General features: G+C 47.8%; 86 protein-coding genes (2 of these 86 only partly in view). 24 read left to right on the plus strand and 62 right to left on the minus strand.

The genetic code is table 11. The features are described from left to right. The 5 genes from rpiA to V7S65_RS12585 form a co-directional block, all read right to left on the minus strand. Positions 1-412, minus strand: partial view of a ribose-5-phosphate isomerase RpiA gene (gene rpiA, locus V7S65_RS12565; RefSeq protein WP_336386886.1) — the 5' portion only. The gene continues 290 nt to the left of window position 1, outside the view; 412 of the gene's 702 nt are visible here — the first part of the coding sequence; it begins with the start codon at positions 410-412; its stop codon lies off the left edge, out of view. A gap of 78 nt (positions 413-490) precedes the next feature. Continuing rightward, on the minus strand, positions 491-2,935 hold the full coding sequence (locus V7S65_RS12570) for a glycoside hydrolase family 95 protein (RefSeq protein ID WP_336386885.1): 2,445 nt from the start codon (positions 2,933-2,935) through the stop codon (positions 491-493). Between the two features lie 98 nt (positions 2,936-3,033). Next, the gene (locus tag V7S65_RS12575) at positions 3,034-4,215 is read right to left on the minus strand and encodes an AGE family epimerase/isomerase (RefSeq protein WP_336386884.1); all 1,182 of its coding nucleotides are present in this window, start codon (positions 4,213-4,215) and stop codon (positions 3,034-3,036) included. Further along, entirely contained in the window at positions 4,215-5,594 is a 1,380-nt protein-coding gene (locus V7S65_RS12580) for an MFS transporter (RefSeq protein WP_111577573.1), read from the minus strand. The genes V7S65_RS12575 and V7S65_RS12580 overlap by 1 nt, the downstream gene beginning before the upstream one ends. Before the next feature lie 118 nt (positions 5,595-5,712). After that, a complete protein-coding gene (locus V7S65_RS12585) occupies positions 5,713-6,639 on the minus strand; it encodes a YihY/virulence factor BrkB family protein (RefSeq protein WP_111577574.1) in 927 nt (308 codons plus the stop codon). 388 nt (positions 6,640-7,027) lie between these two features. Here V7S65_RS12585 and V7S65_RS12590 point away from each other — a divergent pair, with 388 nt between their 5' ends. Next, a complete protein-coding gene (locus V7S65_RS12590; protein ID WP_111577575.1) occupies positions 7,028-7,189 on the plus strand; it encodes a dihydrofolate reductase family protein in 162 nt (53 codons plus the stop codon). 8 nt (positions 7,190-7,197) lie between these two features. Here V7S65_RS12590 and V7S65_RS12595 read toward each other — a convergent pair whose 3' ends face one another. Then, a complete protein-coding gene (locus V7S65_RS12595) occupies positions 7,198-7,584 on the minus strand; it encodes a tautomerase family protein (RefSeq protein ID WP_111577576.1) in 387 nt (128 codons plus the stop codon). 3 nt (positions 7,585-7,587) lie between these two features. After that, on the minus strand, positions 7,588-7,974 hold the full coding sequence (locus V7S65_RS12600) for a cupin domain-containing protein (protein WP_336386883.1): 387 nt from the start codon (positions 7,972-7,974) through the stop codon (positions 7,588-7,590). A gap of 74 nt (positions 7,975-8,048) precedes the next feature. Here V7S65_RS12600 and V7S65_RS12605 point away from each other — a divergent pair, with 74 nt between their 5' ends. Next, positions 8,049-8,942 (plus strand): LysR substrate-binding domain-containing protein, encoded by an 894-nt coding sequence (locus V7S65_RS12605; protein ID WP_336386882.1) that lies wholly within the window; start codon positions 8,049-8,051, stop codon positions 8,940-8,942. 51 nt (positions 8,943-8,993) lie between these two features. On the opposite strand, the gene V7S65_RS12610 is transcribed toward V7S65_RS12605, so the two are convergent. The 6 genes from V7S65_RS12610 to V7S65_RS12635 all read right to left on the minus strand — a co-directional run bounded on the left by V7S65_RS12610 (position 8,994) and on the right by V7S65_RS12635 (position 19,868). Further along, a complete protein-coding gene (locus tag V7S65_RS12610; RefSeq protein ID WP_111577579.1) occupies positions 8,994-9,695 on the minus strand; it encodes a DUF3823 domain-containing protein in 702 nt (233 codons plus the stop codon). Between the two features lie 11 nt (positions 9,696-9,706). Further along, entirely contained in the window at positions 9,707-11,659 is a 1,953-nt protein-coding gene (locus tag V7S65_RS12615) for a RagB/SusD family nutrient uptake outer membrane protein (protein ID WP_111577580.1), read from the minus strand. Between the two features lie 19 nt (positions 11,660-11,678). Next, entirely contained in the window at positions 11,679-14,840 is a 3,162-nt protein-coding gene (locus V7S65_RS12620) for a SusC/RagA family TonB-linked outer membrane protein (RefSeq protein WP_111577581.1), read from the minus strand. 78 nt (positions 14,841-14,918) lie between these two features. Continuing rightward, the gene (locus V7S65_RS12625) at positions 14,919-16,973 is read right to left on the minus strand and encodes a beta-L-arabinofuranosidase domain-containing protein (RefSeq protein WP_336386881.1); all 2,055 of its coding nucleotides are present in this window, start codon (positions 16,971-16,973) and stop codon (positions 14,919-14,921) included. Positions 16,974-16,975: 2 nt separating this feature from the next. After that, positions 16,976-18,823: a glycoside hydrolase family 2 protein gene (locus V7S65_RS12630; RefSeq protein ID WP_336386880.1), complete on the minus strand. Its 1,848-nt coding sequence runs from the start codon at positions 18,821-18,823 to the stop codon at positions 16,976-16,978. Between the two features lie 19 nt (positions 18,824-18,842). Beyond that, complete coding sequence (locus V7S65_RS12635; RefSeq protein ID WP_111577583.1) at positions 18,843-19,868, minus strand: glycoside hydrolase family 43 protein; 1,026 nt, start codon at positions 19,866-19,868, stop codon at positions 18,843-18,845. Positions 19,869-20,067: 199 nt separating this feature from the next. Between V7S65_RS12635 and V7S65_RS12640 the strand changes: the two genes are divergently transcribed. From V7S65_RS12640 to V7S65_RS12655, 4 genes are all read left to right on the plus strand, one after another. Then, the gene (locus V7S65_RS12640) at positions 20,068-23,235 is read left to right on the plus strand and encodes a ligand-binding sensor domain-containing protein (protein WP_336386879.1); all 3,168 of its coding nucleotides are present in this window, start codon (positions 20,068-20,070) and stop codon (positions 23,233-23,235) included. Beyond that, positions 23,217-23,996 carry a response regulator gene (locus V7S65_RS12645; protein WP_079470226.1) on the plus strand — a complete coding sequence of 260 codons (780 nt, stop codon included), beginning with the start codon at positions 23,217-23,219 and terminating at the stop codon, positions 23,994-23,996. Before V7S65_RS12640 ends, V7S65_RS12645 begins: the two co-directional genes overlap by 19 nt. Positions 23,997-24,010: 14 nt before the next feature. Next, entirely contained in the window at positions 24,011-24,187 is a 177-nt protein-coding gene (locus V7S65_RS12650; RefSeq protein WP_336386878.1) for a hypothetical protein, read from the plus strand. 110 nt (positions 24,188-24,297) lie between these two features. Further along, entirely contained in the window at positions 24,298-26,538 is a 2,241-nt protein-coding gene (locus V7S65_RS12655; protein ID WP_336386877.1) for a cation:proton antiporter, read from the plus strand. A gap of 25 nt (positions 26,539-26,563) precedes the next feature. Here the strand turns inward: V7S65_RS12655 and acnA are convergent, their stop codons facing one another. Beyond that, positions 26,564-29,290: an aconitate hydratase AcnA gene (gene acnA, locus V7S65_RS12660; RefSeq protein ID WP_336386876.1), complete on the minus strand. Its 2,727-nt coding sequence runs from the start codon at positions 29,288-29,290 to the stop codon at positions 26,564-26,566. Positions 29,291-29,446: 156 nt separating this feature from the next. On the opposite strand from acnA, the gene V7S65_RS12665 reads away from it, so the two are divergent. Next, positions 29,447-30,283, plus strand: coding sequence for a class I SAM-dependent methyltransferase (locus V7S65_RS12665; RefSeq protein WP_336386875.1), 837 nt, complete (start codon positions 29,447-29,449; stop codon positions 30,281-30,283). A 3-nt stretch (positions 30,284-30,286) separates the two neighbouring features. Here V7S65_RS12665 and V7S65_RS12670 read toward each other — a convergent pair whose 3' ends face one another. Both V7S65_RS12670 and V7S65_RS12675 read right to left on the minus strand, forming a co-directional pair. Beyond that, the gene (locus tag V7S65_RS12670) at positions 30,287-31,297 is read right to left on the minus strand and encodes an MBL fold metallo-hydrolase (RefSeq protein ID WP_336386874.1); all 1,011 of its coding nucleotides are present in this window, start codon (positions 31,295-31,297) and stop codon (positions 30,287-30,289) included. A 118-nt stretch (positions 31,298-31,415) separates the two neighbouring features. Beyond that, positions 31,416-33,179 (minus strand): chloride channel protein, encoded by a 1,764-nt coding sequence (locus V7S65_RS12675; RefSeq protein WP_336386873.1) that lies wholly within the window; start codon positions 33,177-33,179, stop codon positions 31,416-31,418. 146 nt (positions 33,180-33,325) lie between these two features. On the opposite strand from V7S65_RS12675, the gene V7S65_RS12680 reads away from it, so the two are divergent. After that, positions 33,326-34,000, plus strand: coding sequence for a Crp/Fnr family transcriptional regulator (locus V7S65_RS12680; RefSeq protein WP_079470230.1), 675 nt, complete (start codon positions 33,326-33,328; stop codon positions 33,998-34,000). 66 nt (positions 34,001-34,066) lie between these two features. Here V7S65_RS12680 and V7S65_RS12685 read toward each other — a convergent pair whose 3' ends face one another. Next, positions 34,067-34,759 (minus strand): Crp/Fnr family transcriptional regulator, encoded by a 693-nt coding sequence (locus tag V7S65_RS12685; protein WP_079470231.1) that lies wholly within the window; start codon positions 34,757-34,759, stop codon positions 34,067-34,069. Continuing rightward, positions 34,746-35,531 (minus strand): uroporphyrinogen-III C-methyltransferase, encoded by a 786-nt coding sequence (cobA, locus tag V7S65_RS12690; RefSeq protein ID WP_336386872.1) that lies wholly within the window; start codon positions 35,529-35,531, stop codon positions 34,746-34,748. The genes V7S65_RS12685 and cobA overlap by 14 nt, the downstream gene beginning before the upstream one ends. A 185-nt stretch (positions 35,532-35,716) precedes the next feature. Between cobA and nirB the strand changes: the two genes are divergently transcribed. The 6 genes from nirB (at position 35,717) to V7S65_RS12720 (ending at position 46,312) form a co-directional block, all read left to right on the plus strand. Beyond that, a complete protein-coding gene (gene nirB, locus V7S65_RS12695) occupies positions 35,717-38,215 on the plus strand; it encodes a nitrite reductase large subunit NirB (RefSeq protein WP_111577590.1) in 2,499 nt (832 codons plus the stop codon). 25 nt (positions 38,216-38,240) lie between these two features. Further along, on the plus strand, positions 38,241-38,618 hold the full coding sequence (nirD, locus tag V7S65_RS12700) for a nitrite reductase small subunit NirD (RefSeq protein ID WP_079470234.1): 378 nt from the start codon (positions 38,241-38,243) through the stop codon (positions 38,616-38,618). A gap of 85 nt (positions 38,619-38,703) precedes the next feature. Next, entirely contained in the window at positions 38,704-40,026 is a 1,323-nt protein-coding gene (locus tag V7S65_RS12705; protein WP_079470980.1) for an alginate export family protein, read from the plus strand. Positions 40,027-40,044: 18 nt separating this feature from the next. Further along, positions 40,045-41,334: an MFS transporter gene (locus V7S65_RS12710; protein WP_336386871.1), complete on the plus strand. Its 1,290-nt coding sequence runs from the start codon at positions 40,045-40,047 to the stop codon at positions 41,332-41,334. Between the two features lie 20 nt (positions 41,335-41,354). After that, positions 41,355-44,852 (plus strand): molybdopterin-dependent oxidoreductase, encoded by a 3,498-nt coding sequence (locus V7S65_RS12715; RefSeq protein ID WP_336386870.1) that lies wholly within the window; start codon positions 41,355-41,357, stop codon positions 44,850-44,852. A gap of 2 nt (positions 44,853-44,854) precedes the next feature. Then, positions 44,855-46,312, plus strand: coding sequence for a rubredoxin (locus V7S65_RS12720; RefSeq protein ID WP_336386869.1), 1,458 nt, complete (start codon positions 44,855-44,857; stop codon positions 46,310-46,312). Here V7S65_RS12720 and V7S65_RS12725 read toward each other — a convergent pair. The 3 genes from V7S65_RS12725 to V7S65_RS12735 form a co-directional block, all read right to left on the minus strand. Beyond that, positions 46,287-48,362: a hypothetical protein gene (locus V7S65_RS12725; protein ID WP_336386868.1), complete on the minus strand. Its 2,076-nt coding sequence runs from the start codon at positions 48,360-48,362 to the stop codon at positions 46,287-46,289. The two genes, V7S65_RS12720 and V7S65_RS12725, sit on opposite strands and share 26 nt — an antisense overlap. Positions 48,363-48,458: 96 nt before the next feature. Beyond that, on the minus strand, positions 48,459-49,556 hold the full coding sequence (locus V7S65_RS12730; protein ID WP_336386867.1) for a glycoside hydrolase family 26 protein: 1,098 nt from the start codon (positions 49,554-49,556) through the stop codon (positions 48,459-48,461). A gap of 15 nt (positions 49,557-49,571) precedes the next feature. Next, complete coding sequence (locus V7S65_RS12735; protein WP_336386866.1) at positions 49,572-50,756, minus strand: glycoside hydrolase family 130 protein; 1,185 nt, start codon at positions 50,754-50,756, stop codon at positions 49,572-49,574. A gap of 345 nt (positions 50,757-51,101) precedes the next feature. Between V7S65_RS12735 and V7S65_RS12740 the strand changes: the two genes are divergently transcribed. After that, on the plus strand, positions 51,102-51,806 hold the full coding sequence (locus V7S65_RS12740; RefSeq protein ID WP_336386865.1) for a porin family protein: 705 nt from the start codon (positions 51,102-51,104) through the stop codon (positions 51,804-51,806). Positions 51,807-51,878: 72 nt separating this feature from the next. Here V7S65_RS12740 and V7S65_RS12745 read toward each other — a convergent pair whose 3' ends face one another. Further along, positions 51,879-52,619 (minus strand): hypothetical protein, encoded by a 741-nt coding sequence (locus V7S65_RS12745; RefSeq protein ID WP_336386864.1) that lies wholly within the window; start codon positions 52,617-52,619, stop codon positions 51,879-51,881. Continuing rightward, positions 52,600-52,917 (minus strand): hypothetical protein, encoded by a 318-nt coding sequence (locus V7S65_RS12750; protein ID WP_079470243.1) that lies wholly within the window; start codon positions 52,915-52,917, stop codon positions 52,600-52,602. The genes V7S65_RS12745 and V7S65_RS12750 overlap by 20 nt, the downstream gene beginning before the upstream one ends. Positions 52,918-53,174: 257 nt before the next feature. Here V7S65_RS12750 and V7S65_RS12755 point away from each other — a divergent pair, with 257 nt between their 5' ends. Then, complete coding sequence (locus V7S65_RS12755) at positions 53,175-54,329, plus strand: MFS transporter (RefSeq protein WP_079470244.1); 1,155 nt, start codon at positions 53,175-53,177, stop codon at positions 54,327-54,329. Positions 54,330-54,364: 35 nt separating this feature from the next. Here the strand turns inward: V7S65_RS12755 and V7S65_RS12760 are convergent, their stop codons facing one another. Then, positions 54,365-55,174 carry a tyrosine-protein phosphatase gene (locus tag V7S65_RS12760; RefSeq protein WP_079470245.1) on the minus strand — a complete coding sequence of 270 codons (810 nt, stop codon included), beginning with the start codon at positions 55,172-55,174 and terminating at the stop codon, positions 54,365-54,367. 30 nt (positions 55,175-55,204) lie between these two features. Beyond that, complete coding sequence (locus V7S65_RS12765; RefSeq protein WP_336386863.1) at positions 55,205-58,081, minus strand: TonB-dependent receptor; 2,877 nt, start codon at positions 58,079-58,081, stop codon at positions 55,205-55,207. Between the two features lie 229 nt (positions 58,082-58,310). Between V7S65_RS12765 and V7S65_RS12770 the strand changes: the two genes are divergently transcribed. Then, positions 58,311-59,432, plus strand: coding sequence for a helix-turn-helix domain-containing protein (locus V7S65_RS12770; protein ID WP_336386862.1), 1,122 nt, complete (start codon positions 58,311-58,313; stop codon positions 59,430-59,432). Here the strand turns inward: V7S65_RS12770 and V7S65_RS12775 are convergent. Continuing rightward, entirely contained in the window at positions 59,397-60,335 is a 939-nt protein-coding gene (locus V7S65_RS12775; protein WP_079470248.1) for a LysR family transcriptional regulator, read from the minus strand. The genes V7S65_RS12770 and V7S65_RS12775 overlap by 36 nt on opposite strands. Before the next feature lie 94 nt (positions 60,336-60,429). Here V7S65_RS12775 and V7S65_RS12780 point away from each other — a divergent pair, with 94 nt between their 5' ends. Continuing rightward, on the plus strand, positions 60,430-61,551 hold the full coding sequence (locus tag V7S65_RS12780; protein WP_336386861.1) for an alkene reductase: 1,122 nt from the start codon (positions 60,430-60,432) through the stop codon (positions 61,549-61,551). After that, complete coding sequence (locus tag V7S65_RS12785) at positions 61,538-62,635, plus strand: alkene reductase (protein WP_336386860.1); 1,098 nt, start codon at positions 61,538-61,540, stop codon at positions 62,633-62,635. The genes V7S65_RS12780 and V7S65_RS12785 overlap by 14 nt, the downstream gene beginning before the upstream one ends. Positions 62,636-63,852: 1,217 nt before the next feature. On the opposite strand, the gene V7S65_RS12790 is transcribed toward V7S65_RS12785, so the two are convergent. From V7S65_RS12790 to V7S65_RS12860, 15 genes are all read right to left on the minus strand, one after another. Continuing rightward, complete coding sequence (locus V7S65_RS12790) at positions 63,853-63,996, minus strand: hypothetical protein (protein ID WP_159454313.1); 144 nt, start codon at positions 63,994-63,996, stop codon at positions 63,853-63,855. 73 nt (positions 63,997-64,069) lie between these two features. Beyond that, positions 64,070-65,590, minus strand: a complete 1,521-nt coding sequence (locus V7S65_RS12795; RefSeq protein ID WP_336386859.1) for a DUF1565 domain-containing protein — start codon at positions 65,588-65,590, stop codon at positions 64,070-64,072. Positions 65,591-65,659: 69 nt separating this feature from the next. Then, complete coding sequence (locus V7S65_RS12800; RefSeq protein ID WP_336386858.1) at positions 65,660-66,961, minus strand: IPT/TIG domain-containing protein; 1,302 nt, start codon at positions 66,959-66,961, stop codon at positions 65,660-65,662. A 31-nt stretch (positions 66,962-66,992) separates the two neighbouring features. Continuing rightward, complete coding sequence (locus V7S65_RS12805) at positions 66,993-68,828, minus strand: RagB/SusD family nutrient uptake outer membrane protein (RefSeq protein ID WP_336386857.1); 1,836 nt, start codon at positions 68,826-68,828, stop codon at positions 66,993-66,995. 23 nt (positions 68,829-68,851) lie between these two features. Then, complete coding sequence (locus tag V7S65_RS12810) at positions 68,852-72,283, minus strand: TonB-dependent receptor (RefSeq protein ID WP_336386856.1); 3,432 nt, start codon at positions 72,281-72,283, stop codon at positions 68,852-68,854. Between the two features lie 131 nt (positions 72,284-72,414). Continuing rightward, positions 72,415-73,542: a FecR family protein gene (locus tag V7S65_RS12815; RefSeq protein ID WP_336386855.1), complete on the minus strand. Its 1,128-nt coding sequence runs from the start codon at positions 73,540-73,542 to the stop codon at positions 72,415-72,417. 17 nt (positions 73,543-73,559) lie between these two features. Next, complete coding sequence (locus V7S65_RS12820) at positions 73,560-74,102, minus strand: RNA polymerase sigma factor (protein WP_079470256.1); 543 nt, start codon at positions 74,100-74,102, stop codon at positions 73,560-73,562. Between the two features lie 290 nt (positions 74,103-74,392). After that, positions 74,393-75,502, minus strand: a complete 1,110-nt coding sequence (locus V7S65_RS12825) for an acyltransferase family protein (protein ID WP_336386854.1) — start codon at positions 75,500-75,502, stop codon at positions 74,393-74,395. Between the two features lie 29 nt (positions 75,503-75,531). After that, positions 75,532-76,401 carry a PKD domain-containing protein gene (locus V7S65_RS12830; RefSeq protein ID WP_336386853.1) on the minus strand — a complete coding sequence of 290 codons (870 nt, stop codon included), beginning with the start codon at positions 76,399-76,401 and terminating at the stop codon, positions 75,532-75,534. A gap of 12 nt (positions 76,402-76,413) precedes the next feature. Then, complete coding sequence (locus V7S65_RS12835; RefSeq protein ID WP_111577607.1) at positions 76,414-77,931, minus strand: RagB/SusD family nutrient uptake outer membrane protein; 1,518 nt, start codon at positions 77,929-77,931, stop codon at positions 76,414-76,416. A 10-nt stretch (positions 77,932-77,941) separates the two neighbouring features. Further along, positions 77,942-81,175 (minus strand): TonB-dependent receptor, encoded by a 3,234-nt coding sequence (locus V7S65_RS12840; protein ID WP_336386852.1) that lies wholly within the window; start codon positions 81,173-81,175, stop codon positions 77,942-77,944. A gap of 205 nt (positions 81,176-81,380) precedes the next feature. After that, positions 81,381-82,505, minus strand: a complete 1,125-nt coding sequence (locus V7S65_RS12845; protein WP_336386851.1) for a FecR family protein — start codon at positions 82,503-82,505, stop codon at positions 81,381-81,383. A 54-nt stretch (positions 82,506-82,559) separates the two neighbouring features. Next, the gene (locus V7S65_RS12850; RefSeq protein WP_168771307.1) at positions 82,560-83,120 is read right to left on the minus strand and encodes an RNA polymerase sigma factor; all 561 of its coding nucleotides are present in this window, start codon (positions 83,118-83,120) and stop codon (positions 82,560-82,562) included. A gap of 121 nt (positions 83,121-83,241) precedes the next feature. Next, positions 83,242-83,856: a peptide chain release factor H gene (prfH, locus tag V7S65_RS12855; protein ID WP_079470263.1), complete on the minus strand. Its 615-nt coding sequence runs from the start codon at positions 83,854-83,856 to the stop codon at positions 83,242-83,244. Positions 83,857-83,860: 4 nt separating this feature from the next. After that, on the minus strand, positions 83,861-85,261 hold the full coding sequence (locus V7S65_RS12860) for an RtcB family protein (protein ID WP_336386850.1): 1,401 nt from the start codon (positions 85,259-85,261) through the stop codon (positions 83,861-83,863). 535 nt (positions 85,262-85,796) lie between these two features. On the opposite strand from V7S65_RS12860, the gene V7S65_RS12865 reads away from it, so the two are divergent. The 5 genes from V7S65_RS12865 to V7S65_RS12885 all read left to right on the plus strand — a co-directional run bounded on the left by V7S65_RS12865 (position 85,797) and on the right by V7S65_RS12885 (position 92,280). Then, complete coding sequence (locus tag V7S65_RS12865) at positions 85,797-86,423, plus strand: TetR/AcrR family transcriptional regulator (RefSeq protein ID WP_079470266.1); 627 nt, start codon at positions 85,797-85,799, stop codon at positions 86,421-86,423. A gap of 5 nt (positions 86,424-86,428) precedes the next feature. Then, positions 86,429-87,760 carry an ABC1 kinase family protein gene (locus V7S65_RS12870; RefSeq protein ID WP_079470267.1) on the plus strand — a complete coding sequence of 444 codons (1,332 nt, stop codon included), beginning with the start codon at positions 86,429-86,431 and terminating at the stop codon, positions 87,758-87,760. A 117-nt stretch (positions 87,761-87,877) separates the two neighbouring features. Further along, positions 87,878-88,918, plus strand: coding sequence for a sensor histidine kinase (locus V7S65_RS12875; RefSeq protein WP_079470268.1), 1,041 nt, complete (start codon positions 87,878-87,880; stop codon positions 88,916-88,918). Further along, entirely contained in the window at positions 88,918-89,628 is a 711-nt protein-coding gene (locus V7S65_RS12880) for a LytR/AlgR family response regulator transcription factor (protein ID WP_227024483.1), read from the plus strand. The genes V7S65_RS12875 and V7S65_RS12880 overlap by 1 nt, the downstream gene beginning before the upstream one ends. Positions 89,629-89,766: 138 nt before the next feature. Continuing rightward, the gene (locus V7S65_RS12885) at positions 89,767-92,280 is read left to right on the plus strand and encodes an outer membrane beta-barrel protein (RefSeq protein ID WP_336386849.1); all 2,514 of its coding nucleotides are present in this window, start codon (positions 89,767-89,769) and stop codon (positions 92,278-92,280) included. Positions 92,281-92,346: 66 nt separating this feature from the next. Here the strand turns inward: V7S65_RS12885 and V7S65_RS12890 are convergent, their stop codons facing one another. The 21 genes from V7S65_RS12890 to fcl all read right to left on the minus strand — a co-directional run. After that, a complete protein-coding gene (locus V7S65_RS12890; protein WP_079470271.1) occupies positions 92,347-93,078 on the minus strand; it encodes a metallophosphoesterase family protein in 732 nt (243 codons plus the stop codon). Between the two features lie 8 nt (positions 93,079-93,086). Next, positions 93,087-93,632 carry a 2OG-Fe(II) oxygenase gene (locus V7S65_RS12895; protein ID WP_336386848.1) on the minus strand — a complete coding sequence of 182 codons (546 nt, stop codon included), beginning with the start codon at positions 93,630-93,632 and terminating at the stop codon, positions 93,087-93,089. A gap of 4 nt (positions 93,633-93,636) precedes the next feature. Next, positions 93,637-94,326 carry an NUDIX hydrolase gene (locus V7S65_RS12900; protein WP_079470272.1) on the minus strand — a complete coding sequence of 230 codons (690 nt, stop codon included), beginning with the start codon at positions 94,324-94,326 and terminating at the stop codon, positions 93,637-93,639. A gap of 245 nt (positions 94,327-94,571) precedes the next feature. Further along, positions 94,572-95,237, minus strand: a complete 666-nt coding sequence (locus tag V7S65_RS12905; protein WP_079470273.1) for an epimerase — start codon at positions 95,235-95,237, stop codon at positions 94,572-94,574. 64 nt (positions 95,238-95,301) lie between these two features. After that, the gene (gene katE, locus V7S65_RS12910; RefSeq protein WP_336386847.1) at positions 95,302-97,443 is read right to left on the minus strand and encodes a catalase HPII; all 2,142 of its coding nucleotides are present in this window, start codon (positions 97,441-97,443) and stop codon (positions 95,302-95,304) included. Positions 97,444-97,501: 58 nt separating this feature from the next. Continuing rightward, the gene (locus V7S65_RS12915; protein ID WP_079470274.1) at positions 97,502-98,887 is read right to left on the minus strand and encodes an undecaprenyl-phosphate glucose phosphotransferase; all 1,386 of its coding nucleotides are present in this window, start codon (positions 98,885-98,887) and stop codon (positions 97,502-97,504) included. A 34-nt stretch (positions 98,888-98,921) separates the two neighbouring features. After that, a complete protein-coding gene (locus V7S65_RS12920) occupies positions 98,922-100,157 on the minus strand; it encodes a WcaI family glycosyltransferase (RefSeq protein WP_079470275.1) in 1,236 nt (411 codons plus the stop codon). 18 nt (positions 100,158-100,175) lie between these two features. Then, the gene (locus tag V7S65_RS12925; protein WP_336386846.1) at positions 100,176-101,609 is read right to left on the minus strand and encodes a capsule assembly Wzi family protein; all 1,434 of its coding nucleotides are present in this window, start codon (positions 101,607-101,609) and stop codon (positions 100,176-100,178) included. Next, entirely contained in the window at positions 101,606-102,187 is a 582-nt protein-coding gene (locus tag V7S65_RS12930) for a WcaF family extracellular polysaccharide biosynthesis acetyltransferase (protein WP_079470277.1), read from the minus strand. Before V7S65_RS12930 ends, V7S65_RS12925 begins: the two co-directional genes overlap by 4 nt. 6 nt (positions 102,188-102,193) lie before the next feature. Next, the gene (locus V7S65_RS12935) at positions 102,194-103,099 is read right to left on the minus strand and encodes a glycosyltransferase family 2 protein (RefSeq protein WP_079470278.1); all 906 of its coding nucleotides are present in this window, start codon (positions 103,097-103,099) and stop codon (positions 102,194-102,196) included. After that, entirely contained in the window at positions 103,100-104,230 is a 1,131-nt protein-coding gene (locus V7S65_RS12940; RefSeq protein ID WP_111577618.1) for an XrtY-associated glycosyltransferase XYAG1, read from the minus strand. Positions 104,231-104,239: 9 nt separating this feature from the next. After that, on the minus strand, positions 104,240-105,316 hold the full coding sequence (locus V7S65_RS12945) for a glycosyltransferase (RefSeq protein WP_079470280.1): 1,077 nt from the start codon (positions 105,314-105,316) through the stop codon (positions 104,240-104,242). Further along, positions 105,313-106,671 (minus strand): hypothetical protein, encoded by a 1,359-nt coding sequence (locus V7S65_RS12950; RefSeq protein WP_079470281.1) that lies wholly within the window; start codon positions 106,669-106,671, stop codon positions 105,313-105,315. The genes V7S65_RS12945 and V7S65_RS12950 overlap by 4 nt, the downstream gene beginning before the upstream one ends. 3 nt (positions 106,672-106,674) lie before the next feature. After that, the gene (locus V7S65_RS12955; RefSeq protein ID WP_079470282.1) at positions 106,675-107,601 is read right to left on the minus strand and encodes a polysaccharide pyruvyl transferase family protein; all 927 of its coding nucleotides are present in this window, start codon (positions 107,599-107,601) and stop codon (positions 106,675-106,677) included. Positions 107,602-107,612: 11 nt separating this feature from the next. Then, entirely contained in the window at positions 107,613-108,758 is a 1,146-nt protein-coding gene (locus tag V7S65_RS12960) for a glycosyltransferase family 4 protein (RefSeq protein ID WP_079470283.1), read from the minus strand. Between the two features lie 19 nt (positions 108,759-108,777). Then, the gene (locus tag V7S65_RS12965) at positions 108,778-110,043 is read right to left on the minus strand and encodes a hypothetical protein (RefSeq protein ID WP_111577619.1); all 1,266 of its coding nucleotides are present in this window, start codon (positions 110,041-110,043) and stop codon (positions 108,778-108,780) included. After that, positions 110,036-111,190 (minus strand): glycosyltransferase family 4 protein, encoded by a 1,155-nt coding sequence (locus tag V7S65_RS12970; RefSeq protein ID WP_111577620.1) that lies wholly within the window; start codon positions 111,188-111,190, stop codon positions 110,036-110,038. Before V7S65_RS12970 ends, V7S65_RS12965 begins: the two co-directional genes overlap by 8 nt. Positions 111,191-111,193: 3 nt before the next feature. Then, entirely contained in the window at positions 111,194-112,747 is a 1,554-nt protein-coding gene (locus V7S65_RS12975) for a lipopolysaccharide biosynthesis protein (RefSeq protein ID WP_111577621.1), read from the minus strand. A 10-nt stretch (positions 112,748-112,757) separates the two neighbouring features. Beyond that, positions 112,758-113,855, minus strand: a complete 1,098-nt coding sequence (gene gmd / locus V7S65_RS12980; RefSeq protein WP_079470287.1) for a GDP-mannose 4,6-dehydratase — start codon at positions 113,853-113,855, stop codon at positions 112,758-112,760. Positions 113,856-113,887: 32 nt separating this feature from the next. Next, positions 113,888-115,234, minus strand: a complete 1,347-nt coding sequence (locus V7S65_RS12985) for a UDP-glucose dehydrogenase family protein (RefSeq protein ID WP_336386845.1) — start codon at positions 115,232-115,234, stop codon at positions 113,888-113,890. An 11-nt stretch (positions 115,235-115,245) separates the two neighbouring features. Continuing rightward, a protein-coding gene (gene fcl / locus V7S65_RS12990) for a GDP-L-fucose synthase (RefSeq protein ID WP_079470289.1) crosses the window boundary here: on the minus strand, positions 115,246-115,343 show its end. 847 nt of this gene lie beyond the right edge of the window; the window shows 98 of its 945 coding nt (coding positions 848-945); its start codon lies beyond the right edge, outside the window; the stop codon is at positions 115,246-115,248.

The raw sequence follows: 115,343 nt of genomic DNA on the forward strand, positions 1-115,343 counted from the left end.
GAATCACCTCTATCACCACGGGAAAAGTAGTGTACAACTGCGTTACGTACTTGGAGCCATCGCCGATAAGGATAAACTTATCTGCCATCGCGGCCAGCAATTTCTCGCGCGTATGAATACCACCGCCACTTTTCAAAGCATTCAGCTGATGATCAAACTGATCGCATCCATCAAAATAAATATCCAGTTGGGATAGCTCACCGGGTTGCTTCGTGTTAAATCCGTGGTCCTGCAGCAACTGCTGTGTGTTAAAGGAAGAGGTGACCGTGGTAATGCTCTTAAACAACGTTTCGGCTGCTTTCAGGTAATTCACCAGGTGCGCAATGGTGCTGCCTGCGCCCAGTCCTATGGTATGGCCGGGTTTTATATAATCCAATGCTGCCTTTGCAGCCACTTGTTTCAGATCTTCCATATGGGTTGTTATGAAAGGTAAAGATGCGATTTTTTTGTCTTACTCAGGTTGGTCTGAGTAAGACAAAACTCCGCAACTTTATACTGCTATGCGATACTTCATTCCTTTCTTTGTAGCAAAGCGCAATACGCCATCCTTATACTGATGCGGTATTACCGCTCCGTTACGATCTTTTACCACAGCGCTTTCCGGCAGCAACACGCGACACTCTGCACTGGTATTGGAGAGCAGGTTGAGTTCCTGCACCGCTTTATTCTTCCAGCTGAAATCCACTACAAAACCATTGATGGCACAAAGTCCTTTTACCTGGCCGGCAGCAAATTCCTCATTGTCCGGCAGGGCCGGCAGCAGGCGGATCACGTTGTCGCCGCCATGACTTTGCAGCAACATTTCCGCGATACCGGCAACAGCGCCTAAGTTACCATCAATCTGGAACGGCGGATGCGCGCAGAACAGGTTAGCATAGGTACCCGCACCTGATCTCATACTTATTTCGCTGGTAGCCGCAGCAGGCGCCAATAATTCGCGCAACATCGTATAGGCGTGGTTGCCGTTGCCTAAGCGGGCCCAGAAAGCAATTTTCCATGCGCGTGACCATCCGGTGCCGCCATCGCCTCTTCTGAGCAGCGTTTTTTCCGCAGCAGCGGCCAGCTCCGGCGTATCCCACGGCGTAATTTCATCGTAAGGGTATAAGCCATACAATGGTGATACGTGGCGGTGATGCGGATCGGATTCTTTATAATCCTGCAGCCATTCCTGCACCCCGCCTGTGCTCGGGCTTACCTGGTTAGGCGCCAGTTTGTTCAGTACCACCTGGAGTGTGTCTGCCCAGGCTTTATCTGTTTGCAGGATGCGGGCCGCTTCCTGGTTGGCTTTGAGCAGATCCCTTCCGATCTGCATGTCCATTGTTGGGCCCATACAGGTTTGTCCCTGCTGCCCGTTGGGCAGGATGTACGCATTTTCCGGTGAATTGGAAGGCGCCGTAACCAGCCACTGATGCGATGGTTCGGTGATCAGGATATCTTTATAAAATACAGCCGCGCCTTTCAGTACCGGGTATATTTCTTTCAGGAACTTTTTATCGTTGGTATACTGGTAATGTTTCCAGAGATGAGTGGCTACCCAGGCGCCGCCGGTTAAGGTAGAGCCCCAGTCGGCCCCCTCTCCTGGAGAAGTAAAGCCCCACGGATTGTTGATCACATGCGCTACCCAGCCATCTGCGTTATAGTAAGTACGGGCGGTGCGCTGACCATATTTCGCCATTTGCCTCGCCAGTGTAAACAGTGGCTGGTGGCAGTCCGACAGGTTGGTTACTTCCGCCGGCCAGTAGTTCATCTGTACGTTGATGTTGAGGTGATAGTCGGCGTTCCACGGCGTTTGGTACTCTTCCGCCCACAGCCCCTGTAAATTGGCCGGCATGCCGCCATTACGGGAGGAGCTGATCAGCAGGTACCGTCCGAAGTTAAAATACAGGGAGGCCAGGGAAGCGTCTTTCTTACCGTCGTGCAGGCGTTGCAGCCGGTCGATGGTAGCGAGTGACTTCACCTCCTCATTGCTGTTATCTGTAAACGATATGCGGCAACGGTTGAAGAACGACGTATAGTCTTTCACGTGTGCCTGCAGTAATGATTGCCACGACGACGCTGTGACTTTGCTGATGTCTGCCAGTGTTTTCGGCATCGGGGCCGGACCGGGCGTTTCCACCGCCGGCCAGTTCATATTGGTACGTGCGGCCACCAGTAATAAGCATTCGGTGGCGCCGGTAATGGTGATCTGGCCGTTGCTTTGTGTGCGGGTGCCGCCTTTGGGTATTACTTTCAGTACAGCTGCATACTGAACGCCGGGGTCGTTATTGCCGCCATTCAGTATACCGCTCATTTCCAGGTTGCCGTTTACCAGTTTCAGTGCAGCGCGTTCTTTCCGATATAACCCTGTGCTGAAAGAGAGACTACCGGGCTTGCTGGCGGTGAGTCGTACCACAGCCACCTGCCCGGGGGCCGATACCAGTACTTCTTCCTTAAAAATAACTCCGTTCTTCTCCCAGCTTACGGCACTGATGGCGCTATCCAGCCGCAGCTGACGCTGGTAGTTGCTTACCGCCGACGTGGTATCTTTCCACTGGATAAAAAGATCGCCCAGGGTTTGATAGCAACCAAACTTTACGTTGGCGCCGCCACTACTTCCCGGACCCTTGCACACAAAATATTGCTGCAGCATTTTCTGCGCTTCAATATTCTTTCCTTCCAGTAATAATGTTCTGATCTGTGGCAGGTAGTTGCCAGCTTCTTTGCTGTCGGCATCCTGTACGCCTCCGGCCCACATCGATATTTCGTTTAACACAATGCGTTCCCTGTTGGTGTTACCAAACACCATAGCGCCCATACGCCCGTTTCCCAACGGGGCAGACGCGGTAAAATGCCGGGCCGGTTCACTGAACCGTACCGTTACATCAGATTGCGCCGATAACGTGAGGGCGCCCAATAAAAATGCAGCTTGCAGCGTGGAATATATCTTGCAGTTCATGTGCATCAAGATATATAAAATAGTTATGCAACGGAAGCCCGCAAGAGGGAATTGCTAATTACAAATTAAGAAATGCGAATTCAGTATCGGTGACCGGCTCATTGCAGCCGCTTCACGCCTTCCATACACGCCCGGGCGTTATGATAAGGGCATTTCCAGAGTCCGGCTTTGTCTTCCGGGATGATGCTGTAATCTTTGTACACGCCCCAGAACCATTCGCCATTGGTTTTATCGATGATGTGCTGCGTGATAAAGTTCCAGGTGTTTTGTGCATGTTGCAGATAGCGGCCATGCGGCTGTAGCTGCCAGGCGTTGATAAAACCCACCAGCGCTTCGGCCTGCGGCCACCAGTGTTTTTCGGTATTCATATGCCGGCGGGAAGTTTCATATTCATACCAGAGACCTCCATCTTTATCTATGCCGCCATGCAGGGCGGCATTGGTGATCACCAGCGCCAGTTTCCGGTATTGTTCCGTGAGAACCGGATCACCGATAATTTCCGCGGCTTCCTGCAGGAGCCAGCTGGCTTCAATATCATGACCATAGGATACATTGTTCCCTTTTACCTGCCATTGTTCATCAAAAAATAAATGCAGATGCCCGCTTTTTTTATCGATGATCTTATCATAGAATACCTGCAACAGCCCTTGTATTTGTGTGCGTAGTTTTTCATCCGGCCAAACCGTGTACAGGTTGGCATAGGCTTCTACCACATGCAGGTGGGTGTTCATGGTTTTCTTTTCATTGGCATCTTTTGCACTGAGGCGCAGGTCCGCTATTTCCTGCCACTCCCGTGTGAATGCTTCAAAGTAGCCGCCATAAACCGGATCGTAGCTGTGTTCTTCCATACTGTTGTACAGGGAGATGGCCGTAGCCAGTACCTCCGGATGCGCCGCCGCCTTGTAGTATTCACTGTATGCGTAAAGTGCAAATGCAATAGCGTATACCTGTTTCTTTGTTTCTGCCGGCTGACCGGTATAATCCACCGTCCAGTATACACCTCCGTAGATATGATCAATAAAGTGCGTATTAAAATACTGATATGCACGATCCGCCATTGCAAGGCAGGCCGGGTTGCGGGTACTGTTGTAAGCAGCTGCAAACGTCCACAGGATGCGGGCATTTAACACAGCTCCTTTGGCTGCTTCCGGCACGGGGATATTATCATTTCCAAGCTTACCATAAAAGCCGCCGTATGTTTCATCCGGCGTGTATTTCATCCAGTAATCCAGGATGGCCGTGAGTTCTTTTTCCAATGATGCTTTTAATTCCTGTTGCATTATTTCCTTCTTTGTTCCAGTTCAGCAGAGATAGTAGCAATGCGCTCTTCAGAAAGCGGGTACATTGCAATAAATATAATAGACAATACCGACCCAATAGCCGGTAAAAAGCTAAGCATTAACAGGATGCCGTTTTGTGCGGCATCGGCCTGTACTTCGTTGGCTTTAAAACCAAAAGCGCCCAGCAGCCAGCCGGTAAGTGCACCGCCAATCGTCCAGCCAAATTTCTGCGACATAGAGGAGGAAGAGAAAATCAAACCAGTGGCACGGCGACCGTTTCTCCATTCTGAATAATCCGCAATATCTGCATACATCGACCATAATAACGGGAAAATAATACCTGCGCAAATACTGATGAGGAACTGGAAAATAAAGATCAGTGTGAGCTGTCCGCGGCCCAGCCAGTAAAACCCGGTACTGAGTACAGAAGCTATCACCATAGCGCCCAGGTAGGTATTCTTCTTGCCAATTTTATTACCTATGGGAGAAGCAAGGATTACGCCCGCTATATTGGCCGCCTGGCCCAGTACCAGATACAGCGTGGAATAAGTGATGCTGATACTGCCCAACTTAAATGCCTGTGCATTCTGTATATAATATTTGAAATAATACAGGGTAGCGCCATCGCGGATAGAATTGAAGATAAGTGCAGCAATACCCGCCCCCAGCAAGATCCACCAGGGTTTGTTTCTCCAGAGATCCTTTACATCTTCTTTCAGTGACGATTGTTCATCTTTGATAGGATGTACCCTTTCTTTCACCCAGGCAAAACACAGCAGGAATAAGATCACGCAGATTACTGCTATCACTACTACGCCCAGCTGCCAGCCAAGTTGCAGGTTTTCCCGGCCGCCGGCTTTACTAAAGAAATTTACCAGTGGTTCTATTAATGCCAGCGCAATAAGACTGCCCCCAAAAGCAAAGGCCATCCTGAAAGAGGCCAGCGTATTCCTCTCCTTTCCATCGGCAGAAATTACTCCCAGCAACGATGCGTAAGGCACATTAATCAGGGAATAGATCATCATCATGGCGGAATAGGTGATGTAAGCGTATACCAGCTTGCCCGTGGCGCTATAGTCCGGCGTGGTAAAAGTGAGTACACCGATAATACCAAAAGGCACCGCCATATATAAAATGTATGGCCTGAACTTTCCCCACCTGGAATGGGTTCTGTCGGATAAAGTACCTACTACCGGATCAAAGAAGGTATCCCATATACGGGTAACCAGGAACATAGTTCCTACTGCTGCGGCAGCAATGCCCATCACATCTGTATAAAAAAACAACAGGTACATACCAAACAACTTCCAGAACATGGAAGAAGCCATATCCCCAAAGCCATACCCTACTTCTTCTTTTAACGAAATTTTGTTGCCCATAGGTGGAATTCTGCTTAAAAAATATTTTATACTGCGATTAGCAAATCTATCTCTATAAAGGACAATTTTTATAATACTTATTTATCTATTCAGGGTGCTTTGTTATCAATTGGGGATATCAGTCTTCCGCAGGGGTGATTTCAAATCTGGCGGCGTAATGCAATGGCTCCACAGGCCTACCCGTAAGGGCGCCCCAGGCATAGGTAAAACAGGCCCCGAAATAAAAAATCAGGGAAGAATAAAACATAAACAACAACACCAGCACAGTAGACGCAGAAGCGCCATAAATGCTGTTAATACTACTATAAGTGAGCATGACCTTTAATACCATTTTCCCGATGTTAAACAGGATACTGGTCACCAGCGCACCGGTAATCCCTATCCTCCAGCGCGGACGCCCGTCCGGCAGGAAATGGAACACAAGGAAAAACCAGATGGTGACAATGATCACAGAAATAACATAGTTGAGCGTACTGTTATAATAACTGGCCAGCGCAGGCAGGTATAGGTCTATATACTTTCCAAGAAAGATACGCGCGGTTTCCGCCACCAGGTCGATGATAAACAGGACACCTGCAAAAACAATCACCAGCACGGCCTTCAGCCGCGACACCATAATTTCCCAAAAGCTACTTTTGTGAGCTGGTCTTATTTTCCACAGCTCATTCAGGGAGCCCTTAATAATTTTAAAGAGTGTAGTAGCTACAAACAGCAGGAAGATAAATCCGGCAATAGCAATGATCCAGTTCTGTGCAATACTCCGGAAGGCTTTCAGGGTTTCGAGGATGGCTTCGGTTGCTTCCTTTCCAAACATACCTTCCAGCTGTACCATGAGGCGCTGGCCGGGATGCTGTATGCGGAAAATAATACGCAGCAGCTGGATAATAATAATCAGGATAGCGGGCAACGCAAAAGTGGTGAAGAAGGCTGTAGCACCAGCCATCCGCAGCGGGTCGCTGGCCTGCAATGCCTTATATGCCTCTCTGAAGGAAAGCAGGAAAAGCTGCCAGCGTGGCAATTGTTTTTCTGTTGTAATGGTGTTCATACCTCTCCCAATTTACTGATTAATTTCCGTGTTTGTTTTAACAGCTCTATGGCCAATGGGGTTAATGGCGGGAAAGCTGACGGCTGATGTCAGGAAACTGAAGGATTGGTAATGGGCATATTTTATCAGGTGGTCTTGGGAAATATAAAAACGCGGTGTAGCGGGGACTTACTCATGTGGCGATTCCTGCTCCATTTTCTATTATTTACCAAATGTAGTACCTTAGAAAAGAGCAAAAAAATATCTCTACAGATATTTTTTTTCATTCTATTATTCTGATTCCGCGACTATCAAACACCCTCAACTTCGCATAGAAAATGAAAAAGCTGAAAGTATACATTGCCACCAGCCTGGATGGTTACATCGCCGACCGCAATGGAAAAATTGAATGGAGGCAGACCTCATCGATGAAATGATCATACATGTGATGCCGGTAGTATTGGGAGAAGGACGCCCATTATTTGGCGGCATACCAATGGAAAAAGTATTCCGTTTAACGGATACCGCATCTCATCCCAATGGTGTGCTGAAACTGCACTACACGATATAACTGATACGTTATTTCTTTACCATCTGCGCAATCCCGCGGCCGAAAGACCAGTCCTCCAGATCGTTTTCCACGAAGATGATAATTACATCATCTGCACTCACCGGTGTGGCAGCGGCAATACGGCTGGCTATTTTTTCATACAGCGCCTGTTTCATATCCGGTGTTCTGCCGGCCCTGGCCGTAATGCGGATGTAGAGCAGGTTATCTGTATGCGGCACGTCAAAATAACTTTCCGGATAAAGGATATCGCCGGGTTCCATTGCATGAATCACCTGGAAATAATCCGCCTGGGGAATACTAAAAATATCCACGAGGCTCTGGTGAACAGCGAGGGAAATGTCCTTTTTATTTTGTTGGGAAAGATGTTTTCCCAGGTAGATCTGTACGAAAGGCATGACTTATTTATTTATGATGATAGAAGGCTGATCTTTTCTCAACAGGTAAACAGCTATAAAGGTTGCAGGTTGATCGTTCTGCGCATTTTTGAATACACTGATTTCCCTGCCTGCTGCTTCCCGGAAGCTGTCGCCGGCGTGCAGCAACTGTGCAGGCTCTCCGGCTGGCTGGTACAGGATCTGCCCCGATACTACATATCCATATACTTCACACGGATGATGATGTACCGGCGCTCCCTGTGCCGGTGCAAAAGTGATCTCGTCCATTTTTACTGTTTCCACAGATATGCCAGGCAGCGCCTGCTGCAGTAATACTTTGCGGGCTGGCGGCGTTTGTGCAGCCAATGTTCCGGTAGTTAGCACGCTCATGATCAGCAATATTTTTTTCATGATTCAAATTTACTACGGTTTCATACATTTGTAATATTGAAACATTTAACATTATACTTTAATAAAACTAAATCATGATAACAGACCTGCTGGAGATGGACCTGCTCCGCACCTTTGTGCTGGCGGTGGATCTCGATAGTTTTGCGCGGGCAGCCGACCAGGTGTCAAGGTCACAATCGGCCGTAAGCCTTCAGATGCAGCGGCTGGAAGAAATCACCGGTCAGCAGCTATTCATCAGGCAGGGACGCGGCTGGCAACTCACCCCCGCCGGGGAAATATTACTGGGCTACGCCCGGCAGCTGCTGGATGTTAACCAGCAAGCCATCAATGCACTAACGGCCACGCATATAGCAGGAAAGGTAAAGCTGGGGCTGCCGGCAGACTTTGCAGAAAGTGGCTTGCCGGTAGTACTGGCGCGGTTTGCCGCTATACATCCTCAAATGGAAGTGGAAGTTACGATCGACCGGCAGGCAGTGCTTCAGCAACAGTTACAACGCGGTAAACTGGATGTGGTACTCTCCTTTGGAAAGGATGTACCGGAAGATGCCATCCTCATAGGACATGTACCTATACGATGGATCGGTAACAGTCAAAAGAATGTAGCGCAACTACAACCATTGCCATTGCTGCTGTTTGAAGCGCCATGCCTGTTTCGCAGTGTGGGCCTGGCCGCACTGGAAAAGGCAAGGCGTACATGGCGACCAGCGCTCACCAGTAGCAGCGTAGCCGGGATGTGGGCCGCCGCACAGGCCGGACTGGGTATCACCATCCGCACAGAAATGGGATTGCCTGCGGGCTGCGTGGCGCTTGCAACAGCCAGCGGGCTGCCGGCATTACCTGATGTGGCCGTGTTTATGCTTACCCGCAAAAAAACGCCGTCCCCTGCTGTAAAGCGACTTACGGATATTCTCTTCGACACCATCACTGCACAGGTGAATGATATCAGGAAACGAACGAAGAAAAAATAAAAAGCCCACCGGAAAACCGGCGGGCATGTGAATTTGTCTGTTCATCATTCTCTACAGTGTAATCTCCTGTACCGGGGAGAAAAGCAGATCTTCCACACCGGCTATTTTTAAGCCAACCCTCACAAATACGGAAGGTTGCGCCGGCACTACATCTGGTATGGTCAGCTGCAAACTGATATTAGCAGGATCAACGATATCGCCGCCGGCCATGTCGGCAGTTTCAATACTATTACGGCCATCCACAAACTGTGTTTTACACACATACAGGAATACCCGCTCAATATCCCTCGCATTGGCATCTTTAATGATCTTCTCGGCGCTAAAGGTTGCCGTGAGTTTTTTGGCCACCGCCGTAAATTTCGGAGACCGGATCATGTAATAAGGCATTACCTCGATATCCTGGTGCAGGTTGCCGGAGATAGTCAGCGGAATGGTATCTGTATTGGTTGTTTTATCAGGAATAGACCTGAAAGGCCCCTGGGCAGAAGGAATCACCAGTTTATAGGCAGCGTTGAACAACATCGCTGAAAACGAGCCGTCCTGGCTAACATTAACGTTGATGGGCGTACGGGTTCCCCATCCGGGTTCCCACAATTCAAAATATACATCGTTATAACTAACATTTATTGGTTCTCCCTGGTATACCAGTCGCCCGTTGAAAGTACTGGACGGCGCCTTATAGTTGTCTTTCTTGCAGGAAGCAGAAAAGACACCTAACGCAATGAATATCGCATACTGAATTTTAGTTCTCATAATAAATCACTTTATTGGTTAGGATTCTTTACTATTTTAGGATTATTATTCCGGATATCGTCTCCGATAAATCCGTAATAATTTCCTAAACGGAACAAATGCGCAGAGGTAACCGCTCCGGGCAATACCTGTTTAAATACATACTTACCGTTATTGGCACTTCCCGGATCATATACTTTGTAAGGCCACAGGGCAAATACGCGGGTGCTTACTGCTGTTGCACTTCCCGGCATAGTGGTAAGCGGCGTTTTAGCGCCATTCCATACCTTGTGTGCCAAACGCCAGCGCTTCATATCCCAGAACTCGTGCCCTTCAAAGGCCAACTCCACTTTTCTTTCATGTACAATCCGGTCGAAAGTGATTTGTGCGGCTGTCAGCGGAATTTTAAAGCCGGCCCTTTCACGCACCTCATTGATATAGCCGGCGGCCACTCCTGCCTGGCCCAGTTCAAACGCTGCTTCTGCAGCGTTCAGCAGTACTTCTGCGTAACGGTAACGGATCCACCACACTTCACTCTGCGTACCAATACGGCCGGAGCCAACAGTTGGGTCCATATATTTACGGATGATAAAGCCGGATTGCGCGCTGAACTCCAGGTTATTTACCGGGCCGTCGAACCCAACCACCTGCACATCCGGGCCATTCGGTTCCAGCTTTGCCTTTGCTCCGAAATTATCGCCGGTAACAATGCTGCCATCTTTTTTAATATAACCAGCCCAGATATCCACTTTCTTATCTTTAAATTCAGATCCCGGCAACATAACTGTGGCGGCTAAACGTGGATCCCGGTTGGCAAACAGGTCCATCGGATCGTTGTAATAGATATAGCCTCCACCACTGGCATTTATGGGGAGCGGGGCAAAGGTGTTATCCAATAACTCGAACGATTGCACGAGATTCAGCGATGGATTGAGGCGGCCACCCTGTTGTTCCTCGGCATTGGAACGGGGCTGGCTCCATAAGGTCCAGGGTTGTACTCTTCCGCTCTGTAGTTTGTAATCCTTTGCAAATATTACTTCCGGATTAGAGCCTTTGTCTATAAACAGGCTGACAAAATTCTGTGTAACATTATCTGAATTCTTTTTATACAAAGAATAACTTCCTGTTGCAATCAGCTCCTGCGCTGCCTGCAAGGCAGTGGTATAATAAGCATTTGCTTTTGAAACAGGAATGCCCACTTCTCCACCAGGCAAAGATACCTGCGGTGTTTCTGCCCCATGTTTCGCAATGGAACCGGCATATAGTGCTGCCCTTGTTTTGGTGGCCAGTGCCAGTCCTACCGTTACACGTGTTTTACTTACCGGGCTTGCAGGCACATATTTCTTTACAGAATCCATTTCACTGATCACAAAATCATAGATCTCCGATTCTTTTGCGCGTGGATGTTGCAGGTAAGCAGGATCATTTTTATAATCATATTCCATTGCCTGCAGGATCAGCGGCACACCGCCCACCCTTTTTACTTCTTCAAAATACACCACTGCTCTCAGGTATCGCGCTTCTGCTATAAACCGGTCTTTCACCTCTTGTTTAAGCTTTGTAGAAGTACCGCATTTTTCAATAAAGATATTCAGCTCCCTGATGTAGGCGTAGTCCCAATAGGTTACTTCCGCACCTCCGCGAACAATCATACCCGGAAACACGTATGGATAATCACCAGCGCTATGCCGCCAGTACTGGCCATTTTCAGAAGCAAAGGCTTCATCGAAACGGGCAAATTCTCCCCAGTTATCAATGGTTTGTACTACCATCGACGGAATGGTGGAATTGTTCACATCTGTTTGCCTGTCGGGATAACGATCATACAGATCTGCCAGCACTGACAGAATCAGCCCTTCATCATTCCATAACTGATCGTTCTGCAGGATGTTGGACGGTGGCACATCCAGGAAATCTTTGTCCCTGTTGCAGGCCGTACTTAAAGCGAGTGCACAAAGACCTATATATAACAAACTTTTTTTCATAACAAATCTTATTAATTACTTAGAAAGTAAAGTTCAACCCAATATTAACCAGCTTATTCTGCGGATACTGCAACCCGTTTTCATCAGCTATTTCCGGTTCTATTCCAAGATCTTTTACATTATCCAGCGAGAAGAGGTTGTAAGTATTTACATATACCCTCACCTTCTTAAACCTGATCCTGTCCAGTATTTGCTGGGGGATGGAATAACCAATTTCCATTGTTCTCAACCGCAGGTAATGCACATTATGCAACCAGAAAGTGGAAGGCTTGTTGTAATTACTATGACCACCTTTATTGAAACGCAGCGGAGGGTTTTTACCGGGAATCCATTTGCTGTTCAGGTCAAAAGGATCTTCGCGGTGCCAGCGGTCATCGTAGAATTGTTTCAACAGGTTACCGCCGTTCTGATAGGGCCATCTCATTTCCCAGTTCTGATTGTAGGAGTACATGGAGCCACCGGAGAAGTCGGCTGTAAAATCAATACCATTCCATCTTACACCGAAGTTCAAACCAAAGTTAACAGTAGGGTTACCGGTTGTCTGGTAGCCAATAGGGCGCTGATCGTAATCATTAATTACGTTATCACCGTTCATATCTTTGTAGATAATATCTCCCGGTAACAAAGTTTTATTGCCTTGCCCGTCAACGTTAACAGGGTATTTGTTGATTTCTTCCTGCGACTGGAACTGACCAATTGCTTCATATCCCCAGTAGATATTATTCCAGCGGTCTTCAATGGAATTCCTGTAATGATCCCATGAGTTGCCCCACACCGGTTTATAACTTTCGAGGAACCTGCTGCGGGAGTAAGACACATTACCACCTATCACGAAATTCACTTTGCCTGCCTGCCCGTTATAGGCGGCAGAGAACTCACCACCTCTCTGAGAATCGCTGTTCACGTTTTCATCCGGCAGGTTGTAACCTATTTCACTTGGCACCAGTACATCGTATTTACGACCGCGTAAACCGGAGCGTTTACGGTTGAAGAAATCGAGGGAGCCGGATATTTTCCCGTTCCACAACTGATAATCCAATCCTACGTCGGCGATCTTACTGGTAAACCAGGAGAGGCGGTCGTTGGGAACGCCCTTATCGCGCGAGCCCCTGATAACAGTGCCATCCAGGATTACGGTAGAAGTGCCATAGGTGTACCCCGGCAGATAATCGTAGGCGCCGATACCAATATCATCGTCACCCAGTTCGCCATAAGAAGCCCGGAGTTTTAATTCTGTAAGAATAGAATTTCCGCCCAACCAGTTCTTAACAAAAGGTTCTTCTGTTATTCTCCATCCTCCGGAGATAGATGGGAAAAAGCCCCATCTTTTATCTGGTGTAAATTTCCAGGAGCCATCATAACGGCCCGCTACTTCGAGAAAGTATTTATCGCTGAAGCTATAGTTCAGGCGGCCGATGTAGCCTACACGTGCTTCCGTCCAGTCATTATCATTATAAGTATCCATATCGGAAAACTGGATCAGTGGCAGCTCGTTACTTTTGGGTACGGCATGCACCCATACATCCAGTTCCCGGCGTTTGATACGTTCAGATACCAATGTAGCGCCGATGGTGTGTTTGCCGAAAGTGTTGTTATAATTGATCTGGCCCTGCAGTACATTTTCCAGTACTTTATGGTTGCCTCTTTCCCTCCAGGGATTGGAGCTTCCTCCGGTGCGCAGATAGGTATCGGTGGCTTCCTGGTAGGTGTAGGTATCGTACGTGTATTCGTGACCGTTCATCAGCTTATCGGCGAAATAGTAGGAATACATTCCTTTCAGTGTAAGCCCCTTTATCGGTGTTTCGTAAGTAGCATTGAAGTTGGTTTGCAGTACGCGCCAGTCTTCCGTCCAGTAGCCGGAGATGTCTTTGGTTTGCACCGCCCAGTTCTCTGTGTTATGGCCGATATCATTTGGATACAGCGGGTTGTCGTTGGCGTAAGGTCTTTCTGTGGGCCTGTTGCGGAACAGGGCGAAACGGGGCGCCCAATAATCGTCGCCACCTGGTACGCCGGGGTTATCGCGTTGTTCAATACGACCGTTGATCTGTACGCCTACTTTTACACGTTTGGCCACTTTGGCATCCACGTTACTCTGGATGTTGGTACGGTTAAAATCAAACTCTCTTCCCAACACTGATTTCTGATCCAGGCGCGTGAGGGAAAGATAGTAGTTGATGTTCTCCGAACCGCCTGTAGCATTTACGTTAATAGAGTTCTGCGGGGCGTTTTTCTTGATAATAAAATCGTACCAGTCGAAGCTCTTATATCCTTTTTCTGTTCCTGCTTTCCATTTCTCCAGTTCTTCCCTGGTGATGTCTGTATGCGGGTTTTCGTCATTCATTTCTGCATCTGCTTTACCCAGCATCCATTCATAGGCGTTTACGGTTTTTGGAAACCTCGACCAGTTCTGCCATCCCGTATAGGCGTCTACGTTAATGGTATTTCCGGCGCCCATTTTACCACGTTTGGTGGTTACCACCACTACCCCATTGGCGGCCCTTACACCATAAATGGCGGCGGAGGCGTCTTTGAGTACGGTGATGCTTTCAATGTCGTTGGGGGAAATGTTATTGAACTGGCCGGCATCTTTCTGTATACCGTCAATTACATACAGGGCATTTCCAAAGTTACGGATCTGGATATTGGCGCCGGCGCCGGGCCTGCCGTCAGGCATACGGAAAGATACCCCTGGTATTTTACCTGCCAGCGTAGCGCTCACAGTAGAGGCGTGAACCCTCTCCAGGTCTTTACTGGTAACGCCGGAGATAGCGCCTGTAATAGACTCCTTCTTCTGTGTACCGTACCCAACCACTACTACTTCTCCCAATCCTTTACTATCAGTTTCCAGTTGTACGTTCACTACTTTCTTGCCCGACAGCGGAACTTCCTGTTTTAAAAATCCTACATAGGAAAACACCAGTACGGCACCATTTTCCGGAACAGACAGGGAGTAATTTCCGGCGCCATCTGTAGCGGTTCCTTTATTGGTGCCTTTTACATTCACTGTTACTCCTACCAGTGGTATTCCTTTATCGTCTGTTACCTTACCGGTAATTACCATGTCTGCAGGTGCAGCATGGGCCATCAGGCCGAGGGAAAGCAACAATACCGTAAATAGCCGGCAATAGCCGCCCGGTATCACTTTCCGGATTGAATTGCGGAAACGTAATCGTTTTTTCATAACAAGTTTTTGTGTGGTCTTATTAAATTATCAGGCTTACATAACTGTCTTTTGGTTGATGTCTGCTTTTGCTGTTGTTTACTTCACTACCGGAAATGCTACTATTCTCACCTTCGTGCAGCCATAGGGCACCAGGCTTATATTGGTTTCTTTGTCGTTTACTTTTCCTTTATAAATACCGTTCCTGTCTGTTACGGGTTGCGGCGCTACGTCATCCACCAGTTTCCACTCGGGGAGTTGTTTAGCTGTGGTGGTGAGGGTTACCGGCGCATGTGCCAGGTTCCATACAAAAGTGTCTGTTACGGGTTTCAGGGCGCTTACCTGCAGATACTTTGCCGGCTCGCGAATAATTTTTTCAGGCAGACCATAGTTCCATTCACCCTTCGGGTAAACGCTGAAGTAGTCACCTTCCACCTCATCATGTCCTTTCTCCCATTGTTCTTCTAACTTTAACGCGTATACGATCGGTCCTCTTTCCACTGCGCGTGAGTTACGGCCCCAGTTGGAAGTGCGTATCTGCATGGGCAGTTGCAATACCAGCTGATCATCGTTCTTCCAGTTACGGTTTACCGTAATGATCTGACCACCTTTTGCAGTGCGCAATTTTTCTCCGTTGAGCAATAGGGTTGCTTCATCGCACCAGGCTGGGATACGCAATTGGAGAGGAAAAGCAACCACCTGCTGCATACGCATCCGGAAGCGGATCTGTTCTTCAAAAGGATAGCCGGTTTCTTCCCGGATGGTAACGGATGTATTGCTTTTTCCCACTTTGGCCGTTACTTCATTCGGGCTGTATGTAAGTGCAGCCAGACCGTTTCCTGCGGTGCCATACCACAGGTGGGAAGCGAACTTCGTCCAGCCCTGGTGCATATTGGCCAGGCAGCAGGTATAACCGCTGCGCATGCCCAGTACGTTATTCATTTCCCGGTCGAACGGCAGGGAAAAATTGAATACGCCTCTTTTGATATTCACCTGGTTGGCTACCTGGAAGTATTGTTTGTTGTTATAGTCATCTGTTGTTTGAGTGGGCAGCGCATTAAAGGTCATACGTTCCAATGCTTCCATATACAGCGGATCACCGGTGATACCGATAATTTCCTCCAGGGAAAACATGGCTTCCACAACAGCACACAACTCTGTTCCCTGCGTAGGTGCGTTACCGTGAAGATCTTCATCCGCAGAGAAGATACCCATTGGCAAACCATGCAGGTTCATCAGGTCGGCAAAGCCGGTGTGCAGGTCCTGCAGGTATTTTTTGTTGCCGGTGCGTTGATAGTTCATCACGGGGTCCTTCAGTCCCATGCCTACATTCACGCCGTGCCGGCGCATCCAGTGCTGGTCATTTTGCTGCGCAGCGGCATCTATTACCCAACTGCGGTTACCGAGCCAACTGCTCCAGGTGAATGCCTGTGATTGCAGCAAGGTAGACAGTTCCAGCAGTTGTTTGTCTTTATTGATGCTATACAGCCATTGTGCTACCATTACATTCTCTGCGCCGCGGGAGGTGGCCCATTCCGTCCATTTACCGAGCGGGCAGGTTTTCAGTACCTGCAGCTGGTAATGAAAGTACCGCGTCATAAAAGGTAAAACACGGGGATCATTTGTGGCCGTATAATATTGTTGCAGTACTTTCAGCATCACCATCTTTGGCCACCAGTCGTCGCCGTCTGCAGCATTGCTAACGCCAATGGTTATATTTTTTGTTCTTTCGGCTTTTGTAAGCGGACCAAAATAGCCGGAAGGACGCTGATGATCAAGGGTCCAGTTGATATAACGGAGTACTTTATTCTTCAGCTCCTGGTCGTTGAGCAGGTAGGCCAGTGGCACAGCGCCATCCAGCCAGTAGGGTGTTTCTTCCCAGCCGTCACCTTTTCCACCTAGCCAGCCGTTGTCGTTCTTCACTTTATCGTATACTTCATCGAGGTGACCACTGGTACCATTGCGCATGATCTGCAGCTGGTGCAGCAGCCAGCCCTGTGGCTTTACTGCGCCCAGCGGCAATGCCTGGTAAACGGGTGCCACAAAAGTATTGGTGTCGGCTCTGGCACCCGGCAGATGCGCTGCATCCGCCGGGATAAGACCAGCAAAAAAAGCAGAAAGCATCATTAAGCCAAACAACTTTCGCTTTTTCATCATTATGGTTTTATAGTTACCAAAGCCGGGTTATATAATTTCTGATGGATCAGTTTTAGTTTTTCCAATGGCATTTTCTGCACTTTCCGGTCGTAGGTCATCAGGCCATTTATTTCCACTTCCACATCAGTTGTTTGTGTGTATACGGCGGCTGATAATCCTTGTTTGATCAGTGTTTCCAACCTGTCCGTAAAACCGCTGTAACGTTTAAAAAGATCTTCTTCATTTTTAAAGCTCTGGTATCCCCAGTTGTCTTTTTGCTGCCACACGTGACCGTTCACCGGCAGGCCGAGGCCACCGAATTCACCCAGTACAATGGCGCGTTTATCGCCATATATAGCCGGATCGGGCATTGCCGGTTCAGGATAGTTGTGCAGGTCGATGATATGTCCTACCGGGTAGAAATTACCGCCACTCGCAGTGTTCACGAGGCGGGAGGGATCTTTCTTCATAGTCCATTCCGCGATTTCTACAGTTTTGAATTGTCCCCATGCTTCGTTGAATGGCGTCCATACTACAATAGAAGGATAGTTGTATAAGTGGTCTATGATGGCGTTCCATTCCTTCCGGTAGTAGCCTTCTGATTCGGCTGAACGATTCTGATCGGTGGCACGGTCGATAATACCAGGGCGTGGCTCCCAGCCGTTTCCGAGATCGCCGCTTGGCATGTCCTGCCATACCAGCATACCCAGCTGATCGCAGTAATAATACCAGCGTGCGGGTTCTACTTTAATATGTTTCCGGATCATGTTAAAGCCCATTGCTTTAGTTTGTACGATATCAAACTTCAGGGCTTCATCTGTGGGTGCGGTATATAATCCGTCAGGCCACCAGCCCTGATCCAGCGGGCCGTACTGGAATACGAATTTATTGTTCAGCAACATGCGTTCCACACCGTTGGCATCTTTGCCAATGGAAGATTTGCGCATGGCGAAATAGCTTTTTACCTCGTCGATTACTTTACCTTTTCGTGTAACCGTAAGGGTAAGGTTATAGAGGAAAGGGTTTTCGGGCGACCATAATTTTGGCGACGCTATTTTCAATACGGCATTTTCACCGTTAATCGTGCTTTCTGCTACTTTGGTGCCACCGTCATACGCAGTTACTTTTACCACGTCGCCAGCTTTTACGTTTTCCACATTAGCCGCTACGGTAAGTGTTTCCTGGTCGATGTCGGGTGTTTGTTTGGTAGAGGCGATATAGGTATCCGCTACCGCTTCCACCCAAACCGTTTGCCAGATACCCGTTACCGGTGTATACCAGATCCCTTCGGGACGCTTTACCTGCTTACCTCTTGGCTGATCGCCGTCGTCGGTAGGGTCCCATACTTTTACTACGATCTCCTGTTTACCTTTTTTCACTAACGAGGTGATATCGAAGGTAAATGGATCAAAGCCGCCTTCGTGGCTGCCGGCTTCTTTACCATTCACGTATACGGTAGTACGCCAGTCGGATGCACCGAAGTGCAGCAGTATTTTTTTACCCTGCATACCAGAAGGCAGTGTGAGTGTGGTGTTATACCACAGGGTGCTGTCTTTCCCCACATTGCGGCCTACTCCGGAGAGTGCTGATTCAACAGCAAAAGGTACCAGTATTTTGCCGTCCCACGTGGCAGGTTGATGCTCCTCTTTTGCCTTGATGGCATAATTCCACAATCCGTTCAGGTTCTTCCAGTTGCCGCGAACCAGCTGCGGACGCGGATATTCCGGCAATGTGGCAGCCGGCGATACCTGTTCGCTCCAGGTGGAAGCAATCTTTCCATTCACCATTTTCCAATCCTGTTGTTGTGCTATTGCTGTACTGCTGCCCAATCCAAGTGCCAGTGCAAAAAATAGGTACTTCTTTTTCATATATTTACTTAAAGTGATTTTATTCTCCAGAGGGATTAGTGATCCATGTATTTATTTTTACCGGTTCTCCAAAAAACGGTGTCCCGTCTGCATTCCAGGTGATTTTTTGTATGCGTGGATTACGAAGGTTGCCGCATCCCTGTCCGGCTTTTGAGTTGGCGTGATAAATGATCCAGTCTTCTTTTCCATCGGGCGATTTAAAGAAGCCGTTATGTCCCGGTGCATAAGCGCCATTCTCCGGTTTACTTTGCAGTACCGGCTCCGGCGATTTGGTCCAGCTTGCCGGCAACAGCGGATCAGCGCCGGTCTTTAGTTTCATGATACCGAGTATATAATTTTCTGTCCAGCAACCACACGCGGAAAAAACAAGGAATACTTCTCCCTTAGCATTCCGCAGGATTTCGGGACCTTCATTTATCCCGTTCTGTTCCCATGGATACTGGGGTGCAGCAATCTCTACTTTCGACGAGGCCAGTGTCCACGGATCTTTCATGCGGGCGATATACAGGCGCTGTACGGCATCTTTTCCATTATGCCCGCTCCAGATAAAATAGTTGTTGCCTTTATGTTGAAAGAGGGTACCATCAATGGCGAAATGCTCCGGATGGGCAGGATCAGTGATCTGTCCTTTGTCGGTCCAGCTGCCGGTGGTAGGGTCTTCCGCGGTATTTTCCAGTACGAAGGTGTGTTGCGGATGAATACTATCTGATGATCCGGCGGTATAATACACATACCATTTCCCATTCAGGCGATGCAGCTCCGGCGCCCAGATATCTCTTGCGTTGGGGCCTTTGGCCGGTGGCCTCCAGATAACTGTTTCGGTTGACTGGGCCAGTGCCGACATGTTTTTTGTTTTCCGCATCACCAGGTTATGACCGGTGGTATGCATATAGTAATACATGCCGTTGTGCCTCACCACCCAGGGATCGGGACCGGAGGCCAGTAAGGGATTTTTGAACATACCGGTAGTATCCGCAGAAGCAGCGCGGCATATCCCACTGATGAACAGTAAAATTACCAGTGAAAGTAGTTGGCTACTTTTCATAACATGGATTTAGAAGATGGCTTATTTAAGTGTATATTTCACGCTTAACACACTTCTCCAAAGAAAGACTATCCTTTGAATACTTGCTTGCCCATTTATCTCAATTTTTCTCGCTTTTGTATCATTTTAGCTTTTGGCCGGACGGTAGTAGGTTTTAGCGGAAAAACCATTAGTTTTAAGCTTTCCACTAAATGAACACATGCCAAAAATCCGCTATTACATCCTGTTCATGTTGCTGCTGCTAAGCGAGGCGCTATATAGCCAGTTGCCCGGTTTTGTACATTACCAGGTAGAGAACGGTTTATCGCACAACGCCGTTATCTGCACGCTGCAGGACAAACAGGGATTTATGTGGTTTGGAACGATATATGGTTTAAACCGGTTCGACGGCTACACCTTCCGGGTATTCCGGCGAACAGAGCAGCCCGGAAGTATCGGCGGCAACTATGTCCTTTGCCTGTTCCAGGACGATGACGGTTTGCTGTATGTAGGATCGGACAAAGGAGTATTTATATATAACCCGCGCAATGAGCAGTTCCGAGAGCTGAGTAAAAAGACAGAAGGAGAAGTACGGGCCATTACCAAGGACAGGCAAGGAAATATCTGGATTATTTCCGCAGGACACCTGTTCCGTTACCAGGCCGCTGCCGACCGCCTGACAGAAATTCCCGGCTTTCCGGACGCGTCCTCCATTTGCCTGGATGGTGAAGGACAACTCTGGCTGGCATCCTCCAGGGGATATATGGCTGTTTATCACTACGACAAAAATAATTTCACCACCTACTCTCTTTTTACACATTCCACCAAACCGAATTCCTACGCTATCCAGAAAATTGTACCGATGGGCAGGGATACTATCTGGGCGTGTACAGCGGGACAGGGCTTAAAGCTATTCAACACACGGACACGTACCTACGAAGATTTCCTTTCCAGGGATACAGCCGGTATCGAATTGTATGTGAGAGACTTTATCCGCCGGAATGATGATGAATACTGGATTGCGTCAGAATCCGGTATCTATATCTATAACATTAAAAGCGGTAAGGTCATCAACCTGAAAAAAAATTATGACGATCCTTACTCTGTTTCTGATAATGCCATTTATAATTTTTGTAAAGATAAAGAAGGCGGTATATGGGTTGGTACTTACTTTGGCGGCACCAATTATTTCCCGCAGCCTTATACTTACTTTGAAAAGCTATTTCCCAAAACAGGTTCTTCTTCTCTCAGCGGTAATGCTGTAAGGGAAATACATCCCGACAAATATGGTCATCTATGGATAGGTACTGAAGACGGCGGGTTGAATAAGTTTACGCCATCGGATGGCAGTTTTTCCGCCATCAGGCCATTGGATAAACATGCACCGGGTTTATCGCATACCAATCTTCATGGCTTACTGATCACCGGAGATTCCCTCTGGATAGGTACCTTCGAGCATGGGCTGGATATCATGAATATTCCCACGGGGAAATTTATCCGGCACTATGCGCCGGGAGACGGTCCACATCAGCTGCACAGCGGTTTTATTTATAGTTTACTGCGTACCAGCGACAATAATATACTGATCTGCACCACCTGGGGGTTATATGAGTATATCCGTTCCCGTGATGAATTTAATACTGTAAAAGAAGTACCCCATTATATTTTTTATACAGCCGTTTTTGAAGATAGTGAAGGCACCATATGGTTAGGCACCGTGAGAGACGGGCTGTATTTCTATAACCGCCGCACGGGCAGGAAAGGGCTTTACCTGCATGATGCCCGCGACAGCACCAGTGTGAGCAACAACCGGGTGAACAGAATTTTTGAAGACAGTCATCATCGTTTATGGCTGGCTACAGATGATGGTCTTTGTTTGTATAACCGGCAACGGAATAATTTCACCACCTACAGAACCCGTCATGGTTTCCAGAGCAACATGATGTTCTGCATCCTGGAGGACCAGAGCGACCGCCTGTGGGTTACTACCTCCAAAGGACTGGCGTGCTTTACACCGGCTACAGAGAATGCGGTAGTATATACCAAAGCCAGTGGATTATTAAATGATCAGTTTAATTATAATTCTGCTTATAAAGATAGTTGCGGTAATATGTATTTCGGCAGTGTAAAGGGATTGATCCGTTTCAACCCGGAATCGTTTGTGCGTAACAGTTACCTTCCACCGGTATATATTACCGGCTTCCAGGTGTATAATAAAGAAGCAGCCGTAGGCGATATCCTGGAGAAATCTATTTTCCTGACGGATACGATTGTATTATCGCACGATCAGTCGTCGTTTAGCATCAACTTTGCAGCGCTGAGTTATACGTCGCCTGAGATGACGGCCTATGCGTATAAAATGGAAGGGCTGGACCGGGACTGGACTTACCTGGAAACCAACCGGAAAGCCTTCTTTACCAAATTATCTCCCGGTACCTATAAGTTTATGGTGAAGTCGGCCAGCAGCGGCGGTAACTGGAGTATTACGCCGCGTGTGCTTACTATTACTATCCTGCCGCCCTTCTGGGCCAGCTATTGGGCGTATGCGGCCTATGTCATCCTGTTGTGCAGCCTGGCGTATTTTATTATCCGGTGGTATCATCAGCGTGCGCAGCAAAAGCAAAAACGGCAGCTGGAGCTGCTGGAGCACGAAAAAGAAAAGGAGTTGTACCAGGCGAAAATTGAATTCTTTACACATCTCGCGCATGAGATCCGTACGCCGCTGACACTGATCAAGGGACCAATGGAAAAGGTGATCCGTAAATCCGATGAAGTGCCGCTGATCCAGAAGAACCTGCGCATCATGGAACGCAATACCGACCGGCTGCTGGAGCTGACCAACCAGTTGCTCGATTTCCGCAAAACAGAGATCAATGGTTTCAGTCTCAATTTTGTGCGTACTGATATTTCTGAGTTGCTGAAAGAAAATCATCTGCGGTTTACACCGGCGGCAGAGCAGCAGGATATCCGGTTTAAAATAGAGTTATCCAGCCTGCATTTTTTTGCTTATGTAGATGGGGAAGCATTACATAAAATATTAGGCAATCTTATTAACAATGCTATCCGCTATGCGGCCACCAAAGCATCTATACACCTGTTGCCTGTTGATGAAAATGATACCACTTTTACCATACTGGTGAAGAACGACGGATATATTATTCCTGTGGAGATGAAAGAAAAAATATTTGAGCCATTCTTCCGGGCAAAGGCCACCGCCGACAAATCCGGTACCGGTATTGGGTTGTCGCTATCAAGGTCATTAACGCTGCTGCACAAAGGCAGCCTGGAGCTGTTATCCACAGATGGAACATTAAATGTTTTTTCACTTACTTTGCCTGTTCACCAGGAAATAGAATTTAACCTGAGCAAATGGAAAACAAACCACTGATACTGCTGGTAGATGATAATGAAGAAATACTTTCTTTCATTGCAGATGACCTGGAAGATAAATATAAAGTGATCACTGCACGTGACGGGCAGGCCGCTATGCTTTTATTGCAGGAGCAACCCGTGCAGCTGGTGATCAGTGATGTGATGATGCCTGTAATGGATGGCTTTGAGCTTTGCCGTATTATTAAGTCGGATTTTGTATCGAGTCATATTCCGGTGATCCTGCTTACAGCACGCAATACGATGCAATCGAAAATAGAGGGGCTTGAACTTGGCGCCGATGCTTATATTGAAAAACCATTTTCACCTGAATTCCTGCAAGCGCAAATTGCGAGCCTGCTCAGCAACCGTCATAAAATAAAATCCTACTATGCCAGCACCCCGCTGGTACATTTGCGCAGCATGGCCTATACCAGCGCCGACGAACAATTTCTGGAAAAGCTGAATGACCTGATCAATCAGCATCTAAATAATATCGACCTCGATGTGGAACAGCTGGCAGACTTCATGAATATGAGCCGGCCTACCTTCTACCGTAAAATAAAAGCGATATCAGATCTTACCCCGCATGAACTGATTAATATTGCGCGACTGAAAAAAGCAGCGTCTTTGCTGTCTACCGGATCATACAAAGTAAATGAAGTAGCGGAGCTTTGCGGCTTTGCGTCCCTGACTAATTTTGGAAAGAATTTCCAGAAGCAGTTCGGGATACTACCATCGAGATATGTGGCGCAGATACAGGCGGAGAAAGAGCGGTAGGAAATTTATTTTTCTTGAAATATCCACTTCCCTTCCGCTGCAAAATGGAAAAAACAACAAAGATCAAAAAAGGACAAACCCTGACCCATCCTCCTGTACAGCTGTTATTTTCTTCCCTGCTTTCCCCTGCGATAGCGTCTTTTCCTTTCCCTTCTCCCAAACTTAATCTTGCTTCCCCGCAGGAAAAATAATATATTAGCAATATTCAAAGATCCGGAAACTGGCATCTGACACATATGTGCGCTGATTTCTCAGCGTCATAAAAGTACATCACACGAATCATTAAATCGATTATTACTGTATGCATCTACCATCATTGATCATTGACCTGGCATTAATATTAGGAGCGGCGGGAGTTATTACATTACTGTTTAAACGGCTGAAACAGCCGATGGTGCTGGGGTATATCATCGCGGGGTTTATAGTGGGACCCAATTTCAAACTATTTCCCACTATCGGGGATGCGGAAGGCATAAAAACCTGGTCTGAGATCGGCGTTATTTTCCTCTTATTTTCACTGGGTCTGGAGTTTAGTTTCAAAAAGCTGATGCGGGTGGGAGGTACTGCCACCATTACCGCATTTGTAGAAATAGCGCTTATCACGGTAGCCGGTTATTTCACCGGTAAACTGATGGGCTGGGGTTTTATGGACAGCCTGTTCCTCGGGGGTTTACTGGCCAGTTCTTCCACTACTATTATTATCCGCGCCTTTGAAGAATTAGGCATCAAGAAAAAGTCCTTTACCAAAATCGTATTCGGCGTATTGGTGATAGAGGACATTGTGGTGATCCTCATGATGGTATTGTTATCTACGATGGCAGTGAGCCGTAAATTTGAAGGAACAGAGATGTTGTTTACCATTGCCAAGCTGATGTTCTTCCTGGCCGTATGGTTCCTGGCGGGTATCTTCCTGTTACCTACTGCACTCAAAAAAATAGAACGTTACCTGAATGGTGAAACCTTGCTGATACTGAGTATAGCGCTCTGTCTGGGCATGGTGATCCTGGCTACCAAAGTGGGTTTCTCCGCAGAACTGGGCGCCTTCATCATGGGTTCTATCATAGCGGAAACTACCTCTTCTGAAAAAGTGGAGCACCTGATACAACCGGTAAAAGATCTTTTTGGCGCTATCTTTTTCGTATCGGTAGGTATGCTCATTAACCCGGAAATGATTATAGAATACAGGTGGCCGGTGTTGTGGATAACCTTGTTAACCATTACCGGTAAATTTTTCAGCACCACTATGGGAGCGTTATTATCCGGTCAGCCGCTGAAACAGGCCGTTCAGGTGGGTATGAGCATGGCGCAGGTAGGTGAGTTTGCCTTTATTATTGCTACGCTGGGGCTTTCACTGGGTGTGACCAGCGAGTTCCTGTTCCCGGTAGCCGTGGGCGTTTCGGCCATTACTACTTTTACAACGCCTTACATGATCAAGTTTTCCATACCGTTTTACAACTGGCTGGAGAAAATTATCCCCGCGCGCTGGATGACCACCCTGAACCGGTATAGCGCCAGTTCACAAACCTTACAGGCGGAAAGCGACTGGCGTATTGTATTGCGCAGTTATGTAAAAGTGATTGTACTCAATGCGGTGATCATCCTCGCGGTAATCCTGCTGAACACCTACTATATTGGTCCATTTGTGATAAAATATGTGAAGAACCTGTTCCTGGCGGAGCTGGTGAGTGTGATCATTGGAATTGCCATGATGTCGCCATTTATCTGGGCGCTGATGGTACAGAAAATTTCGAGCAACTCTTACAAGGCGTTGTGGCTGGACTCCAAATACAATCACGGACCGCTGGTAGTGGTGGAAGTGGTACGTAACGTGGTGGCGGTGCTGCTGGTGGGTTTCCTGGTAAACCAGTACTTCCCTTTCTGGCAGGCGTTGATGGGCACCGCCATTATACTGGCCTGCGTGTTGCTGGTACTGCGTTCACAATTACAGAAATATTATAACCGTATTGAAAGCCGCTTTCTTACCAATCTGAATGCCCGCGAAACGGCCGATGCAGCTAATAATAAAGCCACAGCAGCAGATCTTCTGCCCTGGGATGCGCAGGTTTCTGAGGTGGAAATTGATCCATGGTCAACCCTGGTGGATAAGCCGCTGATAGATCTGCAGCTGCGGGAGAAATACGGCATCAACGTAGGAGCCATTAAGAGAGGCAATGTGACCATTTACGCTCCTACCCGCGATGAAAAATTGTTCCCGCACGATATCCTTACTGCTATTGGCACGGAAGCGCAGCTGGAAGAATTTAACCGGGTAGTGAACACGCTGAATGTAGAAAGAAGTGATGATGTGGCAGATGAAAACATTGGCCTCACCAGCATCGTGGTGGATGAGCACAATGGCCTCAAAGGCCAGACCATCCGCGGTTCCGGCATCCGCGAAAAAACGCAGGCGCTGGTGGTGGGTATTGCCCGCGGCGGTGAAAAGATCCTTAACCCCGCTTCCGAAACGGAGTTTGAATGGGAGGATGTAGTTTGGCTGGTGGGTAACCGCCGGAAGATCCTGGAATTTTCACGGGGAAGATAAAAGCATAGGATCGCCTTCGGCGATCCTATGCTTTTTCAAGAAACGCCCGCAGCACATACTGCAAAATACCACCATGACGATAATACTCTATTTCTATCAGGGAGTTCAGCTTGGATTTTACTTTGAAAACAATGGGCGCCCCTTCTGCCGGGATAGCCGTTACCGTTAGTATTTTATTTGGAACGAGACCAGCAGATATGTCGCTGATGGTGTACAATTCAGTTCCGGTAAGTTTTAAGGTGTTTGCATTTTCTCCTTCCAGGTATTCGAGTGGAAGTACGCCCATACCTACGAGGTTGCTGCGGTGAATACGTTCGTAGCTTTCTGCAATCACTGCTTTTACACCAAGAAGATTGGTGCCCTTTGCAGCCCAGTCGCGCGAAGAACCGCTGCCATATTCCTTTCCGGCCAGTATAATCAGCGGTACTTTTTTAGCGGCATATTGCTGCGCCGCATCATAAATGGGCAATACTGTTCCGGATGGAATGATGGTGGTAAAACCTCCTTCTTTGGGCGACAGCTCATTTTTAATACGCACATTGGCAAAGGTGCCGCGGATCATTACTTCATGGTTTCCCCTGCGGGAGCCATAGGAGTTAAACAGGCGTGGATCAATGCCACGGTCCAGCAGGTATTTACCAGCCGGCGTATCCGGTTTGAATGAACCTGCCGGAGAGATATGATCCGTGGTAACAGAGTCTCCCAGTTTCAGCAGCACGCGTGCATCTTTTACATCTTCCACGGGAAGCGGGAATTCAGACAAACCGTTAAAGAAAGGCGCTTCCCGGATATAGGTAGAGTCGTTGCTCCAGTGATAATCCTTCCCGGAGGGCGCCAGTAAACCGCGCCATTGTTCGTCACCGTCGAATATTACCTTGTAGATATTTTCAAAGTCCTCCTGCTTTACTGCGGCGGCTACAGCGTCGTTGATTTCCTGCTGGGTGGGCCAGATATCACGGAGGTATACGGGTTCGCCGTTGGGATCGTAGCCCAATGGGGCGGTGAGCATATCCACATCGATGCGGCCTGCAATGGCGTAGGCTACCACCAGCAATGGCGAGGCGAGGAAGTTCATCTTCACCTGCGGATGTACCCTTGCCTCGAAGTTACGGTTGCCGGAAAGTACAGATGCCACCACCAGGTTTCCTTTCTCCACCGCTTCCGCGATGGCCGGCGGCAGCGGACCACTGTTACCAATACACGAAGTACAGCCGTAGCCAACAATATGAAAACGCAGCGCTTCCAGTTCGGAGAGTAAGCCGGAGCGTTTCAGGTATTCCGTAACCACCCTTGAACCTGGCGCCAGGCTGGTTTTCACCCAAGGTTTTACATACAACCCGCGACTGATAGCTTTTTTCGCTACCAGCCCTGCGCCTATCATCACGCTTGGATTGGAAGTATTGGTGCAGCTGGTGATAGCGGCGATGGTAATGGCGCCGTCGCTCAGTACATATTCTTCATTTTTCAGTTTAATACGTACGGATTTAAGATAGTCCAGTTCTACCGCTACTTCTTCTACGTGCTTTTGTATTTCGTAGGTAAAGGCGGTACCGGAGCCTCCTTCCGATAACCAGGCGGTGTCGCGGCGTTTTCCTTCGGGCGTATACATGCGTTTAAATTCCTTGCTGAGCAGGGTTTCAAACTCGTTGTGCAGGTCGCGGACCAGGATACGGTCCTGTGGCCGCTTAGGCCCGGCTACAGCGGATTGTATTTGTCCGAGGTCCAGTTCAATAATATCCGTATAAGTGATTTGCTCGCTGCCATGACGCCAGAGCATATTTTCTTTGCAATAGTTTTCCACCTGCGCAATATCCTCTTTGGAGCGGTTGGTGCGATGCATGTATTGCAATGTTTGCGTATCTATCGGGAAATAAGTAACAGTGCAGCCAAATTCCGGCGACATATTGGAGATCGTGGCGCGGTCGGGTACAGAGAGGAAGTCCAGTCCGGCGCCGAATACTTCCACAAATTTGTCGACCACCCCATATTTACGCAACAGCTGCGTGATGGCGAGTACCATATCGGTGGCGGTAACGCCTTCTGTGAGCCGGCCGGTGAGACGCAGCCCGATCACCTGGGGACAGGAGAAATAGATGGGCTGGCCTAAGATGGCTGCTTCCGCTTCAATACCACCTACCCCCCAGCCCAATACACCGATACCGTTAACCATGGGGGTATGGGAGTCGGTGCCAACCAATGTATCGGGAAACAGCCAGCCATCGCGGCTTATAACGCCTTTGGCGAGGTATTCCAGGTTTACCTGGTGACAGATCCCCATGCCTGGCGGTACTACCGTAAAATTATCGAAAGCCTGTTGCGCCCATTTGAGCAGCTGGTAACGTTCTTTATTACGTTCATATTCATAGGCCACATTTTTTGTATAAGAGTAATCTGTTCCAAAGAAATCGACCTGCACAGAGTGATCTACCACAAGATCCACCGGGATGGCCGGGTTAATTTTTGCACCGTCTTTTCCTTTACGGATCACCTCTGCACGGATGGAAGCAATATCCACTACGGCGGCTACGCCGGTAAAGTCCTGCATCAGTACGCGCGCGGGCTTAAAAGGTATTTCTTTGTCCGTTCCTGCGGGGTCCCAGTTTACCAATGTTTCCAGGTGTTCGTCGGTGATGGCGAAGTTGTCATGGTTCCGCAGAACATTTTCCAGTAAGATCCTGATCGAGAAAGGCAACCGGGAGATTTTTCTACCGTCCTGTTCCAGTTTGCTGAGTGATGCGATACGTGGCTGCATAATCTGAGTTGTTGACATTTTAGTGAAACAATGATGCTACCATTTTGTTTATTAAATATACCTTATTGTGAAGCGTTTATGAACCATTAATATTAAAATAACCCTGCTGTAGCCATGCATTGGCCTATATTAGCTTTATTATAAATGCACCTCAAAATGACCGAAAAATTAAAAGTACCCTCCACTTCCCGCCTGGTGCTGGAAGCAGCCATGCAATTGTATACCACACCACTGCAGCAACAGTATATAGAAGCGATCGATTTTAGCGAAACCAGCGGTTTCTATGATGAACTGAAACAGCAATATCCGTTTATTGCAGATATGATATGCCTGCGAAAACAAAGCATCCGCCGGATGTTGCGGGAGCGCATGCCGGCATTTCCGGGCCAACAGGTGATTATGCTGGGCGCCGGACTGGACCCTTTATCTTTATATCTCCTGGAAAATTACCCGCAACAGATCAGCAGGATTATAGAAGTGGATAATGGATATATTGAAGAAAAGCAGCAACTCTATGAAGAGATCATGCCGGGTAATCCGCTGATCCGTTTTATCAAATGTGATATAACGGATACTGCGTTGTTATGGAGTAAGTTATTGGAAAACGGCTACCGGGAAGAGATTCCTGCGATCATTGTTTTTGAGGGCGTACTTCATTATATCTCTAACGATGCGTTTGTGCAGGTGATGCAGTTATTTAAAACGCCACAGCAACATAACCTCGTGTTGCTGGATTATTCTCTATCTGAAGAAGAAGTACCTGCCAGGTTCCTGTCTTATCACAAAGCAGTGAAGGAAGTATTGGAAAACTATATTGGCCGGCCGGTAAATGTCAATAACCGGGCGGATATTGCAGGCTTATTATACCAGCTGGATGGAATACTGGATACGGTGGAGCCGCTGTGTGAAACGGAGAAAAAGCTCACCGGGGACAATCATCTGTTTCATGCGCCCGGTGAAGGCATTGTGGAAATGGTGAGCTTCCGGATCTAGGAACTATTCCCACCAATGCTCCTGCGGATAATGTGCGCCTACGGTTACCGGCTCTCCTATGCGGGGAGTGGTAACCAGCAGCCCCCTTTGCGCGCCGGCGGCAGTCACCCGTTTCGGGGAGTCATTCCATGCATGCATAGCCAGTACAAATTTGCCCCAATGTACCGGCAGCAGGGCGCGTGCCTGCAGGTCGATGGCCGCCTGCACGGTTTCTTCCGGGTTCATATGGATGAAAGGCCAGTAATCGTTGTATTGTCCGCATTCCAGTATTACCAGGTCGAACGGACCGAATTTATCACCAATGGCTTTGAAATGCGTATCGTACCCGGAGTCTCCGCCGATAAAAATTTTATACCCGAATATTTCCAGTACAAAAGAAGACCAGAGGCTACCGCCTCTTTTAATTCCACGGCCGGAGAAATGTCGTGCAGGCGTAGCCGTTAGGGTGATATCTTTTGCGATTTCACGGGTTTCCCACCAGTCCATTTCCGTGACATTGTTGCCGGTTGCCACGCAGCGCTGCAGATCATAGCCAACGCCTAAGCTGGTATATATTCTTTTGGTATGGGGCTTTAGCTGTGCTAATGTTTTTTTATCAAGATGATCATAGTGATTGTGGGTGATGATCATCAGATCTATTTCAGGCATATCTGCTGGCGTATAGGCATCAGCTCCGGGGAATGCCTTTACCATAAATGACATGGGCGATGCGCTGCCGCTAAACACGGGATCTACCAGTATATTAAATCCTTTTACATGGATGAGATAAGAAGAGTGGCCAAACCAGGTGACTACGGGCTTTTCCGAGTACAATGCTTTCAGATCCGTGCGCACTGTTGGCATAGGTCCGGGAGGCCGTACATCTGCCGGGCGTTTCAGCACTTCGCGGAGCATGGTGAAATAAGTAACATCCTCCGGCTTCACCGGCGTAACGGAGAGGTTCTGAAAGGCTCCGTTCCGGAAGTTCTGAGACTGTTGTATTCTTTCTTTTATGGAAGGTAATTTCCGCTGCATGTATTAAAGTTAAGACGCTTTTATAGGAAGACGGGCAGCGCAGGAGAATATTTTACGGGGCGTAAAAAAAGGCCCGCACAAAAGAGCGGACCTGCATTTCAACCGTTATGTCAGGATGTTAAGGCCGTGCCAGCAGGCGTTTGCCCCGTGCCATTAACCGGAGCAGGCGGGTATTGCCATAGAAAGCAGAATGATACTTTGCGGTAGCCTTGCGGCGTTCGCCATAGGTTCTCAGCACCGCATCGGCAGTGACAATGCCTGTTAATTTCTTCCCTGCATCAAGTACCGCCAGGATATCCGGCGGATAGCTATCGAAGAGTTCTGTAACGAGATTGATATCATCGGCGGGGTACAGGTAGGGCGCAGATGATTCCAGGAGGTCCCGGAGAGGCGTATTGTTTCCGGCCGACAGGTGCTGCCGGTTTATATATCCTTTGAAATGCCCGGTCTTATCTGTTACCGGCAGGTACCGGTAATGATAAAAAACTGTTTGCAGCAACTGATGTGCCTGCGCCTGGGTGGTCTCTTCCTCCAGTGCTACAGGGGTGTTGGTGGCCACGGCGGCCACATTGATCAGCTGCATCATATCAGGGGTATATTCTTCCGGGGTGGCCACGCCTCTGCGGCGGATCTTTTCTGTCATGATACTGCCTTTCATCAGGAAGAACGACACAAAATAAGCGGCCGTGCAGGCGGCTATCAGCGGCAGGAGCCCATGTGTTTGCCCGGTTGTTTCCAGTGAGAATACAATAGCCGTGAGCAATGCGCGGGAGGCGCCGGCAAACATGGCAGCCATACCAATCAACGCCGCTGTAGCGATGTTGATGCCGCTGCCGGGGAATAGATGCATCACTGCCACACCCAGCAATGCTCCAAAGGCGCCACCGATGGTAAACAAGGGCGCCAGCGTTCCGCCGGAGGTACCGCTGCCCAGGGAAATTACCCATGAAAGATATTTGAGCACACAAAGCGATACCAGCAGTGCCAGCGGCGCGTTGCCGGTTAACAGTGTTTTAATGTTATCATAGCCCACACCCATTGTGTGCGGGGCGAAGTAGCCGGTCACACCTACTGCGATGGCGCCGAGTGCCGGCCACCACATCCAGTGAATGGGTAATTTCTCAAACAGGTCTTCCACAAAATAAACGGACTTCGACACGTAAGCCGCCACTACGCCTATGATGGCGCCCATCAGCACATAAGTGACCAGGGCGATATCCGTTACCGCAGGGATTAGAGGCATGGCAAAAACCGGCGTGCTGTCGAACAACAGGATGTGCATACCGGCGCCGGCGATACAGCCTATGGCCACGGGGATCACCGAACGGGGAGAGAATTCAAACAGCAGCAATTCAATAGCCAGCAAAACAGCTGCCAGCGGGCTTCCGAAGATAGCGGCCATACCGGCGCAGGCGCCTGCTGCCAGCAATACTTTTCTTTCCGCCGAAGAAATATGGATCACCTGCCCCGTAAAGGAGCCAATGGCGCCACCAGTAGCGATGATGGGGCCTTCCGCACCAAAGGGACCGCCGGTACCGATAGAGATGGCAGCAGACAAGGGTTTCAGCAATGTAATCACCGGCGGGATCTTACTTTCATTGCCGATGATGTTTTCCATCGCCTCCGGGATACCATGACCGCGGATGGCTTTACTGCCAAAACGCGCCATCACCCCTACTATCAGGCTACCTATGATGGGTACTATGATTACCAGCATGCCCAGGCGGTTTCCTGCCGGCCCTGCTTCTTCAAATGAAAATTTCCCGTAAAACGACAGGTTGGTAATGAGACTGATCAGCAACACCAGTGCTTTTGCCACTACGCCAATAACCAGGGCGTTGATACATGCCTGCAGACTGAGGTAAAATACCCTCCGTGACATGTTCCCGGCAAATTTCTGCTCTTTTTTGTGATTCATACTATATAAAGTAACAATTACATCTTTAAAACAATGCAAAAATATGATTCAAATCATATTAAAACCTATTTTTTCTTCCAAAAACGCGAAAAAACATTAGTATTGCAGTCATGAAGAAAGCCGGAACCTGCGATCTAAACACCTGTTTTTTATGCCAGTACAGCATCCCTGAATGGATTGCGGCGGTATCAGATCACAGGCAGCATCTTTTTTATAAGAAGAATGAAACAATTTTCCAGGAGGGCAGCCCGGTAAAGGGGATCTTTTTTTTGTATGATGGCAAAGTGAAAGTGCATAAGCAATGGGGGGCCGAAAAAGAACTCATCGTCCGCTTTGCACAGAAAGGGGATATCCTCGGGCATCGTGGGTTGGGCAGCGGAGATCGGTTGTATACTGTTTCTGCCACCGCGCTGGAAGACACCACGGTGTGTTATACAGAGCTGTCGTTTTTTGAGGCATCGCTGAAAGTAAATCCCAGCCTGGCATTGAAGCTGATGCAGTTTTACGCCGACGAATTACAGGAAGCAGAACGGAAGATGCGCAACCTGGTGCATATGGACGTAAAAGGCAGACTGGCAGACGCTTTGCTGGAACTCAGCCGCTTGCATAAGGCGCTTCATTTTACCATCAGCCGCCAGGATCTTGCGGCTTTTGCAGGCACCACCTATGAAACTATTTACCGCAATTTGCAGGAGTTTATCGCGGAGAAACTGATTACTGCAGAAGGCAGGGCGATAACGATATTAAACGAGAAGAAGCTACGCAGGTATATTGTTGGAGGTTGAAGGGAAGTAACCACGGCGCATACACGCCTTTGAGGTGGACTTGATCCGGAAACGCCCGCTGGCAGGCTAACTGGTTGCCGTAAGCCGGGCTAACTTATCTTCATTCAAAATAGTGATACTCTTCCCTGAAACGGCGACCAGCCGTTCTTCTATCAATTCATTCAATACCCGGAAAGTGGTTTCGTAAGTAGCGCCGATGTAGGAGGCGAGGTCTTGTTTACTAAGTGCGAGGTCAATAAACCCGTCTTTGTTGAAACCAAACTTTTGTTGGAGCTGTATCAGTGCATTGGCCATGCGGCCTTTAACAGACATATGCGCAAGGTTACGCATCTGCTTTTCGGACGTTTGCAGTTCCTGTGCATAAAACAACATGAGTTCGTACAGCAGGTCGTGATTGATTTTAAGAGACGCCTGGAAAAAGTCCATCTCTATAAAACAAACTTTTACCGGCTCCAATGCAGTGGCTGATATGGGATAATAATGTTCCGTACCGCCTATGCCGCGGTGGCCAACGATATCGCCTTTCTGTGCAAAGCGTACAATGAGTTCTTTTTCGGAGCCCCAGTGTTTATGCACTTTCATACGGCCTTCATAAATAAAGTAGATCCCTTCTACTTTATCACCTTCTTTAAACAGGGTTTCTCCTTTGTTCAGGGTAAAATTTTTGCGGTACAATGCTGTTGCCGGGGCCCATTCTTTCAGGGATAACCGGCAAAGGAGGCAAGTTTTACCATCACAACCCTGTTTATCTTTCTTCATGTATCGTATTGCTGTTTTGTAATTGTTGTAATGTTTCATCTGCCAGCAGGGATTGCAGCTTTACTACCTCTCCTACCACTATAACAGCAGGATTTCCCATTCCGGCGGCCTGCGCACGTAAGGCAATATCCTTTACGGTACCGATCACCATTTTTTGCTGTGGTGTGGTGCCGTCCTGGATAATGGCTACCGGTGTAGCTGCTTTGCCGTGTGCGTGAAAGATATCCATGATACCTTCCAGTTTACTCATGGCCATTAATATCACTACCGTTGCAGTGGATTGCGCCGCCAGCGCGATGTCTTTTGAAATATCGCCGCTTTTGGTGGTGCCGGTGGTTACCCAGAAGCTTTCCGCGGTGCCCCTGCAGGTAAGCGGTATCATTTGAGATACCGGTACTGCTACTGCACTGGAGATTCCTGGTACAATGGCCACTTTGATTCCATGCTTCCTGGCGGCTTCAATTTCTTCCACAGCCCTGCCAAATACAAAGGGATCGCCCCCCTTGAGCCGTACCACATGGCCGTGGGCCAGCGCCATTTCCACGATCAGGTGGTTTATTTCCTGCTGGGACAGGGCATGGCAACCATATCTTTTACCTACAAACTTAATGATCGCCCCCGGCGAGGCATAAGTGAGCAGGGATTCATTTACCAATGCATCATATAATATGACGTTGGCCCGGCGGATGGTATTAATCGCTTTCAGCGTGATCATTTCAGGATCTCCGGGTCCTGCTCCGACTAAAGATAGAGATGGATTTGACACCTGCATACATATTATATTTAAAATTATATGAAGATTTAACAGCTATGCATGCCTAAAATTAAAACAAAAACGCTTAATTTTATAATTAACATCATACACCTCCCTTAAAAATCATCTCCAAAGCAAAAAATACTATTATATTAATTAATTCATAATATAATTCAAGATTTCTGATCCTTAAATATAATCGAATGAAAATAGTAGTTATAGGAAACGGTATGGTGGGATACAAATTTTGTGAGAAGATCATTTCCAAATCTGCCGACACCCCGATTGAACTGGTTGTATTTGGAGAAGAACCCCGTCCCGCTTATGATCGCGTACATCTCACCTCCTGGTTTGACGGCAAAACAGCCGACGACCTGCTGCTTGCTACGGCCGACTGGTACGTAGAGCAAGGCATCCGCCTGCACCTCGGCGACCCGGTATTACAGATTGACCGCACCAATAAAACCGTACAGTCATATAAAGGTATCGTGGAAACCTACGATTACCTGGTGATGGCCACCGGCTCTGCCGCATTTGTACCACCGGTACCCGGCATGGATAAAAAAGGCGTATTCATTTACCGTACTATAGAAGACCTGGAAATGATGAAGGCCTATGCCCCCGGAGCCCGCAGCGGCGCTGTAATAGGCGGCGGATTACTGGGACTGGAAGCCGCCAAAGCCCTCCTGGACCTCGGTATTAATAATACGCATGTGGTGGAGTTTTCCTCCCGCCTCATGCCACGCCAGATAGATGAACAGGGCTCCGGCATCCTGCAAAACAAGCTGGCCGGCCTGGGACTGAAAGTGCTTACCGGTAAAAACACCCGGGAGATACTGGGAGATGAAGCAATAACAGGGCTCCAGTTTTCGGACGATACTATCCTGGAGACAGACATCCTGGTAGTGTCTGCCGGTATTAAACCACGCGACGAGCTGGCGCGTGCTGCCGGTATCGCCGTTGGTCCACGTGGTGGCATTGTGGTAAATGAACAGATGCAGACAAGTGACTCCTTTATATATTCCATCGGTGAGTGCGCACTTTACAACAACATGATCTACGGCCTGGTGGCCCCGGGTTATGAAATGGCGGAAGTGGCCGCCTCCCATATCGCCGGTGAAGCCAAAGCCTTCACCGGGTTTGATATGAGCACCAAATTAAAACTCATCGGCGTGGATGTGGCCAGCTTCGGCGACCCGTTCCCTGCCCCGGAAAGCTGCCACAGCATTGTATTTGAAGATAAATTCAAAGGCACTTATAAAAGAATCAACATCACCCACGATGGCCAATTCCTGCTGGGGGGTATATTAATAGGTGACGCAGCCGCCTACAACATGCTGCTGCAAACCACCAAAAACAAACTGGCCCTGCCGGCCAACCCGGAAGATTTACTGCTGGGTAACAGAAGCGGCAGTGCCGATACCGGCGCGGGCGTTACGGCCCTTCCGGATGAAGCCATTATCTGCAGCTGTGAAAGTGTAAGCAAAGGCGCTATCTGCCAGTCAGTAACCGACGGCCACGAAACACTGGACGAAGTAAAGAAATGTACCAAAGCCGGTACCTGCTGTGGTGGCTGTACACCAATGGTGAAAGACCTGATCACCGCCACCATGAAGGCACAGGGCAAATATATCCGCAACGTGGTATGCGAACACTTCCAATACTCCCGCCAGGAAATGCTGGACCTCATCAAAGTAAAATCACTCCGTTCCTTTGATGAAGTACTGGACCATTACGGCAGCGGGGAAGGCTGCGAAGTATGTAAACCAGTGGTAGCCTCTATCCTGGCCAGTTTGTGGAATGATATGATCCTCGATAAGGGCAACGATACAGCGCAGGATTCCAACGACCGCTACCTCGCCAATATCCAGAAAGGTGGTACCTACTCTGTAGTGCCCCGGATTCCCGGTGGAGAAATTACACCGGAAAAACTGGTAGTGATCGGGCAGATAGGTACTAAATATAACCTCTATACGAAAATCACCGGCGGACAGCGTATCGACTTGTTTGGCGCACACCTCAGTGATCTGCCTAACATCTGGGAAGAATTGATTGCAGCAGGTTTTGAAAGTGGCCATGCTTATGGTAAAGCACTCCGTACAGTAAAAAGCTGCGTAGGCTCTACCTGGTGCCGCTTCGGGCTGCACGACAGTGTGAGCTTCGCCATCCGGATAGAAGAACGCTACCGCGGATTACGGGCGCCGCATAAAATTAAATCGGCCGTATCCGGTTGTATCCGGGAATGTGCAGAGGCGCAGTCGAAAGACTTTGGCATCATCGCCACCGAAAGAGGCTGGAACCTGTATGTATGCGGTAACGGCGGATCCAAACCACAACATGCACAACTGCTGGCATCAGACATCGACAGCGAAACCTGTATCCAATACATCGACCGCTTCCTGATGTTTTACATCAAAACGGCCGATCCGCTGACACGTACAGCTACCTGGCTCAATAAGCTGGATGGCGGTATGGACTATTTACGCAATGTGGTGGTGAATGACAGTCTTGGTATTGCCACCCAGCTCGAATCAGAAATGCAACTCCTGGTAGATAACTACAAATGCGAGTGGCGCGAAGTGGTGGAAAATCCAGAACTGCGTAAGCGTTTCTCCCACTTTGTAAATGCACCAACCGATAAAGATCCGACTGTAAAATTTGAAACGATGCGGGCTCAGAAGAAAGCCGCTGAATGGAAATAATCTCTTTACACAAAAATACACTGCTATGTCTACTACTCACACAACTACTACCAGCTGGTTCCTGGCCTGCAAAACATCAGATGTACCTACCAATGGCGGCGTTTGCGTAAAGTATAAAGAGGAGCAGATAGCCCTGTTCTATTTTGCCCGCAGAAATGAATGGTATGCCACCCAAAACCTTTGCCCGCACCGCCAGCAGATGGCGCTCAGTCGCGGTATGACGGGCACTGTACAAGATGAGCCTAAAGTAGCCTGTCCTTTTCATAAAAAAACATTCTCCCTGAAAGATGGCCGTTGCCTGTCTGACGAACACGAATGTTCCCTCACTACCTACCCTGTAAAAATCGTGGACGACATGGTATATATAGGTGTAGCCGCTGAGATGGAGATGGCAGGTGTATAATAAAAAAACGAAACCCGGTAGCTGGCAGGCTAACCGGGCTTCTGATCCGGAAATGATTGGCTCATTCAAAATCAACCAAAGTTACATGAAAAAATGGTTTCCAGGCAAGGTATCGTTGATACTTCCCGGACTGCTGTTATCGCAGTACGGCTATGCCCAACTCTCACTCGGTGCGCAACTCAGAACCCGCACCGAACTACGTAACGGACAAGGCGCTCCGCAGCCCGAAGGCGCCGCACCAGCTTTCTTCACCTCTCAGCGTACCCGGTTAATGGCCGGCTTCAGCGCCTACCGGATCAAGCTGGGACTAACGGTACAGGATGTACGTGTTTGGGGACAGGACGGCTCTACTATTAACCGCACCACTACCCCGGATAATAACGGGTTTATGCTGCATGAAGCGTGGGCGGAAGTATTGCTGACAGACACCGTGGTGAAGAATAAAAGTCTTTCTCTGAAGATCGGCCGCCAGGAACTGGTGTATGACGACAGCCGTTTACTGGGTAATCTCGACTGGCTGCAACAGGGCCGCCGGCACGATGCAGCAGTGTTGAAATACGAAAGTAATGCGTGGACCCTGCATGTGGGCGCCGCCTTTAACCAGAATAAAGAAAATGCCAGCGGCAGTGTATACAATGCCACGCCTCCCGGTAATTATACCGCGAACACCAATGGCGGCAATATGTACAAAAGCCTGGAATTTGCCTATGTATCCAGGAAGCTGAACAAAGGCAATTTATCCTTTCTTTTCCTGACAGATCAGTTTTCAAAATACCACATCGACAGTGTAGAACATGTGGCTGTAAAAGTATACGAAGGAGCGGTGAATACCCGTATGACCACGGGGTTATTTTACACGCAGGCATTTAACAGATTCACTTATACAGCTGCCGCGTATCATCAGTTTGGTACCAACGGGAACGGACAAACGGTGAGCGGCAGTTTACTTTCAGGTTCTTTCTTTTATAGTGTGAATAAAGCATTCAGCGCAGGCGCAGGCGCGGATTATACCAGTCCGGATTTTGATCCGCTGTATGGCACCCCGCATAAGTTCTGGGGCAATATGGATTACTTCTATGTGGCCAGCGGATTTGGGAATAAAGGATTACAGGACTATTACGTAAAAACGAAACTAAAGCCGGGGCAACGTTGGGCATTGACCGGCGATGTACACGAGTTTTTCAGTGCAGCTGATGTAACGGGCATGAAGAAACAGTTTGGAACAGAAGCAGATGTAACAGCGAATTACACCCTTACCAAAATGATAGGACTGGAAGCAGGTTACAGCCATTTCTGGAGTACTGCCACCCTGTCTTCCCCTACTGTTAAAAATGTAAAGAACGCTGCTGCAAACAGTAACTGGGCATATATATCGGTTAATATCCGGCCCGAATTTCTGATTAAATAACCTGTAAAAACACAACACATGGCTGCTCCTTTAGAAAAATTAAAAATATTCAGTCTTGATACCATACAGATGCGCACGTTCCATATTACGTGGCTGATGTTCTTCGTTTGTTTCTTCGGCTGGTTTGGGCTGGCGCCGCTGATGCCTACTATCCGTGCGGATCTCGGGTTAACCAAATCGCAGGTAGGTAATATCATTATTGCTTCCGTATCCGGCACCATCATAGCGCGGCTGATCATTGGCCGGCTCTGCGACACCTGGGGACCTCGTAAAACCGCGATCCGCCTCCTGCTGGTGGGTTCGATACCGGTATTCCTGGTAGGGTTATCAAAAGACTATACTTCCTTTATGCTGTTCCGTTTAGCCATCAGCGTTATAGGCGGTTCCTTTGTTATTACGCAGTTTCACACCTCCCTTATGTTTGCCCCTGCCATCAAAGGCACCGCCAATGCAATTACCGGCGGCTGGGGCAACCTGGGCGGAGGCGTTACCAACATGGTGATGCCGGTGATATTTGCCGCGATTGTTGGTTTTGGTTACACCAAGCCTGAAGCGTGGCGGTATGCTATGATACTGCCGGGACTGATGATGCTCGGTGTAGCGTACCTGTATTACCGTTATACAAAAGATACGCCTAACGGAAATTTTGATGAGATTGGTTATAATAAGAAAGATAATAAAACGGATTGGTCCGTGCTGGGCGACTGGCGCATCTGGGCGCTTACGCTGGCATACGGTATGTGCTTTGGTATGGAGATCACTTTTGACAACGTAGCATCTTTACATTTTGTAGATACATTTCAACTTTCGCAAGGCAGTGCAGGGTTCTGGGCCGGCATCTTTGGTTTTATGAACCTGTTTGCGCGGGCACTGGGAGGCATTATTTCAGATAAGGCAGGCGCCAGGTTTGGCATGAGAGGTAAAGGATGGTTATTGGCCCTGATGCTGCTGGCGGAAGGAATCGGGTTGTTATTATTTGCACAGGCAGGATCGCTGGTAGTAGCTATCATAGCTATGCTGGGCTTTGCGCTGTTCCTGAAAATGGCCAATGGCGCCACTTATGGCATTGTACCTTTTATCAACGAAAAAAATGCAGGGCTTGTAGGCGGCATTGTTGGCGCAGGGGGTAACCTCGGTGGAATGATGTTCGGCTTCCTGTTTAAATCAGACAGTATCAGTTACGTACAGGCGTTCACGTATATTGGCTATGTAGTTATTGCCATCTCCTGTATTGTAATGCTGACACGCTTTACCCGGCAGCCTGCTGCTGAGGAAGCACCGGTAAGAACACCGGTAGCGGTATCATAAATCATTGTAAAACCTTTAGCATGCAAGCATCATTCAAAACCACCTGTTGTTACTGCGGCGTAGGCTGTGGAATAGTGGTACATAAAGACCGGCAGGGCAAGCTGCATGTAGAAGGTGACAAAACACACCCGGTTAATAAGGGTATGCTTTGTTCCAAAGGTATGAACCTGCACTATACAGTGATGGATACATCAGACAGGTTGCTGTATCCTGAAATGCGGTACCACCGTAACCTTCCACGGCAAAGGGTTACATGGGATCAGGCATTGGAAAGGACCGCTGCTGTATTTGCAGCCATCATAAAAAAACATGGTCCGGATGCTGTAGCCTTCTACGCATCCGGGCAATGCCTGACGGAGGAATACTATGTAGTGAATAAGCTGATCAAAGGATTTATTGGCAGCAATAATATAGATACCAACTCCCGGCTGTGTATGAGCAGTGCGGTAGTGGCTTATAAAATGGCTTTGGGAGAAGATGCAGTGCCCGGCACCTACGATGATATAGAGCAGGCCGACTGCATCTTTGTGGCAGGCGCCAATCCGGCGTGGTGCCATCCTATTTTATGGCGCAGGATAGAAGCAGCGAAAGCAGCCAACCCGGCTATGAAGATTATTGTGAGTGACCCGCGGGTAACACAAAGTTGCGCGCTGGCAGATCTGCATTTGCAGGTAAACCCCGGTACTGATATTGTATTACACCACGCCATAGGCCGCGCGCTGATCACCGCCGGGCATACCGATAGTTCCTTTGTGGAAGCGCATACCAATGGTTTTGATAAGTACAAGGATACCGTGATGGAACGCACCATAGAAGAAGCGGCGGCCATTTGCGGTATTGCTGCGGAAGATATCCACAAGGCCGCCGATTACATTGGCAACGCTACCGGGTTCATGACGCTCTGGACAATGGGTTTAAACCAAAGCTCCGTGGGCGTGCATAAAAATCTTAGCCTTATTAACCTTCACCTGATCACCGGCCATATCGGCAAACCCGGCAGCGGCCCCTTCTCTTTAACAGGCCAGCCCAATGCAATGGGTGGCCGCGAAGTTGGCGGTTTATCCAATCTCCTCCCGGCGCACCGCGTGCTGAACAATCCTGCGCACCGCAAAGAGGTACAGGCTTTCTGGGGAGGCACCGAGCTTTCCGACAAGCCGGGGCTTACTGCCACAGAAATGTTCACCGCATTAAACGATGGACAGCTGAAAGCTATCTGGATCATGTGCACCAATCCGTTGGTGAGCCTGCCCGACGCCCGCTTTGCCGAAGCTGCACTGCAAAAGGCAAAGTATGTAGTAGTGCAGGAAATTTCCAGTAAGCCCGAAACATTGCGTTATGCAGATGTGGTATTACCCGCTGCTGCATGGACGGAAAAAGAGGGCACCATGACCAACGCAGAACGACGCATCAGCTATCTCACCAAAGTGACTGATGCACCTGGCGAGGCGTTACCCGATGCCGAAATCATTTGCCGCTTTGCGCAAAAAATGGGGTATCACGGATTCGACTATACGAATGTATCTGAGATATACGATGAACATTGCCGGCTTACTGCCGGTACCAACATTGATGTGAGTGAACTGAACTATGATATTATCAAGGCACAGCGCAGCGTGCAGTGGCCCTACCAATCGGGCAACGGCACGCCGCGCCTGTTCCGCGACCACCGGTTTTATACCCCTGACGAAAGGGCGGTAATCCATAGTTTCGACGATGACAACAGATCCGAGCCACTCAGCAATGAGTTGCCGCTGATACTCACCACCGGCCGCATACGCGACCAGTGGCATACCATGAGCAAAACAGGTAAGGTGAGTAAGCTGAAGCAGCATATTTCTTCCTCCTTTCTTGAAATACATCCCGAAGATGCACGGCAGCGCGGCATTTCGGCAGACGATATTGTTACCGTTACCAACGGACGCGGAACAGTACGGGTAAAAGCGCAGCTTAGTACTACTATCAAAAAAGGCGTTGTTTTCCTGCCCATGCATTGGGGAAAAATATTGCACAACGATCTTCACCGCGCCAATAACCTGACCAGCCCGTTGCTTGATCCTCTTTCCAAACAGCCGGACTTTAAATATGCAGCGGTACAGGTAGCGCGCTACCGGAAACCGGTACAGAAAATTGTGATAATAGGCGCCGGGGCCGGAGCCTGCGGATTTGTAAAGTCGTACCGCGAACTAAACACTTCCGATGAAATAGTGGTGTTCAGTAAAGAAGACCTGCCATTTTATAACCGTGTGATGCTACCGGATTACATCAGCGGCACCCAGCAATGGAAGCAGCTGGTGAAGATGACCCGTGCAGAAGAAAAGTCCTACAATATTACCTTACACCGCGGCGTAAGCATTACGCATATCGACCGTAACAACAAGTTACTCACCGATAGTAACGGGAACGTACATACGTATGATATCCTGCTGATGGCTACCGGCAGCCGGGCGGCCACGTTGCGGGATATTCCACCCATACCGGGCATTTTCACGATGCGTACCCGGATGGATGCAGATGCCTTCAAGCAGCATATAGATCCATCCAAGGGGAAAGTAATGATAGCAGGTGGTGGATTATTGGGAATAGAGCTGGCAGCATCTCTCAAAGAAATTAATATAGACGTTGGCGTTATACAACGTACTTCCCGGTTAATGGACCGCCAACTGGATACGCTGGGCGGACAGCTGCTTTACGAAGAGCTTACCGACCGCGGTATTGACATTTATTACAATGATGAAATCAACCGTTTCTCCGGGCAGGATCAGCTGGAAGGCATCCAGCTGAAAAGCGGCCTGTACATTCCCTGCCAGGCAGTGGTCATGTCTATTGGCACGGTTCCCAACATAGAGCTGGCGCAGGCGGCGCAACTGGAGTGCAACCGGGGCGTGGTGGTGAATGAATATCTCCAGACCAGTGATCCGGACATCTACGCTATTGGCGAAATTGCGGCTTTCAATGGTACGTTATACGGCATCACTGCCGCTGCGGAACAACAGGCAGAAGTAGTGGCCCGTTATCTCAATGGCGACATCAGCAATTACTACCAGGGCTCCCTGTTTATGAACATCCTGAAGATGCATGGCACGGATCTTTGTTCGCTTGGCATGGTGGAAACACCGAAAGATCCGGCTTATGAAGAAGTAGTGTTTATTGACAAAGCGAAACGTTATTATAAGAAATGTATCATTCACCAGGACCGGCTGGTGGGCGCCATCCTGATCGGCGACAAATCGGAGTTCATCGAATTCAGGGATCTTATCCAGCAAAAAATTGAGTTGTCGGATAAGCGGCTGGAACTGTTACGTTCCGGCAAAAAGGGAACGCCGGTAATTGGCAGGCTGGTATGTTCCTGTGGCAATGTAGGCGAAGGTAATATCATGGAGAAGATAGCAGGAGGTTGCGACAACCTGCAACAGCTTTGCCAGGCTTCCGGTGCTGGTTTGGGCTGTGGTAGCTGCAAATCCGAGGTAAAGGCTTTGCTGGAAAAATCAATTCAAAAAACCGTGGCAGCACTTGTATAATTATGGCTAAACATACGCATACATTACCCGTTAATTTCACCGGTGGTATTATTTCACCGGGATACCTGCTGGAGCTGTTGGAAACAGCGGCAGCAGCGCAGGCTACGCATGTACGTTTTGGCTTACGGCAACAACTGCTGGTAGATATACCGGATAAAAATTTAGCCGCCTTTAAAAAGAACTGCGCGGAGAAACAACTGCCTATAGCGGAGCAGCCCAATATTATGAGCTCCTACCCTGCGGCTGGTATCTTTATCCACGACAGCTGGCTGAGTGAAGGAATTTATAAAGATGTATTTAACGGGTTCGACTATACGCCTACGCTGAAGATCAATATCTGTGACAGTCAGCAAACATTTGTGCCGTTGTTTACCGGGCATATCAACTGGATCTCTTCTTCCAGTTTACATTACTGGTACCTGTATATCCGCATGCCGGGAAGCCAGCAGCTGTATGCGTGGCCGGAGCTGATCTATACCAATAATATTGCTGCTATGAGCAAGCAATTGGAGCAAAGCATCAATGAAGGTGATACGCCGGAGGAAGTGTACCAGCAGGTAAAACAGGTAGCAAGTTACATTGGTCGCGCGAAAGAAAAGGAGCCGGATCTTCCTGCTTTTCATTTGCCCTACTACGAAGGTTTTAATAAGCACGACAATAGCTATTGGTTAGGTATTTACCGGAGAGATGAAGATTTTCCGATTGCTTTTTTGAAAGAAGTATGTACCATTTGCCTGGAAACCCGCATCGGGCAATTATATGCCACGCCGTGGAAGTCGCTGATCATTAAAAATATTGAGCCGGCTCACCGTAAGCTCTGGGATTATGTGTTGGGAAAATATGGCATCAATGTGCGTCATGCGGCGAATGAATTAAACTGGCAGGTAGAAGATAACTGTGAAGACGGGCTTGTTTTAAAGCGGCACATCATCCGCTATTTTGATACGGCTGATGTGCGTACTTATGGTTTGTGTTTCAGTGTGAGGATTAACCGGCCGGCAAGCCTTTTTGGAACGGTGGTAATCCGCAAGCAAGAAAACAAACATGGCAGCAAGCTGAAGTATATGCAGCGTTACGACATTCTGTATACGGCGGGTTATAACGCCAATTCCGCACAGCTGCTGTTATACCGGGAAGGCGTTTCCAAAGAGCACCTGGGGCCTTACATTGTAGCGTTGTGCAGAACTTTTTACGAGCGGGAAAGTGAGGCGGATGTATTACAGCACTATGTAACGGAACAACAATCGCTGGCGCCTGTTGCTGCTGTTGAACGGACAGTTCATCAATGCCAGGTGTGCTTAACGGTATATGACGATGCCGCCGGAGATCCGGAACAGCAGGTACCTGCTGGCACTTTATTCAGTGATTTACCGGAAGATTATTGCTGCTCCGTATGTTCGTCGCCGTTAGATGAATTTAAAGCGATTAATGAAGCTACTTTATCCACACACACTGTGTAAATGCGCCATTGGCGGCTACATCCCACAATTCAAACCGTACCCATTTACGGTTTTCCAGGTTGGTATTAAATGTAAACGTGTTTGATCCGAATGACTGCGTTTGGTGCAGGGGAATTTTTTCCCGGTAAACATCCTTTCCATCGCCGGAGATGATTACCGCATAGTTAAGCGGGAAAGTCCAGCTGGCAGATACTTTCACAATTCCCTTCCGTGCGGCGGCGATCGTATTACCAGAAGATTTTCCATTCACGGTAAAAGCGGGCAATAGTATTTCTCCTGTGGTTACAAAAAACTTTCCCTGCTGCATGGCATCCAGCACAGGTTGCCAGCCATCTTTAAAAGCGGGCAGGTGATCCAGCTGAAGATAGTTTACGTTGAGATGTCCGTACAATTCATCTTCCGGCGTAATGCGAAACAGGTCTGCTTCTGCAATCATTGTTTTGTGTAAGCCCCAGTTGGCCATATCATCCAGCAAGTCCAGCGCCCGCTTACCAAGATAAGGCTGTGAAAGATCGGCGGGTAAAGCTTTCCAGGCCGCTCCCATAAATTGTGGAGCCGTGAAAAATGCCTCCTCTTTATATTTATCCGGAAACCCGGTAGATCCTTTGGTACGTGCATGGGCTGTCCAGGCCATGCCTTTTTCTGCTTGCAGGAGCTGCAGCATTTCCTCTTTATTGCTTACGCGGTATACTTTTCCATAGGTGGGATCATTGGTTACAAAAGGCTGTGAGGGCTTACGATCCATCACCCAATAAACCGGTTTAGGGAAGAAGTTCATCCAGTGCCCGCCGAAGAAGTTATTGGGTTCTTCACCGGGGAGCAGTAAAAACTGCTTGGTGGATAATCGTTCACACTCTTTAAACAGTGTTTGCTGTTCAAGGAAGCGTTCACTTTCCGGACCGCGTGGATGACCGGGGCCGTGGAACTCGCCAAGGTGAACGATGTTCACACCCGTTTCACGAAAGGCTTTTATGAATGCAGGAAGTTCCGGCATCGGCAGCTTGTTCAATACATCAGCAGTATGCTCCTGGTGAAAGTGACTGCTCATGGTATAATATCCGGGGAGCGGCGTATATACATCACTGTGGGTATAGCGGCGTACATACTGCAACGTTTGGCCGGCAGTGGTATTGCTGAGTAAACAAAAGAAATGAAGGCGCTGTGCAGTTCCGGGAGGAGCATTAAACCAGGGTACCCATCTTTTATCTCCTTCCGGTTCCTGCCGGATACCAATACCATAGCCGGGTGCAGTTTTATTATAACTATTCCCGTACCAGGTAAATGACTGGTTGAAACAATTATCCAACGGATAAAAGAACTGGTGCGGCGCAGGAAATAATGCCAGGCTACCGGTTTTACTTTCACCGATGATGGTGCGGTATTTCACGGCTACATTGGTGCTTTTGGTACCTGCTACTGCCGGCACAGACTTCATCACACCTTTGGGATCGGCCCAGTGAATCTGTTGCCAGGGTATATCCGTAGCCGTTAGTCCGGCGTCATATAGTATAGCGGTAGAATCCTTTTGGGTAGTCATCACGGCGGCTATGTTCATCAGTCCGCTGCCATTATACAGGGTTATTTCCACCGCGCCGCTGAAAGGGCCTCCGGTGGCGCCGGCCACACGAATAACAGTACGGGAGCCATCTGTAATAACAGCGATACTGTCTTTCTGCAATTGTACCGGGTAAGTGGTACGCGGTAATTTTGCCGTTTTATCAAAGAAGATATTCCAGCCGTTTTGTGATACCAGGTCGCGTTTTCCGGTGGTAAGAAAAAATACGGGCTGCAGACCGGACGCCACCTGTTGCCATTCCTTTTTACCGTTGTTCCAGCTGAGACTATGGATGAGCGGGCTTCGCTGCTCCATATCCAGTACAATCCGGGCCTGTTGATTAGTACCGGCATTCCACACAGCAGTGAGTTGCTGATTGGCCACGCTTACCTTTACATCGCCGGAGGGCTTGTATCCATGCAGGTTTACCGGCACCTGCGCCGCTACTGGCAGATAAAGAAAACAACAGCTGACAATATATTTAAAGAAGGGCATAACGTGGATATTTAAATACAGAAAAGGGAGAAATTATTACCTCCCCGGTAATCATCTCTCCCCTACAAAATATATAATTGTCCTGATAACAACTTACTATTTTTTATAAACAGCAGCTGTTTGTAACCGGTTTAGTAAAATAACCGGTGGTTGTGTGGCGAACTTAATAAAATCTGCTGCGCTTACCTGGCCTTCGTAAGGTATGAAAGCGCCTTCCTTTGGCCCGTTGCGCCAGAAGAGCGCATAAGACATCTTATATTTTTCCAGTACGGGTCCAAATGTTTTTGTCCACCACTCGGCCTGTGGCGTATTGATGTTGCCTACTTCGGTAAGGGCGGGTACTTTGTGGTGCGCGGCAGCAATTTGCTGCAGGATACTTAACCGGTTGTTAAGATCTTTTACAAAATGGGCTACATCTTTATTGCAGTAAGCATCAAAGCCCAGCACATCCACGTATGCATCACCGGGATAGCGTTCCAGGTATTCTTTTTCTGTCGCAAAATCTGCGGCAGAGTATGCATACAGCAGGTTATGCAATTGTTTTATATCACGCAGGTAGGTAACGGTGAACTGCCAGATGGCTTTAAATTCCTCCGGTGTACACGAGGATTTGCCCCACCAGAACCAGTTACCGGTATGCTCATGGAACGGACGGAACAATAAAGGGATTCCTTCTCCCTTATCATTTTTTATTTTATGAAGATAAACAGCCAGTTTATCCAGGTAAGCTTTGTAAGCGGCATGATGCGCGCCTCCGGGGATAATACTTTTTACCGTGTTCGGATTAGTGCTCCAGGCCGTGGCCTTTGTTACGGGATCGTCGAAATGCCAGCTGAAAGTATTGATGCCACCGTTTTCGTATACCCATTTCATATATACCACTATAGAGTCGAACGGAACACCATCCAGGTTATGGGTGCTGTCTTTTTCCAGGCGGCCCAGTTCCCATCCAAAAACGCCGGGGTATTGTCCGGTTAGCCGTTTCACATCAGATTCACCTGGTTTATAGGCCCATTGCATGCCATAGGCCAGGTCGTCCTGGTGACCGAGGATGACGCCTTTGTCCAGCAGCGCCGCCATGTTATGCAGCAGCTGCCTGGTTTCCGGCGTAGCCTTTTTATCAATGGGCTGTTGTTGTGCGAGCGTGGGTATGGCGCCCAGCAATACAGCGGTGATAATGGTTAATAATTTCATGTGGTTCATTTAGCGTTACAGGAATGTCTGGTTCTTACTCACCTGCTCGCATATACGTTGTACGGTGCTATCGGAAGTAAATCCGTCTGCCGGTGTGTTGATGGCATAGTCCAGCATCTTATCCACTGTGGTAACGGCAACGTGCATACGGGTATCTGACGAGGCATAATATACAAAGATATTTCCTTCTTCGTCCGTTACCCAGCCGTTGGAAAATAATACATTGGATACATCTCCCACGCGCTCCTCTCCTTCCGGCGCCATGAAATAGCCGGCAGGCTTATGTATAACAAGGGTTGGATCTTCCAGCGAAGTGATAAATACATAGAGCGTGTAGCGCAGTCCCGCAGCGGTGTTACGCACACCATGCGCTAAATGCAGCCAGCCTTTTTTTGTTTTTATGGGCGCCGGTCCCAGGCCATTTTTTGCTTCGTATACCGTGTGATAAACTTTTTTATCCAGCAACTGTTCTTCGTGGATAACGGCGCGGGTGATATCATCTGCCAGTCCGAAGCCAATGCCCCCGCCGTTTCCGGCTTCAATAAAGCCATCCTGCGGACGGGTATAGAAAGCATATTTGCCGTTTACCAGTTCCGGATGCAGCACTACGTTGCGCTGCTGGGGCGAAGGCGTTTTGAGATCCGGCAGGCGTTCCCAGGAGCGGAGATCCCTGGTGCGGACAATACCGCATTGCGCTACTGCCGCCGACTGATCGCCCGGCGCTGCCGCGGGATCCCGGCGTTCCACGCAAAACAGGCCATAGATCCATCCATCTTCATGCTGTGTTAAACGCATATCATACACATTGGTTTCCTTGTCGGCCACCTGTGGCAGCGCGATGGGGTAATCCCAGAAGCGGAAGTGATCGGTACCGTTCGGACTTTCGGCTACGGCAAAAAAAGATTTACGGTCGTTGCCTTCCACCCTGGCCACGAGGTAAAACTTACCATTCAGGCGGATGGCTCCTGCATTGAATACCGCGTTCACGCCTATACGTTCCTGCAGGTGTGGATTGGTGGCCGGGTTCAGATCAAATTTCCAGAAATAAGGTATATGCGCCGCCGTTAGTACGGGATACTTATACCGGCTATAGATGCCGTTGTAGGTACCTGCAGGTTCATTGCCGCGTTGTACCAGTTGTTCGTATTGTTCCTGCAACTGTTCCACCTGCATGCTTGTGTTTTTCATTGTATATGCCATAAAACCGGTACTTTTTAATCGGCATTTTATGCCTGCATTAAATCCTGCTGATATAAGTTAAAATGATGCAGCGCTGTTATTGCCTGTAAATGTATTTTTATTCATAACGTTCGTACAAGTGTGATCGTGACATTAAAAGTACGGACGTATCAAATACTTTAATGACACTTTCTTTTCTAAATGTTATACTATTTCAATCAAATGATGATGATAAGTATACTTTGAGAAAGAAATATCCTTGATAAGATGATCTTCTTTCTCTCAAAAAGAACTTTTAATATTTACTACATTTAGGGCATCAGACTTAAACCCTATTTCCTGATGAAGATAAATTTATACTGTAGCATGAACGTCAGAAAATTACTCATTTCAACCTGTGTAATACTGTTACCGGCTCTTCAGCTGGTTGCGCAACACAAGTGCTTCACCTTTGGGCTAAACGGCGGATTTAATTTGTCCAACGCCCACGAAACGGTAAACTATATTATTGGAGAAAAGAAGAGTAAACCGGGATTCCAGGTAGGATTTAATGCCGACTATAACCTGTCTGATGCTGTTTATATACGATCCGGTGTTTCGCTTACCACCAAAGGAACCATACATGAGGATGCCGAAAGGTGGGTTGGAGGTAGCAATGCCCCGATTACTTACAGGAAAATAATAACCAACCAAACTTATCTTCAACTGCCTCTCCTTATCGGATACAAGTTTTCTCTCACTTCCAGCACCAGGATTTTTATACAGGCAGGTGCTTATATTGCTTATGGTATCGGCGGAAAAGAAATAACCAGGAACAAAACAGTTCATTCATCCGGAGAAACCAATTATGAAAAAACTTCAACAGATACATTCGGTGAAACACGAACTGGTTTAGCAAAAACGGATTTCGGATTAAGTTCCGGTGTTGGGGTTGAGTATAAAAGATTTGCACTGGGAGTTAATTATGAGCCGGGCCTGATAAATATCGGGGAGATTAAAGAGGCTGATACTTATTCCAAACGGGATTATAAAAACAGGAATTTATCTGTTACGGTTGGGTATAGGTTGTGAGCCCATTATCAATGAAGATAAAAATCATATTGAAGTACCTGTTGTTTTGCCTGACCGGGTTATAGGGGAAAATCAGATGCCTAGTTTTTGTAAAACATAGGTATCAAACCAGTTTGGAATATCGTTTGTTTCTATTTTCAGGGTTTCTCCATCTGTTATTTCTGCGATCAGACGATAGGCATCTCCTGAATTATCAAAGAAAAAGCAACGATGACAATAGGGAAAGATGTCAGCAACCAATTCCATTGATCTAACGTATCGCTCCCTGATCTTTATTTCATCAACCGGATGTCCACCCTTATTCACTCTTTCTGCAACCCTGTTCACATTGATATCTACTGATTCTGTGGAAATGAAATACAGGTAATTTTTAAACCCTGCCTCATGAGCACTCTTGAAAACACTCAGTTTGGAAGAATGTGACATTACAGTTTCAAAGGAAAAAGTTTCCCCTTTAGCAATCAGTAACCTTCTCAGATATTCGGAGATTAAGGCTGCCTCATAACTGTTAGAATCGTTTCCGATGGTGATAACATTATTTGAAAGCCCTAGATCTATTTTAAATCCGTCTTTCACAGCCTTTTCCAATAATGAAGAATGCTTCAGGTAGGTGTTAAAGTCTGTTGTATCAGCTTCAAGGTTGTAATCTCCGAGGTTAACAAATCCCTTTTCCCTGGCGGACTTTTCGATATCGTCCGCATTTATATAAGTACCAGTTTTGTATGCCTTCTGGATTTCCTTGATGATTGTGCTTTTACCAGAACCATTGGGACCGGCAAAAACACGCATTCTTTTAGCGTTTCTTACCGACATGGATAACAGCACCTTTTACAAGATTACGTACCTGATACTGCTCACTGGATATCAGGTGAATTTCTGAAATTACCTCCTGTTTTCCATCCGGCATTTCACGCATCACCTTACCATTTCTCATCAGCGTAACCGGCAAATTCATAGCTCTATTTTCATTAATGGCATTGATTGCCGCACGACGTCCAACCGTCTCAAAAAAGTCAGCAGGCAGATGCTCTTCGTACGCACTCAACTCCCCAACCTTCCACCCCTGTTTAAGGGTTTGATAGAATCCACTTCTGGTTTTTCTCCTGGACATAACATTACATTTAAACGCTATGAGTTAATTCATTAATATTAATAAAGATACAATTTTTTCATCAGTGCCCCAATCCATATACCTATTGTCTCTCATAGTACAATCCAAATCCTCCCTTACAATAAAGTGTCCACCTAACACCCAAACCCTTCTCCCGCTTCATTTCTGCGCAGTCCCCGCATTCCCTACGCCAATTCTCCCCGGATTTGCCTAATTTTGCACCGTCAAATACCACAAACAGGTGTGGAGCGCAGATCATGTTAGCAGATATTCAAAATGAAACCGATGCGAGGCAATACCGCATCGCTATTTCCGTCTTCTTTTTCATCTCCGGATTAGGTTATTCATCCTGGGCTTCCAGGATTCCCTCCATTAAGCAGCAATTGCATTTAAATGAGGCGCAGTTCGGGCTGGTACTGCTGGCACTGCCTATCGGGCTGATGCTCACAATGCCCATTACCGGCAGACTGCTGGGGCTATTCAGCAGCCGGAAGATCATGGTATTTGGCGCAATGGTGTTTAACCTGATACTGAGCTTACCGGGTTTCACCACCAGTATCTGGCAGCTGGCACTGGTGCTATTTTGTTTTGGCTCTGCCCGTAACCTGCTGAACCTCTCCATGAACTCGCAGGCGGTGCAGGTGCAACACCTGTTCCCACAGTCTATTATGACCACCTTTCACGGCATCTGGAGCGTAGCGGGCTTTGCCGGCGCGGCTATTGGCTACCTGATGGTGACTATGAACGTGGCGCCTTCCTATCATCTGCTGATGATCAGTACATTATTACTGGTATTTACCATCTATTACTATCCCAAAACATTACCGGATCAGCCGGTGAAGGAAACGGTAAAAAGGGCGGCTTTTGCGCTGCCAGATAAATCGCTGCTGAAATATTCGCTGATCTGCTTTGCCTGTATGGCTACGGAGAATACCATGTACGACTGGAGCGGGCTATACTTTGAAAAAATTGTTGGCACCAGCAAATCCACTGCTGTAGCTGCCTTTGGTATATACATGGTAGCCATGACCACCGGGCGTTTTATCGGCGACAGGCTCGTAAACCGCCTGGGCATCAAATCGATGCTGCTGTATAGCGGCTGGTTTATACTCACCGGGTTATTACTCGCTATAGTGCTGCCTTATCCGGTGACGGCCGGTATCGGGTTTATTTTTGCTGGTTTGGGAGTAGCGTGTGTAGTGCCGCTGGTATTCAGCCTGGCAGGACGCTCAAAGAGTACTAACAGCGGGCAAACGCTGGCCTCTATTTCTACAATCGGCTATCTTGGATTCATGGTAGTACCGCCACTGGTAGGATTGGTGGCACAGGCTACCAGTTTACGCTGGTCATTTGCCATTATGGCGATATGCGGATTAGCGATTGTGGCCCTGGTGAAAGGAATGAAGGAATAAGTTTAAGCGGAGGGTATTCCCCTCCGCTTAAACTGCTAAATAGTATACTTCTCTTTCAGGATCGCCCTTTCCTTTTCCCCAATCCCCAATTCTTTCTCAAAGAAATTTTCTACCGTGCCGTATTTGCCTTTAATGGCATTAAAAAGACTGTGCAGTAATTCCGGTTTCAACTCCAATGCTTTACGGATGGTTTCTTCATCCATACCAGTACTTTGTTGCAGCCCCTGGAACATCCGTTTATTCATAGGCAGCAGGTATACATTGCTGGCAGTAAAATCTGCTTCGATGGTTTGCTGCGGCACGCCTAATGCGTAGAGGAATAACGCAGTAGCCATACCGGTTCTGTCGCGGCCACCGGTGCAATGGTACATGATAGATTCATTGGCAGGTAACACCAGGAGTTTCTGAAACAGTGGTTTATATCGATCGCCCAGGTATTGGGTGTTGCCGTAAAACTTCTCCAGGAAATTACCATTCTTAATAATTTCTCCCATTTGTGCAGCACCAGGCAGACTGTCGCTGCCGGCGGGGCATAGCAGGTAATCTGTTTTTGGTAATAAATGGTCCGGCGCAGCAGCAGCTTCTTTCACGCCACGGAAATCTATTACGGTGTGGATATGTTTTTGTTCCAGCACGGTGAGGTCCTGGTCTGTCAGGTGGCTTACATCGGCAGAGCGGAACACTTTTCCCCACACTACTTTTTTGCCATCATTTGTTTTGTATCCGCCTACATCGCGGAAGTTAACCGCTCCCTGCATGCGCACCACTCTTTGCGCGCTATCGGCTAATTGGGCAAAAGTTGCACCGGGTAAGGCAATAGCCAGTACCAGCATTATTCTTTTCATATAGTGTTTGTTATTTTTTGAGAGATGATGTTATTTGATGATGTCCCAGCGGATACCCGCCTGACCGCGACTGCCATACCATTCTTCAGCGGCGATACGGCGTTTATCACCCATATAGGTTTTCAGTGGTTCATTGGTAATGTTATTCAGCTCTGCAAACACCCGTATTTTGGATGTGATGTTTACGGTAGCAGAAGCATCTACTGTAAAGTTCTTATCTGTCCAGATATAAAAATCCTTGCCCAGTTGCTGATTGATGGTTTCTACCGAAGCACCGCGGTAGTTGCCCGCAATACGGATCATCAGACCGTTACGCTCATAAAAGAGAATGCTGTTAAACAGGTGACGCGATTGATTTGGCAGACTGGTTTTATCCATGATCTTATTACCGCTGGCGGTTCTTGGCACTTCTACCGACGAACTGATAAAAGTATAATTCAGTTCTGCACCCAATCCACTGAGGATACCTGGCAGAAAATCGAACCGCTTGTTGATGCCTGCTTCCAGCCCTATAAGGGAGGCGTCGTTCAGGTTCTTTGCCTGTGCCACCACGTAATTCGTGTTATTGTCCGTGTAGTAAGTTTTATCTGCAAAAATTACGTTACTGATTTTCTTATAAAAGACACCGCCGGAGATGAGACCAATATTTTTAAAATAGTATTCGCCCATCAGATCGAAGTTGTTGGAGAAGGTTGGCTGCAAGTCGGGATTACCTTTGGTGATGGTAATAGTAGAGCCGGTGTTATCCACAGATTCGCCTGGCGTGAGGTCTGTAAAATTGGGGCGGATAAACGTGCGGGTGTAGGCAGCACGCAGGTTGGCCTGGTCGTTAATGCTGTATTTAAGGTGCAGCATTGGCAACAGCGCATTGTAATTATTTTTTACTGTAGCCGGTGTAATGGTGGTTACTTTTGGTGTGCCTTCGGCAGTTGCTTTTGAACCATGCAATGTAAAGGCGGTGTATTCATTTCTGACACCGGCAATCATTTTTAATTTTTCTGTAAGATCGATTTCTGCCATTGCATAAGCTGCTGCTACATTCTCTGTACCTGTATAAATATTGGTAGCATTGGATTTAGATGTGTAATCGGCAAAACCGTTTTTACGCAGGGTGGCGGTATCATACAAATCAAACAGCTGTTGTTTGGTGATGGGATCAATCATAAACTGATCATAGTTGCCTTTCAGTCCCTGGAAGAAACCGCCGCGTACCGGAAAATCAGTGGTTTGCAGTGTATTCAGCGGCAGCAGGCCCGGGGAATTTGGAATGCCCAGTGCTGCGCCGGGGAGGTACACGATGTTGGAGCCATACATACCGGCGCGGTCTTTATGGCGGTATTTGGCGCCGAACTTCAGGTTCACCCTGGAAGAGGCGCTTACTTTGAAGTTCACCTGTGCAGTTTTATCTTCTTCTTTTGTATCCAGTTGCGCAATCACTAACTGTTGCAGGGTGAGCTTCGACGGGTCCATTACTTCCCCGCTGTTTTTTATGCCGGCATCAAAGTGTAACGGATCTCCGCCAATACCTTGTGGTGAATCGAAACCCCAATACCGTTTTCCATCTGCAGAAAGATTATTAAAACCACCGGTTATTTTCTGACGGAAAGTAGCGATGGGTAATCCTTTATTACCATTGGTAGGTGGTGTTTCCAGGAAATACTTTGTGTAGTAATCGCTCACCGTCCAGTCCATTTTTACTTTGGAAGACAACTGGTGTTCACCGCCCAGTTCTCCGCCGTTCAATACAGTTTGATAGTAAGAGTAGCGATAGTTGTACTGGTAGCGGCTGTTGTTGTAATCCACATAAGATTCATATACCGGGCGGATATCGTTGAATTTATCCATCAGTCCGCGGAAGAATATTTTATGAGAGGAATTGAATTTATATTCGAGTCCAACGTTGGCGCCATAAGTCTGCCGTTTACCCATGTATCGTTTCAGCATAACGGTGCTGACAGACTTCTGCTGTGCCGGATCGGGAAGGCCGGTATTGTAGGCTACTTCAAAGGCATCCGTTCCCCACTGGCGGTCCCAGATGGCGCCGGCGATCATCACGCCCAGTTTATCTTTAAAAAAGCGATCACCGTATACAAGGGATGCGTTGTAGGTAGCATCTTTTGAAAAGGTGTTGTAACCGCCTGCCGCACTTACATTGAGTGTTCTTTTAGCGGGAGCGGTGCGGGTAATGAAGTTAATGGAACCACCAATCGCGTCGCCTTCCATGTCTGGTGTAATGGCTTTGGCTACCTGTACGTACTGGATAATTTCTGAAGGTACTGCGTCCAGTACAGAGTTGCGGTTGCCGAGTACATTGGCGCTTGGCAGGCGGCTGCCGTTAAAAAGAGTAGAGGTCCATGCGAAGGGCGTACCTCTTACAGTGGCGGCATCAGCTTCGCCGTGGTAGCGGGCTACCGCTACACCCTGTACACGTTGTACCGCTTCGGCAGCGTTACGGTCCGGTAATTTACCGATGGCATCCGCTGCGATTACATCCATGATAGCGAGGGAATTCTTTTTGATACTGAGGGCTTTCACGGTGGAAGGCGCCATTGTTCCTTTCACCAGTACTTCTCCCAGTTTGCCACCGGTAGGCGTTAATGTGATATTGCCGGCGTCGTTGATGCCGGGTTTTACGGTTAGTTCCAGTTGTTGTGTTTCATGTCCTATATAGGATACCAGCAGGATTACTTTGCCGGTAGTGTGTACATTGATAGTGAAGGCGCCATTCAGATCGGTAGCGGTGCCTTGTTTGCTTCCTGCGGTTTGTACAGAAGCGCCGGGCAGGTGTCCTTCCCTGCCGTTGATAACTCCTTTGATGGTTTGTGCCTTTGCCGTGCCGGCCATTACCAGCAGGAGCAGTAATGTAAGGTAACGGGAGCTTTTTAATGGTTTAAAAATGCGATCCATATGAAGGTATTTTTCAACAAAAGTGGGGGTTGCTGATGATGAGTTCGACCGCATCCAACTACTGCTACGTGTATACGTGTTTTCCGTTTTAAACGTACTCACTTTTATTGAAAACCAATGCATTACCATGTGTTACGAAATCATTACCAAATAGGGCGGCAGCTGTCTGAAACCGCAGGTTTAACATTCCGGTAATATTGGTTTTATACTTTCGGTGCATATCCGCACTATGATATATGTTATTGCCATCGGAGCATTTCAGGCGCTTACCGCAGTTGCTTTATTAGGAAGCAGTAAATTGCGCAGTAAAGCAGATTTTCTGCTGATCCTGTTGCTGTGCTGTATTGCTGCGCATCTTGCTATTAAATTCTGTATTTATTCTTTTGTGAACGACAACGAGGTGCGTACGCAGATGAATACCTTTATCGGTTTTTGTTACGGACCGTTACTATATTTATATGCGTGCCAGCGGCGGGATGCTGCATTTATTCCTGCTTCGCAGTGGTATGTTTTTCTTCCTTTCATACTAGGTGCAGTGGGTTATCTTACGGTGGTGTGCGTGCTGATGTGGTCGGCGGATGCCGGTCACGCGGTATTGTATTACTACAATGAAACCACCACCTGGATGATGATGGTGTTGGGTTTCCTCTTTCCCGGGTTGTCGCTCCGTATTGCGAAGCAATTACCTGATATGCCGCAGGAGAAGAAGCTGATTAACAGTATCAGCTACCTGTTGGGTGTTATCAGCATTATTTCGCTGGGGTTTAAAACGGCGCAATCGGTGCACCTGCTGGATAGCTCGTATAACTATAATATTATCTGCAGAGATATCGTATATTCTTTACTGTTAGTGGTGTGCCTCGTGATTATCCGGTACAAGTATGTGGGAATTATAGGTGCGCAGCCTGTGAAGGCAGCGGCGCAAACAGTAACGACGGCGGAGGTATTGCCTTCCCGCAGGATGCAGCTCAGTACCGAAGAGCAGCGGATGCTATTGCAATCGCTGGAAGCTTATCTCCATAAAACAAAAATATTCACGGATGCTGAGTTAAACCTCGACAAGCTCGCGCAGGGCGCCGGGATCAGTAAGTATCATATTTCAGAAACGCTGAACAGTTATGCAGGGAAGTCGTTTTACCAGTATATCAATGAATGGCGTATCCGGCGGGCGATGGAGCAGATCCGCTTCATGAACGAAAAAGCACTGCCGGTGAATGTGTTAACACTGGCGTATGATTGTGGCTTTAAAGCCAAATCATCTTTTAACCAGTATTTTAAAAAGATTACCGGTCTTACACCTACTGAATATATCAAATCACTGGTGGCTGCCAGCGTAACTATTCACGAGTGACGGGCTCACAAATTCAGTGGAAAAGATCCGCTGTACTTTGTCTATTTCTGCCGCGTACATTGTTTTTTTCCGGGTACCGAAATACAGGGTATTTTCTATGACCTGTTCCCCTTCCCACACCAGCTTCATGCTGCCATTTTCAATTTCATGGGCGCACAAAAAGTCGGGTACTACTGAAAAACCGGTTTCGCCACTAAGACAGCGAACAATAGAACAGATATTCGGAACGATGTAGTTGGGTTTAAAATCCATCTGATGGCGGAAGTTAAATTGCCAGAATCGTTTCAGGTGCTCCATATCTGCCGCAGTGCTGTACCATAGCTGTTCTTTCAGCCAGTTCTCCGCTGCTTTCATATCTTTCTTTTTCAATAACGCGTTCAGTGGCTGGATATCTGTTTTACCGCCGGCTACCAGTACAATCTTTTCTTTCGAGAAAGGTTTAAACTCCAGGTTTTTCTGATCACCTTTCTGTGGGGTGATGATGAGGTCCAGCAGTCCTTTATCGAGGTCGTTGATCATTTGCGGGTAGTCCCCGAATTTGATGATGATGTTAAAGGGCAGCGTGGCGATATATTTCTCCAGTGTATATTGAAATGTTTCGAAACACATACCGATGCTGATAGTGGCCCTGTCGGTTTTTGTGCTTTTATGAAAAAGCTGTTCTGCGTTTTCCAGTTTGAGCAGTGGTTCCTCTATAAAGTTATAGATCACTTTTCCCTTTTCGGTGGGCACGAGTTTTTTGGCCGAGCGGTCGAACAGTTTGTAGCCGGTATATGCTTCCAGGGAGTTGAGGTGCAGGCTTACGCCAGGCTGTGAAATAAAAAGCTCCTGTGCCGCACCGGTAAGGGTGCCCTGCTCATAGATGGATTTGAAGGTACGGAGCCATTCCAGGTTTAATCCCATATCATTATCATTTTTCTGATACAAATGTATAAGTTAAATAATTATGATAATAATATATTTTGGGAGAATTTTGTGTTGTCAAAATATTAATACGATGCTTTTTACAGAATATACACTAGGCGGGCTTCACCTGAAAAACAGGATAGTAATGCCGCCAATGACCAGGTCCAGAGCGGCCCGTGGCGATGTAGCCACTTCACTGATGGCGGAATATTACAGTCAGCGTACCGGTGCCGGGCTGATAATATCAGAAGGCACACAGGTGAGCCGGCAGGGCCAGGGCTATGCCTGGACGCCAGGTATATACAATGCGGAGCAAATAGCCGGCTGGAAACAGGTTACAGACGCCGTACATGTCAATAACGGCGTCATCTTCGCCCAGTTGTGGCATGTAGGCCGTGTTTCGCATATCTCCATACAGGAAAACGGAGCTGCTCCGGTGGCACCTTCCGCCATCCTTGCAGAAGGCGTGAAAGTATTTGCCGATCCCGCAGGGAAAGGGCCCGAAAACGGCGCCGGGGAAATGGTTCAGCACTCTATGCCCCGCGAGCTTACCAGGCCCGAAATACAGGCTATTATCAACGAATTTGCACAGGCCGCCAAAAACGCGGTAGCCGCCGGTTTTGATGGCGTGGAATTGCACGGAGCCAATGGCTACCTCATTGAGCAGTTCATCGACTCACAAACCAATCACAGAACAGATGAATACGGCGGCTCCCTGGAAAACCGGTTACGCTTCCTGAGAGAAGTGGTAACCGCAGTAGCAGATGCCATCGGAAAACACCGTGTAGGCGTGCGCCAGGCGCCGCTGACTACTTTAATGGGCGCTATGGACGACCATCCCGAAGAAACTTATATCGCAGCAGCCAAAGTGCTGAACGACATAGGCATTGCCTATATCCACATCGCGGAGGCCGACTGGGACAACGCCCCCGTGATGCCGGTGGCTTTTAAGGAAGCATACAGAGAAGCCTTCTCCGGTACCCTTATTTATGCCGGTAAGTACACCGTTGCCAGGGCTGAAGAAGCATTGCAGAAAGGCTGGGCAGACCTCATCGGCTTTGGACGTCCGTTTATTGCCAACCCCGATCTGCCTTACCGCCTGCAACACCAGTTGCCGCTCAATGAACCCGACAGATCGACATTCTTCGGCGGCAGCGCGGCAGGTTACACTGATTATCCCATCATCAAAAAAACAACAGATGCTATTATTTGAACCATATACCGGCAAAGGCCTGGCATTAAAGAACAGGATCGTGATGGCGCCCATGACACGCGCGCGGAATCCAAACGGAATTCCCAACGAAATGAATGCGTTGTACTACCGCCAACGCACTAACGCAGGACTCATCATCACGGAAGGCACTTCCATCTCTCCTACCTCATCAGGCGTATTGCATATTCCCGGCTTGTATACACCGGAGCAGGTGGAAGGCTGGAAACTGGTTACTGCAGCCGTTCACGCCGCAGGCACTAAAATATTTACACAGTTGTGGCACGTGGGCCGCGTATCACATACCACCAATCAACCCGGCGGCATTGCACCAGTAAGCGCTTCCAACATCCAGGCCGCCAACTCACATGCCTGGGGTTACAACGAAAACGGCCAGGAAGCATTTGTTACCTGCTCTGTTCCGGTAGCATTAACCACCGAAGGCGTGAAAAACGTGATCCAGGATTTTGCCAATGCCGCTGCCAATGCAGTAAAAGCGGGCTTCGACGGAGTAGAACTCCACGGCGCCAACGGCTACCTGATTGAACAGTTCCTGAATCCTTTTGTGAATAACCGCACCGATGAATATGGCGGTAACATCGTTAACCGCAGCCGCTTTTTACTGGAAGCCATTGATGCGTGCATCGCTAACATTGGCGCTGCGAAAGTAGCTATCCGTCTTACTCCTTACGGCGGCTTACATGAAATGCCCCACTACGATGAGCTGGAAGCTACCTATACTTACCTCGCCGCGGAACTCGGCAAACGGAACATCGCCTACATTCATATCATGGACCAGCAGTCGAGAGGCAGCTTTGCCTTACCCGACGGCTTCCTGGAACGTTTCAGAAAACAATACGGCGGTGTGATCATACTGGCAGGCGGTATGAACAAGGAAAAAGCGGAGCAGTATTTAATAGCCGGCACCATTGACCTGGCCGCATGGGGCGAGCCTTACATTGCCAACCCTGACCTTGCCGAACGATTAAAAAACAACTGGCCATTAAATACACCTGACCGGAATTTACACTATGGAGGGGCCGCACATGGATATACAGACTATGTGGCGTATGAAGGAGTACGATAAAAGGAACAGGCCGTCTCATAAATGGGGCGGCCTTTTTGATTTTTCGTTTTATAGATGACTTTATTCACAATTGACAGTTGAAAAAAAGAGAACTGTAAGTATTTACCAGTCAATAGTTATTGCGTTAATTTAATGATGCTAAGAGGTAAAAGCTTATCAGTCATTACTAATTTTTTTTAGCTTTTTATTAAATGGCGGATAAAATATAGTAATACATTTTATCATGTGATTTTTTTTAAAACAAGGCCTTTGGAAGACTTAGGAAACCTATATATTATATACTAGATAACTATATAGTATTTTTTTTCTCTAGGTACCACATATAAATCTATCTTCATAAAGAATGAATAGCTATTTTTTATTGGTGAACAATTTGAGTACATTTTAATTAAATATTTATCCATGAAACGACTAATCTTCAGTTCCCTACTTTCCTTAATTGGATTATTTACTTTTGCACAATCCGCCAGTTTATCCTCTGTTGCCGCAAAAGTTCCTGTGAACAATAAGGTAACAACTAGCTCTGTAAAAAACACTGGTTGCCCCGGATCATACTATAACTTAACGATTGGTTATAATGTCAGTAGCGTTAGATTAGATGTATATTATTCATTGCCAGCTGGACATGTTAGTGATGGTAATATGCCATGTCAGTATGGGGCAAATTTCGTAATGACAACCTCGACAGGACCGAGTACTGGGTCAGCCACCTTTTTACAGGCAATTGTTCCACCTAACCAAGAGCAGACACTTTACTTTAATAACCAGACAGTAAAATTTAAATGGCCAGGCAGCGGTTCCCAATGTGAAGTTATTTGTCAGCCAGGTGTTTCATGTAGCTGCCCAGGTCTCTAATTTTGTGCTTTTAGGGTAGAAATGCGCAAATAAATCCCCTCATTTCTATACATAAATCAGAATTCCCAAAGAGTTATCCTTAATTTTTTATTTAAACGTTCACTAAATAATACCTAAGAAGTACAACACCCCTAAAAGCTTGTTGTAACAATAGCTTTTTAATTCGCATAAAAAAAGAAGCCGGCTAATAATTTGAGCCGACTTCTTTTTTATGGAATTTACTCCACCAAAATATGGCTGTATAAACTTTGATACGCGGGGCACAGACTAATCCTGATAAAACACCCATAAAACACTGAACCCGCCTGTTACAGCGGGTTCAATTCAACTAAAACAAACTTTAGCCATTGGGCATCCGGCTATTAGCATACCCAAAAAGTTTCTCCGCAGGAAATAAACTGCGTAGTGGGCAAAGTGCGGCCTTTGTCTTTCTCCTGTGGCGCTTTACTAAGGCTGGCAACGGTAATTTTTGTGAGCTTCAGCTTTGAAGTGATTTTCTTTTTCATATTGATACAGATTTAGGTTACTTCAATCTACGATAAGAATCTGTTACCATCAATCACGTAAAAAGGGGATTTATCACTGCTGCGCTCCTTTGCTGATCTTATTATTGACAATACGTGCGTTGCCATCGATATCCAGACTGCCATTCACTGCTTCAGAGATCACTGCGCCGGTATTGCGGGCCGGTGAATTGGGTGCGATGTGCAGATCTGGTGTTGTTGTGCTGATGAGTAAAGGATCTGTACCATACACGGAATTCGCATCCGTGCCGGAGGTAGTTTTCCAGGTGTTGAAATCGGTAATGATGTTAGTATTAGTACCGTTCCAGATCCATTGCGGTGTACCGGTGGTGAAGTAAAGATTGTTGTCTATGATATTACCGGAACCTGTGCTGGTATATTTATGCACAAAGATATCTACCGGTCGCGCATATACGATATTATTACGGATCACATTATCAAAGCATTGCTCTGTAAGGCGGATCTCTCCTTCTATTTCGCCGAAGGCGCCCGGCTCGCGGTCGTTGAATAATAACGTATTGTTTACCACGTAACAGTTGCGTGTGCCACCGGATGTATAACCCAGGTAGCCGCCAAGATAGATGCCGGTGCGCCAGCAGTTATACACAAAGTTATTCCGCACAATGCAGTTGCTGGTGGGGTAAGCATCGTTTTCACTGACGATACCGATTCCGCGGTCAGCTTCATGAATACGGTTTCTTTCCACGGTGATATTCCTTGCACCGTCTACATAAATAGCGATAGCGCCGTGGCCATGCGTTCCGCCAACAGGCCCGCGGGTCATATCAATGTTATACAATTCATTTTCGGTGATAACGCCGTTCCTGGCATAATTAAATGCGGGGTTGGTATTGGCAGCATAACCACCTGCCGCGTCGATACCAATGTTCTCAGTATTGTAGATCGTGTTTCTCCTGATAGTAAATCCATCTACATAACCATTGATCGTGAGATTTTCGCTATACCCTGTTTTAGTATCGTGAATGATATTATCTTCCACAAGAATGTTCTTCATCACATCGGCGGTGTTGCCGATAATCTCGATACCATGACCGCTACGGCCCTGCGATGGGTCTACGTTATGTTCTATATTATAAATTTTATTCTTCCGGATGATGATATTGCCGGCGCCTGCATCCGCTGTAATTCCATTCACATTGGCCCATGCCGCGCTACTCTTTAAATTGCAGATATCAAATCCTTCCAGCACCACATAACTGGCGTTACTAATGGTAACCAGTGCTTCCTTTCCGGTAACAGTCATACCAGTACCATCAATCACGGCTTTTTCACCGGGATATGCTTTGAGGGTAATAAGCTTCTCCAATCGGCCGGAGCGTGGAAACACTACCTTCTCTGCGTATGTTCCGGCCCTCACCATCACAGTATCGCCGGGAAGGGCTTTTGCCAAAGCGATGTTGATGCTGCGTAGTGGTTTGTTGATAGTACCTGCGGCCGAATTATCGCCGTTGGCTGCTACGTAATACGTGTGGGTTTGTGCGGCATCAACGGTAGTAACAGCGGTAGATCCTTTACTACAGGCGCCGGCCAGCATTGCGAATAGCAATAAATACATGTTCCTGTTTAACATCTTTAAAAAATAAATGGCGGCAGTAGTTACTGCCGCCGTGGGTTTGCATATAAGTTATTCTGAAATTATTTTCCTGACCCTGTTATTATTCTTATCCAACACATACACTATTCCATCCTTATCTACTGCTACTCCCATCGGTGCGTTGAAGGAAGCAGCGGCTCCGATACCGTCTGTAAACCCGGCGCTGTTGCTGCCGGCATACGTAATCACATCCCAGGTGTTAGCGGAAATGGCGCGGATACTTTCATCAGCATTAGCGCCGTAGCTACCATTACCTGCCACGTATATATTACCAGTGATGTCTACTGCCAGTCCCCAGGGATTTGCAAACCGTGCAGCAGCGCCTGTTCCGTTTACATAGCCTGCTACTCCGGTAGCACCGGCAATCACAGTAGGCTGCCATGTTCCTGCCTTAAACTGGATAATAGTATGACCGGTATTACTTGATACGTATAAGTTACCCGCCTTGTCGAAGTCCATTCCACCGGGGGAGGTGATGCCATTGATAATAGCGGTACTGCTGCCATCTACCTTCATCTCGAAAACGCTTCCGCCGCCGTTGCTGCAATAATATACTTTACCGGATACTTTGTCTACCGCTACATTCCAGGGTTCCTGCACCGTGCCTCCCAGGGTGGTGGTAGTGCCATCCGGTGTAATTTTGCGGATGCTCCAGGTGCCCGGATCTGCCGTATACACATTGCCCTGCGCATCCAGTGCTAAACCATATGGAATCTGGAAACGCGCTGCCGGACCTTTGCCATCGTCGCTTCCGCCGTTACCCGGACTACCGGCTAACACGGTGGCATTTCCTGCGTTATCAATTTTACGGATACAGGCGTTACCCGGATCTGCCACATATACGTTCCCGTTATCATCTGCACCAATCCCCATCATGCGGTACCAGCTTTGCCCGTTAAAATTAAACAACGCATCGGCGCCCTTGCCGTTTGCAAATCCTGCAGTGCCGTTGCCGGCCAGCGTTGTAACGGTTCTGGAAAACACATAGGTAAACGGCGTGCTGCTCACCACACTATCCTTTCCTACTTTCACCACCAGGTTTCCGGTGCCGCATTTCTTTGGCACTATCACCATGATCTGTTTCGTATTGGCATTCACGATAGCACAACGTTTACCATTGATGGTAACCGTTATATCGGAGGTATCAGCGGAAAAGTTATCGCCTGTAATCAGTACTTCCGTGGTACTGCCGCCGGTGGCGGGAATGAAGTCGGTGAGCAATACGGGTTGCCCTTCCGCGTGTTTCAGATCGTCGTCCTTTGAACATCCCGCCAACAAGGCAGACATCAGTAAACAACCTTTCAGTATATATGAATTCAGTGGCCTGATCATAGTAGTTAGTTAAGAATTAAATAAAGAAGAATTACCAGCCCGGGTTTTGCACCAATGCGCGATCTCTTTCCAGGTCCTGTTGCTGGATAGGGAACATATACATTTTGTTATCCCAGTATCTTTTCTGGAAAAGTGTGCGGGTATAAAAACCGGTGAAAGAAAATCCCTGGTCATTATCTTTCGCATTTATATTCATGCCGTAAATAGCCTGGTTTTCCGGTTTGCTCATCAGCAACCGGCGGATGAGCGTGTAATAACGATCGCCTTCAAAACAAAATTCTACCTGCCTTTCCCGCAGAATATATTTTCTCATTTCTTCCTGGTTGCCAACTGCGCCTGGGTACACGGTTTCAATGCCGGGCAGGCCGGCGCGTGTTCTTACCTGGTTGAGGTACTTCACAATATCAGGATTGGCAGGATCATATTCGTTCAGTGCTTCTGCATAGTCCAGTAAAATTTCCGAGTAACGGATAAGGATATACGGAGAACGGTATGCGTCGGTAGACATGCTGCGGAGGTTATCGTTCGGACTCAGTAATTTAGCCGGGAGGTAGCCGGTGATAACGTTGCTGCCCATTCCCTGCATCCCTGATTTACCGCTGTAATAAAATTCCTGGCGGCCAGTACCATCTTTATTTTTTTCAGAAGAGAAGTAGTTTTTATCATCTACTGATACTGCTGCAATCACCGGGCGGCGGTTGTAAGCAATGTAAGCGTAGAACCGTGGTTCGCGCTTTGCATACATGTTCCAGTCGCCTTCCTTATTTTCCCAATAGTGCTCACCGTCCTGTGTAGCAAAGCCTGTTTCCACGTAGTTGGAAGTAGGATCACCGATGGTTTTACCATTGTTCATATAAAAGGCATCTACTACATTTTGTGTGGCGTTGTACAGGTTGTATCCTGCGGGGCCGGGAGAGGAACAGATGGTATATCCCCAGCGTTGCCAGTTCATGGAAGCAAGAATGATTTCATCATTCCAGGAAGTAAGGAATACATCTCTTACAGAAAGGAACGGATCAAAAGTAGTACCGCCATTATCGAGGTTGGTAAACAGTTTGTACTTGTTGGAATCGATGATCGCTTTTGCTGCCTGTGCAGCGATGCGCCATTTATTCACATCATAGCCGGCGGGTGCGAGTGCGGTACCATCCTGGTTTTTAAACCCGGCAAGAGCGGGATTACCATTCCATAAAGGACTGGCTGCCCACTGTGCTACCTTTGCTTTTACAGCGAGACAGGCGCCGCGGGTTGCACGGCCATTGTTACCGGAGGAACTCCATACGAAAGGAAGTCCGGCTGCTGCGCCATCCAGCATTTCATTGATGAATTTTACGCAGGTATCGAAAGGCGCTCTCGGATACTTGTTCATGTCTTCATCCTGACTAACAGTAGTGGTGAGTTTTACAAATGGTCCGTATTGTCTTAGCAGCATCCAGTAGAAGTAACCGCGCAGGAAAAGGTTTTCTGCTTTGTATTGTGCTTTCAGTTCGTTGCTCAGCTGATCGGCCGGTACCTTATCGATGTTTTGTTCGAAGATGAAAGATTTCCGGATGGCAGTATAGTAGCCGCCCCAGTTGTAGAAGTACCAATCGGATGCACTCCAGTTGCCGCCCACCATGTACCTTACCGTAGTACCGGGAATAGAAACAGAGAGTTCATCCGCGGCGCCTATGCCGGCATAGTCGCCGCCAGCCTGGCGGGCGCTGTAAATATTACTCAGATAGGCTTCCGCGTTAGCCCTGGTTTGCCAGATCTGATCTTCGGTAAGAAGATTATCCGGCTTTTTATCCAGGTACTTGCTGCAGGATACCAGTGTAATGGCGTTGATACCGATGAAAAAAAGTAACAGATATTTATATCTGGTCATAACAATAATCTTTTTGATCTTGATTAAAACTGCGCTCTTACACCCAGGGTAAAGGTTTTCGGATAAGGATACTTTGCCGCGTTATTACCCAGTTCCGGATCCCATAATTTAAACTTCGAGAACGTGAGCATGTTGGTGGCAGTAGTATATACCTGTAAGCTGCTGATACCCTTGCGTTTCATATCCGGCGTGATAAAGGAATAGCTGAAAGTAGCCTGTTTCAGGCGCATGAAGCTGCCATCCCTGATCCACCAGCTGCTGTTTAAATAGTTATTGTCGTTGGTATTGGCTACCGTTAAACGTGGATAGTGTACATCCTGACTGGGATTCTCCGGTGTCCATCTGTTCACCATATCTTCCAATACACTGGCCGGATATTGTCCCATACCGGCAAAAGGAATAACGCCTACACCATCAGCGCCGGCCCCATTGCCGCGCACTTCAGAGCCATTGGCCATGATCCCTACATCAGCCACGCCGGCGAAAACGGCAGAAAGCTCAAATTTCTTGTAGCCGAAATTAAAGCCGTAACCATATGACCAGGTAGGAAAACTGGATTTGCCCAAATAAGTTTGGTCGTTACCATCAATCCTTCCGTCGTTATTCAGGTCTGCATACTTTACATCACCGGGATGCACTACCCTGAACTGCTGCGGGCTCTTCTCTACATCATCCTGGCTAGTGAATAGTCCGAGGCTCTGGTAGCCTTTGAATTCGCCATACTTATGTCCTTCCTGTTGTGCATAAGCATATAGTGCGATGGGATTATCTGCAAAAAGGATCTTGTTACGTGCGTAGGTAACGTTACCGAATAAACGAATAGAGATATCCTTTCCAATCCGACCGGTATATTCCATGCTGCCATCTATTCCTTTATTCACCATTTCACCGATGTTACCATAAATGGCGCTGGAGCCGTATCCTGCAACGGGTGAAATAGATCTGCGGGCAACGAGGATGGCGCTTCTTTTATCCTGAAATCCGTCTACTATGATATTCAGTTTATTCCATAAACCTATTTCCAGGCCGATATCAGTTTTGGCAGATTTTTCCCAGGTGAGGTTTTCGGTACCGATTACATCTGCATTTATGCCTCCATAATAGGAAGGCGTACCAGAACTGCCGAAAGACACGCCGGATGCGCCATTATAATAAGTGAGGTATCCAAATCGGTTCCCGTCGATCTGGTCATTTCCTGTCATCCCATAAGATCCGCGGATCTTTAACAGGTTGACCACATTTGTATAAGGCAGGAAAAAGTTTTCTTTAGAAATCACCCAGCCAACAGAACCTGCGGGGAAGTAACCCCATCTTTTCCCCTGTTCAAAGTTTTCAGATCCGGTGGCGCCCATATTTACCTCTGCCAGGTATTTATCCATATAGGAATAGGTGACCCTGGCTGCAGCGCTTTGGTTGCGGTAAGGAATAGCTTTTTTCAGATCGGGGGCAGAGCCCACCAGGCGGTTGCGGATACTACCTACCAGCAGTCCGCCGAAGTTATGTTTACCGAAGCTATGATCGTAAGTGAGGTTACCTTCCAGGTACATCATGCGCTCACCTGTAGAAGAAGCGCCATAGCCCAGGTAAGTGGTACCCGTTCTGGTTTGGTTAAAGATCAAACTACCATCTTCATTTCTGCCGGGCGCATAAAACAAATCATTTACACCGGTTCTGCTGTTATCAAATTCGCTGTAGGTATCAAAAGAAAAACGCACGTTGGCGCTCAGTCCTTCGGTAATTACATCCAGTTTCTGATTGAGGGATAACACGGATTGGATGGAAGGTCTGAATTCTGTAGAGTAGCCTGCGTTTTGCACCAGGTTAAACGGGTTGGAGCCACCGTTGTTAACCGGGCCTGCCCACTTGCCATCCGGGTAAGATACCGGGAAAGAAATGGGGTTGGTGGCGTAGGTAGAATACCAGATAGATCCGGCGGAATTGCCCGGGTAGCGGGTATTTACCAGCATGGAAGCCAGGTTAAGGGAAAGCAATGTTGTTTTGGTCACGTTCAGGTCTACATTACTCCTGAAATCATATCTTTTGAAATTGAGGTTGGGGTTGTACCCGATGTTATTCACTTTATATTGTCCGTCCTGGTTATAAAACGACATCGACACATAGTAGCGCATGGCTTCACCACCGCCACTTACGTTTACGTTGGCATTGGCCATAGATGCCCAGTCTTTATAAATAGTCTTGATCCAGTTTACATTTGGATAGATATATGGATCAAGGCCGCTGGCTGTTTTACGGATCAGTTCATCGGAATATACCGGTTCTTCCCCGGCGTTGGTACGGGCTTCATTATACAGCTTCATATAATTCACGCCGTCCAGCATTTTTGGCATCTGGGTTAATCCGCTGAAACCCGTTTCTGCTTTGGCAGATACTTTTGGTTTACCGGCAACCCCTCTGCGCGTAGTGATGATCAGTACGCCATTGGCACCTTTGGCGCCATATACTGCGGTAGCGGAAGCATCTTTCAGCAACGAAATGCTCTGGATATCTTCCGGGTCAATGTTATTGAAAGCGCCGCCATAGGTGCTGTTTACATCTTCCCTTTGCACACCATCCACAATGATGAGCGGGGAAACGCTTCCCTGGAAAGTACCAATACCGCGGATGGTGAAGTTAGGGTTATCATAACCAGGTTCACCACCACCGCTCTGCATGGATATTACACCGGCTACTTTGCCTACCAGTGCGTTGGTAAGTGAGCGCACCGGTGTTTGCATATCAGCCATATTTACGGTGGATACAGCGCCTGTTACGGTTACTTTTTTCTGGCTGCCAAAACCTACTACCACTACTTCGTTCAGCTTATCCACCTTTGCGGTTAAACTTACTTTGAGCGTTTTCTGGTTTACTACTTTTACTTCTTCGGGGTTCATTCCCATCATCGCTACTTTGATGATGTCATCCCTGTTGGCGGCAATAGAAAATACGCCCATTACATCGGTAACGGTTCCTTTTTTACTGTCTTTCACCGTAATAGTAGCGCCAGGTAAGGGATTTCCATCTACATCCATTACCTGCCCGCGCACCAGCCACTCTGCCGGTGTCTCTCCTGCGGGAGCTGCCGTAGTTTCCGGAGCAGCTGCTTTTTTGTCGAGAACAATACGATTGCGTTGCAGTACGTAGCTGATATTTTTATTTTTAAAGATAAAAGCCAGTACTTCTTCCAGTTTCGCCTGCTGGAAGTTGAGCGACATCTTTTCCCCATCGTTCAACAGCTGGTTGCTGTACACCAGGGTAAGCCCTGTTTGCTTTTTGATGGCCCGGAAGATCTGCAGGAGGGTTACCTCGTTACCGGTAACCGTGACGATTGATTGCAGCGAAGGCGGCGGTGTTTGTGCCTTCACGCTGGAAAACGACGTGCATATAAGGGCACACAGCACCAACATGCGCACAACGTTTCGCATAGCCAGCTGGCAGTGGCGTATACTTTTTCTCATTCGGGAATTGTTTACAAGTTAAAATGATGGTACAGCAAATGACCGTAACAAATGCTTTCATCACAACTACATCGTTTTTCAGAAAACGGGTGACAAGGAGTAGTAAAAATATTTTTTGAGGGAAGAAAAATTTATCTCAGGGTAATTTCATTGCCTGATAAATGGTATTCGATATGTGCAGTTGTTTTAAGATCTGATAAGAAATCTTCCAGCCGGTTACGGTCCATCAGGCCCGTTACTACCTGTCCGGCTTCCTTGTTCTTATCCAATACAAAACGCATCCCATAGAAGCGGGAAGCAGCGGTGATAAGGGTTGTAAGCGGCATGCGGTGATAGTAGTAAACACCGTTGCGCCAGGATAATACTTCTTCTTCATCAAAGTGACTGGTAACAAATCCTTTACCGGCGTCATAATCGGCCTGGATGCCTGGTTGCAGGGTTTGGCGTTCGCCGGTTTTTCCTTTGGTAACAACACTGCCCTGTACGAGCGCCGTTTTCACGATGCCCGGCTGATAGGTATTTATATTAAAAGCTGTTCCCAGCACTTGCACGCTGGTAAGTGCAGTGTGTACAATAAAGGGTTTCTCCGCATTGGCGGCCACCTTAAAATAGGATTCCCCTTCTACATATACTTCTCTTGCAGGACGTCCGAAATGAAAAGGAAAACGCAGCCTGGTGGCGGCGTTCAGCCATACTTCCGTACCATCTGACAAGGTGAGTTTATAGCTTTCGCCGGCAGGTACGTCGAGGGTATTTAATACGGTGTCGGCAGAAGAATATTGCAGGGCGCCATTGCTGGTATTCAGCGTGGCGTTGTTGAGGGCAATGATTTTGGTGCTGCTGTCTTTACTCAGCACTACTTTTTCGCCATTGCTCAGCAACAGGCGAACCGGTTGCTTCTGCTGCTGCATAGCCACTGTTGGCGAAGTGGCGGGTGTTGTGCGGACAAAGAAGTAATAGACGCCACTACCTGTCAACAGCAATATGGCGGCGGCGGACAACCACTTTTTAAGGTGGACGACCGGGCGGCGTGTTGTTCTTTCTTCTTTAATCCGGTGAAGGGCAGCTTCGGAATCAATCTGCTGAAGATACCTGTCGGTATGAAGGGTCATGTTCTCCTGCTCCAGCTGATCCCACTGTGCTTTGAAACCGGCATCGTGCTGCAGCATTTCCTGCACATACCGCTCCTCTTCTGCAGAGAGTGTTCCCGACAAACGTTGTAGATATAATTCAAATATTTTTTCCTGTGCCTGCTCCATTGTTAACAAAACGGGGGCTAATACCCCTTATTAGTAATTGCATGACGTAATACTTTCAGCCCTCTTTTCAGATGGGTTTTGAAAGAATTGATACTGATACCCATTTCATCCGCTGCTTCCTGGTAACGTTTTCCCTGGATATACACCATTTGTATAGCCGATCTTTTTTGTACCGCCATATCATTGATGGCGGTTAATACCTGTTTATAATAATCCGGTGAAACTTCGGTGTTTACCATACAGGTATCTTCCTGTAACTGGGTGAACGCTACTTTATTTTCCAGTTCCGTCTTTTGCTTTTTAAGATGCGTCAGGCAACGGTTTTTTACGGCCTGATGCAGGTATCCTTTGATATCGCCTGAAAAATGAAGGTATAACTTTTTGTCCCAAATGTCCAGGAAGAAGGTCTGTACAAGATCATTTGCCTCTGCTTCGTTTCGCAGAAACCAATAGGCATTCAGGCAAAGCAGCTTGTGATACTTCATAAATAAAGCATCATATGCTGAAGCATCGCCTTCCTTTAACCGCTGTACCAATACTATGTCTGAAGAATGACTCATGTAACCGGAACCTTATTGGTAATTATTCATTACAGGTAGCTTAAACACATAACATGTCTGTAACGCTGCTTAGCGGCAGCCTTATTACAGTGATTTTGATTAAATGATCCGGAAGAAATTTACTTCTTCCATTGTTCACGCTTTGATACTAAAGATTTTGGCTAATGACTATTAAACTGGAATCAAGGTAAATAATAAAATCGGAAAAATATACGGACCCGGTAAAAAAATTAAAAGCCCCGGTAAAGGATACCGGAGCTTTTTTTTCCATGGGGGTTTCAGTAGATAGCTTATAATTTAAAGAAGATTTTCTTTTTAAATAGCCAGTAACACAGTCCCCATTCCAGCGCCAGTACCGCAAAGGCGGATAATATTTCCCGGATGCTTTCGGGAATTCCTGCCAGCGCGGCAAATCCTTTTACGAAGATATCAGTCGTGGGATTTACCCATTGCCCACCAACTGTTTCAAAGAAGAGATAAATAAAAATGGCGTTCATGCCTACCACGGTGGCTATCCAGGCGTAACGCACATGCTGTTTTACATCTATCAGCCAGTACAGCAGGGCCATTACCAGCATTACCCATCCCCCCGAAGCCAGCGTAAAAGATGCGGTGGCAATCCGTTTGATAATGGGTGTAATGCCTGCCAGGTCCAGTCCGAAGCCGGTGATGAGCCCTATCAGCCCGGCTGTCATCAGGATCTTTATTTTCTGAGCCTGTGGCCGGTCGCTGATCAGTAACTTCCCGGCCAGCGCCCCCCAGATGGTATGCGCGGCGGTGGGTATAAAGTTAATGGTTACCCATCCGCCCGGGTTGATCTTACCCATCAGCACAGTATCCATAAAAGCTCCGAAGTTATGACCTTGTGTGAAGGGTTCTTCGAAGCCGGGCAATAAAACAAACCGGTACAATAAATCAGTTGCCAGCAGCAATAACAGGCTTACGCCCAGCTGGAAACCAAAGGAACGGCGTATGATGAGGTAAGCGATCAGGGTGGTTACAGATAACTGCGTGAGCACATTCCATAACTCCCATACTAACCTTCCTGCATATACGCAATGGAGGGCAGTGCCAAATATAAACAACTTTAAACAACGCAGGGCAATATGCCTGAAATTTTGTGACCAGGTAACGCCCTTTTGTGTTTTATAATAATAAGAGATGAACATCGCAGCACCGGCCATTGTCATAAAAGCAGGTTGCACCAGGTCCCAGGCGCGTAGCCCATTCCAGGGGTGGTGAAAAAACTGCGTTATTAAACTGCCTGCTATCCCCGTAGGGTGTAAATGTGCTATCGACTCATAGACACGGGCGCTTTCTCCAGCCAGGAGAATCATGATAAGGCCACGCATTACGTCCAGGGAAATCAATCGTTGGCTGACATTGGTTGTCTGGTTCATTGTCCTGTTTGTAGGCTTAAATTAATAATTTATTCCGGCATATTTAATAAAAAAGCAGCGGCGCCTTCATCGGGGATGGTGCCCAGCTGGGTGGACCAATCGTTGGAAGTGGCCACCATGCCAAGTCGTATAGCCGCTCCCGTAAAGCCCTTTATTTTTGAGCGGTCCAGTTTTCCTTCAAAGCGGATCACACCACCGGCTTCCGCAATGGTGCCCATCGTAAAGAAATCCGTACCTGATTGCTGGTCGAAACTGAAACTGGTTTGCGGTCCGTTATGGTAATACATCGCCATCGGGATGGGCGCTGTATTCTGATTGAGCAATAGCTGGCCCTCCAGCAATACATCGTATGCCGCGCCGGTAAACAGGGAGGTGATCAGGCCCGTAGCGGCACTGTTGTCGCTGTCGATATACACGTCGAAAATAGCGCCATCGGCCAGTTTACCACTCATCTCTCCATAGAAATAAACAAACTGTCCGTCGTAATCGAATTTCACTTTTTTGAAAACGCCGCCAGCCGGGCCGGCAGTGATCACATTCTGACTGATGGTATCCCAGTCGGCCAGGCTGTTATCGGTGAGTTTCACCGGCGAAGTCTTAGAGATGCGGATCACGGTAGATCCTTCTGCTGTAACCCCTGCGGCAGATGTAGCATACAACGTAGGCACGTATTTGCCCTTGCCCTGGTAGGTATGTACGGGGCTTTGCTCGGTGGAACCGGTACCATCACCAAAGTCCCATTTCCACGAGGTGGCGCCGGTGGTGGTGTTATTAAAAGATACCTGGTTGCCTTCTACTTCGATGGTATATACTACCAGCGGCGCGGGATTGGTATCATCTTTTTTGCAGGCGGAAGCTGCACACAGCAGCATGAATATATAGAGCAGTTCTTTTTGCATGATCAGGTAGTTTTAAGGATTCTGTACGCACAGTTTATTGGTTTCTATTTCATCGATCGGGATGTAATAGATGATCTTGGGATTATCGGGCTGCACTACCATGCCGGCATAACCGGAAGGATTTACAGCCGGGTTGATATCGGATTCTTTCAAACCCGGTAAATGATAACCCCAGTAAGTTCTGTTCATGGCTTTTTTATTGCGGTACACATCAAAGGTGCGGTGGCCTTCAAAAGCAAGTTCCAGTCGTCTTTCCTTTAACACTACGTCCAGTGCGGTTTTTCCGGCAGGCAGCTGTTGATGATACAATGCGCCCGACAAACCGCGGTTGGTGCGGATGATATCCAGGTCGTCCAGTGCGGCGGCTGTTTTGCCTGCTTTGGCTGCTGCCTCTGCCCTGTTCAGGTACATTTCCGCGAGGCGGAAAAGGATGGGCGAGCTGAGCGTAGGACTTCCCCCCTGCCCGGAGAATTTGGAGATATAGTAAATATCGATGCCATTCTTTTTCTGTAATACGCCGTTGTCATCTTTCAGCGGGATAATATATTTCCAGCGTACATCTTCCGGGTTGGCGGACATGGTATCCCTCAGCGATGCGGACGCAAATTCTTCGCCCCATCCGGAGTTACCATTGGAATAGATCATGGAGGCGATAGAACCAAACTTACCGTAGTCGTCCAGCTGCGTAAAGGCCACACAGAAAATGGTTTCTGTACCGGCGGCAGCGTTGGCAAACAAATCGGGGTAAGTAGCCGGGGTGGCCAGTGAATAGCGGCCGGATGAAATAACCTGCGACGCGAAGTAAGTGGTGCTGTCGTTGTTCCCTTCATACAGGTATGCCCTGGAAAGCAGCGCCCAGGCGGCTTCGCGGGAAGCGTACTGCGGGCCCCTGCTTTGCGACATCAGTTCTGCTCCCCTCCTGGCGTCTGCGATGATCTGTGCATATACTTCGCCTACGCTGGCCCGTGCTTTTTGCGCAGGATCGCTGGTGGCAGTGCGCAGGATCACACCGGGAGCGCCGGGGTTTTGCGCGTATGGCATAGCAAATAATTTCACCAGGTTAAAGTGACTGAAGGCGCGCAGGAAATAGCACTCACCCAGCATTTGCTGCGTAGTGGCGTCAGGGTTAGCCTGCTTTTCCACCGCTTCAATTACGGTATTGGCGTCGTTGATAATTTTGTAGGAGATGTACCAGAAATAGCGTGTATTCGTTTGCGTTGGCGAGTGGCCTAACGAGAAGCTATAGAACAGGGGATCTTCTGTTGTTTGCCCGCATACAATATCATCGCTGGCAAAATCCGACAGCTGGAAATACTGACGCAGGTACATGTTATTATCATCAGTAGTACCATTAAACGGTACATGATCCTTTAGCAGGGAATATGCCCCGTTCACGGCGTTTTTCAGCCCTTCGGGAGAACCGGTAATGGTTTCTGTGGTGAGGGCATCGCTTGGATTCACATCTTTCATACAACCTGTTTGCCATAACAACACAGGCAGTAGTAGTAATATTATAATCGCTGATCTCATGACAGGCATTTTAGAATCTGAAATTAATGTTGAACAGGTACTGGCGGTTGTTGGGATATTTGAAATCCGATACGCCCGGCATCACCTGTGATCCAGGTGTGATAGTGGTTTGCGGGTCCTGCCCTAAGAAATTGGTGAACGTATGCACGTTATCGGCGGTGAAGCCAACAGTTACACCATCGAGGCGCCACCTGTTTACGAGGGCTTTTGGCAGTTCGTAACTCAGGCTGATATTGCGCAACGCCCAGAAGCTGCCATCTTTCAGAAAACGTGTAGACGTTTGCGTGCTGTTGGCGGAGTTCTGCGGACTGGGCTCAGTAGCGTTATCGCCGGGCTTCGCCCAGGTGCTGCTGCCTTTGGGCAGGTTTACCTGGTTGTAGTAGGGTTCGTTGCCGTCATTTTCCACAAAGCGGAGGTTATTGCTGTATACTTTGTTACCGGAAAGGAAATAGATATTTGCACTCAGGGAAATACCGCTGTATGTAAAGGTGTTGGTCATGCCGCCCTGGAACTTCGGCAGTGCGGAGCCTACTTCCTGGTAGGTGGCGCTGGCATAATCTGATGTTGATGATTTGTTGCCGTCTTTATCCACTACTTCCCACAAAGGTGCGCCGGTTTGTACGTCCACACCTAACCATTTGGGCATATAAAATTCATACAGGTTACCCCCATTGCGGTAGATCTGCGAGATGCTCCAGGTAGATTGTGTATTGATGATGCTGGCCGGGAATTTTTGCAGCTTGTTGGTGTTGAAGTTGATATTAAAATCGGTGCTCCACTGGAATTTCCGGCTGCGGATATTCACGGAGCTGATGCCCAGTTCCACGCCATTATTCACCAGTTCACCAACATTCTGCCAGCGTGTTTCAAAGCCCACCGACAGGGGTTGCGATACCTGCAGCAACAGGTTTTTGGTGATGTTGTTATACACATCCACACTCAGATCTATACGTTTAAACAACCCGATATCGATACCGCCGTTCCATTGGTATTTGCTTTCCCAGGTGAGGTCCGGGCTGGGCAACTGTGAAGGTGTTGCCGCTATTTGTCCGTTATACTGACTGGCCAGTGAAAACAACGCAAGGTAGCGCGATGACCCGATGTCCTGTGTACCGGTCACACCATAACTGGCGCGGAGTTTCAGATTGGTGAACACATTATTATCTTTCAGAAAATCCTCATTACTCATCAACCATGCTGCAGAAACAGAAGGGAAAGATGCCCAGCGATTGGCGGACGGAAAATTGGAAGAGCCATCCACGCGGAATGATCCGGTGAGGAAATATTTATCCAGGTAACTGTAGTTTACCTGTGAGATGAGCGACTGTATAATGGCTTCATTGATACTACCATTCACAATCTGGCTGTTAGCTACTACATTCAGCACTTTTAACCCGGCGGGCAATCCTTTTCCGGAGGCGCCCAGCACTTCGGTATTGCTGCCTTCAAATGCTACGCCCGCAAGGCCGCTGATGCGGTGATCACCCATGCGGAAATCTACTTTCAGCAGGTTATTGGATACGTAGCCATAGTTAAGCGTACTGAATTCGCTGAGGTAACCGGTGCCATGATATTGCCCGGCCACATCCGGCGAATACCAGGTTTTATTTTTATTGTATCCCAGCGACAACCGGTTGGTACTGGTAAAGGTAAGCCAGTCGGTGATGCCGATGTTAAGTCCCATATCATAATTCACATCAAAATTTTTATAGGGATGCTCTGAATTATTGATGGTGTGAATAGGATTCACCTTATCGCGCGACCACCATTTGAAAGGCGAGTTACCATCTACATACAATGCTTTACCGGAGCTGTCGTACGGGTTATCCCAGGGCATATTGAGGAATGCATAATACATATCGTTATAGTCGTATGTTTTACCAAAGGAGCCGCTGAGGTTGATGTTATTGGTTAAGCTGATACGTTTGGTAAAGTGATAGGTAGAATTGGCTCTCAGATTTACGCGCTGATAGTTGGTATTCATGAACGTACCTTTCTCGTTATAATAAGAGAGGCCCAGGTAGTAATCTGATTTTTCTGATCTGCCGCTGGCGGAGAGATATACATTCTGCATGGGTGCGCGCTGGAACATGTCTGTTAACCAGTTGTAGTTCTGGTTGCGCAGGGCAAGCGGGCGTTCATTATAGAATTTCAGCAGGTCTATTTTATAGGAGTTGTTGGTAGCACCGGGAATATAATCGCGGTAATATTCTTTCTGACGTTCATACAATTCGCTGCCGTTCATCATGTCCATGGTGCCGAAGTCCGGTGTGCGGAAGCCGGTGGTTACTTTTGCCTGGAACTGTATTTTTCCGGAGGCGGCTCTTTTAGTGGTGATGATGATCACGCCGGCATTAGCCTGGGAGCCGTACATGGCGGTGGCGCCGGCATCTTTAAGCACCGTTACGCTTTCTATATCATTGGGGTCGTAGTTGCCGCCAATGATACCATCTACTACTACGAGCGGACTTTGTGAAGCGTTTACAGAGGAAATGCCGCGCATGCGTATTTCTGCTGCGGCGCCGGGAACGCCGGAGCTGCTTACCACCTGGAGACCGGCCACTTTACCTTGCAGCATGGTACCTACATCGTTGGTGGTAACGTCTTTCAGTTTTGCTGCATCTACTACGGTAACGGCGCTGGTTAATTCGCTTTTCTTTTTATCGGAGTAGCCCACTACCACTACCTGGTCCAGCTGACTGTTAGCGGTGCGCAGGGTTACCTGCATACCGTTGCGGGCGGGCAGTTCCTGTTTGTCGTAGCCGGTGAAAGTGACTACCAGTATTTCGCCGGCGTTGGCTGCTACCGTGAATTGTCCGCCGGCATTGGTGGCGTTGCCCCTGCTGGTGCCTTTTACGATTACCGTAGCGCCGGGAAGCAGGGTGCCATCAGGGCCACGCACGGTACCGGTAATACGGCCAGTAGTATCCACTGGCGGCGGCGGGGGCTCGGACTTTGGGCGGATCACGAATACGCCGTTGTTGATAGAAAAGGTAACCGGCTGGTGTTGCAGGCATTGCTCCAGTACGGATTGCACGGAGGCGCTGCTTACCTGTAAGGTAACCGGGGTAGTGTTTTTGAGGGCGGATTCATTGTATACGATGGTGGCCCCGGATTGCAGGATTATTTCTGCAAACACTTTCTGTAACGGCATATTTTTCACAGAGAGAGTAACCTGTTGTGAAAAACTCCTGGCGCTTACATGTAAGCAGGCGATCAGGATAAGCCAGGTGGTCATTTTCATAACCCGCAAAATTTTGGTTAATAAAAGTCCCTTTGGGAGAAATGGTATCTCCTTAAATTTTAAATGCATACTTTTAATAAGGTTTAGAATTCTTAAATGATCGTCGCTGATCTTACAGGATGCTGAGCTGCTGCCGGGGGTGTGTCACCACCTCCGGCTTTTTTCATTGTTCAATGTGTTACTTCATATGCTTTTTTTACAGGTTTTACGGTAATACCACTACTTTATTTCCATCTGTTTTAAAGTGATTAGTTCCGTTTTCTTCTAATACGTGCAATACGGCTGATAAATTAAGATTCCGGCTGATTCCGCCACCATACAGTTCTTTACCGGGTGCGGACTGATAAACTATTTCCACATCATACCAGCGGGCAATTTCCCGCAGTATGGTTGGCAGGTCCATATTATTAAATACAAAGAGGCCGTTTTTCCAGGCCATAATTTTATTCACGTCGGCATCGCGTACGGTGAGCTCGTGGCCGGACAGTGCCAGCACGGCCTGCTGACCGGGGCGCAGGATCTTATCCTGTACTTTTATTTTCCCATCCACCAGGGTGGCGTTGATAGTTGGTTCGTCGGCGTAGGCCATCATATCGAAGCGGGTGCCCAGTACCACCACTTCCATTTCATTGGCCTGTACTTTAAAGGGTTGCGTGGCATTGGCGGCGATTTCAAAGTAGGCTTGCCCCTGCAGGATCACTTTCCGTTCTGCTCCCCGGAAACTGGTGGGATAGCGCAGGGAGGTAGCGGAGTTGAGCCATACGTTGGTGCCGTCCGGCAATACCAGCTGGTATTGGCCGCCACGGGGCACAGTGAGGGTATTGTACACCACTGCACCGTTAGCGTCTCCGGCCTGGTAGGCCAGTTGTCCTTTTTCTTTTTTGATGATGTTTGCGCCGCCTTGTTTACCGAGGGCGCCGTTGGCGGCATCATCGAGGGTGATGGTGCTGCCATCGGCCAGTGTAAGCATGGCTTTTTTGTTGGCGGGTGGTTTATCTGTTGCGGCAGTGTTATCCGCCATGATATTTTTTTGGGGAGATGGATACCGGTGCTGCCACCCTATTTTGCCGGCTACTGCTACCAGGGCCAGCAGGGCCGCTGCAGCCGCATAACGCCAGAAGGGAATTCTTTTTACTTTTGGTGGCTGCATCACCGGCTTCAACCTGTTGAGCAGCCGTTGTTCCAGCATCCGGCGGTCTTCCCCCGGCTCCACGGGCAGCGGCACTTCGCTGTCGTCGAAGCTATCATACCACTCATGAAGCGCTTCCACTTCTTCGGGTGAAGCATTGCCTTTCAGGTAACGTTGGATCAGGTCTTTTAGGTGCTGCATAATAACAGAGTACAGAAATACTGCTGTTACCCTTAGTTGTTTTTATATTTTTTTTCAGAAGAAGAAAGAAAGATAGGGGTATACATCTTTCAGGCGAACGCGCAGGTGTTTCAAAGCCTTTGTGAGATGGGCTTCCACGGTTTTTTCGGACAATTGCAGGGCGGCGGCGATTTCTTTATTGCTGTATTGATCGCGGCGGCTGTACAAAAATACGAGGCGGCATTTTTCGGGGAGCTGGGCTATTTCCTGTCCAATCCGTTCCTGGAGGCGGCAATAATCCAGGTGATCCATGTCCGGGGTTTGCACCAGTTGCTGCGCCACATCGGGCGTATCGAGCGGATGATCCGGCAGTAAACGGCTGATCTGGCGGAATACGGCGTATCGGGTGGCGGTGGCGAGGTACCCGGAAAGGTGGCGGATATCCAGTTCTGCTTTTCTAACCCACAGGCTGGCCAACACTTCCTGCACTACATCCTCTGCAGCGGCGCGGGTACGTAAGCGGTTGTACGCAATAGCATACAGTTTCTCCCAATAACGATGAAATATTTCGGTGTACGCCGATTCATCGGATTGCCGTAGTCTTTGTAATAGCGCTATGTCACTTTGTTCCTCCACGTATGGTAATTGGTTGATATCGGTGTGCGCTATAAAAATAAGTAAAAAGAAGCGGAATTTGTCTTTCGCAAAGGCGATAGAGCAATATTAAAAAAGGTGTACCAGCCGATACACCTTCTTCTTACAACCGTTCGCGGATCACTTTCACCGCATCGCCTCTTTCCAGTTCGTTGTGTTCCTGCCAGCGATCCTGCTGCTGCTTCACCAGCTCACCGGTTTGCCAGGCGAGGAACTTTGCTTCCAGCCGTTCCAGGCATAACTGTTTATTCTGTAACTGAGAGCGGCTGTCCATTGCCAGCACCTGTAATCCGCTTGGACGGTGAATACCACGAACAGCGGTTTCTACTTTATTTACATGCTGACCGCCCGGACCCGCGGCACGGCAGGTTTCCAGTGTTACGTCTTTGGGATTCCACTGCACCTGTTTTTTGATGTCGAATACAGATACACCCACGAACCAGTTTTTACGTTTGTGGAATTTGCGGTAAGGGCTTTGTGCAATCCACTGCACAGTGCCTTCCCACGCTCCGCAGAAAGCTGTTACATTTTTTCCTTTGAGCAGCAGCGTCGCAGAAAGCAGGGTGCCGTTAATATCTCCTTTGATATTTTCCAATACCTGTATGCTGATGCCTGCTGCACGGCCTTCCTTTATCATTATTTCCTGCACCCTGGCCACTACCCTGCAACATTCTGCAGGGCCGCGGCCGGAGGTGATCTGTATAATCATTTGTTCCATGTTGTTAGTCTTTATTCATTCTTACTATGGCGGGCATAAACCGGCCTTGTATGTCTACTAATTCCTGCTGTGCGCTGATAACATTTTCAATGTCTTTATACGCCAGCGGGTTTTCTTCCACGCTGCCACCGATGAGGGTTACGCCTGCGGCGGCCAGCATTTTTTTCAAACCGGACACGGTCATGCTTTCTTTGGCTCTTTTGCGGCTCATGGCCCTGCCTGCGCCGTGGGAGGCAGAGTATAAAGCATTGTCCACGCCCTTTCCCATTACGAGGTAGGCGGCGGTGCACATGCTGCCGGGGATGATGCCCATTTCGCCGGCATGAGCCGGAGTAGCGCCTTTGCGGTGGATGATCACGGATTGACCGTTTGCAAGGGTATCTTCCCAGGCAAAGTTGTGGTGATTTTCCACTTTTGCGAGCGACTGCAAACCCAGCACCTTCATGAGGTTGAGGTGAATGCGGTCGTGGCATGCTTTGGCGTAATCGCCTGCCAGGTTCATGGCCAGCCAGTATTCCTGTCCGGCTTCACTGTTGAGATCCAGCCAGGCCAGCTGCTGCGCTGACTTTGGCAGCTTGCAGGTGTCCATCGCAATGCGCGTGTAATGCTGCGCGATGTTAGCCCCCAGTCCGCGGCTACCGGAATGCGACAGCAGTGCCAGGTACTTTTTTGGTGGCAATTGCAACGCATTGTCTTCCTTCAGTTCTATTAAACCGAATTCCACAAAGTGGTTGCCGCTGCCGGAAGAACCTAACTGCCGCGCGGCTTTGGCCTGTAGTTTCCGCAACAGTTCTGTTGACTGGAACGCCGCGCTGTCGAGCACTTCATGTTCCTGTGGAAATTCAAGTCCACCTTCCATGCCGAAGTGCGTGTATTCTTTCAATGCCACTTTTACCTGGTGGGAGAAGCGTTTTAAAAAGCTTTCTCCTTCGTCGAAGATGGTGAGCGCCATGCGGCAGCCGATATCCACGCCTACCGCAAACGGCAGTACGGCGTTATCGGTAGCCAGCACGCCGCCGATAGGCAGGCCATAGCCGGTATGTGCATCCGGCATAAGGGCGCCCTGTACGGTAACCGGTAAGGACATCGCCGTTTCCATTTGTTGTTTGGCGGAGCGTTCTATTTCTTTAGCGCCGTATACTTTCAGCTGGCCTGTTTTTTCCAGCAGGTCGTACGACTGAAAATTGCATTCCACCGGTTCATCCATAAAGGTGTCTGCTATTTTTCCCAGTATTTCGTGGGAGCGATAGCTGGCCGGATCCGCTTTGATGGCGGTTAATAACGCCAGGAGATCTGCCTTTGCCTCATGTTTGAAATGCTTTGATATAATATTGATGACGAGGCTTCTGGCCTGGTCGTTTGTATAACCTATTTTACTAAGTTCCTTTGTTTTTATACTGCCCATAAAAGGTGATGTATTTGCAGGGATGCGGCCTTTGCGGGCACACCACTGCTGCACCGGTTATCCGGTGCGGGTATTAAATATAAATTTTGTTCTGTGTGGGAATACACCTTCCGCTGAAAGGAGGAGATAAAGCAAACGGAGGCACTAACGTAACCGTATATACGAAATGCGTTTATACAAAAAGTATAAGATGCATGTAGGTATTATTCCGGCTTATGTAAAAGGTAAGCAGCAACGTTTGCCTGATCAGGCAAGAAGCGAAAGGTGCGATATGTGGGTATGTTCTGTCATGATTCCTTGTATTTTAAAAGATGACAAATAAGGAATTCGGATGCAAAGGTATATTTATTTTACAAATACAACGGCATTTTTTTCACATAATAATTTCAGTGCAGATTGTGGCAGATTTTAACATTTCTCCAGCCTATAAAAAAGGGTTTATAACTGTGCATGACGTAAATTTGTATGTACCCGCATTTTTAACCTCCGGAACCCGCTCCGGACGGGTTACATCAACATTATAAAACTTTTTCTTATGGACAAACAGCTCATCCGCAACGCCTATAAAGTGTACTGGCTGGAAAACGGCAAAGCGCCCGTTTCTGTTTATGCGCTCTGCAAACTTGTAGACGTTTCTGAAACCGAATTCTATGAACAATACAGTTCACTGGAAGCGGTAGAAAAAGACATCTGGTTAGCTATCTTCCAACAAACATTGGATCAGCTGCATGCAGATGAAATTTATCAGCAATATAATGCGCAGGAAAAACTGCTGGCCTTTTATTTCCTCTGGGTACAGAAGCTGAAGGAAGACCGGAGCTACCTGTTATTACAGCGCAAACACTTCCGGTTACCGGACCTGTACCGCAACAAACTGGAAACTTTCCGTCATGCGTTTAACAAGTATGTAAGCGACCTTGTGAAAGAAGGTTATCAGTCCAGCGAAATCAAGGAAAGAAAATATATCTCCGATCAGTATGTACATGGTTTCTGGTTACAGGCGCTGTTTGTGCTGAAATACTGGCTGGACGACACCAGCAACCAGTTTGAAATGACGGATGCCGCCATTGAAAAAGCGGTGAACCTGAGCTTCCAGCTGATTAAATCCAATACACTGGATAGTTTGCTGGACTTCGGGAAATTTATTTTTACGCGGAAATAAGTATCATGAAAGAACAATCCAATATTCCCACTTCAAAAGTGGAACGGGCAGGCAAATTCGTTACGACAGGACTTAAGGTAGGTACCAATTATATCAAACACTACACCCGCAAACTGATGGACCCTTCTACCACCAAAGAAGAGCTTCACCAGGATAATGCCGCGGATATTTATGATACGCTGAGTAACCTGAAAGGCAGCGCGCTGAAAGTGGCGCAGATGCTGAGTATGGATAAAGGCATGCTTCCGAAAGCCTATACCGAAAAGTTTGCCATGTCGCAGTACAGCGCTCCCCCGCTGAGCGGCCCGCTGGTAGTAAATACTTTTGTAAAGACGTTGGGCAAATCGCCTTCACAGCTGTACGACCAGTTTGACCTGCAGGCGTCCAATGCCGCCTCCATAGGGCAGGTGCATAAAGCCACCAAAAATGGTAAAAAACTGGCCGTGAAAATCCAGTATCCCGGTGTGGCCAATAGCGTAAAGTCCGACCTCCGCATGGTGAAACCCTTTGCCATCCGCATTGTGGGCATGAACGAGGTGGACATGGACAAATATTTTGACGAGATAGAAAGTAAGCTGCTCGAGGAAACCGACTATGCGCTGGAGCTCCGCCGTTCTATGGATCTTTCCAGGGAATGCGCGCATATTCCCAACCTGAAGTTTCCCGGTTACTACCCGGAACTGTCGTCGGACCGGATCATTACAATGGATTGGCTGGACGGTCAGCATCTGAAGGAGTTTTTGCTGACCAACCCTTCGCAGGAAGTGCGGGATAAGATTGGCCAGGCGCTATGGGACTTTTACCAGTTCCAGGTGCATAGCCTGAAACAAGTGCATGCAGACCCGCATCCCGGCAATTTCCTGATGCGCCCGGACGGCACCGTGGGCATCTTTGATTTTGGCTGTGTAAAGGAAATTCCGGAAGATTTTTATGAGAATTATTTCCTGCTGGTAGATAAAGAGGTATTGAAAGACGAGAAACGCCGGCACCAGATCTATACCAACCTGGAGATGATCCATCCGTCAGACACCCCCAAAGAGGTGGAATTCTTCTCCGGTCTTTTCCAACACATGATCGATTTGCTGACCCTTCCCTTTACGCTGGACAATTTTGATTTCGGCAACGAAGTTTATTTTAATGAAATATATGCCTACATGGATGAACTCTACAATATGAAAGAGATCCGTGATTCAAAGGTAGCACGTGGCTCCAGGCATAGTCTTTATATTAACCGTACCTATTTTGGTTTATACTCCATTCTGAGCGACCTGAAAGCGAATGTGATCACCGGCCCTGCCAGGATACAGGAGCTGATGGATGCCAGGAAAACTGCTTAACGGGCTTTCCGGGGACATACCCCGGAAAGCTTTGTTCTTTTCCATGTTAGTCGTAGAATTATTACAATTGGTCGCAACTCCGCCTTCATAATTATACAAATGCCCTAATTTGCCGCCATGAAACAGGAATGGTACCAACAAAAATGGGCAATAATAGCCAGGCATATGCTCGCATGGCTGATATTCTTCTCTCTCCCCTATTTGTTACATCCTACCAACGAAAAGTACGACCGGGACCGCATGGATGAAAAACAGGCGTGGGCTATGTATGTGTATTTCACTTACCTGGTAATGGTCGTGTTTTTTTACCTGAACGCCTGGGTATTTATTCCGAAACTGGTTTATAAAAAGAAGATTGTCGATTATATCCTTTACATCGTGGGGATATTTATTTTTATGTGCACCATGCGGTATACTTTTGAAAAGATATTCCTGAAACCGCATCAGATGGATATAAAACCAGCCATCCTGTTCACCTTTTTTACTTTTTCCTTTGTACTCTCGGCCAGTACAGCTTTCCAGATGATTGTGGATAAAATGAAGCTGGAAAGACGAAGCAGTGCGCGGGAAAATGAGTTGCTGAAAACGGAATTATCGCTGCTCCGCTCACAGGTAAGTCCGCATTTTATGTTCAATGTGCTTAACAACATGGTATCGCTGGCGCGTAAAAAGTCGGATGTGCTGGAACCTTCTCTCATCAAGTTGTCGTCGCTGATGCGTTATATGTTGTACGAAGCAGATGAAGACAAAGTTCCCCTGCAAAAAGAAACCGAATACCTGCAAAGTTATATTGACCTGCAGCAGCAACGTTTCGGGAAGAATGTAACCATCCAGGTATCACTGGAAACAGGCGATACCTGTTATGAAATAGAGCCGATGCTGCTGATCCCTTTTGTGGAAAACGCTTTTAAGCACGGCACCGGCATGATCACTGATGCTATGATAGATATCCGGCTATATACGCGGGATGACAAATTGTTTTTTTCCGTGCGTAACCGTTTCAATAAAGATTCTTCCGAAATAAAAGATAAAACCAGCGGTATTGGTCTTACAAATGTAAAAAGGCGTTTGAATTTGTTGTATGGAGATAATTATGTTTTGCATATTGATAAGAAAGATGACTGGTTTATAGTATCCTTGCAATTAAATCTCCACTGATGATGAAATGTATTGCCATAGACGATGAACCGTTAGCGCTGGACCTGCTGGAAGACAATATCAGCATGGTTCCTTACCTGCAGCTCACCGGCAAATGCAACAACGCATTTGAGGCGATGGAGATTTTGCGGCATCAGTCCGTAGACCTCATATTCCTGGACATCCAGATGCCGGGACTTACGGGGCTACAGTTCCTGGAATCGCTGCCCAATAAACCGCTGGTGATCCTCATCACTGCTTATGAAAAATATGCATTGCAGGGCTTTAACCTCGCCGTAACGGACTATCTCGTAAAACCGGTGTCCCTGGAGCGATTTATCAAAGCCTGTAATAAAGCGCAGGAGCTTTTCCTGCTCAAAACAGGTGGAAAAACGGCGCGGGAAGAGGCGGATTTCTTTTTTGTGAACGTGGACTACAGCCTGCTGAAAGTAGTATATGCCGATATCCGGTGGATAGAAGGATTGAAAGATTATGTAAAAATCCATCTGAACAGCAGCTCCAAACCGGTTATTACCCGTATGAGCATCAAGGGATTGGAGGAGCAGTTGCCCGGCTCCAGGTTTGTACGGGTGCATAAGTCGTATATCGTTTCCATTGCCGCCATCACTACGATCCGGAAAAACGCCATATTCCTCGATACGCTGGAACTCCCTGTGGGCGATACTTACCGTGATGCGGTATATGCCATTGCCGGTAAGGCCGGTCAGTGATCCGACAGTTCGTAGCTATTTTTTCCCCACTCATCTCATTTAATTTATTTTATCCACCTGGTGGGTATACTTTTGCATGATCTGAATTTATATAAAATGTATAAGATTTATTTGTTTATCACCCTGTTTTTGCTTTCAATGAGTGCTGTAGCTCAGCCCCCCGCAGGCGCCAAAATGCCGGTGGGCATGGGTATGGGAATGAGCGGCCATGTATATGGCAAAATTATTGACCCCGATGGAAAAGCTGTTCCTTATGCTTCCGTAATTATCCTGCAGAACCGCATGGATAGTGTCACAAAAAAAATGAAGGAAAAACTGCTGAAAGGCGTACTGACCAAAGGCAACGGAGAGTTCAGCCTGGAAGATCTGCCCGGCAGAGGCCCGCTCAAACTGCGGATCACTGCTACCGGGTATAAAACTGTGGAACAACCGGTTACCTTTCCGCCATTTGAAAAGGATCTCGGCAATATTAAACTCGCAGTAAGCACCACGCAGTTGCAGGGCGTTACGGTAGCCGGCACCAAGCCGATGATGCAGATGGATATCGATAAAAAGGTATTCAACGTGGAAAAGAACATCGTAAGCGCCGGCGGTACCGCACTGGACGTGATGAAAAACGTGCCTTCTGTAAACGTGGATATCGATGGCAATGTAACCCTGCGTAACAGCGCGCCACAGCTGTATATCGACGGGCGCCCAACCACCCTTACCCTGGAACAGATTCCGGCGGATGCGATTGAAAACGTGGAAGTGATCACCAATCCTTCTGCCAAATACGACGCGTCCGGTGGCAGTGCCGGTATCCTGAACATTGTACTGAAAAAGAACCGGAAAACGGGTTACAACGGTAACCTGCGCGCCGGTGTGGATAAACGCGGCGCTGTAAATGGCGGTGCGGACTTTAACCTGCGCCAGGATAAGGTAAATATTTCCGCCAGCGTAATGGGCAACCAGATGAAAGGCCGTACCAATGGTACCACCGAGCGTAACAACTTTGCGGATGAACCACCTACCAACATCAACCAGTACAACACCAACAAAACAGATGGTGGTTTCATTTTTGGTAAACTTGGACTGGATTGGTTTGTTACCAACCGCACCACCTTATCTGTGGCCGGTATCAAGGTACATGGTTCCATGAACCCTTCTGAACGGATTGATATCAATACCGATACCCTGAATAAAGCCGGCGATATCAGGGCTTTCAGTCAGCGTAACTCCAGTTCCCACAACAAGTTCAACGCAAACGGCCTGGTATTGGGCATGAAACACCTTTTCCCTAAAGAAGGAGAAGAACTGACTGCCGACTTCAACTATTTTGGCGGAAAGAGCGATAATAACTCCGACTACAGGACCGACCGTTATACCGGCAGCAACATCAGCGGCAGCGATATACAACAGATCCTGGGTAATGGCTCCATGAGCTTTATGACCATCCAAACGGATTATGTAAAACCTTTCAGCGGTAAATTAAAGCTGGAAACCGGGCTGAGAGCCTCTGTCCGTAAAACGAAGAGCAACTTTAACAACTATATGCTGGACCCGGAAACACAGGAATATGTACTGATCCCGGCCGCCTCCAATAATTATAAGAACAGTGATAACGTATACGCAGCTTATGTAAGCGTATCCAACACCATCGGTAATTTTGGTTATAAAGTTGGCGTACGTGCAGAAAGTTCCAATTACACCGGCGATCTGCTCAACAACGGACAGCATTTCTCCAACAACTACCCGGTGAGCCTGTTCCCATCGCTGTTTTTAAGCCAGAAGCTGAAACACGACCAGGAGCTGCAAGTGAGCTATACCCGTCGTATTAACCGGCCCAACTTCTTCCAGTTGATTCCTTTCACCGATTCCACCGATAAGCTGAATATCACGAAAGGTAATCCGGGACTGGTACCGGAATTCACCACTTCACTGGAAATGTCGTACCTGAAAACGCTGAAAGGAAACAATACCATACTGGCATCTATCTATTACCGACATACCAATAACCTGATCACCCGTTACCTCACGAAGGAAACCGATCCGGTAAACGGCCAGGAAATGCTGGTGAACACTTACATCAACGCCAATTCCAGCTATTCTGCCGGTGCGGAAGTAACCGCCATGTATAATTTAGCCAAATGGTGGAGCGCAACGGCCAACGTGAACATTTATAATTCAAAGATCAATACAGACAATGTAACGCAATCCCAGGATGCGCTCTGGAGCTGGTTTGGTAAGCTTAACAACACCTTTAAACTACCTGCTAATTTTGAATTGCAGCTCACAGGTACTTACCAGTCGAAAACCAATTTGCCGGTGAATGAAAATAAGAATGTGCAGAGCGGTCCGCCTATGCAGCAGTCGCAGAATGCTTCACAGGGATACATTGCTTCTTTCTATGGTGTAGACGCCGCCATCAAAAAGAGCTTCCTGAAAAACAATGCCGCTTCGGTGACCTTTAGCGTGAATGATATCTTCAGAACCCGTTGGTCCGACCAATATTCACAAAGCGATTATTTCACACAATATTACAGTCGCTTACGCGACCCGCAGATGATGCGCCTGACATTTGCTTACCGGTTTGGTAAAATTGACGCCAGCCTGTTTAAGAGAAAGAATATGGGCGCAGGTATGCAGGGAATGCAGGAAGTGATTCAGTAAGAAGTTGTCTTATAGTTTAAAGCACCGGAATGCGAAGGGGGTACACCTGAGCGTTCCGGGCTTTTTTTATGGATTCCGGCCATTCTCCCCCGGATACAGCAAATACACCGCATCGCTCTGCCACACTTCTTTCGTATCCACATTCATCGCGGAAATTTTGCCTTTGAAAGCCGCGCCGGTGTCGATGTTGTGCACGTTGCAGGCGATCATAGGAAGATCTTCGCCATAGTTAAGGCTGGGGGTGTGACCAATATAAATCTCCTTGAACTGCAGCAGTCTTTTTGGATAGAACATGGAGTTCTTTGGAATGCTGCGATCCATCGCCAGGGCGAGTTCCCAGAGGCTTCTGTCCCAGTAGAGCATGGGTTCAAACCTTTCATGGGCGGGGCCGTGGGTGGAAGTGAACCCCGCGTGTATGTACAACCTGTTTTGATCATCGATGTAGTACATGCGCATGCGGTTCAGGAATTGTTGGTGACCTTCCAGCGCTGCGGGCGACAATTTATTGAAGCTCTCCACCGTGGCTTTGCCGCCATTGCGCTGCCAGGAGGCTTCGGGCATTACGCCATTCAGCCAGGATTCGCACCAGGCGTCGTGGTTTCCTTTTATAAAAATGCAGGTGTATTGTGATTCCAGTTCCATGAGCCAGGTGATTGTTTCGGCAGACTCAGACCATCCATCCACATAATCACCTAAAAAAATCAGTGTATCGGTTGTTTTCGGCGCGATACGCTCTACCAGCTGTTTAAGGGCTTTCAGCGCACCGTGTATATCACCTATTACGTAGGTTGCGGGCATGTTTTGTTTTATTTGTACATAATGTCCGTTCGCAGCACATATTTCACACCTGCAGTAAGCAATGAACCTTCATGCCGCAACGGGTGATGAAATATCAGGGCGGTACCGGATTCCGGGCGGATAATTTCGCCGGAAGCAAAAATGGTTTCCCCGCCGGTATATGCTTCGTTCAGATAGATCATAAAAGTATACTGGCTGGCTTCAAACCTGTTCCGCTCAAAACTGCCGTCCTTGTGCATTTTGAAGCGTTGTCCGGGGCTGTATTTATAGAACCGGAACAATTCATTTACACCGCAGGCGGTTCTGTTATCTTTTTCTTCCGGAGCAAAGTTTTTCAGCCGTTCCCAGATAAAGGTAGCATAAGCTACATCTTTATACAAGACCCGTTCATTATTTCGTACACCTTTTATCATCCGTTGTACGCCTCCGCCTACGTCTACAGTGGCTTCTTCGTAGCCCATTGCTTCACTTTTTTCTATAAGTCGGGCACATTCGGCTGTACTGAGAAAGTTTTTAATGGTAAAAATTTCCGGGGTGTAAGTGATTTTCTCCATAACATCAGGTTTCAGTGGGAACATTGATCTGGAAACTATTTTTCTTCAGTTGTTTGTTGAACTTGTACAGTTCGGGATGCCGGTTTTTCAATCCTTCGCGTTTCAGGCCTGTATTAACCACATAGGCGGCGTCCAGTATTTTGCGGCGGAAGTTGCGCCGGTCGATGGTTGTTTGCAGGATACATTCATACAGTTCATGCAGCTCTGTGATGGTAAACAGTTCATCCAGCAATTCAAATCCTACCGGGTAATACTGGATCTTCGACCGGAGCCTTTGCAGCGCCTGTTTAAAAATATGTTTATGGTCGAAGCCCAGAGCAGGCATTTTCCTGACATTGAACCATTTTACATCATTAGCCATGCTACCGGCCACCACGTCGAATTTAGCGGGGTTAATGAGGGCATAATATCCCACAGCTATTACCCGGCCACGCGGATCCCTGTCAGGTGCGTCAAAGGAATAGAGCTGTTCAAGGAATACTTCCTTCATGCCCAGCTTTGTTTGCAGGATGCGGGAACAGGTGTCCAGGAAGGTTTCTTCCATTTGCAGGAAGCCGCCCGGCAAGGTCCAGCAGTCTTTAAACGGCTCTTCCTTACGGTTCAGCAGCAATACCGATAAGGTATTGTTGTGGTATCCAAATACCACCAGGTCTACCGCCAGGGAGGGGTTCTTATACTCGTGGAAAGACTTCATATTCTGTTTGCGTCATTTTAACGTGAAGTAAAGATTTTTTAGGGAGATAACCTAAAAATTGATTGGATTTTACCTGTAAAACAAAAAGGCGGCGCCGAAGCACCGCCTTTTTTATTTGGACCCGGGATAGGAATATTCCAGTCATCTCATAACCTACAACTGTTACACTGTTAAAGTAACAAGATGCAAATATACATCCCGCGATCTATATAAAGTAGACCGCTATCCCGCAGGTTACCAGTATTTTATGGGTGATGAGCCAAAGTCACGATATCCTTTACTTCCAGCACCGGCTTCGAATAGCCATAAAGGGTAACATTGATCATGGCCTGCCCCACCTCCGCCAGCGTGGATACCCACTGTGGGAAAACGCGCCGGAAGAACGGATAGGCCCAGGTCATATACTTATAGTACTTCTGGCTATATCTCAATCCATCGGTAGGTAACATAAAGCCCGGCCGGAACATATACGCCGCCTTGAATGGTTGTTTCAGCAGGTCATTTTCGGTTTTGCCCTTCACCCGCGCCCACATACTGCGGCCTTTCTCCGAGCTGTCGGTGCCTGCACCGGAAACATAACAGAAGGTCATATCTGAATTGAGGGCGGCCAGCGTTTTAGCCACTTCCATAGTAAGATCATAAGTGACCCGCTTATACCTGTCTTCCTTCATTCCTACGGAAGAAACGCCCAGGCAGAAGTAACAGGCATTATATCCATGCAGCTTTGTTGCCACGGGCAGCATATCATAGAAATTTTCATGAATGATTTCCTTCAGCTTGGGATGCTTTACGCCACAGGGCCTGCGGTTAATAACCAGCACCTCCTTTACATCCGGATGTTGTAAACATTCATGCAACACCCCTTCTCCTACCATACCGGTACTTCCTGTAATAATGGCTCTTATCTCCATAGGAACAATTTAAATTTCAGATATCCCGAAATTTAGATCTTTCGTTTGATTTTAATAAAAATATCTATGCCGGGATGTTGTCGTTAGCTTCCCTCTCCCAGAAACGATGCTGTGCGATGGCGTTTATAAAGTCCTTACTGCTTTTGTTCAGCAACAAACCCGGTTCATTACTTTCTGTTTGCAGATAGGTGGCTTTCAGCACTTCCACTCCTTCGCCATTTACTGCAATGGCCTTGCAATGTTTATAGGCTTCGTTGATGAAATGCAGCGCTGCCGGATCTTTGGCTAATACAGCGGCGCTGGCCTTACCACCGGGCACATATACGGCATCAAACAGCACAGATGCCGCGATGAGCAGGCTCTGGTCGGCCTGGAGATCTGCGCCGCCAGCTACTTTGATGGTACCAAGCCTCGGAGCTATCAGCTGCACCTGCGCGCCCGCCGCTACCAGGTCGGCTTTCATTTTGGCCACATCTGTACCGGAAACGCCGTCCGCCACCAGGAAAGCTATCTGCCTGGACTTCACCGTATTCTTTACTGTATTGGCCATGCTCAACGCCGGCGAAGTAGTTACCTGTTGCTTTACGGCTTTGGGCTCATACTTTTTGATATCTGCATCTGCCGGCCGGATGTGGTTAATGGGGAACTCCGGTTTCGCAGGTACGGGTAATCCCAGCCCTTCCGCTACCCGTGCAGCAAGCGTTTTATCTACCTGTGTTAACACACCAATCATCCGTTCACGTATATCCGTACGGGTTACCTTGCCAAGCTCAAAGCGCAGGGCTTTTACGATATGCGTTTTTTCCACTTCCGACTGGCTGTTATAAAACAAGGTGGCCTGGCTGAAGTGATCAAAGAAGCTTGCACTACGGCCGCGGATCTTTTTAGCATCTATTCTTTCTTCATAAGAAGTAAAACCACCGTCTTTCATCTTTGCCTGGAAAGGACAACCGTTGCTGACGGTATTGGGCTCATAGGCAGCTTCACCCCGATTAATGGTTTGCCGCATGTGGCCATCGCGCTGGTTGTTGTGAACCGGCGCAACCGGGCGGTTGATGGGGATTTCATGAAAATTGGGACTGCCCAGTCTCGACAGCTGCGTATCTGTATAAGAAAATAATCTTCCCTGTAAAAGCGGGTCATTGGTAAAATCAATCCCTGGCACCAGGTGTCCGGGATGAAATGCTACCTGCTCTGTTTCTGCGAAGAAATTATCCGGGTTACGATTCAACACCATCTTACCGATCCGCATTACCGGTACTACTTCTTCAGGAATTATTTTAGTAGGATCGAGGAGATCGAACGGAAATTTATGTTCATCTTTTTCTGCAACTATCTGCACACCAAACTCCCATTCGGGAAAGGCGCCTGATTCAATGGCATTCCACAAGTCGCGGCGATGAAAGTCGGCGTCTTTACCGGAAATTTTCTGCGCTTCATCCCATGCCACAGAATGCACGCCAAGCAATGGTTTCCAGTGAAACTTTACAAAGCTGCCCTTACCTGCCGCATTGATAAAACGGAAAGTATGTACACCAAATCCTTCCATCATACGCAAACTACGGGGAATAGCGCGATCACTCATGGCCCACATAATCATATGCATGCTTTCCGGCGCAAGCGATATAAAATCCCAGAAAGTATCATGCGCAGAAGCAGCCTGGGGCATTTCATTATGTGGTTCCGGTTTAACAGCATGAACAAAATCAGGGAACTTCATTGCATCCTGTATAAAAAATACAGGCATGTTGTTGCCTACAAGATCATAGTTTCCTTCATCGGTATAAAACTTCACTGCAAAGCCACGCACATCACGGGCCAGATCAGTAGAACCGCGTGAGCCCGCTACCGTAGAGAAGCGGACAAATACCGGCGTTTGTTTCGACGGATCCTGTAAGAAACCCGCCTTTGTATATTTCGCCATAGACTCATACACCTGGAAATAGCCGTGAGCAGCTTCTCCCCGGGCATGCACAATTCTCTCCGGAATACGTTCGTGGTCAAAGTGGGTAATTTTCTCCCTTAAAATAAAATCTTCCAGCAGCGAAGCACCACGTTCACCTGCTTTCAGGGAGTTCTGGTTATCATTAATGCGTAAACCCTGGTTAGTGGTCAGGAACTGGTCTACCCCTTCTTCTGTATGCGGGGTAAGACTTTCCACCTTCTTGTTTGACTTTCCGATAATAGGATTTCTTTTCTTTGCCATTGGTTTGGTGATTTTAATGATGAGGTAGGACTCATTCATTCACACAAACCATACCTATTCAAAACGCATTCTCATCTCCCTTAATCGTATTCCTGATCGTTAAAAATATAATGCGCAGATCGAGATATACCGACCAGTTTTCCATGTACCAGATATCATGTTCGATCCTTCTGCGCAGATGTGATTCTTCCGTAATTTCCCCACGCAACCCGCATACCTGCGCCCAGCCTGTAATACCGGGTTTCAGAAAATGGCGGATCATGTACTGCTGGATCACCCGCGAAAATTCCTCGGTATGACGAAGCATATGTGGACGGGGCCCCACAATAGACATATCGCCCATAAATACATTCAGGAACTGCGGCATTTCATCGAGGTTTGTTTTACGCAGGATACGCCCGATCCTCGTGAACCGGCTATCATGCCGCGTAGCCTGCTTCGCATTCGCCTCATTATTTACATACATACTCCGCAGTTTCAAACAAGGGAAATTCAGGTTATTACGGCCTGTACGGTATTGAATAAAAAACACCGGCCCCCTGGACTCCAGCTTGATCAGCAGCGCCAGCAAAGGAATCAGCCAGGTGAGTATAAAAACAATCACAAGACTGCTGAAGATAATATCAAACACCCGCTTACGGATGCGGTTGGCAATATCATCCAATGGTTCAGAACGCAATGAGATGATAGGAATATTATTGAAGTAATCCACAAAGATCTGCCTGTTCACAAACAACTTGAAATCGGGCACAAAGCGGAAGTGAATCAGGTTCAGCTCTGCTTCTCTCGCCAAAGTGTACAGGTAAGGAAATTTTTCGGGAGATAACGTAGAATATATTTCACGGATATTATTAGACTGTGCATAGGGCACACAGGCTTCCAGGTTACCGATCACCGGGTAATAAGATAACTCATGCACGTTACTGGATTCTTCAAAATAACCTTCAAACTTGAGGTTGCTGTTATCTCCTATCAACTGATCCGCCAGTTGTTTGGAAAGATCATTATACCCGAGGATCACCACTTTCTTTTCCACTCCGTTGCGATGCAGGATATGCCGGGTAACCTTGTAGAAAACCCAGCGGCCCAGCAATACCATGCAGAGGAAGCTGGAACAATAACTCAAAATAAACAACCGGGAATATAATTGCTTGGTGAGAAACAATGATAACAACAATAACAACAGGTACAGCAATATGCTCTGTATTGTTTTGCGGGCAATACGGTCAAACGATAATTGCTGACTGAGGAAGTAAATACCGGTAGTGTACAAAGCCACCAGCCAGGAGAGATTTGATACTACGAGAAAAATATCCACGTTAATATCCTGCATACGGTCGTACCGCTGCAACCAGGAGCTGGTTAAAAAAAACAATACGTTCAGCCAGATAAAATCCAGCACAATCAACTGGATACTGCAAATTTTGAGATACCGGTTCAGCATAAAATAGAATATGGTTGATCAATAAAAGAAAGCGCTACGCCACCTGTTCTTTAAAGCGCGTCATCACTCCTGAAATAGAAAGGTGACTGGCTGCAAATTCACGGGCATTCCTTGCAATGTCGGCGGTATTTTCCCATACCGCCCTGCCTATACCCGTTTGCAGCGCCTCCTGGTTTTCCGCATCCACGAGGATTCCCATCTGATGCCGGCTTACCAGCTCATGCAGGCCCGTGCCTTCATTGGCGGTAATCAGCGCTATACCGCCCACCGCGAGTATAGTGGTTAACTTAGATGGCATCACCAGATCGCTGGCATGTGATTTTTGTATAACCAGGTGTACGTCTGCCATGTTTAAAAAGTTATTAAACTGCGCGAGGGGTTGCAATGGAAAGAAGATCGTGTTCTTTAACTGCAGTTGCGATGCAACCTGTTCCAGCTTTGCTTTATAAGGTCCGGAACCACAGATCAGGAACTTCATTTCTTCGCGGTGCTGCCAGGATGCAGCGGCATGCAACAAGGCTTCCAGTCCCTGCTTTTCGCCGATGGCGCCGGAATACAATATAATTTTATCGGTAGGCAGAAATCCAAAAGACTGTTTTAATATAGCCTTATCCGTTAGTGGATGAAATTGTGTTACATCCACCCAGTTAGGAAAATAAAACACTTCCCTGCCAGCCTTGTCACTTATTTTACGGATCATCCCGTCGGCTATACTGCTTACGTGATCTGCCTGCCGGAGAATCATCTTCTCCAGTTTCAGCAGCGCATTGATAAGCCGTGGCGAGCGGATCATCTGCAGGTCACGCGCGGCTTCTATCTGCAAATCCTGCACATGATACACGAAGCTGGCTCCCCGCAGCTTTTTATAGAGAACGGCCAGCAACCCGAGATGAAAGGGCGGCGCTACCGTAATCACAATATCATATTTCTTTTTCCACACCAGTTGCATCACTTTGACAAATGCGGCCGCTGCAAAAGAAAAGTCCTGTAACATTCTCTTCTTGCCGGAAGGTTCTGCAGGTACATACTGCGGGCAGCGGTATACCGTTAGTTTTCCTTTTCCCTGCGGAAGTACTTCTTTTTTAAACCAGTTCTTTGACCGTTCATAGGGCGATTGCACCTGCCATTGCGGGTAATAAGGATAGGTAGTTATTACCGTGCAGTCGTACCCGTTATCTGCCAGCCAACTGATCATTTCTCCATTATACTTTCCTATCCCCGTTGGCTCGGGTGAAAAATTGCCGCCTATCAGTAATATTCGTTTACCCATATACGTTGTATTTAAATATTATTGCCGCCAACTCCATAACACCCCCATCATAAACCCCACGTTATCGGAGAGCTGCCCCTGATCCACTGCTATGGATGCTTTCAGGGCAAGTCCTTTCGACGACAGCTGGTACTGAAACTCCTGCAACGTATACCATTGCCGCTTCATTGGCTTAAATAGGGCGGTATTGGTGTAAGTGCCATAATTTTGTGTGTAGGTGATTAATGTTCTGCCGGTAATTTTTTTTGGGAGATGATAAAGCGCACCGATATGCACTCCCATTACACGGTTATTAATAATATTCCCTCCCTTTGCCCTCAGTGAATCCTTATGATCATTCCAGTTGAACGGCTTCATGCTGGGGAAGTAATGCTGTCCGCGATCCCGGTCAATAAACAACGGAGTGCCGATCACACGTTCGTGATAATCCCAGCCGGTAAGATATACGCCGTTGTTATAGTAGCTTTCGCGTTGATGCAACGGGAAGAAATCGTTCATTTGTTTGGTATACAGCACCTCTGCTGTGATCTTCTCCAGCCAGCTGCCGGCTTGTTTGTTGGTATACACAATGCCCAGGAGCCGGTCGATGTTCCGGATATCGATACCCTGCCCCGATTCAAAAGGGGTTTGGTTATACAGGCGAAGCGACAACTGATCATTTTCCCATTCAATACCTCCTTCTATAATGCCGCGGTGGTCGCCGGGGCGATTCGGCTGTATCTCCGAAGTACCAACGGTACCATCATCTTTTGTTTTTACCAGCAGCACATCCATAAACCCCTGCCAGTCGGCGGTGATCTTTGGCAGGTCTTTCCGGTTACCACCCCATACCGCGTAGTGCTGTATACCACCAAATACCTTTAGTTTTCTTTTGCCTATGCGGAGATAGAAATTTTTCTCATGCAACCAGGCATCCTTGATGTATTGGTCCTTTCCCATCCAGCCGTGACTGATGAGTCCTTTAAACTGTACCCAGCCATTGGTGTAGGGAATATCGGTGTACTGCGTTACCGCGATGCCTACTTTCGGTATGGGGAGCGCATTACCGCTGATCCCCATAGAGCCGCTGCTCAGGTCTTTGTCTGTTTCCCCGATGATTTCTTCATACCGCCCGGCCCTGATTTCCCAGTGTTTATAACCGGCCTTTACATATCCCTGTTCTATAAATGTTTGATGGAACTGATCGTTGTTGTACACATCCAGCCCGTACCTCACATAAAAATCCTCTTTCCATACGTGCCCGTTGCTAAAACCCACATGTGTAGATACATCGCCTTTACGATCGCTGATGGTACCAAAGTGATTGGCCATGAGCCAGAGCGGCTGGTAGTCTTTTGAAGCAATGGTTCCTACTGCGCCCGCATGCACTTCCAGCGAATCTGCAAAGTGAACCTGCGCCCACGCAGTGACCGGCCCTATCATTAACGCGATATATAAGCCCCATTTCTTCATATAGCCGCCGTATTTAGTATGGTAACCGTATGCCCTTTCATTTCCCTTTTACGTACTGCCACCGCGGGGTTGCCGGAGTAAATCAGCCAGGGCTCCATCTCTTTTGAAACCACGCTGTTTACTGTAAGCACGGCATGGCTACCGCAGGTAACACCTGCACACACTACTGCCATAGCGCCTATCCAGGCGCCGTTTTCAATGTGGATAGGACCAAGCCGGTAAGGAAAATCCGGTTGTTTATAATCGTGGTTGCCGGTCAGCAGCAGGGCGCCCTGTGAAAGGCAAACATGATCTCCCAGCGTTACCGCCGCCAGATTATCAATCCATACGGACTCCCCTATCCAGCAATGATCGCCGATAGTCAGCAGCCACGGATATTTGATCCGCACCTTTGTTTTTATGACGAGGCCCTTGCCCACACGGGCGCCAAACAGCTTCAGCAGCTTGCTTTTGAGGCCATATGGCCAGGGGAAAGCGCTGTTGAAAATGTAATAGTTACAGAAGTACCATAACAGCACTTTCCACTTAGGGCCGGCATAATAACTGCCTGTATTAAATGCAGCAAGATTAGTGGTCATGTGATATCAGATATGAATGTTATAATCCTGTTTCAGTAACGCCATAATATCTTCCCTGCTTTCGTTTCCATCGAGCTTTTGCTGAAATTCCTGCACGTTAACGTCTACGAGTAAACGATACCAGTACCCTTGCATGAAATGGAAGAGGAACCCCTTATAACCATCCAGGAAGCCGTAACGCACTACATAGCGGAACAGGAAATACAGCGAAGCGCGCATTCCCGGCGACATGGAGGCGTATACCTTCTCCTTCAGGAACCGTTTCCGTTTGGCCTGTGTTCCGCTTTCGCGCAGCAACCTTTCGTCAGTTTGCCAGAAGCCATAGCGGATATTCAGCAGGTCCACCATTTCACGGATGGCGTAGTTATTATGTTTGTTTACCCACCAGTGAATGGAATTCAGGTTATCGTCTACAATATGTTCTTTAAACAGCATCGTAGCGCCGTCGGACAATACAATATGTTCATCCATCCAGCGCTGTTCGATGCTGCCTACCCCATTGCGCCATATCCGCAAGAGGGTATGCGGGTAGAAACCGCCGAAGCGGATCCATTTACCTTTGAATAACACCTTGCGGCGTATATATATGCCCGTTATACCGGCTGGCACTTTGTCTATCCGCTGGCGGATTTCCTTTACCAGTCCGGGTTCCAGGTATTCATCTGCATCCATGCGCATCACCCAGGGTGTTTCAATGCCGCAATGATCCAATGCCCATTGAAACTGATTGGCATAATTGACCCATTTGCGCTGAAAAACCTTTGCGCCGAATCTCTCCGCTATCGCTACGGTATCATCTGTTGAAAAAGCATCTATTACGTACAGCTCATCCGTTATTTGCCGGAGATTCTCCAGGCAGCGTGCCAGGTGCAACGATTCGTTAAATGTGAGTATTACTACCGCGATCTTCATCTAGCTACATTTTTCATACAGTTCTACATAAGACGACGCCAGTGTGGCATCATTGAAATCATTACGGATCTGCAAAGGGGCAGACCGTGTAATCCTTTGCCGTTGTCCTTTTTCCCGGTAAGCAGCCGTGAGTTGTGCGGTGATCGTCTCCACACTATCAATCCCCGTAATCCAGCCCAGGTCATGCTGCTGCACATACGTTGCCAGTCCCACCTGGTCGCTGATCAGCACCGGCGTGCCCGCATACAGCGATTCAATCACTACAATGGCAAAGTTTTCGTTACGGGAGGTAAGCGCAAAAAGGTCGGTGGCAGCGAGGAAATGAAATTTATCCTCACTGCCTTTCCAACCTACCCATTCGACGCTATTATCCATATCGAGCGACGCAATTAAATCTTTTAATTCAGCTACATACTGTGCATCACCGCTCCCCGCGATCTGTAACCGGTAAGGGAACGTAACCTTTGCCAATGCACGGATCAGCAGGTCCAACCCCTTCTTGGGATCTACCCGTGAAAGAAAACTGATGGTAAATACTTCGTTCTCTGTCCGCACAAAACTTCCTTCCGGTAAATCCACCAGGTTAAATACCTGTCCGCCTTCCCAGTGGGTATTCACCTGCCGGCATTCTTTCCACTCCAGCTCTGACGATACATGCAGGTAAGTGTTCTTTAATAAACGTTTACCCATCACCGTGTGCAGCAGCTTTTTCTTCCGGTTGTTCCGCGCCGTCAGTACATAGTCGCAGAACATGCCATGCGGCGATAGCAATGGCTTCAGCTTTTTCCATTTACAGATAAAGGAAGCGCCCATCACCAGGAAATTCCACCAGGAGTGGATATGTACCTTATCAAATTGTTTTGCATTAGACCAAACTGCTTTCCACAACGCCGGCGACACATGCGTATGGTCACCGGTGATTCTTTTGAAATAGGTTACCTTCACCCCGTCCATGATCACCGTGGTATTAGCCGCTATATCCAGTTCCTTCGCACCGTTGGCAGTGGTAGTATACACTTCCACCTGGTGCCCCATTAACACCAACTGCTCCGCCAGCCGCGCTATTACTACAATAGGGCCTCCGTACACGTAGGCCGGTTTATAGGAAGGAACAATAAAAAGTATCTTCATAAACAAGGGTTATTTATTCATTGAATCCAGTGAGTGAAAAGCATTATCCACCATCGCCGTCATGGTGAGGTTTTCTCCCACAAATTGTTTGGCATGTTGACCCAGCCTGTTAATCTCTTCATCCGACAATTGATCCAGCACATACAAACATTCCTCCATGCTATCGAAGATCAAACCGTTGTAGCCATCCCTGATATAACTGTATTCCACGCATTGCAATACCTCTTCGCTGCGTTTAAAAGTACATACCGGTTTACCATAGGCCATTGCTTCTACCGCTGAAAGGCCCACCCATCCTGGTTGAAAGTACAGATCCGCGATGCCAAACAACTCATGCTTGATGGTAGGATCATATACTGCCCCGAAGTCGTGCACATGTGGATAACTGCTGAAGTCCGGTTTATATTTACCTGCGCCGATAATAATAAATCCGTACTGTTCCGGATCGGTTTCCTGCATCAGCTTCTCCAGCAGATCAATACGACGGCCGGTTTCATTAAAGCGCGCGCAGTAGATCAATATGCGTTTTGAACGGATATTATATTTCTCCCGCAACGCTGCTTTATCGGGCACCTCCCGTTGCATGATCTTCTCCACTTCAGAAATAGTATTGTTTAAAGCCACTGCTTTTAAACCCGGCATCTCCTGTTGCCAGAGCGCCATTTCCTTTGGCGTGTAAAACCAGGTAGCATCGGCCAGTTGTATCATCCATTTCAATAAGCGGCTGGGGCGTTGCTCTTCCTGTACATATCTTTTCACTGAAATACCGTGTCCCCAGAGAATAACCTTTTGTTTCAGCAAAGGCTTCAGCAGCAGGATCATCCAGGTAGACAAATGCGCGAAATTGAGCATCAGCACCAGCACTTTATAATCTTTACTAAAAAAGCGCAACGGGTTATATAACACAAACGGGCCTACGCTCCAGGCAGGTAATTGCTTCACCGTAGTATTGCCGGCCGACAGGTTCTGCTGCTTGATAGCATCCGCCTGATCATAACAATACAGATCGAAAGGCGCCTGCTCATTGAGCCGGTTAAAAAAATGCTCGCGGTAATGCGGTACCAGTGGCTGCAGGATGGCAATCATACCAATACATTTTTATGTGCATGAATAATACTGCTTACATCATAACCATAAATCATGCGGCGGCCTTCATGGATGGAATCAAAAGCCACCACGTTACCATCGCGCTTCCAGCGTGGGTGCAAATCACAATGCAGGCCGCTGCGTGTAAAAGCCATCTGCTCCAGTGAAAAGGCTTTTAACACGCCTTCTTCCACGCCGGCCAGTAAAGGGTGTGCCAGTTGCAGGTCAGGTTTATCGTCAATCATACGGTAAGTACCCAACGTAACTTTCTGTTGCGTGCTGTACTGGAAAAGAAACAGTGTACGGATCCCCTGCTGGTTGGGATAGGTATCACAAATCATCCAGTCGCGGTCTGCAGGGCAAAACATCGGATGCCCGTCTTCTGTAATAATATCTTTCGCCAGCATAGCCGGTGCCCCGTTATCCACATCTTCCAGTAACAACCAGTTGAAGGGTGCTACTGCTTTGGCTCCTTTCTCTTTTGTATATAATAATTTCTTCAGTACTTTCTTTCCTCCGGAAATCAACCCGGAAGGCATCATTTTATACAACAACGAGCCACGCAGTTTTTCGATGTTACTGCCTGTTCTGCCCCAGATAGCAATGTGGGAATCATCTTTCCAGTCGAAATGACTGAGGAAACCCGTTGCCAGGCATTTCAGGTCGCTGCCGTCCACACCAATGGTCATAAGCCGTGTAGTTTCGCCACCGTCTTTCAACTTATAGCGATGCAGGAATGCTAATCGCTGCTGCGAAGGGTTCAGCAGCAGATGCGTGATATAATGATGCTGCCCCAGGGCAGGATTCATTTTATAATTGGCAGCAGCGGCGATAGACAGCAGCATTGTCTGCTCACCGGTGTATACATTATGTTTCACAATACCGGATGTATCGGGCACGTGAACGTGTGCATACTTATCCGTAAGCCCTGTGTATCCATATCCTCCTACACGGAACAACCGTGCATAGTCGATGCCAAAGGCGACGCCTTCGTCTGTAATCACATGGGCGGGCTGATGCAATACGCTCACACATTTACCGGCGTTTGTATCATATATCCGAGAACCCCAAACATCATCAACACGATCATTTACAATAAAAGTATCTGTATCGCCGATCCATTGCTGGCGGGCGCCCTGCGGGTAGTTGTAAGCATAGGTATCTCCCATCCGGCGGAATTGCTGCGCTGCATCGAAATAGCCAATGCCGCAGGGAATACGCGGGTCCGGTGGAACGGTGATATCCGGTGTTTGTAATGCGAGCAATTTATCACCTGCAGCATTCCAAGCTACCAGATCATGAAAACCAAAAAAGAAATGTCCTGTTCCTGCTGATAAAATAAATTCCTGCTGCATATATTAATGTGTTGTGATGAAAGATGATTTATCCATGCACTTTTCCTTTCTCAACAAAAAAGTCTGATCATGAATTTTATTATCGATACGCCTGATCACATCTTCTTCAGATAAATAAAAACCATTCACCGCCTGCAGCGTTTTCAGCAGGTCTGTTTTTACGATATCCCTGGCCATAAACTCCGCGCTGATACGGTTGCCGGAGAGTGTTTTAATTTTCTGATGAAGAAATGACTTGCGGTAAAGCTTCACGGGTGTAGCATTGATATTATACAGATGAATGGCCGCCTGCCAGTCCATCCATTTAAATTCTGCCACGCCGCTGCCTTCTGTATGCGGGGTAGACAATATAAAGCGATGCCAGGGCACGCGTAGCGCATCGGCGAGGATAGCGCCGTGCATGGCTTCTGCAATCACATATTCCGATGCGGCGATTTCCTGTAAGGTATGCTCCACACCTTTTTCAGACCGCGGTGAGATATAATTATAGCCCAGTTTACTACAGAGCGCTTCCCAATCGAAAAACGGCACTGACTTAAAATAAGGGATCACGCTCACCTTATACTTTTTTTTCACCTTCAGGAATTTATCGAACTCCGGCAGCTGGCGGATGGCATAAGCAGCATCTGCGATATACGGGAACTGGTTATTAAACGCATAGGCAGATAATGGTCCACGCAGGAAGCGGATATCCCAACTGCTGTTGAGGCTGAAGGTTTGATGAGAGGGCCTTACACCTGTGCCGAATACGATCTTGCATTTGTCCGGTATATCCCTGAATAACGGGGAGCCATCGAACAGGATGGAGCCAATGCCCAGGAACGCTTCCGGGTCATTGATGTTGCCTTCGCCAAATAACTTGGGCCAGAGCCAACCGTTCAGGTCATCACCAAAATTGCCTTTGGGATCTTTATAATACACATAGTTCACGTTGTAGTCATTTACAGGTTAGCAATACGTAATACTTTTACTGCATCGTTACTGTTGATCCATGCTGTAAAATCAACTGCCCGTCGTTCCCAGCTGTGGGCTTCGCTATTCACCGTTGCCGGCGCCAGTCTGCCGTTGGCCAGTTTACTGATCAATACTGCCAGCGATGCCGGCGCATTGTTATTGAAATAATATCCTTGTTGTCCGAATATTTCCAGTGGCTCACCAATAGCACAGGTAAACACCGGCTTTTCAAATGGCAGGTACATATAAATTTTGCTGGGGCAACGTGCCCAGTCCTGCACGGTATCATTCAGCGGGGAAATAAACGCATCAGCAGCAGTAAACCAGGAGCTGAGATCTTCTTCCGGTGCATAGCCCAGGAATTCTACCTGTGCATCGAGCTGTTTTTCTTTCACAAAAGCTTTTGCTTCTGCCATATGTCTTCCCTGACCCAACAGCATTAACACCACATCACTTCTTTCCTTACTCACCATCTCCATTGCCTGTAACATGGTAAAGAGGCCATAGTTGCGGGTAAGCGTACCCATATAGATCAACATGGTTTTACCTGCATAAGCATCCTGCAATTCTTTCAGACGGATACGCGGTGATGCTATTACATCGTTGTTGAATGCGTAAGGCGAGTATAACACGGGCAACTGCTTGCGAAACAACTGAGCCGCTCTTTTCGTATATACGTTACAGAGATACTTACTGGCGCACAGCAGTCCATCTGCATACAACACCGACCAATATTCCAACGCCAGCATAGCTAACTTGCGGATGCCTTTATTATCGGGGATCCCGGAGGGCAGCTCCGAATGTTCGATGAGTATTTTCGGTTTTACGTTGAGCTTACTTTTGGAAATACGGTTACGGAAACTAAAGGAACAGAACAGCACATAGTCGGGTGCAATCTGGTTTACCAGATCCGTTTTAACCTTTACTTCTTCTCCTGCTGAGCCAGGCTGATAGTAGTATACCTTCACTGCTTCGCTGCACTCCATTGCTATGCGTTTGCGGTTTTCTTCACTGTCCTGTGCAATGATGGATACCTCCCAGCCGAGCGACAGCAACGGTCCGGCCATGCCTATGGCCCGTTTCATGGTGGCAATGAATTTAATATCCCCTAGTGTAATGAAGCATATTTTCATAGCTGATGTTTTTTACCGTTTATATTTTCCCTTCGGGAGATAGCATATCAATCGTTTCATTTGTTTGTACCGCTACTTCCCCGGTGCTGGCTTCTTCCATAAAATCATAGTACGCGCGTAACAACACTGCGCCTATAGCGGGTATATTAAATCTCAGTTGCTGGATGGGAGAAAAAAGAAAGGTCCATATCACCCCAATCGTCATGAGCACCAACACCGGGTACAAGGCCGTGTCTGCTGCATTCCGGATGAGATAGAAACCCATTCTCAGCAGGAAGATGAATATGAGCAATACTGCAATAAATCCACCCAGTCCGCAGTTTACCCAGGCGCCCAGCAGGATCGAGTGACTGGGGATCAGGTGATCTGTTGAAGTAGCCAGTTGTTCATTCATCTCTTCATTCTGGTACAACAACAGGATCCGGTAATATTGCAGGTTATCATCTTTTGCCCAGGAACCATGACCAAACAACGGCGCATCGGCAATAGCGGCCATAGCAGCAAAGGTTTCGCCCCTGCCTGTCATGAGCAGTGATAACGGGTTGTAAGGATTATCAAGCCGGTCTATTTGTTCCGAAGCATGATCTCCGCCTATTTCATGATTCATGACGGCATTTACATAACATACATAGGCAAACTGGAACAGGATAGCGCCTGCAATACCAAATACCAGCAACCGGTCGCGGGTGAGGTACATGCCGCTGTTAAAGCAGTAGATGATGATAGCACCGAGGAAAAAGACCATGCCTGTTGAGCGCGAGTCGCGGGCAAAACACAACAGGCTATAGCCTAATAGCAGCGCCAGCACTGCTTTCCATTGTCCCCTGCGATATAATAGGAAAGAACAGATATAAACAGCGTACGACAGGATAGGTACCATTTTAAATTTGAAATACGACATATCCGTGTCTGCATTATCATCTGTCCAGATAATATTTTTTATAAGGGTCATGCAAAGGAAGAAGAAGATTGCCTGGTCATCTTCCAAAGTTTTAAACAGAAAAATAAAAGAGAGGATAGACATAATAATAGCCGCCCAACCCCGCATGAAATTTTCTGATGAACTATGTACAACAAACAGATCTGTAATAGCCTGGAATACAAAAAGCGCTACCAATGCAAAAATGATCTTGCGGAACATGGGATATGCTTTAAAATCCCGCAGGTCAAATACAAAGGGAGTAGACAGCAGCACCATGATCTCATTGAGCTTCAACTGGCCTACCAGTGCTACATTTACGCCACTCAGCAAAGTGTACATGGCTATTTTGACCCGGTTAAACATAGGCAGGTATTTTACCGCGTACCGCGTAGTGAACAATTTGCTGCAGTCGTTCCCGGTTTACATCCAGGCTGTATTCCTGTAAAAAATCTTCGCGTAACCTGGCGCCTTTATCTGTTTCCGGATCAAACGCCAGTAAGGATTGTTTAAAGGCCGCCGGTTCATCAGACACAATAAAGTGATGGCTCTTCACGCCTTCCACACCTTTACGGGTGCTGATAATTGGCGTGCTGAGCGCCATTGCTTCCAGGCATTTCAGGCGGGTACCACTGCCATGCACCAACGGAATAATTACGGCGCTGGCTACGGAGATATACCATTTCACATCATCCACTTTTCCAAAGGCCACAATATTGCGGTACTCTTCTTTACCGGTAATTTGTTTCAGCGCTTCCTTAGAACCTCTACCAACCAGCCACAGATCATACTTTCCGGCCAGGTCATCATCCCACACATTTTCGATAAACCATTTAAGGCCGGCGAAATTCATATATACGCCAAAGTTAGCCGTCATCACCAGTACGCGCTGTTGCTTCTTGCCGGTGAAGTGATAGTCTTTTGCATCCAGGAAATTGGGAACGGTAAATACTTTCTGTTTAGGCAGGAACCGTGTATGATAGGCATTATCATCTTCACTCACTACCAGCACAGCAGCGGCCTTGTTAAAGTACATGCGTTCATGCAGCTTCTCCATGCTGAACAGCTGCCACTTGCGCAGCTTATCCACAATGCTTTTTGAAGGCAGCTGCCACGTGATCATGGGCTGTGCGTTGTGAGTACCCAGGATAACGGGGATCTGTTTCTGTTGGAAATAAGAAATATAATGACCTACATAGCCATAGTCCAGGATAGCCGCTGCCAAAGGATATTCCCGGCACACCTCTTCAAAGATGTTCATCACGGTGGCGGATCGCTGGAAGTATTGTTTACCCGTAATACGGGTCAGCAGGTCAAAAGGTTTTGCTTCATAAGTATAAAAAGTAACGTTAGGGAGATGGTATTTTTGCAGGTCTACCTTCTCCACATTCCGTACCACAGCAATCACCTCATAGCCGAGCTGCGACAAAGCTTTGATCAGGTAGTAGCTCCTGATCCGTTCTCCCCCGTTTTGCGGGAAAGGAGAAATGTCTGTGAAGAAAAGAATGTTCATATCTTAATTCGCTTTTAATACCACTAGCCGTGCCTGTAGTTTTGTGAAAATCCTGTTGAGTAACTGTTCCACTTTCGCGGTTTCATCGGTAGTTAGCCCAATGAGCCGGATGAGGAACACAATACTGATGATACTTACTATGGTGGTAACGCCCAACCGCACAAACCCTTCGCCCATGAATAGCTGCGGGATACAGGCCAGTCCGGCTGCCAGCAGTACCGGCACTATTGATTTGATGATCACCTGCCGGGTGAATACTGCCGGTGACAAGCCCGTGATAGTTTTCGCTGCCATCATACGATAGATGCCGCTTACCACTTCAATGGCGATTGCGCTGATCAATACCGTAGCTGCGGGGTATCCGGCTTTCAGCAGCAACCATGCAATGGGCAAATTGAACAGCACCATTGTGCTCACCACTACCTGGTACTTTCTTATTTTCCCTACCGACTGCACCGCCACCTGTATACCGGACGACAGCTGGTTAATCAACGTAGCGATGATGATCAGGCGGCACATCATCACCGTAAAATCAGGCACCTGCTTCAGCCAGCATTGCAATACAAAAGGCATTTCTATCATCATGGGGATGGCAAAAAAACTCAGCAGGAAAAAGGAAAACTTGCTGGCAATCATGGCCAGCCGCAGCATCCTCGGTCGATCGCCGCTGCCTTCACTTTTAATGATCTGCGGATTTAATGCCCGCAACATGGTAACAGAAAAGTAGCTGAGCTGTGCATTTACCTGGTTGGCGATGCCATAAGCCGCGTTTACGATGGTGCCGAAGAAAACATTCAGCAGGAGCGCAATGCCCTGGTTGCGTGCCACAAAGCTGCCGGCACCAAACATATTCCAACCTGCATAGGCAAACATCTCTTTCAAAAGATTTTTGTCGAAATACTGCCGGATGCGGATACGGCTTTCCTCATACTTCACGGCGCAATACACCTGCTTGAATACCAGCAGTAATACCGTGAGCAAGGCCATGAGTCCGCCGTATACAATGAGGCGGTCGTACGAAGTGTATTGCAGGCTGAGTGCGATCAGCAGCTTTCCTACTGATTCCACAATACCCAGTATAGCTACCATTACCATGTTCTCCTGTGCAATCAATGTAGCATCATAAGGCACAGAGATGATGGTAAAGAATGCGCTGACCACCATGAACTGAAAGATGAGTTTGGCGGCCATGGTGCGGGATGCAGGATAGTTAAGCACATGATCAAAAAGATAGCTGCCTATTACTTCAAACAGCAGCACCAATGCCAGGCCCAGTACAAAGTGTAGCAGCACGCTGGAGTTAAACACTACTTTTAATTTGTGTGCGTCTTTGGTGCCCAGGTGAAAAGACATATACCGCTGCGTGCTGATGGTCATTGCCATGTTCAGAAAAGACAACATGGCAATGACCCCGCTGATCAGGTTAAACAATCCATAGTCCGCCGCACCCAGCAGGTTGAGCACCAGCCGGGTGGCGTACAAGGAAATAAAAACGGTGATCAGCATTCGCCCGTAAAGCGCTCCTGTATTCAATATCACCCTGTTCGCTACCTGCATGTTGGTTAAATTATCCGATTAAGTGTTCCAGTTGTGTAACTTCTTTCTTTGCAAACAATGCCACATCGCTGGCCATCATTTCCTTTACCAGTGCAGCCAGGTCGTAGGCCGGTTCCCATCCCAGTACAGTTTTGGACTTGGTAGGATCGCCTATCAGCAGTTCCACTTCCGTAGGGCGGAAATAGCGCGGATCGATGGCTACTACCTGCTTACCTAACGGCAACGCATATACTTCATTTGTGCAGGCAGCTACTGTTCCGATTTCTTCGGCGCCGGTGCCGGTGAAGGCGATTTCAATGCCCAGTTCTGCAAAGGACATGCGTACAAACTCTCTTACTGTAGTGGTGATACCGGTGGCAATTACATAGTCGTCCGGTGTTTCCTGTTGCAGGATGCGCCACATGGCTTCCACATAATCTTTTGCATGGCCCCAGTCGCGTTGTGCATCCAGGTTACCGAGGTACAGTTTATCCTGTAATCCGAGTGCGATGGCAGCAGCGCCCCTGGTGATTTTGCGGGTTACGAAGGTTTCTCCGCGCAGCGGGCTTTCGTGGTTAAAGAGGATACCGTTACAGGCGTACATACCATAAGCCTCGCGGTAGTTCACCGTAATCCAGTAAGCGTATAATTTCGCCACGGCGTATGGACTGCGTGGGTAGAAAGGTGTGGTTTCACGTTGCGGCACTTCCTGTACCAGTCCATATAGTTCGGAGGTGCTGGCCTGGTAGATGCGTGTTTTCTTTTCCATTTTCAGGATGCGCAGCGCTTCCAGGAGACGCAGTGTGCCTATTCCGTCGGCGTTGGCAGTGTATTCGGGCGTATCGAAACTTACCCGTACATGGCTCATGGCCGCCAGGTTATAGATTTCATCCGGTTGGGTTTCCTGTATAATGCGTATGAGGTTGGTGCTGTCGGTCATGTCGCCGTAATGCAAACGGAAGCGCACATTTTCGCTGTGCATATCCTGGTAGAGGTGATCAATTCTTTCTGTGTTGATCAGCGAAGCGCGGCGTTTTACACCATGCACCATATATCCCTTTCCCAGCAGCAGTTCTGCCAGATAAGCGCCATCCTGGCCGGTAATACCTGTTATCAGGGCTACTTTCATACGATCGTTATTTTTAGTGATAAAGAAATAAGTTATTGCATAAGGGCATTTACTGCGGTAGCGGCGGTATTGCCGATGCCGTAATAAGTGAACCCGTGTTTTACCAGTTGTACGTCATCATAAATATTCCTGCCATCAAAAAGCAGTGGTGTTTGCAGCAGGCTGCGCAAGCGTGGCCAGTCGGGCATCCGGAAGGCATTCCATTCCGTTACCAGCAGCACCGCATCTGCACCGGTGGCGGCGGCGTACATATCATCCGCAAAAAAAACGCTGTCGCCCAGTACGTGAAGCGCTTCCTCCATTGCAACGGGATCGTATACACGAACCTGTGCGCCGGCTTCCAGCAGGCTGTTGATCAGCACCAGCGAAGGTGCTTCCCGCATGTCGTCGGTGTTGGGTTTGAAAGACAATCCCCATACGGCGAACGTGCGGCCTTTGATATCGCCGTCGAAGTGACGGAGCACTTTATCGGATAATATTTTCTTCTGGTCTTCATTCACTGCTTCCACTGCTTCGAGGATGCGGAGCTGATACCCGTATTCGCGGCCGGTTTGGATCAGGGCTTTTACATCTTTCGGGAAACAGGAACCGCCGTAGCCAATACCTGGATACAGGAAGTGTTTACCGATGCGGGGATCGCTGCCGATGCCTTTTCGCACCTGGTTAATATCCGCACCCACCAGCGTGCATACGTTGGCGATATCGTTCATGTAGGAGATCCTGGTGGCCAGCATGGCATTGGCTGCGTACTTGGTCATCTCCGCGGAGGCGATATCCATAAAAAGCAGCGGGTGTCCGTTTAACACAAATGGGCGGTATAATTGTTCCAGTACTTCGCGGGCATGGGTGGTACTCACGCCGGCGACTATACGATCCGGTTTCAGGAAATCATTTACCGCAGCGCCTTCTTTCAGGAACTCCGGGTTGGAAGCAACATCGTAATCGATAATCAGCTGGCGGGCCGACAGGCTTTCTTTTACAGCACGGTTCACACGGGCGGCGGTACCAACCGGCACAGTGCTTTTAGTCACCAGCAGGAGGTAATGCTCCATGTGCTGCCCTACTTCATGCGCTACCTGTAATACATACTTCAGGTCCGCGCTGCCATCTTCTCCCGGTGGTGTGCCTACGGCAATGAATACTACTTCTGCACCGGGCAATGCGCTGGCCAGAGAGGTAGTGAAGGAAAGACGGCCGCTCGCCTGATTACGCATCACCATTTCAGGCAAACCGGGTTCATAAATGGGTAATACCCCTTTCTGAAGCCGCGCTATCTTTGCTGCGTCCACATCAACGCAGGTAACACTGGTTCCCACTTCAGCCAGGCAGGCGCCGGTAACCAGTCCAACGTATCCTGTTCCTACAATGACTACTTTCATACCACTGGTTTTTAAGGTTGTAATTTGAACTGATCCTGTTGCAGAAAATCCCTGTAAGCCATTACCAGACCTTCTTTCAGGCTGATGCTATGTTTCCATCCCAGCCGGT

The organism is Chitinophaga sp. CCNWYY40, from assembly GCF_037483205.1.
GTDB classification, from domain to species: domain Bacteria; phylum Bacteroidota; class Bacteroidia; order Chitinophagales; family Chitinophagaceae; genus Chitinophaga; species Chitinophaga ginsengisegetis.

Excerpts from the sequence above, each read along its gene's own strand:
- V7S65_RS12570 (WP_336386885.1), bottom strand. The coding sequence starts at position 2,935 with ATGAACTGCAAGATATATTCCACGCTGCAAGCTGCATTTTTATTGGGC.
- V7S65_RS12575 (WP_336386884.1), bottom strand. The coding sequence starts at position 4,215 with ATGCAACAGGAATTAAAAGCATCATTGGAAAAAGAACTCACGGCCATC.
- V7S65_RS12580 (WP_111577573.1), bottom strand. The coding sequence starts at position 5,594 with ATGGGCAACAAAATTTCGTTAAAAGAAGAAGTAGGGTATGGCTTTGGG.
- V7S65_RS12585 (WP_111577574.1), bottom strand. The coding sequence starts at position 6,639 with ATGAACACCATTACAACAGAAAAACAATTGCCACGCTGGCAGCTTTTC.
- V7S65_RS12590 (WP_111577575.1), top strand. The coding sequence starts at position 7,028 with ATGGAGGCAGACCTCATCGATGAAATGATCATACATGTGATGCCGGTA.
- V7S65_RS12595 (WP_111577576.1), bottom strand. The coding sequence starts at position 7,584 with ATGCCTTTCGTACAGATCTACCTGGGAAAACATCTTTCCCAACAAAAT.
- V7S65_RS12600 (WP_336386883.1), bottom strand. The coding sequence starts at position 7,974 with ATGAAAAAAATATTGCTGATCATGAGCGTGCTAACTACCGGAACATTG.
- V7S65_RS12605 (WP_336386882.1), top strand. The coding sequence starts at position 8,049 with ATGATAACAGACCTGCTGGAGATGGACCTGCTCCGCACCTTTGTGCTG.
- V7S65_RS12610 (WP_111577579.1), bottom strand. The coding sequence starts at position 9,695 with ATGAGAACTAAAATTCAGTATGCGATATTCATTGCGTTAGGTGTCTTT.
- V7S65_RS12615 (WP_111577580.1), bottom strand. The coding sequence starts at position 11,659 with ATGAAAAAAAGTTTGTTATATATAGGTCTTTGTGCACTCGCTTTAAGT.
- V7S65_RS12620 (WP_111577581.1), bottom strand. The coding sequence starts at position 14,840 with ATGAAAAAACGATTACGTTTCCGCAATTCAATCCGGAAAGTGATACCG.
- V7S65_RS12625 (WP_336386881.1), bottom strand. The coding sequence starts at position 16,973 with ATGAAAAAGCGAAAGTTGTTTGGCTTAATGATGCTTTCTGCTTTTTTT.
- V7S65_RS12630 (WP_336386880.1), bottom strand. The coding sequence starts at position 18,823 with ATGAAAAAGAAGTACCTATTTTTTGCACTGGCACTTGGATTGGGCAGC.
- V7S65_RS12635 (WP_111577583.1), bottom strand. The coding sequence starts at position 19,868 with ATGAAAAGTAGCCAACTACTTTCACTGGTAATTTTACTGTTCATCAGT.
- V7S65_RS12640 (WP_336386879.1), top strand. The coding sequence starts at position 20,068 with ATGCCAAAAATCCGCTATTACATCCTGTTCATGTTGCTGCTGCTAAGC.
- V7S65_RS12645 (WP_079470226.1), top strand. The coding sequence starts at position 23,217 with ATGGAAAACAAACCACTGATACTGCTGGTAGATGATAATGAAGAAATA.
- V7S65_RS12655 (WP_336386877.1), top strand. The coding sequence starts at position 24,298 with ATGCATCTACCATCATTGATCATTGACCTGGCATTAATATTAGGAGCG.
- acnA (WP_336386876.1), bottom strand. The coding sequence starts at position 29,290 with ATGCAGCCACGTATCGCATCACTCAGCAAACTGGAACAGGACGGTAGA.
- V7S65_RS12665 (WP_336386875.1), top strand. The coding sequence starts at position 29,447 with ATGACCGAAAAATTAAAAGTACCCTCCACTTCCCGCCTGGTGCTGGAA.
- V7S65_RS12670 (WP_336386874.1), bottom strand. The coding sequence starts at position 31,297 with ATGCAGCGGAAATTACCTTCCATAAAAGAAAGAATACAACAGTCTCAG.
- V7S65_RS12675 (WP_336386873.1), bottom strand. The coding sequence starts at position 33,179 with ATGTCACGGAGGGTATTTTACCTCAGTCTGCAGGCATGTATCAACGCC.
- V7S65_RS12680 (WP_079470230.1), top strand. The coding sequence starts at position 33,326 with ATGAAGAAAGCCGGAACCTGCGATCTAAACACCTGTTTTTTATGCCAG.
- V7S65_RS12685 (WP_079470231.1), bottom strand. The coding sequence starts at position 34,759 with ATGAAGAAAGATAAACAGGGTTGTGATGGTAAAACTTGCCTCCTTTGC.
- cobA (WP_336386872.1), bottom strand. The coding sequence starts at position 35,531 with ATGCAGGTGTCAAATCCATCTCTATCTTTAGTCGGAGCAGGACCCGGA.
- nirB (WP_111577590.1), top strand. The coding sequence starts at position 35,717 with ATGAAAATAGTAGTTATAGGAAACGGTATGGTGGGATACAAATTTTGT.
- nirD (WP_079470234.1), top strand. The coding sequence starts at position 38,241 with ATGTCTACTACTCACACAACTACTACCAGCTGGTTCCTGGCCTGCAAA.
- V7S65_RS12705 (WP_079470980.1), top strand. The coding sequence starts at position 38,704 with ATGAAAAAATGGTTTCCAGGCAAGGTATCGTTGATACTTCCCGGACTG.
- V7S65_RS12710 (WP_336386871.1), top strand. The coding sequence starts at position 40,045 with ATGGCTGCTCCTTTAGAAAAATTAAAAATATTCAGTCTTGATACCATA.
- V7S65_RS12715 (WP_336386870.1), top strand. The coding sequence starts at position 41,355 with ATGCAAGCATCATTCAAAACCACCTGTTGTTACTGCGGCGTAGGCTGT.
- V7S65_RS12720 (WP_336386869.1), top strand. The coding sequence starts at position 44,855 with ATGGCTAAACATACGCATACATTACCCGTTAATTTCACCGGTGGTATT.
- V7S65_RS12725 (WP_336386868.1), bottom strand. The coding sequence starts at position 48,362 with ATGCCCTTCTTTAAATATATTGTCAGCTGTTGTTTTCTTTATCTGCCA.
- V7S65_RS12730 (WP_336386867.1), bottom strand. The coding sequence starts at position 49,556 with ATGAAATTATTAACCATTATCACCGCTGTATTGCTGGGCGCCATACCC.
- V7S65_RS12735 (WP_336386866.1), bottom strand. The coding sequence starts at position 50,756 with ATGGCATATACAATGAAAAACACAAGCATGCAGGTGGAACAGTTGCAG.
- V7S65_RS12740 (WP_336386865.1), top strand. The coding sequence starts at position 51,102 with ATGAACGTCAGAAAATTACTCATTTCAACCTGTGTAATACTGTTACCG.
- V7S65_RS12745 (WP_336386864.1), bottom strand. The coding sequence starts at position 52,619 with ATGTCGGTAAGAAACGCTAAAAGAATGCGTGTTTTTGCCGGTCCCAAT.
- V7S65_RS12750 (WP_079470243.1), bottom strand. The coding sequence starts at position 52,917 with ATGTCCAGGAGAAAAACCAGAAGTGGATTCTATCAAACCCTTAAACAG.
- V7S65_RS12755 (WP_079470244.1), top strand. The coding sequence starts at position 53,175 with ATGTTAGCAGATATTCAAAATGAAACCGATGCGAGGCAATACCGCATC.
- V7S65_RS12760 (WP_079470245.1), bottom strand. The coding sequence starts at position 55,174 with ATGAAAAGAATAATGCTGGTACTGGCTATTGCCTTACCCGGTGCAACT.
- V7S65_RS12765 (WP_336386863.1), bottom strand. The coding sequence starts at position 58,081 with ATGGATCGCATTTTTAAACCATTAAAAAGCTCCCGTTACCTTACATTA.
- V7S65_RS12770 (WP_336386862.1), top strand. The coding sequence starts at position 58,311 with ATGATATATGTTATTGCCATCGGAGCATTTCAGGCGCTTACCGCAGTT.
- V7S65_RS12775 (WP_079470248.1), bottom strand. The coding sequence starts at position 60,335 with ATGGGATTAAACCTGGAATGGCTCCGTACCTTCAAATCCATCTATGAG.
- V7S65_RS12780 (WP_336386861.1), top strand. The coding sequence starts at position 60,430 with ATGCTTTTTACAGAATATACACTAGGCGGGCTTCACCTGAAAAACAGG.
- V7S65_RS12785 (WP_336386860.1), top strand. The coding sequence starts at position 61,538 with ATGCTATTATTTGAACCATATACCGGCAAAGGCCTGGCATTAAAGAAC.
- V7S65_RS12790 (WP_159454313.1), bottom strand. The coding sequence starts at position 63,996 with ATGAAAAAGAAAATCACTTCAAAGCTGAAGCTCACAAAAATTACCGTT.
- V7S65_RS12795 (WP_336386859.1), bottom strand. The coding sequence starts at position 65,590 with ATGTATTTATTGCTATTCGCAATGCTGGCCGGCGCCTGTAGTAAAGGA.
- V7S65_RS12800 (WP_336386858.1), bottom strand. The coding sequence starts at position 66,961 with ATGATCAGGCCACTGAATTCATATATACTGAAAGGTTGTTTACTGATG.
- V7S65_RS12805 (WP_336386857.1), bottom strand. The coding sequence starts at position 68,828 with ATGACCAGATATAAATATCTGTTACTTTTTTTCATCGGTATCAACGCC.
- V7S65_RS12810 (WP_336386856.1), bottom strand. The coding sequence starts at position 72,283 with ATGAGAAAAAGTATACGCCACTGCCAGCTGGCTATGCGAAACGTTGTG.
- V7S65_RS12815 (WP_336386855.1), bottom strand. The coding sequence starts at position 73,542 with ATGGAGCAGGCACAGGAAAAAATATTTGAATTATATCTACAACGTTTG.
- V7S65_RS12820 (WP_079470256.1), bottom strand. The coding sequence starts at position 74,102 with ATGAGTCATTCTTCAGACATAGTATTGGTACAGCGGTTAAAGGAAGGC.
- V7S65_RS12825 (WP_336386854.1), bottom strand. The coding sequence starts at position 75,502 with ATGAACCAGACAACCAATGTCAGCCAACGATTGATTTCCCTGGACGTA.
- V7S65_RS12830 (WP_336386853.1), bottom strand. The coding sequence starts at position 76,401 with ATGCAAAAAGAACTGCTCTATATATTCATGCTGCTGTGTGCAGCTTCC.
- V7S65_RS12835 (WP_111577607.1), bottom strand. The coding sequence starts at position 77,931 with ATGAGATCAGCGATTATAATATTACTACTACTGCCTGTGTTGTTATGG.
- V7S65_RS12840 (WP_336386852.1), bottom strand. The coding sequence starts at position 81,175 with ATGAAAATGACCACCTGGCTTATCCTGATCGCCTGCTTACATGTAAGC.
- V7S65_RS12845 (WP_336386851.1), bottom strand. The coding sequence starts at position 82,505 with ATGCAGCACCTAAAAGACCTGATCCAACGTTACCTGAAAGGCAATGCT.
- prfH (WP_079470263.1), bottom strand. The coding sequence starts at position 83,856 with ATGGAACAAATGATTATACAGATCACCTCCGGCCGCGGCCCTGCAGAA.
- V7S65_RS12860 (WP_336386850.1), bottom strand. The coding sequence starts at position 85,261 with ATGGGCAGTATAAAAACAAAGGAACTTAGTAAAATAGGTTATACAAAC.
- V7S65_RS12865 (WP_079470266.1), top strand. The coding sequence starts at position 85,797 with ATGGACAAACAGCTCATCCGCAACGCCTATAAAGTGTACTGGCTGGAA.
- V7S65_RS12870 (WP_079470267.1), top strand. The coding sequence starts at position 86,429 with ATGAAAGAACAATCCAATATTCCCACTTCAAAAGTGGAACGGGCAGGC.
- V7S65_RS12875 (WP_079470268.1), top strand. The coding sequence starts at position 87,878 with ATGAAACAGGAATGGTACCAACAAAAATGGGCAATAATAGCCAGGCAT.
- V7S65_RS12880 (WP_227024483.1), top strand. The coding sequence starts at position 88,918 with ATGATGAAATGTATTGCCATAGACGATGAACCGTTAGCGCTGGACCTG.
- V7S65_RS12885 (WP_336386849.1), top strand. The coding sequence starts at position 89,767 with ATGAGTGCTGTAGCTCAGCCCCCCGCAGGCGCCAAAATGCCGGTGGGC.
- V7S65_RS12890 (WP_079470271.1), bottom strand. The coding sequence starts at position 93,078 with ATGCCCGCAACCTACGTAATAGGTGATATACACGGTGCGCTGAAAGCC.
- V7S65_RS12895 (WP_336386848.1), bottom strand. The coding sequence starts at position 93,632 with ATGGAGAAAATCACTTACACCCCGGAAATTTTTACCATTAAAAACTTT.
- V7S65_RS12900 (WP_079470272.1), bottom strand. The coding sequence starts at position 94,326 with ATGAAGTCTTTCCACGAGTATAAGAACCCCTCCCTGGCGGTAGACCTG.
- V7S65_RS12905 (WP_079470273.1), bottom strand. The coding sequence starts at position 95,237 with ATGGAGATAAGAGCCATTATTACAGGAAGTACCGGTATGGTAGGAGAA.
- katE (WP_336386847.1), bottom strand. The coding sequence starts at position 97,443 with ATGGCAAAGAAAAGAAATCCTATTATCGGAAAGTCAAACAAGAAGGTG.
- V7S65_RS12915 (WP_079470274.1), bottom strand. The coding sequence starts at position 98,887 with ATGCTGAACCGGTATCTCAAAATTTGCAGTATCCAGTTGATTGTGCTG.
- V7S65_RS12920 (WP_079470275.1), bottom strand. The coding sequence starts at position 100,157 with ATGGGTAAACGAATATTACTGATAGGCGGCAATTTTTCACCCGAGCCA.
- V7S65_RS12925 (WP_336386846.1), bottom strand. The coding sequence starts at position 101,609 with ATGAAGAAATGGGGCTTATATATCGCGTTAATGATAGGGCCGGTCACT.
- V7S65_RS12930 (WP_079470277.1), bottom strand. The coding sequence starts at position 102,187 with ATGACCACTAATCTTGCTGCATTTAATACAGGCAGTTATTATGCCGGC.
- V7S65_RS12935 (WP_079470278.1), bottom strand. The coding sequence starts at position 103,099 with ATGAAGATCGCGGTAGTAATACTCACATTTAACGAATCGTTGCACCTG.
- V7S65_RS12940 (WP_111577618.1), bottom strand. The coding sequence starts at position 104,230 with ATGAAGATACTTTTTATTGTTCCTTCCTATAAACCGGCCTACGTGTAC.
- V7S65_RS12945 (WP_079470280.1), bottom strand. The coding sequence starts at position 105,316 with ATGATTGCCATCCTGCAGCCACTGGTACCGCATTACCGCGAGCATTTT.
- V7S65_RS12950 (WP_079470281.1), bottom strand. The coding sequence starts at position 106,671 with ATGCAGCAGGAATTTATTTTATCAGCAGGAACAGGACATTTCTTTTTT.
- V7S65_RS12960 (WP_079470283.1), bottom strand. The coding sequence starts at position 108,758 with ATGAAAATATGCTTCATTACACTAGGGGATATTAAATTCATTGCCACC.
- V7S65_RS12965 (WP_111577619.1), bottom strand. The coding sequence starts at position 110,043 with ATGTTTAACCGGGTCAAAATAGCCATGTACACTTTGCTGAGTGGCGTA.
- V7S65_RS12970 (WP_111577620.1), bottom strand. The coding sequence starts at position 111,190 with ATGAACATTCTTTTCTTCACAGACATTTCTCCTTTCCCGCAAAACGGG.
- V7S65_RS12975 (WP_111577621.1), bottom strand. The coding sequence starts at position 112,747 with ATGCAGGTAGCGAACAGGGTGATATTGAATACAGGAGCGCTTTACGGG.
- gmd (WP_079470287.1), bottom strand. The coding sequence starts at position 113,855 with ATGAAAGTAGCCCTGATAACAGGTATTACCGGCCAGGATGGCGCTTAT.
- V7S65_RS12985 (WP_336386845.1), bottom strand. The coding sequence starts at position 115,234 with ATGAAAGTAGTCATTGTAGGAACAGGATACGTTGGACTGGTTACCGGC.